Below are 109,343 nucleotides of genomic sequence, written 5' to 3' on the forward strand. Positions count from 1 at the left end.
CGATGGTACTGCAGGGGGGACCCTGTGGGAGAGTAGGACGCCGCCGAACAATTTTTGGGGAAAGCCCCGCACCTTCTGGTGCGGGGCTTTTCTGCATTCCGGACCCGTTGACGGAAATGGGTTGGCTGGCGGGACCTCGGGCGGCAGGATCGGGGGATGCGATACCTCATCCGTTCCCTCCGTGCCGACGAGTGGCGACAGGCCCGCGAGATACGCCTGGCCGCCCTCCAAGATCCCGCCGCGCCCGTCGCCTTCCTCGACACGTACGAGAACGCCTCCGCCCAGCCCGACTCCTTCTGGCGCGAGCGGACGGCCCGGTCGGCCGAGGGCAGCGACAGCGTCCGCCAGTTCGTCGCGGAGACGCCCGACGGCAGCTGGGCCGGCACGGTGACCGTCCTCGTGGAGCGGGCCGGCGGAGACGTACGGTTCGGGGAACCGGCGAAGACCGACCAGACGCACGTCGTCGGCGTGTACGTACGGCCTGAGGCGCGCGGCAGTGGGCTGGCCGAGGCGCTGATGCGCGCGGGTGTGGAGTGGTCCTGGGCCCTGGACGGGCCTCCGATCGAACGCGTACGGCTCTATGTGCATGAGCGGAACGCGCGCGCGGCGGCGCTCTACCGCAAGGTGGGTTTCGTGCCGACGGGTGAGAGCGTGCCGATGGAGGGCGACAGCGACGGCGCGCTGGAGCTGGAGTACGAGATCAGGCGGCCGGCCGGGGTCTAGCAGGCCCTAGGCGGGCCCGAGGGTGTGGTGCGGCCAGCGGGTGCGGCCCTGTTCGGGGGAGCGGAGCAGCGCGAGCGTGGGCATGCCCGCCTCGTGGCCGCTCAACAGCAGCTCGGGCAGGTTGGGCAGCGGGGCCACCGCGGCGATGTCGTCGAGGACCAGCGCCATTGGTGGGTCGAGCCGACCGTCGGATGACCGTGCGGCCATGCGGCGGCCGTGCTCGACCACGTGCGAGGCGAGCGCGGTGAGAAGGGGCATCGCGCCCGGGCGGGTGCGGGGGTCCTCGATGGATTCCCCCACCACATAAAGGGTGCCCCCTTCTTGGATAAATGATTCCAAGGTCAGCGAATCAGTTCGATGGGGTGTGCACGCCTCGCGGATGTGGACCGAGGAGAGGGACGACAGCGCGCGGACCGCCAACTCCTGGGCGATCTCGCGGCGTTCCGGGTACGCGGTGAGGGCGGACTCCAGGAGGCCTGCGTGGCTGTTGGTGGCCTTGGGGTGGGTGCGCAGGATGCGTACGGGTTCGTGGGCGCCGTTGTTCTGCGCCCAGCGGTGCACCTGCTTGAACGGGCGCCCGTCGACGGCCGCCGCGTGCAGCCAGCAGCGCATGAGCGTTTCGGCGGTGTCCGCGACCGCCTCGTCCATCCGGGCCGGAGGGCGTACGGGCGCCAGGAGCGCGGCGGCGCGGGCCGCGGCCGTGTCGGTGTCCTCGCACCCGGAGCTGGGCGACCAGTGGAGGCGCGCCGGCGTGTCACAGAGGTGGCCGGGGTCGTAGACGAGGACGGGGCCGAGCTTGGCGCGGGCGTCCTTGGTCTCCGCCCAGAGGGTGGGGTCGGAGGTGACGACGAGCGCGGCGCCGTCGGCGTCGTGGATGGCCTGGAGGGCGGTCGGGCGGCGGGCGTTCGGGCCGCCGTAGAGGACCCGGGGCGCGCGGGGTGTCGGGACCTTGGGCGTGGTGAGTACGGGGGCAGGAGAGGTGCCCACGCCCATGCCCGTTCCCGTGCCAGTAGCCGGGGTTGGTGCTGTGTCCGCGGCGGCGGGCGCGGGTGCAGGTGCAGGTGCGGGGGCCGGGGTGCTGCGGGCTTTGGCAGGTGCGGGCTCGGGCTCGGGCGCGGGCTCGGGCGCGGGCGTCCGGGCCTGCTCGCGGTCGGGCGCGTACCCGTGCTCGTACGCCTTGGGGTGCCGCCGGGAGGACCGCACCGCGCGCCAGCGGGCCAGCGTGCCGAGGACGAACACCGTGAGCACCACCAGCACCATCAGCTCGCCGATGAACAGGCCCCAGAACAGCCCGTACCCCGAGAGCTGCTCCGGCGGGGTGTCCGGCCACGCGCCCGGGAGGTGGTGGGGCTGGGACATGAGGGCGCGCATCGCCGACGGCGTACGGCCGAAGGTGACGGCGTCCGGCCAGGAGCCGTGGGCCAACAGGCCCGCCAGGCCGGTGGCCGTCCACACCAGGATCGACACGCCGAGCAGGAAGCCCAGCAGGCCCACCAGCAGACCGTCGGGGATGCCGCCCTCGGCACCCCGTTCGGCCCCCCGCTCGCGCTCGCGCCGCATGTCACGCCACCGTCGACTGTGAGGACTCGTTCATCTGCCGCTCCATGAGCGCCGCGCGCTGCTCCGCCTCCCATTCCGCCGCCTGGATGTCGTCCGGTACGGAGGATTCCGTCATCGCGCGGTCCGTGTAGACCAGGGGGCGTTCGGCCTCCGTGATCAGGTGTTTGACCACCTGGACGTTGCCGTTGACGTCCCAGACCGCGATGCCGGGGGTGAGGGTCGGGATGATTTCCACCGCCCAGCGCGGCAGGCCCAGGACCCGGCCCGTCGCCCGCGCCTCGTCCGCCTTCTGGGCGTAGATCGTGCGCGTGGACGCCATCTTCAGGATCGCCGCGGCTTCGCGCGCGGCCGCTCCGTCCACGACGTCGGAGAGGTGGTGGACGACCGCCACGAAGGACAGGCCGAGGCGTCGGCCGAACTTCAGCAGCCGCTGGAACAGCTGGGCCACGAACGGGCTGTTGATGATGTGCCACGCCTCCTCCACCAGGAAGATGCGCTTCTTGCGGTCCGGCCGGATCCAGGTGTGCTCCAGCCACACGCCCACGATGGCCATCAGGATCGGCATCGCGATCGAGTTGCGGTCGATGTGGGAGAGGTCGAAGACGATCAGCGGCGCGTCGAGGTCGATGCCGACCGTCGTCGGGCCGTCGAACATGCCCCTCAGGTCACCGTCGACCAGCCGGTCCAGGACCAGAGCCACGTCCAGGCCCCAGGCGCGTACGTCGTCTATGGCGACGTTCATCGCCGCCGCCGACTCGGGCTCCGGGTGGCGCAGCTGCTCGACGATGTCGGACAGCACCGGCTGGCGGTCGGTGATGGTCTCGTTGACGTACGCGTGCGCGACCTTGAGCGCGAAGCCGGAGCGCTCGTCCAGGCCGTGCCCCATCGCGACCTCGATGATCGTACGGAGCAGGGCGAGCTGGCCGGTGGTGGTGATCGACGGGTCGAGGGGGTTGAGGCGGATGCCGTCGTCGAGGGCGGCCATCGGGTCGAGCCGGATGGGGGTTATCCCCAGCTGCTGTGCGATCAGGTTCCACTCGCCGACGCCGTCCTCGCCCTGGGCGTCGAGGACGACGACCTGCCGGTCGCGGAAGCGGAGCTGGCGGAGCACGTACGTCTTCTCCAGCGCCGACTTGCCGTTGCCGGACTCGCCGAGCACCAGCCAGTGGGGGGCCGGGAGCTGCTGCCCGTACAGCTGGAAGGGGTCGTAGATGTACCCCTTGCCGCTGTAGACCTCGCGGCCGATGATCACGCCGGAGTCGCCGAGGCCGGGGGCGGCGGTCGGCAGGTAGACGGCCTGGGCCTGGCCCGTCGACGTACGGACGGGCAGGCGGGTCGTCTCGACCTTCCCGAAGAGGAAGGAGGTGAAGGCCTCGGTGAGGGCGGACAGCGGATCACGCATGAGGATCAGGGCCCCTATCGGCGGATGCCGGTCGCGAACGGCAAGGTGTTCACAAAGGCCCGGTGGTGTTCGCGGTCGCACCACTCCAACTTCAGATACGACTTGCCGGCCGAGGCCCTGATCGTCCGCTTGTCCCTGGCCAGGGCCTCGGGCGAACGAGACGACACAGTGATGTACCCGACAAGATTCACTCCTGCCGCGCCGCTGGCGAGATCTTCACCCCGCTGGTCGAGCCGGCCGTGCGCGGCGATGTCGCGCGGGTCGACGGTGCGGTTCATCTTGGCGGCGCGGCTGGCCTCCGCCTCGTCGTTCGTCTTCTCGGTCAGCATGCGCTCGATGGCGACCTCGGTCGGTTCGAGGTCCATGCAGACGGCGACGGTCCGGATGACGTCCGGGGTGTGGACGAGGAGCGGGGCGAGGAAGTTGACGCCGACGGGGGTCATCGGCCACTCCTTCACCCACGCGGTGGCGTGGCACCAGGGTGCGCGGGTGGACGACTCGCGGGTCTTGGCCTGGAGGTAGGTGGGCTCGACGGCGTCGAGCTCGGCGGGCCAGGCGTTCCGCTTCGTCATCGCCTGGATGTGGTCGATGGGGTGGTCCGGGTCGTACATGGAGTGCACGAGGGAGGCGAGGCGGGCCTGGCCGAGGGGCTGGCGGACGCGGATGTCGGCCTCGGCGAGCCGGGCGCAGATGTCGGTGAGCTCGCGGGCCATGACGACGGCGAGACCGGCGTCCTTGTCGAGCTTCCCACCCCTTCCGCCCTTGGTGCCGGCGGTGTGCCGGGCGGCGCGGGCCATGGCGTGGGCCTCGGCGGCCAGTTCGCGGGTGTAGTGCATGCAGGCGACGAGGTACGCGCGGTGCTGCTCGCTGGAGGTGGAGACCATGGACTGGAGCTGGTCGTACGAGTCCTGGAGCCACGCGGGGCTCTTGGGGTCGCCGCGCTGGGCGACGTCCTTGGCGTGGGCGTCGGGGTCGGCGGGGAGGGTGCGGGCCAGCATCTGAAGGCGCGTCACGAAGCCGTCGCCGTTGGCGACGTGCTTGAGGAGGGTGCCGAAACGGTCCACCAGGGCTTCCTGGTCCTCGCTGTCGCGCAGGCCGACGCCCGGGCCCTCGATCTCGATGGCGGCGGTGACGGTGCGGCGGTCGGCGTGGAGGAGGACGGCGATCTCGTCGGGGCCGAAGGGGGCGGAGAGCCAGTTGATGCGGCCGATGCCGGGCGGCGGGCCGACCTCGACCTCGCGGCCGTCGATGCGGGTGCCGGCCTCCATGGCGGCGGAGCGGTAGGCGGTGCCCTGCCGGAGGGTGCGCTTGTAGCTGCGGTTGATCTCGAACCACTTGTAGAAGGTGCGGTGCTTGTACGGGACGTACACGGCGGCGAGGGCGAGCAGCGGGAAGCCCATGAGCAGCACGATCCGCAGGGAGAGGACCGGGACGAGGAGACCGCTCATCATGCCGAGGAACGCGCCGGCGATGATCAGGGCGATCTCGCCGGTCTCGCGGTTCTTGCCGATGATGGCGTTGGGCCGGGCCCTGCCGATGAGGTACGTGCGGCGGGGCGTGATCGCTGGGGACTGGGTCGTCAACGCCCTCCACCTCCTGTGCTTCCTGTGCCTGTGTTGGTGCCTGTGCTCTTGCGGTGGCTGTGCGGGGTGCCGGTGGTGGGACTGCTGCTACCGGGGCTGCGGGGCGGGGGTGCGGCGGAGGGGACAGTTCCGCCGCCGCCCGAGCCTCCTGCGCCTCCTGCGCCGCCTCCGGCCGTCGGCGTACGGGAGCTGTGGGCGGACATGCCGCCGGTGACGGCGCCGGCGGGCTGGGGGGCGCCGGAGCCGCCGCCTGAGTCGTTGCGGGTGCTGTGGGTCTTGATGCCCTGCGAGACGAGGGCAGCGGGCGAGGAGATGACGGCGGCGGCCTTGTTCTCGGCGCTGTTCTGGATGCGGTTGTTGCGGGAGGCCGCGATCTCGTCGCCGAAGCCGGGGACGAAGCGGTAGATCATCGCGGAGGCGAAGATCGCGAGCAGGATGATGGCGAGGCCGGTGACGACCGCGGAGAACGCCTTCGGTCCGTCGTCGCCGGCGAGCGCCCCGGCGAGGCCGAGCACGATGATGATGACCGGCTTGACCAGGATCACCGCGATCATGATGCCGGCCCAGCGGCGTACGTGGCCCCAGAGGTTCTTGTCGACGAGGCCGGCGTAGACGACGACGCCGAGGAGGGCGCCGACGTACAGGAGCACGGCCCGGAGGAACAGCTCCAGGTAGAGCACGCCCGCGGCGAGGACGGTCACGAGCGACACGATGATCAGCATGATCGGCCCGCCGCCGATGCCGTCGCCCTTCTGGAGCGCCTCCTTGAAGCCGCCGAAGAACACGTCCGTCTGGCCGCCGGTACTCTGCGCGATCACCTCGGTGACGGCGTCGGTCGCGGAGACGACGGTGTAGAGGATCAGCGGCGTGAAGGCGGACGCGAGGACCGTCAGCCACAGGAACCCGATGGCCTCGGACATGGCGGTCGCGAGCGGTACGCCGCGGATGGCGCGCTTGGCGACGGCGAGGAGCCAGAGGAGGAGGGTGAGGACGGTGGCGGCGGCGAAGACGACGGCGTACTGGGCGAGGAAGGTGCCGTTGGTGAAGTCGACCTCGGCGGTGGACTTCACCGCCTTCGACAGCGCGTCGATGATCTCCACGGCGGCGTCGGCGCAACCGCGGGAGAGGGAGGCGAGGGGGTCGAGGGCGGCGGTGGGGTCGGTGGGGGTGGAGCGGGGGGCCCGGCCACCGCTCTCGCCGTTGCTGCAGTACTCCTTTGCAGGCCCGATCAGCAGGTCGCAAGGGTCGTTGCTGGAACTTGGCGATGGTGTCGGCGTGGGGGCTGCACCAGCGCGGGTTGCAAAGAGGAAGAGCGCCGTCTGAACGGTCGCCAGCGCGGCGACGACCGAGCCGGTACGGCGCTGAGGGCTACCGGGCATACGTAAAGCCTCCGTACTCCGCAACGGCCTTACTGATCTCGTCCGCGCTGGAGGCCGCGATGTCTCCGGGCACGGGAGCCGGTCCGTCCTTCTGGGAGTCCGCGGCGACCTTCCAGTCGTTGCCGGTCCACTGCAGGTCGAAGGTCCACGTCTTCCACGTGGTGCTGACTGGGTCTGTCGACTGGGGGCCGGACATGCCGATCAATCCCGTGTACCAGACCGAGACCTTCGCCGTGTCTCCACCGAAGCTCTCGACCTTGGTGCCGACCGGGATAGTTCGGGAGACGAAGGTGCTGCCCTGGGGAGGGTTGCCGGCGGCGTCCAGGCCGAGTCGCTGCAGGAAATTCGCAGAGTAAGCATCGTCCTGCGGCCCCTTGAGCTTGGCTGCGGCCGCTGGGGTGTAGATCGTGTCGACGATTGTGTGACGAGTTTCCTTCTTGAACATGCCGTCGGAGCCGAGAGCGACGGCATAGTTGGACGCCGCGCTCTGCGCCCCCTGCTCGTCGTGTGCGTACCCCGTCGGGATCGTGCCGTCCTTGCCCGTCACCGGGCGGACGCCCGTCGCCGATGTGGGGGCCGCGGCCCCCGGGTCCTTGGCCGTGTCGTCCGAGGTGCCGCCGTCGGTGCCGCTTCGGTTCGCGAAGGCGATGGCGGCGATCAGCAGCACCACCACACCCACCACCGTGATCAGCGAGCGCGAGTTGCGCGCCGGGCGGCGGGCGCCGCCGTAGACGTCGCCGGTGCCGCCGTCGGGCAGGCGGGTGCGGGTCTGGCCGCCGTCGTTCTCGTCGCCGAGGCTCATGACGGGTACGCCCCCTCAACCTTTCGCTGTTCGGTGTGGTGACTTGACATCAGGTGACGCAACCTCAGGGAGCCGGGACCGCGGGGGCCGCTGGCGGGCGGGGCTAGACGGCCATCCCGTACACGATGGTGAAGAGCGTGCCCAGCGAGCCGATGATGAAGACTCCGGTCAGGCCGGCCACGATGAGGCCCTTGCCCTGTTCGGCGCTGAACGTGTCCCGGAGGGCGGTCGCGCCGATGCGCTGCTTCGCCGCTCCCCAGATCGCGATGCCCAGGCACAGCAGGATGGCCACGGCCATCACGACCTCGATCATCACGCGGGCCTCGTTACCAAGGCTCCCGAAAGGCCCCCAGTTCGGGGCGATTCCGCCGATGATGGTGGTGATGTCGCCTTTTTCAGCCGCCAGGTACATGTAACTCACCGCCCCTGTTGGGTAATTCGACGCCCCTGCCACTCGGCACGGGTCACCGCACTATCTTCGCTGATGAAACCGCCCGCGTATGCCGACTTGGCTGGTCTCTTTACCCGATCCCCGCACGTTTGACCGGCCCGACCGTCGTGACCTGCGTCGGGTGGTGGACCGGGTGTGCGCGCGTACGCGTACGGTCACTCTGTGTATCACGGGGGGTGACTCCGGGCAATGACTGTCGTTGTCCCACCTTGGGCCTGTATGCGAGGTCCGTCGCGCCGTCGCCCCGCCGCCTCAGCGGTACGCGGCGACCAGGCGCGCCAGGTGACGCCCCGCCAGCAGGAGGGGCTCTTCGTCGCGGTTCACCTGGGCGGTGACTTCCGCGCCCTCCAGGGTGTTGATGACCGTCATCGCCAGTTCGCGGGCGTCGGTGGCCGGGAGGCCGGAACGCAGGAGCTTGTCGGCGACCATGTCCTGCCAGGCGCGCAGGGCGGTGGCGCAGGCGCGCTGGATGTCGGAGTCCGCGTCGCCGAGCGTCTCGAGGGCGGTGGCCGTGACGGGGCACCCGTCGACCCAGCCGGACTCGCGCAGCGCCTCGGCGAGGAGGCGGGCGCACGCGTCCACGGCGGCGGCCGGGTCGTCGTGGCCGGCCAGGGCCTCGCGGAGGATGGCCGCGAACTCCTCGCCGCTGTGGGTGATCGCGGCGACGGCCACGGCCTCCTTGCCGCCGGGGAAGAAGTGGTAGACGGAGCCGAGGGTGGCCTGCGCCTCCTTGGCGATCTGCTTGATGCCGGTGCCGACGTACCCCTGGCGCTGGATGAGGCGCGCGGCGGCGACGACGATCCGGTCGCGGGTGCTGGCGGGGGACGTGGCGGTCTGCATGGGGCGATCCTACCGAGAAATTGAGTAGAGCGTTCGTTCTAGAGCTGTGCTACGGTCGCGTCAGCGTTCTAGATAGAGCGTTCGTTCTAGCCCGTGCAAGCGAGTGGAGAGGTATTCCCATGAACGCGAACAAGACCCCCGCCCCCGTCACCGTCATCGGCCTCGGCCCCATGGGCCAGGCCATGGCCGGTGCCCTCCTCGACCGCGGCCACCGCGTCACCGTCTGGAACCGCACAGCCTCCCGCGCCGACGCCCTCGTCGCCCGCGGTGCGCACCTCGCGCCCTCCGTCGACGACGCGCTCGCCGCGGCCGGGCTCGTGGTGGTGAGCCTGACCGACTACGACGCCCTGTACGCCGTACTGGGCGACGCCGACCCCGCCGCCCTCGCCGGCCGCGTCCTGGTCAACCTCACCTCCGACACCCCGGACAAGGCGCGCGCCGCGGCCGCCTGGGCCGCCGAGCGCGGGGCCACGCAGCTCACCGGCGGCGTGCTCACGCCGCCCTCCGGCATCGGCAGCCCCGACTCCACCACGCTCTACAGCGGCCCGCGCGAGGTGTTCGAGGCGCACCGGGCCACGCTGGAGGTGCTGACCGGCACCGCCGATCACCGGGGCGAGGACCCGGGCCTGGCGGCGCTGCTCTACCAGCTCAACATGACCATGTTCTGGACGGCCCTCACCGGCTACTGGCAGACCCTCGCCATGGCCGACGCCCACGGGCTGAAGGCCGCCGACATCCTGACCCTGGCCGTCGACGCCCTGAACCTGAAGCAGTTCGTGGAGTTCTACGCGCCCCGCGTCGACGCCGGCGACCACCGCGGCGACGTCGACCGGCTGGCCATGGGTGTCGCCAGCGCCGAGCACGTCCTCCACACCGCCCTGGACGCGGGCGTCGACGGCGCCCTCCCCGCGGCCGTCCTCGACGTCTTCCGGCGCGGCGTGGCCGCCGGGCACGGCGCCGACAGCGCCTCCAGCCTCGTGGAGGTGCTCAAGAAGCCCGGCGCGTAAGGCGATTGCGGTCTACGTTGAGGGCGTGACCGACATCGAAGCGAGGATCGACACCGGCAGGCCGCACACCGCCCGCATCTGGAACTACTGGCTCGGCGGCAAGGACAACTATCCCGTCGACCGCGAAGCCGGCGACCGGATCCGCGAGCTTCACCCCGGCATCGGGGCGTACGCCCGCGCGGACCGGCTCTTCCTGGGGCGGGCGGTGCGCCACCTGGCGGCGGAGGCGGGCATCCGCCAGTTCCTGGACGTCGGCACGGGCCTGCCGACCGCCGACAACACCCACGAGGTCGCGCAGCGCGTCGCACCGGACGCGCGGGTGGTGTACGTCGACAACGACCCGCTCGTCCTCGCCCACGCCCGCGCGCTCCTCTCCGGTACGCCGGAGGGGCGCACGGACTACGTGGACGCCGACCTGCGGGACACGGACGCCGTCCTGGCGGCCGCGGCCAAGACCCTGGACCTCGACCGGCCCGTCGCGCTCATGCTGCTGGGCGTGGTCATGTTCGTCGAGGAAGACGCCGAGTCGTACGCCGTCGTCCGGCGCCTCCTGGACGCGCTGGCGCCCGGCAGCCACCTGGTGCTGTCCCACACCGTGCGCCACCCCGCGATGCCGGACGTCGACGCGGCGGTCGCCTTCTGGAACGAGCACGGCACTCCGAAGCTCACCCAGCGCACCCCCGAGGCCATCACGCGCTACTTCGACGGCTTGGAGCTCCTGGCCCCGGGCGTCGTCTCCTGCTCCCGCTGGCGTGCCGAGGGCGTCCAGGACCCGGAGGCGGCGGAGGCGGAGGAGGTCGCGATGTACGCGGGTGTCGGCCGTACGTCTTGAGTCAGCCTGAGTCAGCCTGAGTCGTCCTGAGTCGGCCCCTGAAAACGGGGCCCGCCACCTACACTGGCCCCCGGTGGACTCCCACGGCACGAGGGGTGGTTGACGGTGCGTAAGGGCTGGCTCGTCGCCGGGGGAGCCGTCGGGCTGTGCATGGCGTTCGTCGCGTTGCTCGTCGTCGGGACGTACTCCGCGGCCGCCGGGCTCTTCGGCGGGGCCGGGAGTGCCACCCGGGGCGTGGTGGGGCTGGCCAAGGGGGCCGTGCCCGCGGCGTACCAGGGGCTCGTGCAGCGGTGGGGGAACCTGTGCCCCGCCATCAACCCGGCGCTGCTGGCCGCGCAGTTGTACCAGGAGAGCGGCTTCAACCCCAAGGTGACCAGCCACGCCAACGCCATGGGCATCGCGCAGTTCATCCCCGGCACCTGGGCCTCGCACGGCATCGACGGCGACGGGGACGGCGACCGGGACGTGTGGGACCCGGCCGACGCCATCCCGTCGGCCGCCTCGTACGACTGCGAGTTGGCCGGGTACGTGAGGAAGGTGCCCGGCGACCCGACCAACAACATGCTCGCGGCCTACAACGCCGGTGCGTACCGGGTGATAAAGGCCGGTGGGGTGCCGCGCATCAGCGAGACGCAGAACTACGTCCGCATCATCCGCTCCCTGGAGAAGAGCTTCGCCCGGCCGGTCGGGCGCGTGGAGCCGTCGAAGCAGGCGGCCGGGGCGATCTACTTCGCGCAGAAGAAGCTCGGCACGCCCTACCTGTGGGGCGGCAACGGCACGCCCGAGCAGCAGGGCCGCTTCGACTGTTCCGGGCTCACGCAGGCCGCGTACCGGACCGTCGGGATCGAGCTGCCGCGCGTCGCCAACGACCAGTACAACGCCGGGCCGCATCCGAGCCGGGACGAGCTGCTCCCCGGTGATCTGGTCTTCTTCTCCGATGATCTGACGAACTCGCGGGCCATCCGGCACGTGGGTATCTACGTCGGCGGCGGGTACATGATCAACGCGCCGTACACCGGCGCCGTCATCCGTTTCGACAAGATCGACACCCCCGACTACTTCGGCGCGACCCGCGTCACCGAAGATGGCGCGAAAGCACTGCCGAACCGCGCGGCCGATCCGGTCTGAGCTGCGGCGACGTATCTCTCTTCGATAACGTCATCGTGATCGTTCGGTGGAGAGTGGAACGTACGCTTCCCTCGTGTCGTTCCCTGGACTGACACAGTGACAAGGCAAGGGGCCGCAGCAGATGGCTGGACTCGCATCGGACGGTTCGAACCCCGATGTCAGCCTGCTCTACGACATCAACGGGCTGGCCAAGTCCGCCCCGACCTGGTTCGACCGGGTCATGGAGTTCGTCGGCGAGTACGGGATCATGCTCGCGATGGTGTTGGTCGTGCTCTGGTGCTGGTGGAGCGCGCGGCGCCGGGGCGGGCCGGAGGACTCCATCTCCACCGTCGCCGCCCTGGTGTGGGCGCCGCTCGCCGCCGGGATCGCCCTCCTGGTCAACATCCCGATCCGCGGCTTCGTGGAGCGGCCGCGGCCCTTCCGCGACCACCAGGGACTCGAGGTCCTCGTCGCGGGCAAGACCGACTACTCCTTCGTGAGCGACCACGCCACCATGGCCATGGGCATCGGCGCCGCGCTCTTCGTCGCCCACCGGAAGTTCGGCCTGGCCGCCATCGGCCTCGCCCTCGCCGAGGGCTTCTGCCGCGTCTACATGGGCGTCCACTACCCCACCGACGTCGTCGGCGGCTTCGCCCTCGGCACGGCCGTGGCCCTGCTCCTCGCCCCGCTCGCCCTCGCGCTGCTCACGCCGCTCGTGTCGGCCGTGGCCCGTTCGGAACGGGCCGGGTGGCTCGTACGCTCGCGAAAAGCCCGCGCTCGGGGGGAGCTGCACGAGACGGTGGACCTGCCCGAACCCAAGGTGGGCGGTAGCGAGAACGACCTCGCGGCATAGCCGCCGGGGCGTCAGAAAGCCTGCGGGAAGGTGAAGAGGCGCTGCGGGTCGTAGCGCCGCTTCACCTCGGACAGGCGGCCCGCCGCCGCGCCGTAGTACGCCGTGCGCCAGTCCTTGAGCGCCGGGTCGGGGTAGTTCTGGTACGCCGACCCCGAGACGTACGGCCCCAGGGAGTCCCGCGCGGTCGCCAGCCAGGCCCGCTGCGCCGCTCCCGGGGTGCCCGGGCGCCAGGAGGCCCAGTACTGCACCAGGATCCGCTGCCGCCGGTGCACGAAGGCCGTGGCGAGCGGGTCGACGCGGCCCGTCGCGCCGCCGAACGCCGTGAGCTGCACAGACCCGGTCCCGCCGCCCTCGGCCGCCGGGATGCGGGCGAAGGCCTCCGGGGCGGCCGTCAGCGCCGCGACCGCCGCCGGTGACAGCTCCCGGTCGAAGAAGTCCGACACGGCGGTGTACGTGTTCCGCCGCAGCACGCCCCGCGGATCGCTGCCCGGGGTGGTGCCCGGCAGGTGGCACTGCGCCTCCGTCAGCCCGGCGCACTCCGCGTACGTCAGCATCGCTTCCAGGTACGTGCGGTTCTGCAGGTGTACGGAGTCGGCGGGGGCGCCCGCGTGGTCGGCGAGGTGGTCGAGGGCGTTCTCCAGCTCCGTACGGTCGCCGACGGTGCAGACGGACAGGGTGAGGGCGGGTCCCGCGCCCGGGTCCGCCGCCAGGCGCAGGGCCGACCAGATCTCGTCGGGCTGCGCCGGGCCCCACGCCTGCCAGGCGGCCAGGACGGACCGGGCCCGCGCCCATGGCCAGGTGAGCCGCCCGGAGACGACGGTCGCCGGCACCGGGTGCGTACGGAAGCGCAGCTCGGTGACGACCCCCAGGGTTCCGGCGCCGGCGCCGCGCAGCGCCCAGAAGAGATCCGGGTGCTCCTCGGCGTCGGCGGTCAGGCGCCGCCCGTCCGCCGTGACGATGGTGGCGCTGGTGAGGCTGTCGCAGGTCAGGCCGTACGCGCGCGAGGTCACGCCGTGCCCGCCGCCGAGCGTGAGGCCCGAGATCCCGACCGTCGGGCAGGTGCCGGCCGGGATTGCGCGGCCGTGGCGGGCGAGGGCGCGGTAGACGTGGACGAGCCTGGCGCCCGCGCCGATCGCGGCGGCCGTGCCGTCGGGGCGCACGTGGTCGATGCCCGACACGTCGATGACCAGGCGGCCCGTGCCGCTGGACCAGCCGGTGTAGGAGTGGCCGCCGCTGCGGAGGGCGACCGGTGTGCGGTGGCGGCGTGCGAAGGCGAGGCACGTGCGGACGTCGTCGTCTCCGGTGACGTACGCGACGGCGGCGGGGCGGAGGTCGTCGAAGCGGGTGTTGTAGAGGAGGCGGGCGGTGGCGTAGTCGGCGTCGCCGGGGCGTACGAGCGGGCCGGCGAGGCCGCGGGCGAGGGCGGCCCAGTCGGCCCGGTCGGCCCGGTCGTCCATGGCGTGACCTTTCCCCGGACGGTTGCGGTCAGTCGGCGTCGGTCGCGTCGGCCGGTGGCGCGGTCGTGTGCGCCGCCGCGTCCGTACGGGCCCGGTCCCGCGAGCGCCGCGCCGGGCCCGACCAGCCGCAGCTGCAGCGGGCCACGCAGAACGAGCCGCGTTCGATGGTGGTGGCTTCGTGGCCGCTCGTGACGGCGGGGGGTGAGTCATGCGTCGCAGGCACGGCACCACGGTACCGGCGTGACGGGGCGCCGCGGTGGTCGTTAAGGGAGGCGGGTGGGGGTCTCGGTCAAGCGCAGTCGGTCAGGCAGGCAGCAGCGTCTAGGCGTTGGGGGTTGCAGGCGATGGTGGTGCAGCGACAGCAGCGGCGGTGTTACGGGCGCGGGCTATCGGCGATGGTGGTCGTGGCCGTGGCCCTGACGGCCGGCGGGTGTTCCGGTCCCGCGGACGCGAGCGCCGGCGTCGGCGCGGACGCCGCGGCCGCCGCCGTGCGCGAGGCCCCCGACGCGCTGACGCGCGCGGGCACGTCCAAGGCCCGTACGTCGATGGAGATGGCGACCGGCGGGACGCGGGTGACGATCCGGGGCGAGGGCGCGTACGACTTCGCCGCGCGGCACGGGCAGCTCAAGGTGGTCCTGCCCAAGGACGCCGCCGGCGGCAGCCGCCACCGGCCGATCACCGAGCTCCTGGCACCCGGCGCGCTCTACATGAAGAACCGCGGCGCCGGTGTGCCCGCCGACAAGTGGGTGCGCGTCGACACGACGACCCTCGCCGACGGGAACCTGGTGACGGGCGGCGCGACCGATCCGGCCGCCGCCGCCGAGCTGCTGCGCGGCGCCGAGCGCGTCGCGTACGTGGGCGAGGAGGAGCTCGCCGGGGTGCCGGTCACGCACTACCGCGGCGTCACCGACCTCGGGCGGGCGGCGCGGACCGCGTCGCCGCAGGTGCGGGGGGCGCTCGCGGCGGCGGCGAAAGGGTTCGCCGACGACGAGGTGCCGTTCGACGCGTACCTGGACCGGGACGGGCGGCTGCGCAAGGTGCGCCACCGGTTCAGCTTCACCAACGAGGGGCGCACGGTCGCCGTCGCGTCGACGACGCTGCTGTACGACTTCGGCGTGCCCGTCGTCGTACAGCTGCCGCCGCGGAAGGACATCTACGCCGGGAAGATCAGGGCCTAATGGTGTCCCTGGGGCCCGGCAAATGGTCCGGACGTGCCATGCGCGGTGTGTGGTCCCCTCCCTACGCTAGGAAGCCGACTCCCGCAGGAAGAGGTGATGCGCGTGGCCCCGCCCCCTTCGACGACAGTCCAGGACCACGTGGCCCTCGCCGAGATCGAGCTGTGCGGAGAGCTGATGATCGCCGCATCGGCCACGGACGGGGAGCGGCTCAGCGCGGACCTCATCGACGAGGTCCTGAAGGTCACGCCGGCCGCACCCGCCCCGCAGTGACGTCGGTCAGGTCCGCAGCATGCGGGCGATGGCCTTCGTCGCCTCCTCGACCTTCGCGTCGATCTCGTCGCCGCCCTTGACCGCGGCGTCGGCGACGCAGTGGCGCAGGTGCTCCTCCAGGAGCTGGAGCGCGAAGGACTGCAGGGCCTTCGTGGACGCGGAGACCTGGGTGAGTATGTCGATGCAGTAGACGTCCTCGTCGACCATGCGCTGGAGGCCGCGGATCTGACCCTCGATGCGGCGCAGGCGCTTGAGGTGCTCGTGCTTCTGCTTGTGGTAACCGTGCACGCCGTGGTCGTGGTCGGTGACCTGCTCGGGGGTGCCCGGCTCCTCGATGGCCTGCTCCTCGACCGGAAGGCCGGCCGCCTCGGTGGTCGTCATCGCGTCCTCCCGTTGTCCAGTGGGGCTTCTATACCCCTCATGGGTATATGGTACCGATCCTTGCGCACAGGGGGCGGGCCCCGGTTCTGTTCACTGTGCCCGATGGGCGACACTGAATGACGCCGGTTAGCCGTGGCCGGATGATGCGCCTAGCATCAGCCTGACCGAAACCCATGCACCCCGAGGACCCCACGTGCGCTTTCGTCTGACCCCCAGGGAGACGAGCTTCTACGACATGTTTTCCGCCTCCGCGGACAACATCGTCACGGGCTCCAAACTCCTGATGGAACTGCTCGGGGCGGAATCCTCCGCCCGGGCCGAGATCGCGGAGCGGATGCGGGCGGCGGAGCACGCGGGTGACGACGCGACCCACGCGATCTTCCACCAGCTGAACTCCTCCTTCATCACGCCGTTCGACCGCGAGGACATCTACTCCCTCGCGTCGTCGCTCGACGACATCATGGACTTCATGGAGGAGGCCGTCGACCTCGTCGTCCTCTACAACGTCGAGGAACTGCCGAAGGGCGTCGAGCAGCAGATCGAGGTGCTGGCGCGGGCGGCGGAGCTGACCGCCGAGGCGATGCCGCACCTGCGGACGATGGAGAACCTCACCGAGTACTGGATCGAGGTCAACCGGCTGGAGAACCAGGCGGACCAGATCCACCGCAAGCTGCTGGCCCACCTCTTCAACGGCAAGTACGACGCCATCGAGGTGCTCAAGCTGAAGCAGATCGTGGATGTGCTGGAGGAGGCCGCTGACGCCTTCGAGCACGTGGCCAACACGGTGGAGACCATCGCGGTCAAGGAGTCCTGAGCTCCGTGGACACCTTCGCACTGGTCGTGACCATCGCGGTCGCGCTCGGCTTCACGTACACGAACGGCTTCCACGACTCGGCGAACGCCATCGCCACCTCCGTCTCCACCCGGGCGCTGACGCCGCGCGCGGCGCTGGCGATGGCCGCGGTGATGAACCTCGCGGGCGCCTTCCTCGGCAGCGGGGTCGCCAAGACCGTGAGCGAGGGCCTGATCGCGACGCCCGAGGGCTCGCGGGGCATGGGCATCCTCTTCGCGGCGCTGGTCGGCGCGATCGTCTGGAACCTCATCACCTGGTACTTCGGCCTGCCGTCGTCCTCCTCCCACGCGCTGTTCGGCGGCATGGTGGGCGCGGCGCTGGCGGGCGGCACCGACGTGATCTGGTCGGGTGTCGTCGACAAGATCGTCATCCCGATGTTCATCTCGCCGGTGGTCGGCCTGGTGGTCGGCTACCTGGTGATGTGCGGGATCATGTGGATCTTCCGCAAGGCCAACCCGCACAAGGCGAAGCGCGGCTTCCGTATCGCCCAGACCGTGTCGGCGGCGGGCATGGCGCTCGGCCACGGTCTCCAGGACGCCCAGAAGACGATGGGCATCGTGGTGATGGCGCTGGTCATCGCCGACGTCCACGACGCGGGTGACGCGATCCCGGTCTGGGTCAAGGTCGCCTGCGCGGTGATGCTGTCGCTGGGTACGTACGCCGGTGGCTGGCGCATCATGCGGACGCTGGGGCGCAAGATCATCGAGCTGGATCCGCCGCAGGGGTTCGCGGCGGAGACGACGGGCGCGTCGATCATGTTCGGCTCGGCGTTCCTGTTCCACGCGCCGATCTCGACGACGCACGTCATCACGTCGGCGATCATGGGTGTCGGCGCGACGAAGCGGGTCAACGCGGTGCGGTGGGGTGTCGCGAAGAACATCATCCTCGGATGGTTCATCACGATGCCGGCGGCGGCGCTGGTCGCTGCGGCGAGCTTCGGTGTGGTGCGGCTGGTGTTCGGCTGACGGTTGCGGGGCGGGCGGGTGTGGTTGGCCCTGCGGGGCTGTTCCCCACCTCCCGCTACGCCCTTGCGGGCGTGGGGGGACCCCCACTTCCCGAACCGGGGGCTCTGCCCCCGGACCCCCGCGCCTCAATCGCCGGCGGGGCTGAGTTTCGAGTGACGGAAGGGCCCGCCCCCTGGAGGGGGCGGGCCCTTTGCCTTGCGGTGGCACCGCCATGCAGCACCGCAAGGGGATTCCGGCGGACGGACTATCCGAAGCGGCCCGAGATGTAGTCCTCGGTGGCCTGGACGGACGGGTTGGAGAAGATCCGCTCCGTGTCGTCGATCTCGACCAGCTTGCCCGGCTGGCCGACCGCCGCCAGGTTGAAGAAGGCGGTGCGGTCCGAGACGCGGGCCGCCTGCTGCATGTTGTGGGTCACGATGACGATCGTGAACCGCTCCTTCAGCTCGCTGATCAGGTCCTCGATGGCGAGCGTGGAGATCGGGTCCAGCGCCGAGCACGGCTCGTCCATCAGCAGGACGTCCGGCTCGACCGCGATGGCGCGGGCGATGCACAGGCGCTGCTGCTGGCCGCCGGAGAGGCCGGAGCCCGGCTTGTTGAGGCGGTCCTTGACCTCGTTCCAGAGGTTCGCGCCCTTGAGGGAGCGCTCGACGGTGTCCGCCAGGTCCTGCTTGCGGTACTTGCCGTTCAGGCGCAGGCCCGCCGCCACGTTGTCGAAGATCGACATCGTCGGGAAGGGGTTCGGACGCTGGAAGACCATGCCGACCGTGCGGCGCACGGCCACCGGGTCGACGTCCTTGGCGTACAGGTTCTGGTCGTCCAGCATCACCTTGCCCTCGACGCGGCCACCGGGGGTGACCTCGTGCATGCGGTTCAGGGTGCGCAGGAAGGTGGACTTGCCGCAGCCGGAGGGGCCGATGAAGGCCGTCACGGAGCGGGGCTCGACGGTCATGGAGATGTCGTCGATCGCCTTGTGGGCGCCGTAGTAGGCGGTCAGGCCGCTGACGTCGATTCGCTTGGCCATGGTTTCGATCACTTCCAGGAGGCCTTAGCGGCCGGTCTTCGGGGCCTTCCAGCGGGCGATGCCGCGGGCGACCAAGTTGAGGATCATGACGAAGGCGATCAGGACGAGCGCGGCGGCCCAGGCGCGGTCGTACGACGCCTCGCTGCCGACCTTGTACTGCTCCCAGATGTAGAAGGGGAGCGCGGACTGAGCACCTTCGAAGGGGTTGGTGTTGATCAGCTGGCTGCCGAAGACCAGCAGCATGATCGGCGCGGTCTCGCCGGCGATGCGGGCGATGGCGAGCATGACGCCGGTGGTGATGCCGCCGATCGCCGTCGGGATGACCACCTTCAGGATCACGCGCCACTTCGGTACGCCGAGGGCGAGCGCCGCCTCGCGCAGCTCGTTCGGGACGAGCTTGAGCATCTCCTCGGTGGAGCGGACCACGACCGGGATCATCAGGATCGCCAGCGCCAGCGCGCCCATCAGGCCGGACGGCTGGAGGTCGGCCATCAGCATGATGGAGAGGATGAAGAGGCCGGCGACGATCGACGGGATGCCCGTCATGACGTCGACGAAGAACGTGACGGCCTTGGCCAGGGAGCCCTTGCCGTACTCGACGAGGTAGACGGCGGTCAGCAGGCCGATCGGCGCGGAGATCAGGGTGGCGAGGCCGACCTGCTCCAGCGTGCCGACGAGCGCGTGGTAGACGCCGCCGCCGACGTCGAAGCCGGGGACACCGGCCATCGAGTGGGTGAGGAAGTAGCCGTCGAGGACCTTCAGGCCCCGGCTGAGCGTGACCCAGATGAGGGAGAGCAGCGGGACGACGGCGAGGATGAAGCACACCCAGACCACGCTGGTGGCGAGGCGGTCCTTGGCCTGGCGCTGGTTCTCGACGGCCGACGTCACGGCGTACGAGACGACGACGAAGGCGAGCGCCGAGATCAGGCCCCACTGGGTGCGGCTTTCGAGGCCGGCGGCCAGGCCGGTGCCGCAGCCGATGGCGACGGCGACGACGGCGAAGGCGGCCGGGGCCCAGCGCGGCAGGTGGCGCTGGCTGAGGTCGTCCTTGCGGGGACGGGGTGCGGCCTTGGCGGGCGCGTCCTGGATTGCGTTGCTCATCAGGCGTTCGCCCCCGAGTACTCCTTGCGGCGCGCGATGATCAGGCGGGCCGCGCCGTTGACCAGCAGGGTGAGGACGAAGAGGACCAGACCGGAGGCGATCAGGGCGTCGCGGCCGAGCTGGTCGGCCTCGTCGAACTTCGCCGCGATGTTCTGGGCGAACGTGCCGCCGCCCGGGTCGAGCAGGTGCAGCGAGATCAGGAAGCTCGGGGAGAGGACCGTGGCGACGGCCATGGTCTCGCCGAGCGCCCGGCCGAGGCCGAGCATCGAGGCGGAGATGACGCCGGAGCGGCCGAAGGGCAGCACGGAGAGGCGGATGACCTCCCAGCGGGTGGCGCCGAGGGCGAGGGCGGCCTCCTCGTTCATGCGCGGCACCTGGAGGAAGACCTCGCGGCTGACGCTGGTCACGATCGGCAGGATCATGATGGCGAGCAGGATGCCGACGGTGAAGAGGGTCCGCGCGACGCCGACCTCCGTCTTGTCGAAGACGTACGTCCAGGCGAAGAACTGGTCGAGCCAGAGGTTCAGGCCCTCCAGGTACGGGACGAGGAAGAGCGCGCCCCAGATGCCGTAGATGATCGACGGTACGGCGGCGAGCAGGTCGACGACGTACGCGAGGGGCGCGGCCAGGCGCCGGGGCGCGTAGTGCGAGATGAACAGCGCGATGCCGACCGCGATCGGGACCGCGATGACCATCGCGATGATGGAGCTGACGATCGTGCCGAAGAGGAGGACCGCGATGCCGAAGACCGGGCGGTCGCCGACCGGGTTCCAGTCGAAGGTGGTGAAGAAGTTGCCCTCGTTCTCCGCGAGCGCGAGGGAGGCGCGGTAGCTGAGGAACACGGCGATCGACGCCATGATCACCAGGAGCAGGATCCCGGAGCCGCGGGAGAGGCCGAGGAAGATCTTGTCGCCCGCGCGGCCGGTGGAGGTGGGGCCCGGCTTTCCGGCGACCGGCGGAGCCGGTGCGTTGTCAGTCGTTATAGCCATGGTCTTTCCGGTCTGTGTGGGGGAAGTCCGCGGGTGGCGGCTCCCCTGGCGGCGGTGCACCGGATGGGGTGGGGGCCGGCCCGGGGAGTGGCCGGGCCGGCCGTGCGTGCGTGCGGTTACGACAGGCCGTTGACGGTCTCGCGGACCTTGGCGTTGATCTCGGCCGGGATCGGGGCGTAGCCGGCCTCGGCCAGGACCTTCTGGCCCTCGTCGGAGGCGGTGTAGGTGAGGAAGGACTTCACGGTGCCGAGGGTGTCGGCCTTGTTGCCGGTGTCGCAGACGACCTCGTACGTCACCAGGACGATCGGGTACGCGCCCTCGGCCTTGGTGGCGTAGTCCAGCTCCAGTGCCAGGTCCTTGCCGGTGCCCTTGACCTTGGCGGCGGCGATGGCCTTGGAGGCGTTCTCGGAGGTGGCCGGGACCGGGGCGGGGGCGCCGGTGGCGATCTGGACGGCCGGGATGCTCTGCGACTCGGCGTAGCTCAGCTCGAAGTAGCCGATCGCGCCCTCGACCTGCTTGACCTGGGCGGCGACGCCGGAGGAGCCGGACGCGGCCTGGCCGCCGGGGGCCGGCCACTTCTTCTCGGCCTCGTACGGCCAGTCCGCCTTGGCGGCCTTGCCGAGGTACTTGCCGAGGTTCTGGGTGGTGCCGGAGTCCTCGGAGCGGTGGAAGGCCTGGATCGCGGTGCTCGGGAGCTTGGCGCCCGGGTTGAGCTTGGCGATCGCCGGGTCGTCCCACTTCTTGATCTTGTCGTTGAAGATCTTGGCGATGGTGGGGGCGTCCAGGACGAGGTCCTTCACGCCGGGGACGTTGTAGCCGATGGCGATCGGCCCGCCGACCATGGGGAGGTTGATGCCCTGGCCGGACTTGCAGATCTTCTTGGACTCGGCGACCTCTTCCGGCTTCAGCGCGGAGTCGGAGCCGGCGAAGCCGACGCGGCCCTGGTTGAAGGCGATGATGCCCTCGCCGGAGGAGGAGGACTTGTAGTTGATCTCCACACCCGGGCAGGCGGCCATGTAGTTCTTGACCCACAGGTCCATGGCGTTCTTCTGCGCCGAGGATCCGGAGGCCAGCAGCTGGCCCTTGGCGCCGTCGCACTTGATGGACGAGGTGGCGCCGGTCTTCTTGCCGCCGTCGGGGCTGCCCGTGTTGTCGTCCGAACCACACGCCGTGAGTACCAGGGCGCCGGAGACGGCGAGGGCGCCGAGCGCGGTGGCGCGAAGCCCGGTCTTGCGCTGAAGCTTCACTGTTGGGTGTTCCTTCCAGGAGCCGCCGCGGCGTCGATACCGAATCCGTGCGTGAGCTCGGTGGCGGCGTGTGTCAGTAACCGTGTACGGCCGAAATTAGGCAGATCAGGTGACATGGCTGGCGGGGGAGAGTGAACGGTAGGTGAACCGTGACGGAAGCCGTGGTGAGCCGTGGCCAGAGCCTGTGGGGCCATTGTCGCGGGGGCGGGCCGGGCGTCGGGAGTGAGGTTTACGGCGGGGCCGTGCGGGGGCGCACGCGACCTCGGGCAGGCGAGGGCGCGCTCCGGCGGTGTGAGGCGCGGAGCGTGGGGTTGTGCGCCGGTACGCGGGCGCACGGGGGCCGCACCGGGGCCACCCGGGAGGGTGGCGGTGGTGCGGGGCGGGTTGCCCCCGGATGGGTGATGTTGCCCGGCCCGGCGAGGGGCAGCGGCCGGTCAGTGCCAGCTCAGTGCCAGCTCAGTGCCCGCTCAGTGCTCCTCCGGGCACCTCGGTGCCGAGTCGGTGCCCGCTCAGTGTCCGGTTTCCCGGGGCTCCGGGGTGATCGCCGCGAGGGCCGCGTCGACCAGGTCCCGGTCGACGGCGTACGACAGGAGCGCCCGGGCCTCGGGCGGGGAGAGCCAGCGCAGCTCGTCGACCTCGCCGTCGGGGCGGAAGGTGCCACCCGTGGCCTCGGCCGCCCAGTAGCGGACCTCCTTGGGGCGGTCGCCCGCGCGGTAGCAGGCCTTCGGCAGTTCGGGTCCGAGGGCGCAGGTCATGCCGGTCTCCTCCCGCACCTCGCGGACGGCCGCGCTCGCGTGGTCCTCGCCGGGTTCGAGCTTGCCCTTGGGGAGGGACCAGTCGTCGTGCTTGGGGCGGTGGATGACGGCCACCTCGACGGCGCCGGAGGAGCCGCCGGAGCCGGTGCCCGGGTCCCCGGCGCCGCTCGGGTCCCCGGCCGTGCGGCGCCACAGGACGCAGCCGGCGGCGTGGATCAGGCCCTTCGCGGGCGGAGTAGGCGTCACCGTGCCGTCACCGCCGTACGCTGCCACGCGCGCTGGAAGCTCACGCGCGCCGCCTCCACCTCGTGCCGCTGGTCCGCGTGGAGCACGCCCAGCACGTACGCCGTCGCCGGCGCGATGCGCGGGGTGCGCGCGGCGCTCGCCGCGGCGGACGCGGCGTCGGCGGCGTCCCGGTGCCGGTCGAGCGCGCGGCCCGCCTCGTACAGCTGCGCCGCGTCCGCGCCGAGCGCCTCCTGGGCGTGGCGGTGCAGCCGGAGCAGCAGCCGTACGTGGTGCCAGGAGGTGTCGTGCTGTTCGCCGCCCACGGCGGGGCTCATCGGCAGCGCCGCCACCGCGTCCAGCAGGCGCCGCTCGACGGCCTCGGTGGCCGGGCCGAGGACCTCGCCGGCGCGGGCGCCCGCGGCCGGGCCCAGCGGCACCTCCGAGGCGAGCAGCGCCACCGCGTCGGCGACCGCGTGGAAGCGGGACGAGCCGAGGGCCTGGAGCGCGGCGGAATGCGCCCGGGTCCGGGCCAGCGTGAGGCGGCGCTCCAGCAGGGCCCCGGCGCGCGCGCCGCCCACCGCGAGCGCCTCGGCGCCGCCCGTCAGGCGGGACAGCGCGTCCACCAAGCGGACGAGCCGCGAGGTGCACGCGTGTTCCTGCGCCAGCAGGCCGGAGAGCCAGGCCAGTTCGGTGCGCAGCTGGTCGGCCCAGGAGGCGTCGAGCAGCGGGCGGAAGGTGTGCAGCGTGGAGCCGATGCGCCGGGCGGCGGCGCGCAGCCCCCGTGCCGCCTCCTCGGCGCCGGCCGAGTCCGCGCCGCTCTCGGCGTGCAGGCGCAGGTTGCGTAGGAAGTCCCCCGCGCGGGCGTGGAGGTACGGGGACAGGACCTCGCCCGCGGTGAGCTGGTCAGGTTTGAGCACGCCGGCGCCTCCGCGCGTCTATGAGCATCTCCTGGACATGCCGCAGCGGCTGGCCGTCCCCGTCCGTCGCGTGCCGCGTCCACTCGCCGTCCGGGCCGAGGTGCCACGACGATGTGGTGTCGGCCATGCCCGCCTCCAGCAGCCGGCACAGCGAGGCGCGGTGCGCGGGGTCGGAGACCCGCACCAGCGCTTCTATCCGGCGGTCCAGGTTACGGTGCATCATGTCGGCGCTGCCGAACCACACTTCGGGCTCGCCGCCGTTCCCGAAGGCGAAGACGCGCGAGTGTTCCAGGAACCGTCCGAGGACGGAGCGGACCCTGATGTGCTCGGAGAGGCCCGGGACGCCCGGCCGTACGGCGCAGATGCCGCGGACCCAGATGTCGACGGGTACGCCGGCCCGCGAGGCGCGGTAACAGGCGTCGATGACGGCCTCGTCGACCATCGAGTTGACCTTGATGCGGACGTACGCGAGCCGCCCGGCCCGGTGGTGGACGATCTCCTTGTTGATGCGGGAGACCAGGCCGTCGCGGAGCGACTTGGGGGCGACGAGCAGGCGCCGGTAGGTCTCGCGGCGCGAGTAGCCGGACAGCCGGTTGAAGAGGTCGGACAGGTCCGCGCCGACCTGCGGGTCGGCGGTGAGCAGGCCGAGGTCCTCGTACAGGCGGGCGGTCTTGGGGTGGTAGTTGCCGGTGCCGACGTGGGAGTAGCGGCGCAGCGTCTCGCCCTCCTGGCGGACCACCAGGGAGAGTTTGCAGTGGGTTTTGAGGCCGACGAGGCCGTACACGACGTGGCAGCCGGCCTCCTCCAGCTTGCGCGCCCACTTGATGTTGGCCTGTTCGTCGAAGCGGGCCTTGATCTCGACGAGGACGAGGACCTGCTTGCCGGACTCGGCCGCGTCGATGAGGGCGTCGACGATGGGGGAGTCGCCGGACGTCCGGTACAGCGTCTGCTTGATGGCGAGGACGTCCGGGTCGGCGGCCGCCTGCTCCAGGAAGGCCTGGACGGAGGTGGAGAACGAGTCGTACGGGTGGTGCAGCAGGACGTCGCGCTCGCGCAGGGCGGCGAACACGTCCGGCGCGGACGCCGACTCGACCTCGGCCAGGTCGCGGTGGGTCCCGGCGACGAACTTCGGGTACTTGAGCTCGGGCCGGTCCAGGGCCGAGATCCCGAACAGCCCGGTCAGGTCCAGTGGCCCGGGCAGCGGGTACACCTCGGCGTCGGTGACCTTCAGTTCGCGTACGAGCAGGTCGAGGACGTACGGGTCGATCGACTCCTCGACCTCCAGGCGCACCGGCGGGCCGAAGCGGCGCCGCATGAGCTCCTTCTCCAGCGCCTGGAGGAGGTTCTCGGCGTCGTCCTCCTCGACCTCCAGGTCCTCGTTGCGCGTCACGCGGAACATGTGGTGCGCCAGCACCTCCATGCCCGGGAACAGCTCCTCCAGGTGCGCGGCGATGACGTCCTCCAGCGGGACGTAGCGCTGCGGCGAGGCCTCCAGGAAGCGGGAGAGCAGCGGGGGGACCTTCACGCGGGCGAAGTGGCGGTGGCCGCTGACGGGGTTGCGTACGACGACGGCGAGGTTGAGGGAGAGGCCGGAGATGTACGGGAAGGGGTGCGCCGGGTCGACGGCGAGGGGGGTGAGGACCGGGAAGATCTGCTGGCGGAAGAGGGTGAAGAGCCGGGCCTGCTCCTTCTCCGTCAGGTCGGGCCAGCGGATGAGGTGGATGCCCTCGTCGGCGAGGGCGGGGCAGATGTCCTGCTGGAAGCAGGCGGCGTGCCGGGCCATGAGCTCCCGCGAACGGGTCCAGATCAGCTCCAGGACCTCGCGCGGCTGGAGCCCGGAGGCGGACCGGGTGGCGACGCCGGTGGCGATGCGGCGCTTGAGGCCGGCGACCCGGACCATGAAGAACTCGTCGAGGTTCGAGGCGAAGATCGCGAGGAAGTTCGCTCGTTCGAGGAGCGGGGTCGCCGGGTCCTCGGCGAGCTCCAGCACCCGTTCGTTGAACGCCAGCCAGGAGCGCTCGCGGTCCAGGAAGCGGCCGGGGGGCAGTTCGCCGTCCGGGCCGTCCTCGTCGTACGCGTCCAGGTCGGAGTCGAGGTCGGGCGCCAGGTCGGACACGGGTCCGGCGGTCACCATGTGCGGTCGGTGCGCGGCTATGGACCCCACGGACGGCTGCGCGTGCTGGATCTGGACGTCGGCCTCGGCGGGCTGCTGGCTCATGGCACCATTCTTCCGCGCCAGGGGGTGGTCAAGCGCGTCGGAGCGGGCCGCTGACACGGCGGGCTTCATTCGCTGAGCGTCGCAAGCCGTTCTGAATGGTCGGTAACCATTACGTGACGTGCTGGGGGCGGACGGCCAGACCCCCGTCCAGGCCGTCCGCCCCGGTCCTGTGGTTACGCGTGGTGGCGGCGCAGCACGCGGAAGGCGGCGTACGCGGCCAAGGCCGCGAGGGCGAGGACGATGCCGGTCTCGATGAGGTGGACGGGCCAGTAGTGCGAGGCGGGGTGGTACTCGGCGTACCAGCTGATGGTGTCGGGGTCGCACTGCGTCTCGCCCTCGGGCTGCATGCACGCGTCGTACGGGAGCTGCCGCCCGTCGGCGGTGACGTAGCCGGAGCGGAGCAGGAGGGCGTCGAAGGGGAGGCCCATCATGCCGCCGGTGAGACCGGGGCCCTGGCCGCTCGCGTGCAGCGACGGCCACAGGTCCCACCGCAGGCTCCAGAATCCCAGGAGCACCGCGCCCAGGACGGCCGCCGTCGTGGCCATGGCGGCGACGGTACGGCGGACCAGCAGGCCCACGAGGGCGCCGACGGCGACGCCGAGCAGGCAGTAGCCGCCGAGGGCCGGGCCCATGAGCTCGTACGCGCCCGGGTCCCCCCACGAGAGGTTCTGGTGGTAGCGGACGGGTCCCCGGCCGAAGCGGAAGACGGCGGTGAGCACGGTCGCGGTGACGGCCGCCAGGCCGGCGGCGAGGAGCAGTTTCGAGGCGAGCCAGCGGGCCGGGGTGGCCGACTGCGTCCAGGCCAGCTTGTACGTACCGCTCTCCAGCTCGCGTGCGACCATCGGGCCCGCGACGAAGGCGCCGATCAGGAACGGGACGGCCATCAGCACGAAGAGGGACCGCTCCAGCGCGAGTCCCAGGAATCCCTGGGGGGTGACCCAGTCCCCGAAGAGCTGCTCGCCGCACGCCTCCGGCTCGCCCGCGAAGCAGCGGGCCTCGTCCATGGAACCGGCCACCCACCAGCGCAGGACCACCGTCGCCACCACGGCCAGGGCGAGCAGCGCGGCGGTGGTCCACAGCGCCCGCCGGTGCCGGCGGAGCGTCACCCGGCCGGTGCGTGCGGTCGTCAGCGTGCTCATGCCGCCACCGCCCGGTCCGTGTCGACGGCCGCGCTCGGGGAGAGGAGCGGCGGGGCGTCGGGGGAGCGGAGATGGCCCAGCAAGAGTTCCTCCAGGGTGGGTTCCATGGTCTGCCAGGTCCGGTCGTCGACCGGGCCGTCCCGGCGGACGAGCGCGGTGAGCTGGCGGCCGGTGGTGCGGGACTCGATGACCGTGTGCGGGGCGAGGTCGGCGACCGGTCCGGTGACCAGCGTGTGGGCGGCGAGGATGTCGTCGATGCCGCCGCCGAGGCGGACCCGGCCGCCGTCGACCAGGAACAGGTAGTCGCAGGCGCCCTCCAGCTCGCCGAGGATGTGCGACGACATCACGACCGTCGTGCCGCGCTCGGCCGCGTCCGCCATGAGCGCGCCCATCAGCTGGTGGCGCGCGAGGGGGTCGAGGTCGGCCATCGGCTCGTCGAGCAGGAGCAGTTCGGCGCGCTTGCCGAGTGCGAGGGCGAGCGCCACGCGGGTGCGCTGGCCGCCGGAGAGGCGGCGCACGCGGGCGCCGCGGTCCAGCTCCCCGAGGACGGCCTCGGCGGCCTCGGCGTCCCAGCGGTCCGGGTTGAGCTCGGCGCCCATGCGGAGGGTGTCGGCGACGGTGAGCTGCGGGTAGAGCGGTTTGTCCTGGGCGACGTACGCGATCCGGTGGCGGGCGGAGGCGGGGTCGGTGCCCAGGACGCGGAGGGTCCCGGCCGTCGGCCGCATCAGGCCGGCGGCCAGGGCGAGGAGCGTGGACTTGCCGGCGCCGTTGGGGCCGACGAGCGCGCAGATCCGGCCCGTCGGCAGGCGGAAGGCGCAGTCCTGGAGCGCGGCGGCCCGTCGGCCGTAGCGTTTGGCGAGGCCGTGGGCCTCCAGAGCGCTGGTCATGCGTCGTCCCCCTCGTAAGTCTGTTCGAGTACGGAGCCGAAGAGCGCCGTCACGTCGTCCCGCTCCAGTCCTGCCGCGCGGGCGCGGGTGGCCCAGGCGGCCAGCTCGTCGCGGAGCGGGGAGTCGGCGGGCGCGCTGCCGAGCGTCTTCCGTACGAAGGTGCCGAGGCCGCGGCGGGCCTCGACGAGGCCCTCGCGCTCCAGTTCGCGGTAGGCCTTGAGCACGGTGTTCGGGTTGATGGCGGTGGCCTCGACGACCTCGCGTGCGGTGGGCAGCCTGTCGCCGGGCTCCAACAGGCCCAGGCGCAGGGCCTGTTTGGTCTGCTGGACGATCTGGAGGTAGGTGGCGACGCCGCTGCGCCGGTCGATGCGGTACTCGACCACGTCCTTGCACCACCCTTTCACTAATCAAGTAGTGAAAGGGTGGTGCAAGAGAGGGCGAGGTGTCAACACCCCGCCCCGTCCCGCTTCTTAAGGTCGCGTCACGTCTCCGAGCGGTACATCAGGTCGACCTCGTGCGTCGAGAAGCCCATTCCCTCGTACACCCGCACCGCCGCCGTGTTGTCCGCGTCCACGTACAGCATCACCGTCGGCAGCCCCTGCGCCGCCAGGTGCCGCAGGCCGATCGCCGTCAGCGCCTTGCCGAGGCCGCCGCCCTGCGCCTGCGGGCTGATGCCGAGCACGTACACCTCACCCAGCCGCTCCTCGGCGTGCACCTTCGTCCAGTGGAAGCCCACCAGTTCGCCGTCCGTCTCGCGTACGGCGAGGAAGAAGCCCTTCGGGTCGAACCACGGCTCCTCCTTGCGGTCGTCCAGGTCCCGCTGCGTCATCGAGCCCTGCTCCGGGTGGTGCGCGAACGCGGCCGCGTTGAGCGCGAGCCAGGCCGCGTCGTCCTGCCCGGGCACGAAGGTGCGCACGGTGACGCCCGGCGGCAGCCCGGGCTCCGGGACGTCCAGCGGGGCGAGCGGCCGGCGCATCTGGCGCAGCTCGCGGAAGAGCGTCAGGCCGAGGACCTGGGAGAGGTGGCGGGCGGCCGACTTGCCGCCGTGCGCCCACACGCGCAGCCGCTTGCCCGAGGCGGCCAGCAGCGCCGCGCCGAGCGCCCGCCCGTGGCCGCGGCCCCGGTGCGAGGGGTGGACGACGAGCTCGGCGGCCGGCGCCTCGACCGGATCGGTGTCCTCCAGCTGCGCGTACCCCACGAGCTCTCCGCCGACGGTGAGCAGCAGGTGCGAGACCCCTTCGCGCCGCCCGTGGCGCAGCTGGAGCCGCCCCTGCTCGGAGACGGCCTGCATCCCGTCGATACGGGCGGCCTCGGCGAGCAGGTCGAGGACGTCCTGGGCCTGCGCGGGGGTGAGCTCGTCGAGGGTGTCGATACGTCGACCGGGCTCAATGCCGGGTACGGGGGCGTCAGTCGTCATGCCTCCGAGCGTAGGGCCTGGCCCCTGGATCAGGCCGGGCTCGCGTGGCCTGGCACGCGCATCTTCCCCCGTAGCCCTTCGGGCACCGGGCGAGGCTCCATCCTCCGCCTTGCATCTGCCCCCACCAGACCCCGCTCGCTGATCCGGCCTGATCCAGCGGCCAGGCCCACGGCGAGGGCCTTTCGGAGGAAGGCAACCAGCTCGTAACCCGCTCCCCCCTGTTGCGCTACGCGCGTTGACTCTAGGCTGCGCTGGGCCCTGCCCGTTCACACGCCTTGCCGTACCCAGAGGGGACAGATGTCAGCGACACACAAGAAGCAGCGCGCGGTCACGCGGATACTCGCCACCGCCGCCGGACTGGCGACCGTCGGAGCCGTGGTCGCCGCCCTGCCCGCCGGCGCCGATGACCGGGTGCAGGCCGCCGGGCACCACTCCGGCCGCACCGTCGACGTACAGCTGCTCTCCTTCAACGACCTGCACGGCAACCTGGAGCCCCCGGCCGGATCCTCCGGCGAGGTGAGCCACACGCACGCGGACGGCCGGGTCGAGAAGATCAAGGCGGGCGGCGTCGAGTACCTCGCCACCCACCTGCGCACCGCGCGCCAGGGCCACCCGTACTCCATCACCGCCGCCGCCGGCGACATGATCGGCGCCTCGCCGCTGATGTCGGGCCTCTTCCACGACGAGCCCACCATCGAGGCGCTGAACAAGCTCAAGCTCGATGTGACGTCCGTCGGCAACCACGAGTTCGACGAGGGGGCCAAGGAGCTCGCCCGGATGCAGAACGGCGGCTGCCACCCCACCGGCGGCTGCTACGAGGAGGGCAAGACCTTCCCCGGCGCGAACTTCCCCTACCTCGCCGCCAACGTGACGGACGAGAAGACCGGCAAGCCGATCCTCGACCCGTACTTCATCTGGGAGCGCAAGGGCGTCAAGATCGGCTTCATCGGCGTGACCCTGGAGGGCACCCCGAACATCGTCACCGCCGAGGGCGTCAAGGGCCTGAAGTTCGGTGACGAGGTCGAGACGATCGACAAGTACACCAAGGTCCTGGAGCGCAAGGGCGTCAAGTCGATCGTCGCCCTCATCCACGAGGGCGGCGCCCCGGCCTCGTCCTCGTACAACTACGACTGCGACAGCCCGGGCGCCGGCGACGGCATCTCCGGCCCGGTCGTCGACATCGCGAAGAAGCTGAACCCGCAGGTCGACGCGCTCGTCACCGGCCACACGCACCAGGCGTACGTCTGTACGATCCCGGACCCGAGCGGCAAGCCGCGCATGGTCACGTCGGCGTCCTCGTACGGCAAGCTCTACACGGACACGACGCTGACGTACGACCGGAAGACCAAGGACATCGTCCGTACGGCGGTGAAGTCGGCCAACCGCGTCGTCACGCGTGACGTGGCCAAGGCCGCCGACATGACCTCGCTGATCGAGCGGTGGAACGCGCTCGCCGCGCCCATCGCGAACAAGCCGCAGGGCTACATCTCCGCCGACATCAACGGCCGCGGCTCCACGGCGTACGAGAAGCCGCTCGGCGACCTCATCGCCGACGCGCAGCTGGCCGCGCTCGCCCCCGCCGACAAGGGCGGCGCGCAGATCGCGCTGATGAACCCGGGCGGTATCCGCTCCGACCTGGTGTACAAGGCGTCCGGCGCCGAGGGCGACGGCGTGGTGACCTACGGCGAGGCGTTCACCGTGCAGCCGTTCACCAACATGATGAACGTCGTCGACCTGACCGGCGCCCAGCTCATCGCGGGCCTCCAGCAGCAGGTCAGCGGCGCGAACGAGGCCTCGCCGAAGATCCTCCAGGTGTCGAAGGGCTTCACCTACACCCTCGACCTGACGAAGACGGGCGCGGCCCGTGTCGACGCCGCCTCGGTGAAGCTGAACGGTGAGCCGATCGACCCGGCGAAGACGTACCGCGTCGCGATGAACGAGTTCCTCGCGGGCGGCGGCGACGGCTTCCCGGCGCTCGGCCAGGGCAAGAACAAGCTCGTGGGCGCGTCCGACCTGGACGTCCTCAACGCCTACCTGGCGGCCAACTCCTCGCCGTCGAACCCGATCGCGCCTCCGGCGGCCGACCGGATCACGGTCGTCAAGTAGCGGGTACGTGGAGGAAGGCGGGGCGGCGGGACCATCGAGGTCCGGCCGCCCCGCTCACTTCTGGGGCGCGGTCGTCGGCGGCGGTGTCGGCGCGCCCGGCAGGCGGACCACCGCGCGGGTGCCGCCGCCCTCCTTCGGGCCCACCGGGATCAGCCGCACCTCGCCGCCCGCCCGGGTCACCGTGCGGGCCACGATCGACAGGCCGAGGCCCGAGCCCGGCAGGCTGCGGGCCGACGGCGAGCGCCAGAAGCGCTCGAAGACGTGCGGCAGCTCCTCGGGGGAGATGCCCGGCCCGTGGTCCCGTACCGTCAGCTCACCGTCCACCAGGGCGACCTCGATCGTGCCGCCCGGCGGCGAGAACTTCACCGCGTTGTCGAGGACGTTGACGAGCGCGCGCTCCAGTGAGGCCGCCTCGGCCCGTACGTACCAGGGGCGGACGTCCTCGGCCGTGATCGTCAGCTCGGGGCCGCGCAGCCGCGCCCGCTGGAGCGCGCTGTCGAGCAGGTCGTGCAGTGCCACCACCTCCAGTCGGCCGCCCGGTCCGGCCGCGTCCGGCCGGGACAGCTCTTGGAGGTCGCCGATGAGCGACGCCAGCTCCGTCACCTGCGCCTTGACCGACGCCAGCAGCGCCCGCCGGTCCTCGGGCGGGATGGCCCGGCCGGTCTCCTCGCTGCGTGCCAGGAGCTCGATGTTGGTCCGCAGCGAGGTCAGCGGCGTACGCAGCTCGTGCCCCGCGTCGGCGATCAGCTGCGCCTGCCGGTCGCGGGAGGAGGCGAGCGCGGCCGTCATCGCGTTGAACGACCGCGACAGGCGGGCGATCTCGTCCTCGCCCTCGACGGGGATGCGGACCGTCAGGTCTTCCGTCCGCGCGACGTGCTCGACCGCCCCGGTGAGCCGGTCGACGGGCTTGAGCCCGGTGCGGGCCACCCACAGCCCGGCGGCGCCGGCGCCGACCGCGCCGACCCCGGCGAGCAGCGCGAGGACGAGCGTCAGATCACCGAGCGCGTCGTCCACTTCGTTGAGGGGGCGGGCCACGGACACGGCACCGGAGTAGCCGGCCAGCGGATAGGTGAGCACGCGGTACTCGGAGCCGTCGGACGCCTTGGCGTTGTGCGCGGTCTCCTCCGCCCGGCCCTCGGCGACCGCGATGTCGGCGGGCGTGACGGTGACGGACTGCTGGCCGGTGAGGACGCAGCGGTTGCCCCTGGGGTCGATGACCTGGATGGTCTGCTTGAACAGGTCCTGGGTGGTGCGGTCGGGGTCGCACCGGCCCGCCCGGACCTCCTCCAGCACCCCTTGCGGGTCGACCCGGTTGACCCGCAGCGCCTCGTCCAGAGCGCCCAGCAGCGCCCCCCGCACCATGAACCACGACGTCACCGCCACCGCGGCCACCGCCACGGCGACCGCAACCGCCGTCAGCAGGGCGAGGCGCGAGCGCAGCGGCAGCGCCCGGAACCGCGCCACCGGGCCGGTCATCCGTCGCCCCCGGCGCGCAGCACGTACCCCACGCCCCGCACCGTGTGGACCAGGCGGGGCTCGCCCGCCGCCTCCGTCTTGCGCCGCAGGTACATCACGTACACGTCCAGGGAGTTGGAGGTCGGCTCGAAGTCGAAGCCCCACACCGCCTTGAGGATCTGCTCCCGCGTCAGCACCTGGCGCGGATGCGACAGGAACATCTCCAGCAGCGTGAACTCGGTACGGGTCAGCTCCACGCGCCGCCCGCCCCGCGTCACCTCGCGCGTCGCCAGGTCCATCCGCAGGTCCGCGAAGCTCAGCACCTCCGCCTCCGGCTGCTCGCCCACGGTCCGGGCGTACGAGCTGCGCCGCAGCAGCGCCCGGATCCGGGCGAACAGCTCGTCCAGCTCGAACGGCTTGACGAGGTAGTCGTCCGCGCCCGCGTCCAGGCCGGTGACGCGGTCGCCGACCGTGTCCCGGGCCGTCAGCATCAGGATCGGCACGGTGGACCCGGCGGCGCGGATGCGGCGCGCGGCGGTCAGGCCGTCCATGCGGGGCATCTGGATGTCGAGGACCACGAGATCGGGTGCGTACGCCTCGGTCTTCGCGAGCGCGTCGACGCCGTCGACGGCGACCTCGGTGCCGTACCCCTCGAAGGCGAGGCTGCGCTGGAGCGCCTCGCGGACGGCGGGCTCGTCGTCGACGATCAGGATGCGCTCGGCGTCAGCGGGTGCGTTCACGGGGTTCATGGGGGTCAGCCTCGCACGCGTTCAGGAGCCGTCGCGGAGGCCGTCGAGGTCGGCCTTGACGGTGTTGACGGGGATGGCGAAACCGAGGCCCACGCTGCCGGCGGTGGAGCCGGTGGCGGCACTCGGCGCGTACATGGCGGAGTTGATGCCGATGACCTCGCCGTTCATGTTGATCAGCGCGCCGCCGGAGTTGCCGGGGTTGAGGGAGGCGTCGGTCTGGATGGCCTTGTACGTCGTCTTCGACTGCCCCGTGTCGCCGTTGAACTCGCGCCCGTCGAACTCGAACGGCCACCCCTGGCGCGGGTCACGCTGCCGCTGGTCCTCCTCCTTGGAGACCGTCACGTCACGGTCGAGCGCGGAGACGATGCCGCTGGTGACGGTGCCGGTCAGGCCCTCGGGCGAGCCGATCGCGACGACCTCGTCCCCGACGCGCACCTTGTCGGAGTCGCCGAGGGCGGCGGGCTTCAGCCCGGACGCGCCCTTGACCTTGATCAGCGCGAGGTCCTTGCCGGGGTCGGTGCCGACGGTCTCGGCGGCGTACGTCTTGCCGTCGCTGAGCCGGACGGTGATCTCGGAGGCGCCGGAGATGACGTGGTTGTTGGTGACGATCTCGCCGTCGCCGGTGATGATCACGCCGGACCCGGTGGACTGCCCGGCCGTGGACGCCGCCTTGATCTCGACGATGCTCGGTGACACCGCCTGCGCGACCCCGGCGACCGTGCCCTTGCTGGACTGGGCCACGCTCGTCCCGTCGACCGCGCCGCCCGTGCTCGGGTCGCCGCCCCGGGTCAGCTGCTGGACCAGCGCGGAGGCCCCGCCCCCGATCCCGGCGGCGGCGATGGCGATGGCGACGATCAGCGCCACGGGCCGCCGGGCCCGCTCGCGCCGGTGCGGCGCGGGCGGCCCGGGCGGCCCAGGCGGGCCGGGCGCGTACGCCGGGAGCGGCGGGTACGACGGGAACGTCTGCTGCTGGTCACCTTGCGAGTAGTCCGTCATGGATACGACTCTCGGAGCTGTACATGAGAGGACGCTGAGGATGCCCTGAGAGTCCGGGAAGAGTCTCGTATGCCCGGTGTAAAGAGCGCCCAGCGATGGCCGCGCTCATGCTGGGCGGCCCGGGGCTGATCGCCGTCGCCCAGTTCTGGGCGGCGCCTGGCGAGGCTTCGCAGCCGGAGTGAGGCCGGTCCGCCCTGCGGCGCTACGTGCTCTGGAGGGGCTACTCGCCGTCGCAGCCGCACGACCGGCGCACGATCAGCGCCGACGGGAACTGCTTCACCCGCTCCCGGCGCGACCCCGCCACCCGCAGGCCGTCGTCGAGGACCAGGTCCACCGCCGCGCGGGCCATCGCCGGGCGGTCGGAGGAGACCGTCGTCAGGGGCGGGTCCGTCAGGGCGGCTTCCTTGACGTTGTCGAAGCCCGCGACCGCGAGGTCGCCGGGGACGTCGAGGCGGAGCTCGCGGGCGGCGCGCAGGACGCCGATGGCCTGGTCGTCGGTGGAGCAGAAGATCGCCGGGGGCCGGTCCGGGCCGGACAGGATCTTCAGGGCGACCTGGTACGCGTCGTAGCGGTTGTAGGCGGCCTGGAACAGCCGGCCCTCCACCGAGCGGCCGGACTCCAGCATCGCGCGGCGCCAGCCCTCCTCGTGGTCGGCCACCGGGTCGCCGACGGCCGGGGTCGACTCGACGCCGCCGAGGCAGGCGACGTACGCGTGGCCGTGCTCCAGGAGGTGGCGGACGGCGAGCTGCGCGCCGCCGATGTCGTCCGTGACGACCGCGACGTCGTCGATGGCCTCGGGCCGCTCGTGCAGCAGCACCACGCGGGCGTCCCACGCCTCGATCTCCTGCGCGGCGCGCTGGCTGGGGCCCTGGCTGACCAGGATGAGCCCGGCGACGCGCATGCCGAGGAAGGCCCGCAGGTAGTGGAGCTCGCGCTCGTCGCGGTAGTCGGAGTTGCCGACGAGGACCATCTTGCCGCGGTCGGCGGCGGCCCGTTCGACCGCGTGCGCCATCTCGGCGAAGAACGGCTGCCGGGCGTCGGGGACGATCATGCCTATGAGGTCCGTGCGCCGCGAGGCCATCGCCTGGGCCACGCGGTCGGGCCGGTAGCCCAGCTCCTTGATCGCTGCGAGTACCCGCTCGCGCGTGGCCGGGGCGACCGGCCGGGGTCCGTTGTTGATGACGTAGCTCACGACCGCGGTCGAAGTACCCGCAAGTCGTGCCACGTCGTCCCGCGTCACCTTGGCCACGCGCCGCAGTCTACGCGGGGGGACCTACCTCTGGGCAGGTCGTACGGCTGCTTCCTGTACCTCTTCGGTGTCGGCCGTACGGGTGGCGGCGGCCTTTTCGGCCTCCTTCGTACGGGCTTCCTCGGCGGCGCGGTCCACCTTCTCCGGGGTGACGAACCGGTAGCCGACGTTCCGTACGGTCCCGATCAGCGACTCGTGCTCGGGCCCCAGCTTGGCGCGCAGCCGCCGTACGTGGACGTCGACCGTCCGCGTACCGCCGAAGTAGTCGTAGCCCCACACCTCCTGCAGGAGCTGGGCACGCGTGAACACCCGGCCCGGGTGCTGGGCGAGGTACTTCAGCAGCTCGAACTCCTTGAAGGTGAGGTCCAGGACGCGGCCCTTCAGCTTCGCGCTGTACGTCGCCTCGTCGACCGACAGGTCGCCGTTGCGGATCTCCATCGGGGAGTCGTCGGCGGTGATCTGCTGGCGCCCCATCGCGAGGCGCAGCCGCGCCTCGACCTCGGCGGGGCCCGCGGTGTCCAGGAGGACGTCGTCGATGCCCCAGTCGGCGGTGACGGCGGCCAGCCCGCCCTCCGTGACGACCAGGATCAGCGGGCAGCCGGGCCCGGTGGAGCGCAGCAGCTGGCACAGCGACCGCACCTGCGGCAGGTCGCGGCGGCCGTCGACGAGGATCACGTCCGCGCCGGGGGTGTCCACCAGCGCCGGGCCCTCGGCCGGGGCCACCCGCACGTTGTGCAGCAGCAGTCCGAGGGCGGGGAGCACCTCCGTGGACGGCTGGAGGGCATTGGTCAGGAGCAGCAGAGAGCTCATCGCGACGCCCCACCTGCCCGGGTCGTCGTTTCACGGTCGTGCACGGTTCGCTCGCCCATAACGTCGGTTCCTCCTCGGTCCCTGCGAGGACGTCCTGGCACTGCTGTCGACTCCCGCGCCCTGAGAGCCTTTGTTCATCCGTCTGTAACAACGGCGGCAAAACACAAAAGGACCCGGGGGCTGCTTTGCCCGGATCCTCTTCGCAGCACAATAGCCGACATGGGATCCGAGACAGAGGGTGCGTTTCACATCGCGGATGTTTCCTCGGTCACTCCCGGCCTTCTGCGCGCCACCCTCCGTACCCCTGACGGGATCCGTATCGAAGCGGTGCACGAGCCGCATAGGGGCCATAGGGACAGTCTTACGGACACAGCCGTCGTTGTCGCCCATGGATTCACCGGCTCGGTGGACCGGCCGGCCGTCCGGCGGGCCGCGCGGGCCTTCCGGCGGCGCGCGGCGGTGGTGACCTTCTCCTTCCGCGGGCACGGCCGCTCCGGGGGCCGGTCCACGGTCGGGGACCGCGAGGTGCTGGACCTGGCGGCGGCGGTGAGCTGGGCGCGGGAGCTCGGGTACACGCGTGTGGTGACGGTCGGCTTCTCCATGGGCGGGTCGGTGGTGCTGCGGCACGGGGCGCTGTACCGGGACGACCCGAGGGCGCGCGCGGACGCGGTCGCCGCCGTGAGCGCGCCGGCGCGCTGGTACTACCGGGGTACGGCCCCGATGCGCCGGCTGCACTGGGTGGTGACCCGGCCAGCCGGGCGCCTGGTGGGCCGCTACGGGCTGCGCACGCGCATCCACGACCGCGACTGGGACCCGGTGCCGATGCCGCCCTTCGCGGCGGTGCCGCTGATCGCGCCGACGCCGCTGCTGATCGTGCACGGCGACCGCGACCGGTACTTCCCGCTGGACCATCCGCGCATGCTGGCGGCGGCCGGACCGTGCGAGCTGTGGCTGGAGCCGGGCATGGGCCACGCCGAGAACGCCGCCGACGACGCCCTGCTCGCTCGGCTCGCGGACTGGCTGTCGGCGGCATAGCCCATCATGGATGCCGACGAGGCCGTGGAGGCCGACGAGAGGAGTGCCGCTATGGCAGCGGGGACCATCCGCTACTGGGCCGCGGCCAAGGCCGCAGCCGGGACCGCCGAGGAGCCGTACGCCGCGGAGACCCTGGCCGAGGCGCTGGAGGCCGTGCGCGAGCGGCACCCGGGCGAGCTCGCCCGCGTGCTCCAGCGGTGCTCCTTCCTGGTCGACGGTGATCCCGTCGGGACCCGGGCGCATGAGACCGTACGGCTGGCCGAGGGCGGCACGGTCGAGGTGCTCCCGCCGTTCGCAGGAGGGTGAACCGCACACCATGAGCAGCAGCAGCGACCAGCAGTACCCGTCGTACGGCGACCCTTCCTACGGTGAACCCTCCTACGGGGAGCAGGCGTACCGGGAGCAGGCCTACGGCCGGGAGACGTACGGGCAGCAGACGCACGGCGAGCAGCCGTACGGTGAGCCGTCGTACGGCCACCAGGAGCCCGGCGTCGCGCAGACGTGGCAGGGCCAGACCTGGGACACCCAGTACCAGCCGGCCGCGCAGCCCCAGGAGGCGGCGGCTTCCGCCCCGGCCCCGGTCTCGTACCCGCTGCCGCCCGAGGTGCCGTACGACACCCCGACGACCATGCTGCGGCCGGTGACCGCCGCCGCGGCCGCCGCGCCGGCACCCGCTCCGGCCGCCGTGGCGCCCGAACCCGCGTACGGCGCGCCCACCACGCTGGGCAACGCCCGGATGACGGACGCCCAGCGCGCCCGCGCCGAGGGGCGCTCGCCGATCATCGAGCCCGGCATCCAGCCGGCCGCCCTGACGGCGCTGCTCGGCGTCCTGCTCGCCGCGGGCGCCGCCCTCTCCCCGTACGGGCTCCTCGTCCCGCTGGTCCTGCTCCAGGCGGTCACGGCCGCCGGATGGTTCCGGCTCAACGGCATGTGGCCGGCCCGCCAGGGCATCGCGCTCGCCTTCGCGGGCGGCGTCACCGCCGACATCGCGCTGCTCGCCGCCGGTGAGGAGCACGCGCCCGTCGCGATCCTCGGCACCCTCGGGGTGTGGGTGCTGCTGGTGCTCGTCCTCCAGCTGCGCAGCCACGCGGGCGCCGACGAGCGTCAGTACGGGCTGATGGCCACGGTCGTCTCGTCGGCGCTCGCCGTCGTCGCGGCCGGGTACCTCGCGGCCGCGTCGGACGCGGTGGTCGTGGGCGCCCTCGCGGCCGGGGCCGCGGTGCTCGTCCGCGCGCTGCCGCTGCCGGGCGCCGTGTCGCTCGTCGGCGGCCTGCTGGCGGCTGCGGGCGCCGGGGCGGCGGCCGGGGGGCCGCTCGGCGCCGGGGCGCTCGACGGGGCGCTGCTGGGGCTCGGGGCCGGGGTGTGCGCGCTGGTCGGCCACCGGGTGGCGAGCTACGACTACCCGTCGCGCTTCGTCCACATGACGGCCGGGGTGGCGCTGCCGCTCGCGCTCGCCACGCCCGCCGTGTACCTGCTGGGACGCGTCCTGGTGTGACGGCCGGGGTTACCGGTGAGGGAACCAATGAACGATCCCGTACGTCGATCATGACGTGACGGGGGGCCGGGCGCGACGAGGGTGGGGGATCACCGAACCATGCGAGCACTGCGAATACTGCTGATCACCGCCGTGGTACTCGGTGGCCTCTTCATCGCCGCGGACCGGCTGGCGGTGAACTACGCGGAGGGCGAGGTGGCCGCCAAGGTCCAGGCCCAGCGCGGCGTGGGCGGCGGTTCGGCGGACGTCTCCATCAAGGGCTTCCCGTTCCTGACGCAAGTCCTCGGCAAGGAGCTCGACGAGGTCGACGTCACCCTCAACGGCGTCGAGGCGTCGGCCGGCGGCCGTACGCTGCGCATCGCCACGATGACCGCCGCGCTCCACGACGTGCGCCTGGGGAACAACTTCTCCACGGCCACCGCGGCCAACGCCACCGGCACCGCGCGCGTCTCGTACGCCGAGCTCGCCAAGGCGTCCGGCGAGGACGTCACCGTCGCCTACGGCGGCAACGGCAAGGTCAAGGTCACCGGCTCGGTGGACGTCCCGGTCCTGGGCCGGGTCACGCGCAGCGTCATGTCCACCGTGAGCATCGCCGACGGCACCACGATCCGGGTCCGCGCCGACGAGGTCCCCGGCGAGGGCATACCCGGCGTGGAGGAGCGGGTCCGCGAGCGCACGGACTTCGACCGCTCGGTCGCCGGCCTGCCGGCCGGCCTCAAGCTCCAGAAGGTGGAGGCGACGGCCGAGGGCGTCGTCATCACGCTGACCGGCACGAACGTCACCCTGGCGGGCTGACGGCGGGCTGGCAACGGGGGCGTCGGCGGGACGTCGGAGGGGCCCGACTCGTGCCCCCCGGCCACATGGTGAGACGGCGGCGTCCGCTCCGTAAACCACCTGCGACGACGGCCTGAGCGGCGGTGGGCGGGGGCAGGCTCCGGAGGCCCTCCTATCCCACTATGCGGATGATCGCGTCTCGACATACGACACGCCGGTGACACGACCGCCCGTCCGTCCCTACGATCTGACCCATGAAGCGACAGGCGGAACTCACGAAGCGGCGGGCAGTAGACCTGTGCCGCGTCGCCGCCATGCTCTGTCGCTCCGTCTGAGCGGGACACCAACCTCCCGCCTTCCCCGGGCCCTTGAGCACCTCGGGCCCATCCCCGTGCCGAACGCAGCCGACGAGCGCGCCCGTCCCGCGTACCCCGTACACGACGAGCGGTCCGGCGGCCGGCCGGCACCACCCGCCACACCCCGCCGCACACTGCCCCGGAGGAGAAACAGCATGAGCCGCAGCGACGTCCTGGTAGACGCCGACTGGGTCGAGGCCCACATCGACGACCCGAAGGTCGTCATCGTCGAGGTCGACGAGGACACCTCGGCGTACGACAAGAACCACATCAAGAACGCCGTCCGGATCGACTGGAAGCAGGACCTCCAGGACCCGGTCCGCCGCGACTTCGTCGACCAGGAGGGCTTCGAGAAGCTCCTGTCCGCGAAGGGCATCGCCAACGACGACACCGTCGTCCTCTACGGCGGCAACAACAACTGGTTCGCGGCGTACGCCTACTGGTACTTCAAGCTGTACGGCCACGAGAACGTCAAGCTCCTCGACGGCGGCCGCAAGAAGTGGGAGCTCGACTCCCGCGACCTGGTCGACGGCTCCGAGGTCCCGAACCGCCCGGCCACCCAGTACAAGGCCAAGGCCCAGGACACCTCCATCCGCGCCTTCCGTGACGACGTCGTCGCCGCCATCGGCAGCCTGAACATCGTCGACGTGCGTTCCCCCGACGAGTTCAGCGGCAAGCTGCTCGCCCCGGCGCACCTCCCGCAGGAGCAGTCGCAGCGCCCCGGCCACGTGCCGAGCGCCCGCAACATCCCGTGGTCGAAGAACGCCAACGACGACGGCACCTTCAAGTCCGACGAGGAGCTCAAGGAGCTCTACGCCCAGGAGCAGGTCGACCTGGAGAAGGACACGATCGCCTACTGCCGCATCGGTGAGCGCTCGGCCCTGACCTGGTTCGTGCTGCACGAGCTGCTCGGCCAGCAGAACGTCAAGAACTACGACGGCTCGTGGACCGAGTACGGCTCCCTCGTCGGCGTGCCGATCGAGCTCGGCGCCAACAAGTAATCCCGGACCTCCCGTCCACCCCTCACACCCCTCAGGAGTACCCATGTGTGGAGCACAGGCCGGCGGCCCGGACGCTTCGACGATCAAGCCCGGCGAGACCACGATCCAGGGCCAGGTGACCCGTAACGGCGAGCCCGTCACCGGTTACGTCCGCCTGCTGGACTCGACCGGCGAGTTCACCGCCGAGGTCCCGACCTCCGCGACGGGCCAGTTCCGCTTCTACGCCGCCGAGGGCACCTGGACCGTCCGCGCGCTGGTCCCCGGCGCCACGGCCGACCGCACGGTCGTCGCGCAGCAGGGCGGCCTGGCCGAGGTCGCGATCGCGGTCTGACGCGATTCGACGCGTCTGACGGCGACGTCACACATACCGGCCGAAGGGCCGCACCTCCTGGGGGTTGGACGCTTACCGGGACCGAGGTGCGGCCCTTCGGTCGTACGCTGGACGTATGTACGCGCAGCGCCGGCGCGCCTACCTCCGGATGATGACTGCCTGTCTGGTGCTCTTCGTGAGCGCCTGGGCCGTCGTACGGCTGTGGTCGGTGCCCGCGGCCATCGCGATGTGCTTCGTCGCCATGGTCATCCCGCCCGTCGCCGCGATGATCGCCAACCGGCGCGGGCCGGACGACCGCTGGTGGGACGACCCGTCCGGCGATCCGAAGTCCGACGAGTGGTGGGACGAGCTCGACGGCAAGCGGAGGGGCCGGTAGGCCTCAGTAGACGAGCGCCTGCGTGCCGTCGGCCAGCGCCTCGCTGACGAAGACCTGCGCGCCCGCGATGCGCACGCCCTCCAGCACGTCCTTCTCCGTGATCTCCCGGCGCGCCGCGCACTGCGTGCACAGCGTGATGCGCCCGTTCGCCTGGATCGACTCGATCAGCTTCGGCAGCGGCGCGGCGTGCGGCAGCTCGAACTCGGCCGCGCGCCCGGGCAGCGCGAACCACGACGACTCGCCGGTCAGCCAGAGCGAGACCTCCACCCCGCTGGCCACGGCCACCGCCGCCACCGTGAACGCCTGCGAGCACCGCTCGGGGGCGTCGGCCCCGGCGGTCACCTTGATCACGAGCTTCTTCGCCATGGTCGAACTGTAATGCGCGGCGGCACGACAAGCCCCGAGGCCACGGACACCCCCGAGGCCCCCGACCGCACCCGCCTCGCCTACGTCGTCGCCGGCGACACCCTCGCCGTGGTCGTCCACTCCCGCGAGGGCGACACCGCCGAGGTGCCGTTCCACCAGACGGTGGTGCTGCAGAACCAGCTCCTCGGCTGACGCCGCGCGCGCGGACGCACGGGCGCACCTCACACCGAGGGGCCGGGTCCCACCCATTACGCTGGGAGCCGGCCCCTTCTTCACCCACATCGCTCACCGAGGAGCACCCGTGCTTGAGGCTTTCTTCTCCGCCCTGCTGGTCCTGGTCTGCGTCGGCGTCGTCGCCTTCGCCGCCCTGACCGTGAAGAAGCTGTACCAGGGCCAGCGCTGACCACTCCCACCGACCGACAGAGCTGCTCATGATCGAGATCCCGTCCGACCTGAACCCCGACCTCGTCCCCCTCGCGTTCCTCCTGGGCACGTGGGAGGGCGCGGGTGTCTCCGACTTCCCCGGCGCCGAGAAGTGCAACTTCGGTCAGTCCGTGACCTTCAGCCATGACGGGCGGGACTTCATCGAGTACACCTCCCGCACCTGGGTCCTGGACGCCGAGGGCCAGAAGGTCCGCCCCCTGGAGAGCGAGAGCGGCTACTGGCGCATCGACAAGGACCGCAAGGTCGAGATCGTCATGGTGCGCGACCAGGGCGTCGTCGAGGTCTGGTACGGCGAGCTCGCCGACCAGAAGCCGCAGATCGACCTGGTCACGGACGCCGTCGCGCGCACCGCGGCCTCGGGGCCGTACAGCGGTGGCAAGCGGCTGTACGGCTACGTGAAGGGCGACCTGATGTGGGTCGGCGAGAAGTCGACGCCCGAGGTGCCGCTGCGGCCGTACATGTCGGCGCACCTGAAGAAGGTCGTCACGCCCGACGAGGTCGCGGCGTGGGCCAAGGACCTGGGCGACCTGCCGGACGACGGCATCGCCTTCTTCAAGTAGGCCCGGTGAACCGGCGGTCGGTGCTCCTACACTGGAGCGCGTGGTGAGCACCGACTGGAAGAGCGATCTGCGGGAGCGCGGTTACCGGCTGACTCCCCAGCGCCAGCTTGTCCTGGAAGCGGTGGACGCGCTGGGGCACGCGACGCCCGACGACATCCTCACCGAGGTCCGCAAGACCGCCTCCGGGGTGAACGTCTCCACCGTCTACCGGACGCTGGAGCTGCTGGAGGAGCTGGGTCTGGTCAGCCACGCCCATCTCGGGCACGGCGCCCCGACGTACCACCTGGCCGACCGCCACCACCACCTGCACCTGGTGTGCCGGGACTGCACGGAGGTCATCGAGGCGGACGTGTCGGTGGCCGCGGAGTTCACCCGGAAGCTGCGCGAGACGTTCGGCTTCGACACCGACCTGAAGCACTTCGCGATTTTCGGACGGTGCCGGGACTGCACGGCGAAACGTACGACCAACGGGTCGTAGGACGTACGGGTCGTAGGCTTGCTGCCATGAAGAGCCCTCTCCTGTCCCTGCCCGGCGCGGTGCCCGCCGAGGGACGCGACGAAGGGGTCGCCGCGCACTACGGCGACCTGTTCCGTGAGCAGCGCGCCCTCGCCGACGGCAAAGGCATGGTGGACCTCAGCCACCGCGGCGTCGTCACCGTCAGCGGCGCAGACCGGCTCAGCTGGCTGCACCTGCTGCTCACCCAGCACGTCAGCGAGCTCCCGGCCGGACACGCCACCGAGGCGCTGATCCTCTCCGCCCACGGGCACATCGAACACGCGCTGTATCTCGTCGACGACGGCGAGACGGTCTGGGCGCACGTCGAACCCGGCACGCAGGAGGCGCTCATCGGCTACCTGGAGTCGATGAAGTTCTTCTACCGCGTCGAGGTGGCCGACCGGACCGCCGACGTCGCCGTCGTCCACCTCCCGGCCGGCTCGATCGCCGAGGTGCCGGACGGGGTCGTCGTACGGGAGACCTCGCACGGCCGGGACCTGTTCCTGCCGCGTGCCGAGCTGGAGGCGTACGCCGCCGGGCACGGCCCGCTCGCCGGGATCTGGGCGTACGAGGCGCTGCGCGTGGAGGAGCACCGCCCGCGCCTCGGTTTCGAGACCGACCACCGGACCATCCCGCACGAGGTCGGCCTGATCGGCACGGCCGTTCACCTCCAGAAGGGCTGCTACCGCGGCCAGGAGACCGTGGCGCGCGTCCACAACCTGGGGAAGCCGCCGCGCCGGCTGGTCTTCCTGCACCTGGACGGCAGCGAGGTGCACCTGCCCGCGCCCGGTACGCCCATCCGGCTGAAGGCCGACGGCGAGGAGGGCCGCCAGCTGGGCTTCGTCACCACCGCCGTACGCCACCACGAGCTCGGGCCGATCGCGCTCGCGCTGGTCAAGCGGAACGTACCGGTGGACGCCGAGCTGCTGGCCGGGAACACCGCGGCGGCCCAGGAGACCGTCGTCGAGCCCTAAACAATGCCTCGTCGATCACGCCGCGAGCCCGGCGAGATCGGCAAGACACCGCTAGACCTCGATGATCACGGTGAACGGGCCGTGGTTCGTGAGCGAGACCCGCATGTCCGCTCCGAACCGGCCCGTCTCCACCCGCGCGCCCAGCTCCCGCAGCCGCGCCACCACCTCGTCCACCAGCGGTTCGGCCACCTCGCCCGGCGCCGCCGCGTTCCAGGTCGGGCGCCGGCCCTTGCGGGCGTCCCCGTAGAGGGTGAACTGCGAGATCACCAGCAGCGGCGCGTTCACGTCCGAGCAGGACTTCTCGCCCTCCAGGATCCGCACCGACCACAGCTTGCGGGCCAGCTGCGCCGCCTTCTCCACGGTGTCCTCGTGGGTAACCCCCACCAGCACGCACAACCCCTCGCCGACGATCTCGCCGACGGTCTCACCCGCGACGACGACCTTCGCGCCGTCGACCCTCTGCACCACTGCACGCATGCGTACCAACGTAACGGGGCCGAACGGGTGCAGTGCACCTGCACATCGCATGCGGGAGTGGCACCATGCGTGTCAGGCGGTGCGGCTGCGCACCGGTCGAGGGGACGGATCACCATGAGCACATCGGGCGCCGGGCAGACGCCAACGCCACCGCATGCCGTACACCAGGTCCACCAGGTCCACCTCCGGCCGCCGGGGCCGCGTACCCCGGCCGAGTCCGTCCTGCCGGAGATGGGGCCCCATGACCTCAAGGCGCTGCGCCTGCCGGAGCTGCGCGCCCTGCGGCGCGACGCGCACGGCGACGAGGCCGACCTCAGTTACGTACGACGGCTGCTCCAGGGCCGGATCGACATCCTGCGGGCCGAGCTCGCGCGGCGCGGCGGTGCGCAGGTTCCGGTGGTGGACCGGCTCTCCGAGATCCTCGCCGACACCCCTTCGCGGCACCGCTCCTCCGTCCGCCACGTCACGGTCTCCACGCCGCGCGGCGAGACGTACCGGCGGCTGGCCGCCGAGATGCTCGCCGACGTCGAGCTGTCGGACCTGACCGCCCGAACGGACGAAGAGCTGCGCGCCGCGATGGGACGTCTGGCACGCTACGAACAACAGGTGTCCCGGCGCCGGCAGCAGCTCCAGCGGACCGCCGACGATTGCAGCGCCGAGATCGCCCGCAGGTACCGTGAAGGCGAAGCACAAGTAGACGACCTGCTCAGCTGAGTCTCTCGGCCGGGTCTCCGCCCAGGAGTCCTCGACGCGGGCTCGCGGCTCCGCGGGTCTCGTTCCGTTCCGGAAGGCCACCGTCATGACCTCCACCTCCGCCAACGCCTCCATACCTCCGGTCCTCGCCGAAGTCGTCCGGTCGGGCTTCGTCGAGGGCCACCATCGGGGGTCGCTGGTGGTGCTGGCCGAGGACGGCACCATCGAGTTCACGGCCGGGAACGTGACGGCGCCGGTCTTCCCGCGCTCGTCGAACAAGCCGATGCAGGCCGCCGCGCTGCTGCGCGCAGGGCTCGACCTGAGCGGGGAGCGGCTGGCCCTGGCCGCCGCGAGCCACTCCGGCGAACCGTTCCACCTCGACCTCGTACGCAAGATGCTCGCCGAGTACGGGCTCACCGAGGCCGACCTCCAGACGCCGCCCGACCTGCCCCTCGACCCGGCGGAGGCGGAGGCGTACCTGGCCACCGGGCGGGTCCGGGAGCGGATCACCATGAACTGCTCCGGCAAGCACACCGCGATGCTCGCCGCCTGCGCGCAGAACGGCTGGGACCCGGTCGGCTACCTGGACCCCGCCCACCCGCTCCAGCGCCTGGTCCACTCCGAGATCGAGTCCGCCTCCGGCGAGACCGTCGACACCGTCGGCACCGACGGGTGCGGCGCGCCGCTGATGGCGATCAGCCTGGTGGGGCTGGCCCGCGCGTTCCGCTCGTACGTCCTCGCCGAGCCCGGCACGCCGCAGCGGCGGGTCGCGGACGCGATGCGCGCGTTCCCCGAGTACGTGGCGGGGACCCGGCGGCCGGACACCTGGCTGATGCGGGAGGTGCCCGGCGCGCTGTCCAAGATGGGCGCCGAGGCCGTGCAGGCGGTGGCCCTGGCGAACGGCCGCGCCCTCGCCTTCAAGATCGACGACGGCTCGGCGCGCGCGATGGGCCCGGTCCTGGCGCGCGGCCTGGAGCTGCTGGGCCTGGACGCCGAGACCGCGCCCGTGCTCGCGCGGATCGCGGACGCGCCGCTGCTGGGCGGGGGCGAGCGGGTCGGGGCGGTGCGCGCCGCGTTCTGAGGGGGCAGGGCCGGGCGGGCCCGGCGAAAACCGGGTGCCGGGTGCGGGGGCGGCCGCCTAGCGTGGCGGCCATGAGCAGCGTCGAGGTCCGTCCCGTCACCGAGTCCGAGTTCCCCGACTGGCTGCGCGCCCTGCGCACCGGTTTCCTGGTGTCGCCCAGGGTGCCGGAGGGCGAGGCCGAGCGCCGCCTGCCGTACATGGACCTGGCGCGCACGCGCGGCGCGTTCGAGGCCGGGCGCTGTGTCGCCACCTTCCGGTCGTTCGCCCAGGAGCTCACCGTCCCGGGCGGCGCCCCGGTCCCGGCGTGCGCCGTGAGCCAGGTGACGGTCTCGCCGACGCACCGGCGCCGGGGACTGCTCAGCCGCCTGGTGGACACCGAGCTCAGGGCGGCCAAGGAGCGGGGCGAGGTCGTCTCGACGCTGATCGCCGCCGAGTACCCGATCTACGGGCGGTACGGCTACGGCCCGGCCGCCTCGCTCACCGAGTGGACCGTCGACGTGCGGCGCGCCGGCCTCGACCCGCGCTGGTCGGGTCCGGAGGACGGCGGGCGGATCGACCTGATCGACGCGTCCGAGTTCGGCAAGCTCGGGCCCGAACTGCACCACCGGGTACGGGCCGTGCGGCACGGCGTGGTCAGCCGGAGCGAGCGGGACTGGCTGCTGCGCACGGGCGCTCTGCCGCTGCCGGACGGTTCCCCGTACACGGAGCCGTTCCACGTCGTGTACCGCTCGCCCTCCGGCGAGGTGGAGGGGTACGCGGTCTACCGCTGCGACGACCACTGGGACGCCGGCAAGCAGCCGATGAACACCGCGACCGTGCGCGAGCTGATGGCGCTCACCCCGGCCGCCGAGCGCGCCCTGTGGCGGTTCGTCTGCTCCATCGACTGGATCACCACGGTCAAGAGCGGCTACCGCGCCCCCGACGACCTGCTCCCCCTGCTGCTGCCGGACCCGCGCGCCGCGCGCGTCACAACGTACGCCGACTACCTGTGGGTGCGCATCCTCGACGTCGTACGGGCCCTGGAGGCGCGGACGTACGGCACCTCCGGCAGCCTCGTGCTGGACCTGCGGGACGCGGCGGGCCTCGCGGGCGGCCGCTACCGGCTGGACGCCTCGCCGGAGGGGGCGGCCTGCGCCCCGACGGGCGCCCCGGCCGACCTGACGATGGACATCGCGGAGCTGGCCACGCTGTACCTGGGCGACGAGTCGGCGGTGCGGCTCGCCGCGCTGGGCCGGGTGGAGGAGTCCACCCCGGGCGCGGCGGCCCGGGCGGACCTGCTGCTGCGGACGTCGCGGCGGCCGTGGTGCCCGGACGAGTTCTGAGCCCGGTGTCCGGGCCATGCGCGGGCCCGCTTTCCGGGCCGTGTCAGGTGGTGAGCACCACCTTGCCGAGCAGGCTCCGGTTCTCGATCGCCGCGTGGGCGTCCGCCGCCCGTTCCAGGGGGAAGGCGCCGCCGATGACCGGCCGCAGCCGCCCCGCGGCCGCCTCGGTGAGCGCCCGGCCGGCCAGCGCGGCGTAGGCGTCGGGCGCGAGCTGTACGTCGCCGATGCCCAGCAGCCGTACGCCCCGGCGCTCCGCCTCGCGCGGATCCACCTCGGCGAAGCCGCCGGTCGGCGCGCCGTGCGCGGAGAAGCGCCCGCCGTCGGCGACGAGCGCGAACGCCGCCAGGCCCACCGGGCCGCCCACGCCGTCCAGGACCACGTCCGCGCCCCGGGCGCCGAGCACCTCGCGGGCGCGGTCCACCCAGCCGGGGGCGCCCGCGTCGACGACCGCGTCGGCGCCCAGGTCCCGGACGAGCGCGGCCTTCCGCCCGCCGCGCGCGGTGCCGACGACGCGGGCGCCCGCCGCCTTCGCCAGCTGGACCAGTACGGTGCCCATCCCGCCGGACGCGCCCACGACCAGCACGCTCTCACCGGCCCCGAGGCCCGTCGCGTCGAGCAGCGCGGTCGCGGTGACGCCGTCGTGGACCAGGGCCGCGGCGTCGGTGAAGGAGAGCCCGTCGGGGATGGGGACCAGCGATTCGACGGCGGCGACGGCCCGCTCCGCGTAGCCGCCGGTGTAGCCGAGGGAGGCGATCACACGGCGTCCGAGCCACGCCTCCGCGTCGACGCCCGCGCCGACGGCCCGTACCGTGCCGGCGATGCCGCCGCCCGGGACGTACGGCGGTTCGAGGGTGAAGTACTCGCCGCCCCAGCCGGATCGCAGCTGGGTCTCCAGGAAGATCGTGTCGACCGCCGCCACGGCCACGAGCACCTGGCCGGGACCGGCCACCGGCTCGGGGACATCGGCCGGGACCAGCACCTCCGGGCCGCCGAACGTCTTCACCTGCGCCACGCGCATGGCCTGTACCCCCTGTCGTCGCGGGCCTGTTCCGGTCCGTCCGGGGCCCGCGCTCACGAGTCTCGGACCTCAAGTCGAGTCGAGGTCAAGCCGGGTGCGTAGGCTCGTCCGCATGAGCGGGTTGCGGGAGCGGAAGAAGCGGCAGACGTACGAGGCGATCTCGGAGGCGGCGATCGCGCTCTTCCTCGACAAGGGCTTCGACCGGGTCTCGGTCGCGGAGGTCGCGGCGGCGGCGGAGGTGTCGAAGCCGACGCTGTTCCGGTACTTCCCCGCCAAGGAGGACCTGGTCCTGCACCGGTTCGCCGACCACCGGGACGAGGCGGCGCGCGTCGTCCGCGAGCGGCCCCGGGGCGTCGAGCCGCTCGGTGCGCTCGAGCGGCACTTCCTGGACGGGCTCGCGCGCCGCGACCCGGTGACCGGGCTGTGCGACGAGCCGTCGGTGCTCGCCTTCCACCGGCTGCTGTACGGGACGCCGGGCCTGGTGGCGCGGTTGTACGCGTACCAGGGCGCGGCCGAGGCCGAGTTGGCGGCGGCGCTGGGCCCGGTGCTCGGCGCCGGGGTGGCGGCGCGGCTCGCGGCGGGCCAGGTCGTCGCCGTACAGCGGGTTCTGGCGGAGGAGAACTGGCGGCGGATCGCGGCGGGGGCGAGTGCCGACGCGGTGGAGCCGGACGCGGTGGCCGCCGCGGAGCTGGCCTTCCGGCAGCTGCGCGACGGCCTCGCGGGGGTGACGGCCTCGCGGGGCGACGGCCTCGCGGAGTGACGTCTCGCGGGGTGACGGCCTCGTGGAGTGACGCGGCACGTCGCCTCGCGGCGGTCACCACATCACGGGGAGGCGCTCCGGGATGCGCTTCATGAAGCCGGTCCGCCAGACGAGCTGGGCGATGGGGACGGCCAGCTGGAGGTCCGGCATCTTGTCGAGCAGCGTCTCCAGGGCGATCTCCGCGTGCTTCTTGCCCAGCGCGGTGGCCGGGCAGTAGTGCCGGCCGCCGCCGAAGGAGAGGTGCGCGGTGTTGTTCTCGCGGGTGAGGTCCACGGTGTGCGGGTCGCGGAACACCTCGGGGTCGAAGTTGGCGCCCTCGACGAGGACGAGGAGCAGCTCGCCCTTCTTCACCTCGACGTCCCCGAGGGTGACGTCCTCCAGGGCGAGGCGCGGCAGCCCGTCGCCGATGGAGAGGTTGATCCGGAGCAGCTCGTCGACGGCCGCCGGGATCTTGGTGCGGTCCGCGAGGAGTTCGGCCTTCAGCTCCGGGTGCTGGATGAGCGAGACCAGGGCCATGGTGAGGAAGCCGGCGGTGGAGATGACGCCCGCGCCGAACATGGTCACGCCGACGGTCGCCAGCATCTCGTCGGTGAGGTGGTCGTACTCCGGGTCCTCGCGCAGCGCCGCGAGTTCGGCCATCAGGCCCGTCGTCGACGGGTCGTCCAGCCGCTCGACCATGTACGCCATGTCGCGGTCCCAGTTGAGCTTGGCGCCCGTGATGGGGCAGGCCGAGTTCATGAACGCGATGTCCAGGCTCCTCATCAGGCGGGGCGCGTCCGCCTGCGGGATGCCGAGGATGTGGCAGTGCATCGCCGCCGAATAGGGGTCCGCGAACTGCCCGCGCAGGTCGGCGGGGGCGCCTTCGGCGATGGCGCGGTCGACCAGGTCGGCGGCGGTCGACCGCATCCACTCCACCAGGCCCGGCGCCTTGGGGTTGAGCGCCTTGAGCACGGCCTTGCGCAGCCCGGCGCCGGTGATGTTGCCCATGTTGTTGACGACTTCCGGCGGGATCGTCAGGGCGTACTGGCGGGGTACGCCGGGGGCCGAGGTCTCCGCCAGGCTGAACCGCGGGTCCTCCAGGACCTGCTTGCACAGGGCGTGGGACGACACCAGCCAGGCCGGGTCGCCGGCGATGGTCCGTACCCGCTTCACGGGCTCCTTGCGCAACAGCTCTATCTCGTCGGGGAGCTGGTCGCCGCGCCAGGAGAAGGGGAAGTCGGGGAGCTCGTCGGGCAGGTCGTCACGGTCGTCACGGGCGTCACGCAGCTCGTCGTGCAGGGTCTCAACGGACATCGGAGTCTCCTTCGGCGCGCTGTGCGGGAGAGGTCGGCTGGGTGGGTTCGGCGGGCGTGACGATGGCGTGGCCCTGGTTGCGGGAGGCGCGCAGACCGGAGCCGCGCGAGTAGAGCAACTCGGCCATCGGCAGCAGCTGGTGGTAGCAGTTGAGGGAGGACGGCACGCCCAGGATGGCGGGCGTGTCGAGGAAGAGCGGCGCCTCGGCGCAGACGTACTCCACGCACACCTCGCGCTGCCGCTCCGTGGGGGCCTTCCCGTCCAGGACCTTGGAGGAGAGGAAGGTGTCCACGAGGGCGTCGCAGGTTTTGCGGAAGTCCGGGTCCGTGTCGAGCCGGTCCTGGAGGTGGTCCCGGATCTCGCGGTACGCGGGGTTGTCCAGGAACGCCGACATGGGGTGGGCGCGCAGCCGGATGCCGTCGGGGTCGACGGTGGCGACGGCGTTGGTCACTTTGGCCCGTACGCCGCGCAGGTTCTTCACGGCCTTGCGGCGGGCGTCCTCGGCGGTGTAGCCGGACGCCTCGTACATCTCGGCGACGTGCATGTCCGTGTAGACGAAGTCCGCTTGCTCGAAGTGGGCCATGCCCCAGCGGGCCAGGTCGATGACGCGCTGGGCGGAGAAGTAGCTGTTGCCGGGTGAAACGCCGATCACGGCGTGGGCGCCCTCGGCGCATATCACCTGGCAGTGGGCTGTGTAGGGCCGGACGGTGAACAGTCCGGCGGCGGTGTCCGGAGGGGTGAAGGGCTGGATCTCGAAGACGGTCTCAGTCGTCAACTGGGAAGGAGTCCTTCGCGTCGCTAGTCCCTGAGGAGCCTCGTGCTCCTGGTGTGGCGACGACGCCGCGAAGTTAGCTTCCGGATACGGAGAGTGTCAACGAGCACCCGGAAGCGTTGATTCTAGGTCGGCTGGAATTCATCGTTCCGCCATCTTGAGAGTCGGGAAGTTTCGTTACTCGGTTACGTTATTCTTGGGGGAATGACCACACTCGACGCTGAACTGAGCAAGGAACGGGCCCACCACGACACCTGCCGCGCCGCCCTCGTCCGGATGGCCGAAGGCGCCGAACACCACGTCGTCACCGGCGAGGACGTCTCCGCCTCCGGCGCCGACGCCGAAGCGCTCGGGTACCAACTCCGCAGCCACGCAAAGCGGTTGCGTGAGGAGAAGCCGGGCCCGCTCTTCTTCGGCCGGCTCGACCACGCGGACGGGCAGTGCCACCACATAGGCCGCCGTCGCATCGCCGAGCACCCCGCCTCCCCGCCGCTCGTCATCGACTGGCGTGCCCCCGTCGCGCGCGCCTTCTACCAAGCGAGCGCCCGCGATCCCCAGGGCGTACGGGTACGGCGACGGTTCGGCTGGGCCCCCTACAGCGACGGCGACTCGGCGGACCTCACCGCCCTGGAGGACGAGTACCTGACGGCCGGGGAGGCACTCGCCGGGGAGGCCCTCCCCGGAGAGGCCCTCTCCGGGGAGGCACTCGCCGGGGCGATCCTCGCCGGGGAGATCGAGCGGCCCCGCGTCGGGCCCATGCGGGACATCGTCGCCACCATCCAGCCCGAACAGGACGATCTCGTACGGGCCGACCTGGCCCTCTCCCTCTGCGTGCAGGGCGCGCCGGGCACCGGCAAGACCGCCGTCGGACTGCACCGGGCCGCGTACCTGCTCTACACCCACCCGCGGCGCGTCCACCGCGGCGGCCTGCTGGTCCTCGGGCCGAACCGCACGTTCCTGACGTACATCTCCGAGGTGCTGCCCGCGCTCGGCGAGGGGGACGTACGGCAGTCGACGGTCGAGGACGAGGTCGCGCGGGGCCGGGGCCACGAGGTCCGGGCGTACGACACGCCGGAGGCGGAGGCCGTCAAGCACGACGCGCGCATGGCGGGGGTGCTGCGCCGGGCGCTGTACGGGAGGGTCGGCGGGCCGGCCGAGCCGTTGGTGGTTCCCGACGGCTCGTACCGGTGGCGTGTGCCGCTGGACGAGCTGGAGCGGCTCGTCGCCGGCGTACGCGCCGAGGAGCCCCCGTACGCCGTGGGGCGTGAGCGGCTGCGGAGCCGGGTGGTGCGGGTGGTCCAGGAGCAGGCCGAGCGGCGTGCCGGGCCGCGGGGCGGTGCGTGGGTGCGGAAGGTGGAGCGGGCGCGGGCGGTGACGGCGTTCGTGGACGCGTGCTGGCCGAAGGTGACGCCGGAGGAGGTGCTGGCCGGGCTGCTGGCCGATCCGTGCGACGAGGCGCTGTCGGTGGCGGAGCGGGCGGCGATCCGGTGGCCGCGGGCGCCGCGTTCGTACCGCTCGGCGCGGTGGACGGCGGCGGACCTGGTGCTCCTGGACGAGCTCGCCGGGCTGGTCGAACGCCCCGAAGGCTACGGCCACATCGTCGTCGACGAGGCGCAGGACCTCTCGCCGATGCAGTGCCGCGCCATCGCGCGCCGCGCGGGCTTCGGCTCCCTGACGGTGCTCGGCGACTTGGCGCAGGGCACCACTCCGTGGGCCGCCCGCGGGTGGCCGGAGCAGCTCGCGCACCTGGGCCGGCCGTCCGCCGAGGTGGTCCCGCTCACGGCCGGCTACCGCGTTCCGGAGGCCGTCGTGGAGCTCGCGAACCGGCTGCTGGGCGCCTTGGACGTCGACGTACCGCGCCCCCGGGCCATGCGGCCGGGGGGCGAGGTGACGGTACGCCGGGTGGAGCGGGGGTCCTTCGCGGCCGCGGTGGTCGAGGCCGTACGGGCGGCGCTCGGCCGCGAGGGCTCGGTCGGCGTGATCGCCACCGGGCCGACGGCCGAGCTGCTGCGGGGCGCGCTGGCGAGCGCGGGGGTTGCGGAGGCGGCGGACGCCGGGGTCGTGGACGCGGGGGCGGCGGATGCGGGGGTTGCGGTCCCGCGGGTGACGGTGCTGCCCGCGGCGCTCGTGAAGGGCCTGGAGTTCGACCACGTCGTCGTGGCCGAACCCGCCGAGATCGTGGCGGCCGAACCCCGCGGGGCCCACCGGCTCTACGTGGCGCTCACGCGCGCGGTCTCCCGGCTCGACGTCCTGTACTCCGGCGAGCTGCCGGCCGCGCTGCGGTCCTGAGGGGCGCGCGGCGCGGTGCGCAGCACCAGGACCGCGACGGCGAAGGCGGCGACGATCAGCCCCGCGCCGACGGTGAAGGCCAGCCGGTAGCCGCTGGTCAGCGCCTCGGCCTGGGGCGTGCCGGCCGTAAGCAGGCCCTCGGTGCGGGAGGCGGCCAGGGTGGACAGGACGGCGACGCCGAGCGCCATGCCGATCTGCTGCGTGGTGTTGAACAGCCCGGAGGCGAGACCCGCGTCGTCCTCGCCCGCGTCCGACATGCCGAGCGTGGTGAGCGCGGGCAGCGCGAGCCCGAACCCGGCCGCCAGCAGCATCACGGGCAGCAGGTCGGTCACGTAGTCGGCGTGTACGGGGACGCGGGCCAGCAGCCCGAGGACGCCGAGCAGCAGGCCCAGGCCCACCAGCAGGACCGTGCGCTCGCCGAAGCGGGCGTTGAGGCGGGCGGAGACGCCCAGCGACACCGCGCCGATGACCGCGGCGGCGGGCAGCATGGCGAGACCGGTCGCGGCGGCGCCGTACCCGAGCACCTTCTGGAGGTAGAGCGCCACGAGGATCTGGAAGGAGAACAGCGCGGCCACCATGAGGACCTGCACGAGATTGGCGCCGGCGACGCTGCGCGAGCGCAGGATGCGCAGCGGCATCAGCGGCTGCGCCGCCGTGGCCTGCCGTACGACGAACCCGGCGAGCAGCGCGAGGGAGAGGGCGCCGAGGCCGAGGGTGGGCGTCGAAGTCCAGCCGTACTCCTCGACCTTGACGACCGTGTAGATGCCCAGCATCAGGCCGCCGGTCACGAGCAGGGCGCCGATCACGTCGGCCCCGGCGGCGAGGCCGAGGCCGCGGTCGCGGGGGAGGGCGGTGACGGCGGCGGCGAGGGCGGCGAGGCCGATGGGCAGGTTGATGTAGAAGATCCAGTGCCAGTCGAGCGCGTCGGTCAGGATCCCGCCGAGGACCTGGCCGAGCGACGCGCCCGCCGCGCCGGTGAAGCTGAACACGGCGATGGCCTTGGCGCGTTCGCGCGGCTCGGTGAAGAGCGTGACGAGGATGCCGAGGCTGACGGCGGAGGCCATCGCGCTGCCGGCGCCCTGGAGGAACCGGGCGGCGATCAGTACGGCGGGGCTGGTGGCGAGCCCGGCGAGCAGCGACGCCGCGGTGAAGACCGCCGTGCCCGCCAGGAACATCCGCTTGCGGCCGATGAGGTCGCCGAGCCGCCCGGCGAGCAGGAGCAGGCTGCCGAAGGCGATGAGGTAGGCGTTGACGACCCAGCTGAGACCGGCCGGTGAGAAGCCGAGGTCGCTCTGGATGGCGGGCATCGCGACGGTGACGATGCTGCCGTCGAGGACGGTCATCAGCATGCCGGTGGCGATGACGCCGAGGGCGAGGTGGCGTGAGGGTGCCCGAGAAGTCATGGACATGACGGTCTCTCCTGTCGATGCGGCGAGGGCGCGGTGAGGGCGACAGGAATGACCGTAGCAGATAGTTTCGTTACAGACGATCTGTTTCGGGATCGGCTTTCGAGGGGGTGTGGTGACGTGTCAGGCCTGACGTGCCCGCCGGGCGGGGCGCGGGCTCTCCACCGGTTCGGCCAGGTGGCCGCTGACCAGGCCGTTCAGGGCGCGCAGCAGGACCTCGCGGTCCCCGTCGGGGATCGACGCGAGGGCCTCCGCGTGGACGCGGTCGACGATGGCCTGGCTCTGCCGGGCGACCTTCGCGCCCTCCTCGGTGACGGCGATGATCCGCGCGCGCCGGTCGCGGCTGGAGGGCCGGCGCTCGGCGAGGCCGGCCTTCTCCAGGGCGTCCACCGTCACGACCATCGTCGTCTTGTCCATGTCGCCGATCTCGGCCAGCTGGATCTGGGTGCGCTCTTCCTCCAGGGCGTGGACCAGGACGCAGTGCATGCGGGCCGTCAGGCCGATCTCGGCGAGCGCGGCCGACATGCGGGTGCGCAGGACGTGACTGGTGTGGTCGAGGAGGTAGGAGAGGTCGGGTTCGGTGCGCGCTGGCGACATGGCGGTCATGCCGCCAGCGTACAACTCGGTCCGTACTGGATAATCCGATACCGGACGTCTCCTTGGTGCCGTCTCGCTCCGAAGCCGGACGGCTCGTGGTGACCGGCTGGTTCAGAAGCGGCCGGTGATCTTGTCGGGCGTCACGCGCACGGTGAGCCGGTCGCCGTCGGGGGCGCTCCCGCCCATGAACGTGGCGAAGTCCTGGCCCGTGTACTTGAGCGACAGCTCGTCCGCCAGCTCACCCGTGGTGTCCGGGGTGAGGGTGGCGGTGCCGCGCACGGAGGCGTACGTGTACGGGTTCTCGGGCGGGTGGATCATCACGGTGACCCGCGGGTCGCGGATGAGGTTCCTGCCCTGCGTGCGCTGCGCCGTGGTGGAGAAGACGAGGTCCTCGCCGTCCCGCTTGATCCAGACGACCGTCAGGTGCGGCTGCCCGTTGGGAAGTATGGTCGCGACGGTCGCGAAGACCTTCTGCTCGTCGATGTACGTCTTCAGCTCGTCCGAGAGGCTGGCTGTCACGTTCGGATGCTCCTTCGGGGTCCGGCGGTTCTCCGTAGACCCCAACACCCGTACGCCGCCGCCGAATTCCGGCCGCACACGACCGGGTCCGGCCGAACACGACCGCGTCCGGAGGCCCGACGGGCCCAATGTGCCCTCACCGGGGGCCGATCGGCGCCGGCCGTCCTACCGTGGTGTCATGGCCGACACACCCAACCCCCTGACCCGGCTCACCCTCGACCAGCTCCGCCGCCGCACGAGCGCCAAGTGGCGCACCTACCCCGAGGACGTGCTCCCGCTGTGGGTGGCCGAGATGGACGTACCGCTGGCCGAACCGGTCGCGCGGGCGCTCGGCGACGCGGTCGCGCTCGGCGACACCGGGTACGCCTCCGGTACGGGGTACGCCGAGGCGCTGGCGGACTTCGCCGAGCGGCGATGGGGCTGGGACGGCGTCGCCGTGGAGCGTACGGCGCTGGTCGCCAACGTCATGCAGGGCGCGGTCGAGCTGCTGAAGGTGATCACCGGGCCCGGTGACACCGTGGTGGTCAACAGCCCCGTCTACCCGCCCTTCTACGCGTTCGCCGAGCACATGGGCCGGCGGGTGGCGGAGGCGCCGCTGGGCGAGGACCTGCGCATCGACTTCGCCGCCCTGGAGGAGGCGTTCCGGGGCGCGGTGGCGGGCGGGAGGCGGGCCGCGTACCTGCTGTGCAGCCCGCACAACCCGACCGGCACCCTGCACACCGCCGATGAGCTCGCGACGGTCGCCGCGCTCGCCGACCGCCACGGCGTGCGCGTCGTCGTCGACGAGATCCACGCCCCGGTGGTGGAGCCGGGGGTCACCTTCGTGCCGTACCTGAGCGTGCCGGGCGCCGAGAACGCCATGGCGCTGACGTCGGCTTCCAAGGCGTGGAACCTCGCGGGCCTCAAGGCGGCGATCGCCCTCTTCGGCCCGGCGGCCGCGGCCGACCTCGCGCGCCTCCCGGAGGAGGTGAGCCACGGCCCGAGTCACCTCGGCGTCCTGTCCCACACCGCCGCGCTGCGCTCGGCCACCGACTGGCTCGACGCCCTCAACGCGGGCCTCGCCGCCAACCGCCGCCTGCTCGCGGACCTGCTCGCCGAACACCTCCCCGCCATCACCTACCGCCCCGCCGAGGCCACCTACCTCGCCTGGCTCGACTGCCGCGCCCTGCCCCTCGGCGACGATCCGGCCGCCGCGTTCCTCGACCGCGGCAGGGTGGCCCTGAACTCGGGCCTCCCCTTCGGCACCGGCGGCGCGGGCCACGTCCGCCTGAACCTGGCCACGTCCCCGGACCTGCTGACGGAGGCGGTCAGGCGGATGGCGAAGGCGGTGCCGTGACGGAGGCGCACGGCACGCGCGACGGCCTCACCGCACCTCGACGCTGCCGCACGTGAACGTCGTCCCCTCCAGCAGCTCGGCGGTGAGGGCGACGCCGGTCAGGTGCTCGGCGAGGGCGAACGCGGCCGGGCCGGAGAGGTCGGGTTCCGGGGCGTCGCCGTCGCCGAAGTGGAAGCCGATGCGGTGCATGGCGTCCAGGAGGTCGTCGGGCGTGGTGCCCCACCGCTCGTCGGGGAACATGGGCTCGAACCACAGGCGCCGTACGCCGTCCTCGGCCCACAGGAACGCGTCGAGCCCGTTGACGTTGACGAAGTGCGACACCCAGCGGGTCCCCGCGGAGGCGGGCAGCGCCCTCTCCTCGGTGACGCCGAGGTAGCCGTTCGGTTCCATGAGCAGGGTCCACGACCCGAGAGCCGTCATGGCGACGAGCTGCCGCTTGCCCTCCGTACGTCGGGAGAGGCCGAAGGCCGCGTCACCGACCGCCTCCGCTCCCGTGAGGGGCGCCTCCTCCCGGCCGTCCAGGCGGTGGAGTACGTCGGCGGGCGCGAGGTTCTCCACGAGGGTGAAGCAGCACGCCTCCGCGAGATCGGGGAAACGGTCCTCGAACCAGACGTAGTCGGCAGCGGTCGTCGTCATACCGGCGATCCTGCCGCACGCCACTGACACCGCCGGAGCCGCCGGGGCGTCCGGGTCACTCCTTGGAGAGGTCGTCACCGGCGTCGTCGCCGGTGTCGTCGCCCACCCAGCGCCGGCGGAGCCTGCTGCGGGCCGCCTCCAGGCGTTCGACGTAGTCCGAGGCGAAGATCTCGGGCACCGCCTTGTCGAGCGTGCCGGCGATGCTGTGGATCGGCGCCCAGACCGCCGTGTCGTCGACGAGGCGGTCTCGGGTTGCCCTGAGCGCCCACGGCCTAGGGGCGGCCATGACGGCCGCCCCCGAGCAGCTGCTATTCCCGACACTTACTTGCGTGCGACACGGCGGTCATGCCAGCGCCGTAGGTGAAGGCGAGAACGGCACCGCCAGAAGCTACGGCGGTGAGGGGGGTCTGACCAAGAGCAGCGAAGCCGATCCCCGCAACCAGCCCGGTGATGACAGATACCAGAGCGATGACGACAACGTGATACACGCGGTGGTCGCACGCAGAAGTGGTGGCAGACAAGTAGGGCCCTCCCATTACTCCGTCGGAGCGCCGTCACCTGAACTAGGGCAGGACGTAGCCTGCGCTGGATTCATGTCACAGCGTCGCCGCCCAGCGGGCGTCGCAACAGGAAGCGCCGGCCAGGCGCGCCTATTGCTCCTCGACTGGAGCGCTGTAGCGGTCGGCCATCTTCACCGATGCACCATGCCTTTCAAGGATCTCGTCAACCGCGTCCATAATAGCTAACACCACTGACACCTTGGTGAGTTGGAGTGTGCCTCCGCCCGACTGCTGTCCGCGGCACCCCTCGCTTACCTGAGTTAGGCCAGACGGTCACGCACCATGTCCTTCAGCAGGAACTGAAACCCTCCAGCAAGGCGAAGACGACGGCCTGGCGGGTTGGTCAGGTAGTCGTTCATGCGACCCCAGTCCCTACGGTCAAGAGGGAGGAGTTCGTACCAGGCAACACCCCGAGCGTTGCATCCGATGCACAGCAAGCCTCGGACGCATCCTCCACAGATGGACCATGCGGCGTCTGACGGAGTGCAGCACTGGTGATCATGGTCAATGTGCCAGTACGAGGAGCTCGTCTCCCACTTGTCCGGTTTCCCGCCACACAAGGCGCAAAGACCGCCCTGAACCTCCAGAAGGGCCCTCACGTCGCCTGCTGTCAGGTTGTACCGGCGGCCTTGTCGGGCCATCTGGCTGCAGCTGAGGCAATGCCCCGAACGTCGCCCCTCTCTCCTGTACGTGACAGGGGTGCCACACCCCTCGCAGGCCCACAAGGTGTCGTGCGTCAAAGGGATTCCGTATGAAGCTCGCATCCCCCGACGGTAGCGGGGAGCGCTGACATCGCCCTGGCCTTGGGGGGCGCCTCTCTCCCAGGGCATGGTCCGTTCGCCTCGCCGCGCAGGGCATGGTCCAAGTCGCAGCAGTGACAGCTAACGCTGGAAGTCACACCGACCGGCACCCCGCCGGGAGCGACACACCTGCAAGCATTCGCTTGCAAAAGTTAGCAAGGATGGTGCACCATCGACCCATGGCATCGCTCAACGTCGGCAATCTCGGTGAGTACCTGCGCGAGCAGCGGCGCAACGCGCAGCTGTCGTTGCGGCAGCTCGCCGATGCCGCCGGGGTGTCCAATCCGTATCTGAGCCAGATCGAGCGCGGGCTGCGCAAGCCGAGCGCGGAGGTGCTCCAGCAGGTCGCCAAGGCGCTGCGGATCTCCGCGGAGACGCTGTACGTACGCGCCGGGATCCTGGAGGAGCGGGAGCGCGAGGAGTTGGAGACGCGCGCCGTCATCCTCGCCGATCCGTCGATCAACGAGCGGCAGAAGCAGGTGCTGCTCCAGATCTACGACTCGTTCCGCAAGGAGAACGGGCTCGATACGGACACCAGCGAGGACGGCGCCTCACCCGAAGTCTGACCCACCCGCGTTCCCGGAGGATCCACAGTGGCCATCATCGAAGAACTCCGTACGCCCCTCTACTTCGCCGCCGGTACGGCGAACCTGGCCGTGCAGCAGGCCAAGAAGGTGCCCGGTCTGATCGAGCAGCTCAAGGCCGAGGCGCCGGCGCGGATCGACGCGGTGCGCAACACCGACCCCAAGGCCGTACAGGAGAAGGTGGCCGCCCAGGCCAAGGAGGCGCAGGCCACCGTGCAGGCCAAGGTGGGCGAGGTGCTCGGCTCCCTCGAGCCGGACCTGAAGAAGCTGGGCGAGACCGCCCAGGACCTGGCGCTGCGGAGCGTCGGCGTGGCCGCCGAGTACGCCATCAAGGCGAGGGAGGCGTACGAGAAGGTCGCCGAGCAGGGCGAGCAGGCCGTCCGGCAGTGGCGCGGCGAGGCCGCCGAGGAGCTGACCGAGATCGCCGTGGCCGTCGAGCCGGACGCCGCACCCAAGAGCGAGCCGAAGACCGAGGCGAAGACCGAGCCGAAGAGCGAGCCGAAGGCCGAGGCGAAGACCGCCACGGCGGAGAAGCCCGCCGCCCAGCGGACCGCCCCCGCCAGGAAGGCCCCCGCCGCCCGCAAGCCCGCGGCGAAGAAGCCCACGGCACCGGCCGAGAAGTGACCCTCACCGCCCCGCCGCCGCACGCGGCGGGGCGGGGCTCGTGGGAGTACCTTGGCGGCGAGGGAGTGCCCGCACCGGAGTGTCGTCCGCCCGCGGGGCGGGCAGACGGGACGTCGCGGACACGACCGAGGGGCTTACTTCACTGGTGAGGCGGTGCTCAGCATGTTGATTGAGGGATTCACGTCGTTCCTCTCCTTGATCTACCTGGCGATCCTGGTGATCGCGGTCGTCGCGTTCTTCCTCGCGGCGACGGCCCGCGAGGACGCCTACCGCGCCGCCGACAAGCAGACCAAGCCCTTCTGGCTGATCCTCCTCGGCGTGACGGTCGCGGTGAACCTGCTCGTGCCGTGGCTCTTCCTCCAGCTGGCGGGGCTCGTCGCGTCGATCGTCTTCATGGTCGACGTACGGCCCGCCCTCCAGCAGGTGTCGGGCGGCGGCCGGCGCGGCGGCGGCTCCAGCAGCGACGGGCCGTACGGGCCGTACAACGGCGGCCGGTAGCGCCGGCTCCCGACTAGTGGCCCGCGACGCGCGCGTCGCGGGCCAGCAGCAGGACCGCCACGTCGTCCGTCAGCTCGCCGCCGTTCAGGTCGCGGACCCGCGTCACGGCGGCGTCCAGCAGCGCCTCGCCCGTCAGGCCCGACGACAACTGCTCGTTGATCATCGCGAGCATGCCCTCCTGGCCCAGCCGGGGCGAGCCCGGCCCCGCCGAGCGGCCCTCGATCAGGCCGTCGGTGTACATCATCAGGTTCCACGAGCCGCCCAGCTCCACCTGCCGGCGCGGCCAGCGTGCGCGCGGCAGCAGGCCGAGGGCCGGGCCCCCGTCCTCGTACGGCAGCAGCCGCGCCGCGCGGCCCCGGCGGGCGATCAGCGGCGACGGGTGACCCGCCAGGCACAGCCCGGCACGGCGGCCGTCGGGCGCGATGTCGACGGTGCACAGGGTCGCGAAGATCTCGTCGTTCTCGCGTTCGTGCTCCAGCACCCGCTGGAGCGTCGACAGCAGCTCGTCCCCGCAGAGCCCCGCGAAGGTCAGCGCCCGCCACGCGATCCGCAGCTCCACGCCGAGCGCCGCCTCGTCGGGCCCGTGCCCGCACACGTCGCCGATCATGGCGTGCACGGTGCCGTCGGGCGTGCGCACGGTGTCGTAGAAGTCACCGCCGAGCAGCGCGCGCGAGCGCCCCGGCCGGTAGCGGGCCGCGAACCGCAGGTCCGAGCCCTCCAGCAGCGGCGTCGGCAGCAGGCCCCGCTCCAGGCGGGCGTTCTCCTGCGCGCGCAGCCGGGACTCGGCCAGCTTCACCTGCGCCGAGTCGGCGCGCTTGCGCTCGACGGCGTACCGGATGGCCCGGCTGAGCAGCGGCCCGTCGAGCTCCTCGCGGAAGAGGTGGTCCTGCGCCCCGGCGCGTACGGCCTCGGCGGCGAGCTCGGGCTCGCCGGACGTGGCCAGCGCCAGCACGGCGTGGCGCGGCGCGAGGCGCAGCACGTGGCGGAGCGCCGCGAGCCGGTCGGCCGCCTCGTCCTGCCGGGGTGCCGGCAGCGTGAGGTCGACGAGGACGCAGTGGACGTCGTCGGTGAGCAGCCGTTCGGCCTCGGTGAGGTTGCGGGCGGTGCGTATGCGGACCCGGGTGCCGGAGGCGTCCACCAGCTCCGGGACGGTGAAGGCGCCCACCGGGTCGTCCTCGATCACCAGGAGCGTGAGCGTGAGGCTGAGGTCCGTGGTCCCGGCGGTTTCCGCGACGGCGGCGGACGCGGCCTGGCCTGAGTCCACCCTCTGTCGCGGTACGGGTACGGGCATCGGTCTGTTTCCTTCCCTCCCCCCGAGGGCGCGGTGGCGCGCCGGTCGACACACCACCAGCCGGGACCATAGCGGTACGCGACGGCCGAACGGAATGGTGATCGGCGAAGAGCGGGTGGCATATGCCGTACGGAGGGAGGTAGTTGGGCATCGGCCCATGACGAACATCACGCGCCCGATGTTGGGCGGGTCACATCCGACAAAGGCTATTTGTCCGGGCGCACGACCCCGAGGATCCGCATCGAGCCCGCCCCGGCCAGCGTCACGTTCCGCCCCGGGCGCGGCGCGTGCACGATCATCCCGTCGCCGACGTACATGCCCACATGGCTCGCGTCGGCGTGGTAGATGATCAGGTCGCCCGCCCGCATGTCCCTGATGTCGATGCGCGGCAGCAGCCGCCACTGCTCCTGGGAGGTGCGCGGGATCGCCTTCCCGGCCGCGCCCCACGCCCGCTGCGTCAGCCCCGAGCAGTCGTACGACCCCGGGCCCTCCGCGCCCCACACGTACGGCTTGCCGATCTGGGCGGTGGCGAACTCGATCGCCTTCCTGCCCTGCGCGCTCGCGCTGCCGTCGACCCCCTTCAGCACGCCGGAGCCCAGCCACGCCGTCTGCGCCCGCGACTGCTCCTGCCGCTCCAGCAGCAGCAACCGCTCGCGCTCCTCGGCCTCCAGCTGCGACTCCAGCTTCTCGGCCGCGGCGATCTTGGACTCGATGTCCTTCTTGGCCTTCGCCTGCTGGGTGCGGTGGCTCTCCAGCCGGGTCCACTCGGTGCTGGCGTCGGCGGTGTACGTCTCCAAGTCGGTCTGGGCGCGGCTCAGTTCGCCGAGGAGGTCCTGCGTGGCCTTCTGGCCCTGCTGGAGGCGCCCGGCGCCGTCGAGGAAGCGCCGCGGGTCGTTGGCCAGGACGAACCTCGCCTCGTCCGGTATGCCGCCGTTGCGGTACTGGGCGCGGGCGGCCGCGCCGGCCCGCCTCTTCAGGTCGTCGATCCGGGCCTGGCCCTCGACGATCGCCTGCGCGAGCCGTACGACCTCGGCGGACTGCTTCCGCGCCCGCTCCTCGGCGAGGTTGTACGCGTCGGTGGCGGAGGCGGCCTGCCGGTAGAGGCCGTCGATCTCCGCGCGTACCTCTTCGAGGCTCCGGCGCGGCTCCGCCGGCGGGGTGGGCGCGGCGTACGCGGACGAGGTGTACGAAGGTGAGGCGAGCACCGTCAGGGCGCAGACCAACGTGATCGCGGCGGTGACGCAACGGCGTCGGTTCACGGAATCCCCCTCTGGCCCGGCACCTGATTTACCGTCAGTAACTTTTCGCGGACTCCGCGATGGTGCCATGCCGTACGGCAAAGTAACAGGGGGTTCGTGCCCCGGCCCCACAGGGCTACGAGCCGCCCCCGGGCGCCAGCGCCGACCACTCCACCGTGAGCTCCCCCTGCCGCCACCGCCGCCGCCCGTCCGCCAGCGGCCAGTCCTCCGCCAGCGCCCGCGCCGTCGCGATCCACCGCTGCCGGGCCCCCAGCGAGGCGTACGGCGACGCCGCCGCCCACGCCCGGTCGAAGTCCCGCAGGAAGGCGTGCACCCGCTCGCCCGGCACATTGCGGTGGATCAGCGCCTTCGGCAACCGCTCGGCCAGGTCCGACGGCCGCTCCAGCGACCCCAGCCGCGTGGCGAACGTCACGGTGCGCGGCCCCTCGGGCCCGAGCGCCACCCACACGTGCCGCCGCCCGATCTCGTCGCAGGTCCCCTCCACCAGCAGCCCCCCGGGCGCCAGCCGCGCGCACAGCCGCTCCCACACGGCGGCGACCTCGCCCTCGTCGTACTGGCGCAGCACGTTCGCGGCCCGGATCAGCGCCGGGGCGCCGTCCACCGGGACCTCGAAGCCGCCGTGGACGAAGGTCAGGCCCTCGCGCGCGTACGGCTGGGCGGCCGCGACCCGCGCGGGCTCGATCTCGACGCCGACGACCCGGGCGCGGGGGTCGGCGGTGCGCAGCCGGGCCAGCAGCTCGACGGCGGTCCAGGGCGCGGCCCCGTACCCGAGGTCCACGGCGACCGGGGCCGCGGCGGCGCGCAGCAGCGCGGGGCCGTGGACGGCCGCGATCCAGCGGTCCATGCGGCGCAGGCGGTTCGGATGGGTGGTCCCGCGTGTGGTGGTGCCCACGGGGCGGGTGATGCGCGGGGCCATGCGATCGAGGGTAAATGATTTGGCAAACCGGAAATGAAAGGGCGTATTCCGCTGTTGAGCGCGGGAGAGAGGATCGACCCGCGCATCCTCCTTTTGTCATGTCTGAAGGACTGCGGAAGGACGCCGACGTGAGCCAGTACGTGTCCCGGTTCGCCGGCACCCTGGCGGCCGCCACGCCGTCCCGGCTCCGGCTGCCCGGCCGGCCCCGGACGCCGCGCCGGATCGCCATGCTCAGCGTCCACACCTCACCGCTCCACCAGCCCGGCACCGGCGACGCGGGCGGCATGAACGTCTACATCGTCGAGCTCGCCAAGCGCCTCGCCGCGATCAACATCGAGGTCGAGATCTTCACGCGCGCCACCGCCGGCGGCCTGCCCCCGGCCGTCGAGCTCACCCCCGGCGTCCTCGTCCGGCACGTGGACGCCGGGCCGTACGAGGGGCTCGCCAAGGAGGAGCTGCCGGCCCAGCTGTGCGCCTTCACGCACGGCGTGATGCAGGCCTGGGCCCGGCACCGGCCCGGCCACTACGACCTCGTCCACTCCCACTACTGGCTCTCCGGCCACGTCGGCTGGCTCGCCGCCCAACGCTGGGGCGTCCCGCTCGTCCACGCCATGCACACCATGGCCAAGGTCAAGAACGCCTCACTCGCCGAGGGCGACACCCCCGAGCCCGCCGCCCGCGTGATCGGCGAGACGCAGATCGTGCGCGCCGCCGACCGGCTGATCGCCAACACCGCGGGCGAGGCCGAGGAGCTCAGCCGCTTCTACGAGGCCGACCCCGCCAAGGTCGCCGTCGTCCACCCCGGCGTGAACCTCGACCGCTTCCGGCCCGCCGACGGCCGCGCCGCCGCCCGCGCCCGGCTCGGGCTGCCCGCCGACGCCTTCGTCCCCGTCTTCGCCGGGCGCATACAGCCGCTCAAGGCGCCGGACATCCTGCTGCGCGCGGCGGCCCGGATGCTGGAGCGGGACCCCTCCCTGCGCGCCCGCATGATCGTCCCGGTGGTCGGCGGGCCCAGCGGCAGCGGCCTGGCCAAGCCCGAGGGCCTGCAGAAGCTCGCCGCGCGGCTCGGCATCGCCGACGTCGTCCGCTTCCACCCGCCGGTCGGGCAGGAGCGGCTCGCCGACTGGTTCCGGGCGGCGTCCGTGCTGGTCATGCCCTCGTACAGCGAGTCCTTCGGGCTCGTCGCCATCGAGGCGCAGGCGGCCGGCACCCCGGTCGTCGCGGCCGCCGTCGGCGGCCTGCCGGTGGCCGTGCGGGACGGCGAGACCGGCTTCCTGGTGCGGGGCCACGACCCGGCGGCGTACGCGCACGTCCTGCACCGCCTCGCCGACGACCCGGAGCTCACCGCCCGCCTGGGCGAGGCGGCGGCGCGCCACGCGAGCTCCTTCGGCTGGGACACGGCGGCGGCGGCGACGGCCGACGTGTACACGGCCGCCCTGCACGAGCACCGGCGTCACGTACGCTCCCACCATGGCTGACGCAGCGCACGCAGACGCACGGCACACGATCGAGACCGCGCTGGACGACGCCGGGCTGACCTGGGAGTCCCCGGCCCCCGGCACGTACGTCGTCACGCTCCCCGGCACGAAGAAGCTCTCCACGACCGTCTCCCTGCGGGTCGGCAACCACTCCCTCTCCCTCAACGCCTTCGTGATCCGCCACCCCGACGAGAACGAGGCGGCCGTCCACCGCTGGCTGCTGGAGCGCAACCTCAAGCTGTACGGCGTGAGTTACGCGGTCGACGGCCTCGGCGACATCTACCTGACCGGCAAGCTGCCGCTCGCCGCCGTCACTCCGGAGGAGCTGGACCGGCTGCTCGGGTCGGTGCTGGAGGCGGCGGACGGGGCGTTCAACACGCTGCTGGAGAAGGGGTTCGCGACGGCCATCCGCAAGGAGTACGAGTGGCGCGTCGCGCGCGGCGAGTCGACGCGGAACCTGGCGGCGTTCACGCACCTGACGACCCCTCGGTCGGGGTCGTAGCCCTGGTCCGACGTCCCACCGGCCGTCTCTAGTGCTGTGACCGGGAAGGTTTGCCGGGTTGCTCGTTGTGCTGGTTGGAAGTGACGACGCTTCCGGCCAGCAGGGGAGGCGGGATGGCACCCACCGGTCAGGGTCCGCAGGCTGACGGAGCAGGAGGGACAGAAGCTCCAGCACATCGTCCGGCGGGGCAGTACGAGCTCGGTGCGGTTCCGGCGGGCGATGATGCTGCTGGCCTCAGCGAGCGGCAGCACGGTCCCGGTGATCGCGCGTCTGGTCCAGGCGGACGAGGACACCGTCCGTGACGTGATCCACCGCTTCAACGAGACCGGGCTCGCATGCCTCAACCCTCAGTGGGCGGGAGGCCGTCCCCGCCTGTTGAGCAGTGACGACGAGGACTTCGTCATCCGGACGGCCACGACCCGCCCGACCGTGCTGGGCAAGCCTTTCACCGGCTGGTCGATCCGCAAGCTCGCCGACCACCTGCGCCGCAACATCTCCCGTCCCGTCCGGATCGGCCGCGAGGCCCTGCGGTGCTTACTGGCCCGCCGCGGGATCACCTTCCAGCGCACGAAGACCTGGAAGGAGTCGCCAGACCCGGCGTTCGACGCCAAGCTGGAGCAGATCGAGTACGCGATCAACGAGCGGCCGGACCGCACGTTCGCCTTCGACGAGTTCGGACCGCTGGGCATCCGCCCGACCGCCGGCTCCTGCTGGGCAGAGCAAGGCCGCCCCGATCGGCTGCCGGCCACCTACCGGCGAACGCGCGGCATCACCTACTTCCACGGCTGCTACTCGGTCGGTGACGATCAGATGTGGGGTGTCAACCGGCGATGCAAGGGCATCGACCACACCTGGGCCGCCCTGCGGTCGATCCGCGCGGCCCGTCCAGACGGTGCACCGATCTACGTGATCTTGGACAACCTCTCGGCCCATCTGAACTGGAAGATCCGCAGGTGGGCGGCGAAGAACAAGGTCGAGCTGTGTTTCACGCCCACCTACGCGTCCTGGGCCAAACCCCATCGAGGCCCACTTCGGGCCGCTGCGACAGTTCACCCTGTCCGCTGGGGCGGCAGACCTCTACCAGCGGCGGCGTGACGTCATCCGCCCCGACCACAGGAACTGCTCGTCTGGTTCGTCCCGCCGCTCCAGTACTCCCGCGGCGACCAGCTGCAGAAGCACCTCATGGAGGGCGTTCCCCAACGGGTTGTCCGTCCAGAACACCGACTTGACCTGCGTGAACGTCACGGACTCCTCAAAGATCCCCAACGAGCGGCCCACCACGAAGGCAGCACCGTCCCAATCAGTCCATCCAGCCAGGCCCTCGGAAAGATCCACAAGCCGATCCTGCCATCACACGATCGGGCCCGGTGAACCTTTCCGGTCACAGCACTAGGCGCTGACTTCGGGCTTCCGGTCCCGCGCGGGGCCCGCTGCCTCGACCGCCTCAGCAGCGGCCTGGACCGCGGCCGCCTCCGCCGCCTCCGCAGCGGCCGTTTCGGCGGCCTCGACGGCGGCGGCCTCGACGGCGGCGGCCTCCGCCGCCTCGACCGCGGCCGCTTCCGCCGCCAGCGCCCGCCGCAGCAGCAGCGCGTACCCGGCGGCGGCCGTGGTGCCCACCACCGCGCAGCCCAGCCACAGGACGTCCGGGCCGGGGCCGCCGATGACCCAGCCGGCCACGATCGGCGCGATGAACCCGCCCAGCGACCAGGACATGCCCATGACGCCCTGGTACCGGCCACGGGCGTGCGCCGGGGCGAGCCGGGCGGTCGCCGCGGCGTTGGTCGGCACGTGCACCATCTCGCCGATCGTCCACACCACCACGGTCGCGGCGAAGAGCAGCGGCGTACCGGCCAGCGCGGTCGCGCCCGTACCCACCGCGAAGAGGAGCGACGAGACGGTGAGGAGGGCGACCGGCGACCGCTTCTCGGTGACCTTGTTGACGAGCAGCTGGAAACCGACGATGACGACACCGTTGACGGCGATGACCACACCGTACGCGTCCGGCTCCAAGCCCTCCTGGGCCATGGTGAGCGGCAGGCCGACCCACGGGACGGAGAAGACGGTGCAGACGAGCAGGTTGAGCAGCACCAGCGTGCGGAAGGGGCCGTCGCGCAGCACGTCCAGCATGGAGATCCGCTGCTCGTCGGCGGCGCCCTCCTTCGCGGAGGCGCTGCCGGCCGCCGGCCCCGTCGGCCGCGTCTCCGGCAGCCGCAGGAAGACGATGAGCGCACACAGCGCGGTCGCGGCCGCGTCGACCAGGAACAGGGTCCGGTAGCCGAGGAAGATCGCGGCGCCGCCGCCGATCGCGGCGATGGCGAAGCCGAGGTTCAGCGCCCAGTAGTTGAGGGCGTACGCGCGCCGGCGGTCGTGCTCGGGCACCTGGTCGGCGATGGTCGCGCCGATGGCGGGCCGTACGGACTGCATGGCCACGCCCATCAGGAGCACCACGACGGCGACGCCCCAGGTGCTGGTGACGAAGGCCAGCGCCGCGGCGCCCGCGGCGGCGGCGAGGTGGCCGGTGACCATGGTGGGCCGTCGCCCCCACCGGTCGCTGAGCATGCCGCCGAGCGGGGACCCGGCGATGCCGCCGAGCCCGTGGAGGGCGACGACGAGGCCCGCGTACCAGGCGGAGAAGCCCAGCTCCTGGGTGAGGTAGAGGGAGAGGAAGGTGAGGACGAAGGCACCGGTGCGGTTCACCAGCGTCGAGGTCCACAGCCACCAGAAGCCGGGGGGTAGCCCCGACACGGTTCCGCGGAGGGACTGCCGGAGTGAGGCTGTGGACACGTGTACTCCCCTGTAAGCGCCCGAGATAGTGAGCGCAACTTACAAGTGAGGTGCTCCGCCGAGCCACCGAATTGACGCGAGCCGTCAACCGTCAGCCGCGTCCATTAATCTCGTACGCATGGCCGACGCACCGTACAAGCTGATCCTCCTCCGCCACGGCGAGAGCGAATGGAACGCGAAGAACCTGTTCACCGGCTGGGTGGACGTCAACCTCACCGAGAAGGGCGAGAAGGAGGCGGTCCGCGGCGGTGAGCTGCTCAAGGACGCCGGTCTGCTCCCCGACGTCGTGCACACCTCCCTTCAGAAGCGCGCCATCCGCACCGCGCAGCTGGCGCTGGAGTCCGCCGACCGCCACTGGATCCCGGTCCACCGCTCCTGGCGCCTGAACGAGCGGCACTACGGCGCGCTGCAGGGCAAGGACAAGGCGCAGACGCTCGCCGAGTTCGGCGAGGAGCAGTTCATGCTGTGGCGCCGCTCGTACGACACCCCGCCGCCGGTCCTCGCCGACGACAACGAGTTCTCGCAGGCGGGCGACGCGCGCTACGCCACCATCCCGCCGGAGCTCCGTCCCCGCACCGAGTGCCTGAAGGACGTCGTCGTCCGCATGCTGCCGTACTGGTACGACGGCATCGTCCCGGACCTCCTCGCCGGCCGCACGGTCCTCGTCGCCGCCCACGGCAACAGCCTGCGCGCCCTGGTCAAGCACCTGGACGGCATCTCGGACACCGACATCGCGGGCCTGAACATCCCGACGGGCATCCCGCTCGTGTACGAGCTCGACGCCGACTTCAAGCCGGTCACGAAGGGCGGCACGTACCTCGACCCGGAGGCGGCGAAGGCGGCCATCGAGGCGGTCAAGAATCAGGGCAAGAAGTAGGGAAAGCAGTAGCGAACGCCCGCGAACAAGCCCCCTGCCGACGGACTTCCGCCGTCAGGGGGCTTCTCATTTGCCATTGACCGTCATGATGGCGCATCAGCGGTTAGCGGTGACGCCTCCTGCTCTGAGGCCCCGGCTCCAGCGGCTGGCTAACTGATTTTTTCAGAATGAGTTGGAGCCCGGGCGTCGACATACCCCTCCGCCACGCACATGTCGGTCAGCTTCCACATGCTCGCCCTCCACGCCGGCGAGAGCTGCCGGTCCGAAACGCGAAGCCGTCCGGGAGCAGGTGGCAGTAGCAGCGTCATCCGTTCCCGCAGGTCGTCGGGGAGAAGAGCAACACCGCCACGGATAGCGCGCTAGTCATTGCGCCTGCTGGGTTTGATTCGATGGCACCCTTCGGCGCTGCAGTTCCGTCAGAGGCCCGAGGGTTCCATTTATGTACTACGCGTACCATCGATTGAAATAAGCCACTCTTTTGGCGTGAATAGCGATTGACTCCTATTGGTCAAGCTGCGGTGTCTTATCATCCTCAAATAATGCTCAAGAGTTCGATAATTCGTTGACGTTGATGATCGCCGCCCTTAGTGTTTAAATCGTTCGCCGCCAAGCGGGGTGGCGAAGGTCTAAGGGGGAACTGTGCGAAAAATGCTGACGGCAGCGGCCTTATCCGGTGCACTGGCGTTGACCGTAGTCGGCGCCGGATCTTCTGTGGCGGCACCTACGGCGCCCCGAGGGGAGGGTGGTGCTGGGACGGCCGTAGCGCAAGGGTTTTTCACGCCTGGGCCTGGCACAGTGGTCAAGACGAACGCTGACTATGCGGGTCCGACTGCACCCGGCAGTGCGGCAAGTGGAGCTGCGTGGGACACGTTGGTGCCGACGGTCAAGAACGTGAAGCATCTTGGTCAGGTGTGTGGCACCAAGGTGATTCAGCAGACTAGTGGCAGGGGCAAGGCCACTCTGGTCATGACTGTGGAAAAGGGTGTGACTGCCTCCGTAAATAAGGAGTTTAAAATAGATCTGAAGTACATTTCGGGCGGCATGGGCTGGGATGTCACCAAAACGTACACGGTGAAGAACGAGACCCGCTACGAGGTGCCGAGGGGTAAGACGGGGACCATTGAGGCGTACCCCCTCTTTGACCTTTACTCCGGCGTGGCGTACGAACGATTCGGTACCCCGCTGGGGGCTGTCTACGCCTACAAGCCCATCGGTGTGTGTTTTAATCAGTACCTCACCTAATGACATCATGACCTGAAGGAGTGGTCCCATGGCGCTAAACACTCGTACATTGGTCATTGGGGCCACTCTTCTCATGTTATCCGCCGGTTGTAGTGCTGGCGGTGGTACATCAACAGATGCAAGGGGTGCGCTCGCGGGTGGATTTACGCCACTCGCCCGGCTTGAGCCAGTAAATTTGAGCGATGACGTCTTTTCTGAGATCGATGTATCGGGGAAGGGTGAGCCTCGCGCCCTTGGTGAGGTCCGTAAAGGAAAACAGCGCATCATTGCCTACGTTCAGGGGGAGTCGTGCGGGCTGCTAGTTGTGAGTGAAATGGATCCCAATGTTTCTTCATTGCACCTGGCAGTGGAGTGGCCAGAAGGCGGGCTTGATGGATCACCGCAATACTCCGGTGGGCCGTATAGCTTCGCCTCGGCGCCGGGTTCCCGCGACGAGGCTTCGTGGGCATCACTTGCATGCAGTCGCAGTGCAATGGTGATCGAATACAGTACGCGAGCTAAGGCGCCTTTTACTGGCGTTTTGGGCAACGTATCAGCGCGAGAGGACGGAGAAGCGTCCCCAGCCCTGAGCGTGGTCATCGGTTCGCCGACAGCGCGTGCAAAACTTTTGAAGGAAGTAGGGGCGTCGAATACCCCGCGCTCCTGAGCAGGGACTGACCAGCGGTTCATCTGGCCTCGAAAGCCTCACGCCTCCACTAGTTCTCTGTCGACGGGGGCTTTTTGCTACCGCCGGGCCGGCCCCGGCCCTGAGCCGGCGCTCGTCATTGTCCGCCTCCCCGCGGCGCTGGCTGACTTCCGCTCCATGGCGAACAGCGGACTGTGGGTCGGCGTCCTCACCGCGCTGACCGCGCTCGCGGCCAGCTACATCACCGCGCGGGCGACCTCGCGCGCCACGCTGGGGCAGGCCCGGACGGTCGCGGTGGCGGAGGCGCGCGCGAACAGCGGGAGCGGCGCCGCGCCACCTACCGGGAGATGATGGGCTGCGCGCACGCCTTCTTCGAGATCACCTGGCAGATCGACGACGTCGACGCAGCGAGCGACCGCGAGACGAAGGACCGCCTGCTGACGCGGATGTACGAGCGCACCGCGCCCGCCATCGCGGCCATGAACCGGGCCAACCACGAGGTGCGCCTCGACGGCCCCGCCGAGGTCTCCGAGGCCGCGGAGCACGTACGGCAGCTGAGCCGCCGCCTGCAGCCGCTGCTCAAAGCGCTCATCGGCGACGACAGCCCTGAGCGCAGGCACGCCTACGACGCCGCGTTCGTCGAACTGCGGGACGCCTACCTCACCTTCATCGGCCTGGCCCGCCACACGCTGGAGGTCGAGGACGACGGCCGGCAGCGCTGAGCCCCGCCCGGTTGCCCGGACGGGGCCCTCGCCTACGCCCGGCCGCTCAGCCGCAGCAGCCGCCGCACTGGCACGGCGCGCCCGACTGGCAGCCGCAGCCGCAGCCCGAGCCGCAGCCGCAGGCGCCGAGGACGGGCAGGTGGACCACTTCGACCGGTGCTGCTTCCTGCTGGGTGCCGCTCACGGGGGAATCTGCCATGGGGTCCCTCCTCAAAGGCGTACGTTCGAAGGCGTACGTCACCTCTCCCCATTGCATGCCCACCCGCCAGGGCGCATCAACGGCGCACGGAGGCCCGTCCCCGACGGGGAGGCGACCGTCAGGCCCCCTCGACCGGGGCCTCCGCCTGCTGGAGTTCGTCCGCGACCCCTTCTATCGGCGTGCCTCGCGCTGCTGCGCAGGCTTCGGCGCGCTGCCGGACTCCGTCCGGTGTCGTGGTCGGGGGTCGGCGGCCGGGTCTCAGGCCCCCTCGACCGGGGCCTCCGCCTGCTGGAGTTCGTCCGCGTGCTCGCCCGTCACCAGGTACACCACGCGCTTGGCCACCGAGACCGCGTGGTCGGCGAAGCGCTCGTAGTAGCGGCCCAGCAGCGTCACGTCGACCGCCGTCTCGATGCCGTGCTTCCAGCGGTCGTCCATCAGGTGCTGGAAGAGCGTGCGGTGCAGGCGGTCCATCTCGTCGTCGTCGTGCTCCAGCTGGAGCGCCAGGTCGACGTCCTTGGTGATGATGACCTCCGCCGCCTTCGCCATCAGGCGCTGCGCCAGCTGGCCCATCTCCAGGATGGTGGCGTGCAGGTCCCGCGGCACCGCGCGGTCCGGGAAGCGCAGGCGGGCCAGCTTGGCGACGTGCTGGGCGAGGTCGCCGGAGCGCTCCAGGTCCGCGCTCATCCGCAGCGAGGTCACCACGATGCGCAGGTCCGTCGCGACGGGCTGCTGGCGCGCCAGCAGGGCTATGGCCCGGGCCTCCAGGTCGTGCTGGAGGTCGTCGACCTTCTGGTCGGCCGCGATCACGGCCTCCGCCAGCTTCAGGTCCGCGTCGAGCATCGCCGTCGTGGCGCGCCCGATCGCCGACCCGACCAGCCGGGCCATTTCGACCAGGCCCTCGCCGATCGAGTCCAGTTCCTCGTGGTACGCGTCCCGCATGGATGTCCCTCTCTCAGTGCGAACCTCAGGGGTCCGGGGTGGGCTCGGGCCCCTACGCTCCCACGGTCCGAGCCGAAAAAGACCGGGGCCTCCCTCTCAAGTGAACCGTCACTTTCCCCTCGGTGAACTCTGAGCGACGACTGTTCGAGCACCCACACGGATGGCTGGGAGCATGTCCGAGCACCCGCATAACCTGGACGCATGGACGTGAACGCGGCGGTTGCCGCATTGGCCGCGATCGCCGGTGCGTGCACCGGCGTGATCGCCATGCTGGCGTTCCGCTGGAGCGAGCGCGACCAGGCCAGGCCCACCCGTACCTCCCTGCACACCGACGCGGTGCTCCCGCCCGGCGTGGACACCGTGCTGTCGGTGCTCCGCTCCTCCGCCGTCGTGCTCGACGAGAGCGACTCCGTCGTCAAGGCCAGCTCCGCGGCGTACGCGCTCGGCCTGGTCCGCGGCGGCAAGCTGGCCGTCGAGCCCATGCTCCACATGGCGCGCGACACCCGCCGCGACGGCGAGATACGCCAGGTGGAGCTGGACCTGCCCCGGCGCGGTACCGGCCGCGGCGAGGCCCTCGCCGTCTCCGCCCGCGTCGCGCCCCTCGGCTCCCGGCTGGTCCTGCTCCTGGTCGAGGACCTCACCGAGGCCCGCCGCATCGAGGCCGTACGCCGCGACTTCGTCGCCAACGTCAGCCACGAGCTCAAGACCCCCGTCGGGGCGCTCTCCCTGCTCTCGGAGGCTGTCATGGACGCCTCCGACGACCCCGAGGCGGTCATGCGCTTCGCCGGGCGCATGCAGATCGAGGCGACCCGCCTCACCAACCTCGTCCAGGAGCTCATCGACCTCTCCCGGGTGCAGAACGACGACCCGCTGGAGGACGCCGAGCCCGTCCGGGTGGACGAGCTCGTCGCCGAGGCCGTCGACCGCTCCCGGCACACGGCCGGCACCAAGCAGATCACCATGGCCGCCGGCGGCACCCAGGACCTCTTCGTCTGGGGCCACCGCGGCCAGCTCGCCGCCGCCCTCGGCAACCTCGTCGAGAACGCCGTCAACTACTCCCCGGCCCACACACGCGTCGGCATCGCCGCCCGCCGCGTCGCCGCCCCCGGGGGCGATCTGATAGAGATCGCCGTCACGGACCAGGGCATCGGCATCCCCGACAAGGACAAGGAGCGCATCTTCGAGCGCTTCTACCGCGTCGACCCCGCCCGCTCCCGTGCCACCGGTGGTACGGGCCTGGGCCTGGCGATCGTCAAGCACGTGGCCGCCTCGCACGGCGGGGAGGTCACGGTCTGGAGCACCGAAGGACAGGGCTCCACCTTCACGCTGCGCCTCCCCGAGGCCGGCGCCGTACGGCAGCACCGACAGCAGCACGACTCCTCAGAACCGCTCACCGCCCCGGAGGTCCTTCCGTGACCCGAGTCCTTGTCGTCGAGGATGAGGAATCCTTCAGCGACGCCCTGTCCTACATGCTCCGCAAGGAGGGCTTCGAAGTCGCCGTCGCGACGACCGGGCCCGAGGGGCTCGACGAGTTCGAGCGCAACGGCGCCGACCTCGTCCTGCTCGACCTCATGCTGCCCGGCCTGCCGGGCACGGAGGTCTGCCGCCAGCTGCGCGGCCGCTCGAACGTGCCCGTCATCATGGTCACGGCCAAGGACAGCGAGATCGACAAGGTCGTGGGCCTGGAGATAGGGGCGGACGACTACGTCACCAAGCCCTTCTCCTCCCGTGAGCTGGTCGCCCGCATCCGGGCGGTGCTCCGCCGCCGCGGCGAGCCGGAGGAGGTCACCCCGGCCGCCCTGGAGGCCGGGCCGGTACGGATGGACGTGGACCGCCACGTCGTCACGGTCTCCGGAGCCAAGGTCGACCTGCCGCTGAAGGAGTTCGACCTGCTGGAGATGCTGCTGCGCAACGCCGGCCGCGTCCTCACGCGCATGCAGCTGATCGACCGGGTGTGGGGCGCGGACTACGTGGGTGACACCAAGACCCTCGACGTCCACGTCAAGCGGCTCCGCGCCAAGATCGAGCCGGACCCGGGCGCGCCGCGCTACCTGGTCACGGTCCGGGGGCTGGGCTACAAGTTCGAGCCGTAGGCCCGCCCGCCCGGCGTACGCGTACGAGGGGCGCCCCACCGGAAAGGTCCGGTGGGGCGCCCCTCGCGCGCTGCTACGTCAGTGGTACGTCAGTGCTACCTCAGTGGTCGGCCGCGTGCGACTGCTCGCCGCCCGCCGGGGCGCCGGGGCCGGCCTGGCCCTGCGTCTCGCCCTGCGCGGGCGAACCCGTGGGGGAGCCGGTCGGCGAACCGGTGGGCGAACCGGTCGGCGTGGCCTCGGGCGACTTCGTCGCCTCCGGGGACTCCGGGGACTTCGGGGCCTGCGACGGGCCGAAGTCCGCGTAGTAGCCGGTCGCCGGCACGACGAACGCGTCCAGCTTCACGTCACCGGTCTCGCTGAGCTTGAAGACGACCTCGCGGGCCTCGCCGTTGGTGGCGGCGTCGCCGACGTTCTCGATGACCGCGGAGGCGTTGCCCTGGCCGCCGATGATGATCGAGCCGTTCGCCGGGACGGTGACGGCGTCCGAGCCCTCGGCGGGGGAGAGCTTCACCGTGGCGTCGGAGCCCGGCAGCTGGATGCCCTCCAGCGTCTCGGGCTTGTCGCCGCCGTTGAAGACGGTGGCGGAGACGACGGCGGCGCCGTCCTTCCCCCCTCCCGCCTGCGTGAGCACCGTGGCGTTCTGCACCTTGATGTCGCCCACGGTGGTGGCGGCGTTGTCCGGCCTGATCTGGAGCGTCTGGGCGTCATTGCCGGCGCCGCAGGCGGAGAGCGAGGCGATCGAGAACACGATGGCGGTGGCGGCGAGGGCGCCGCGTCGAAGGCTGCGGCTCACGGCGGCGGCAACTCCTAGGACGTACGGACGGACGGATGACGGCGACCGAAGACGGACGGGTAAGCCTGAGCTAAGGATCACTCAGCGGGCTCAGGGTACCGACCCCTCTCCCCGCTCCCGCACCCGACCCGCCCCCGACGCGGTCCCGGTCCATCCCCGGTCCGTCCCCGGTCCGCCCCCGGTCCGTGTCGGCCTCCGCCACCCGGCCCCCTCACCCGGCCCCTCACCCGGCCCCTCACCCCACCCCCTCACCTCACTCGTACGGCGTTCACATAACCCTCCTTGATCAATTCCGCATTCGTTAACCGAAAAGCCTCGGTGATCACTCGCGCGCCAATTCGGGAATCATGGCCGCCATCGTCCGAGCGGGTGACCGACATCCGAACGGAGTACGTGATCTTCACCGCTTCGAACCCGACAAAACAGGACGTTCACCCTCGCCACGCCGCAGCCGGATGCGTGTATCGGGCCCGTTTCCGCTCGCCCGTGCAGCCGCTCCGACCTGCGAATACCCCCTTCCGCAAGCCCTCCGCAGCACGTTCCCGTCGGTGTTGTCAAGCCCCGAGATATGCCCTGACCTGCGAAAACGCCATTCAGAAGAAGCTGTTCTCGTGTTACCCTGGATAGCCACGGAAGGGGTACCTGTCACATGACGTTCAAGGTTGGCGACACCGTGGTCTATCCCCATCACGGGGCCGCGCTGATCGAGGCCATCGAAACTCGCCAGATCAAAGGCGTGGACAAGACCTACTTGGTGCTCAAGGTCGCCCAGGGCGACTTGACGGTTCGTGTGCCAGCGGACAATGCGGAGTTCGTCGGCGTGCGCGATGTGGTCGGTCAGGACGGGCTGGACCGGGTCTTCGAGGTGCTGCGCGCACCGTACGCCGAGGAGCCGACGAACTGGTCCCGTCGCTACAAGGCAAATCTCGAGAAGCTCGCCTCCGGCGATGTCATCAAGGTCGCCGAAGTGGTGCGTGACCTGTGGCGCCGTGAGCGTGAGCGCGGTCTCTCCGCCGGAGAGAAGCGCATGCTCGCGAAGGCGCGCCAGATCCTGGTGAGCGAGCTCGCGCTCGCCGAGAACACCAACGAGGACAAGGCCGAGGCCCTGCTCGACGAGGTCCTCGCGTCCTGACACGCACGCACACGCACGTCTTGACGCGCACGTCTTGACGCGCAAGCGGTTCTGACGCGAAGCGTTGCCGCAGTGCCCGCTGACATGCTGTGATCCACTCGTACGGAACGTACGGATCAACAGCACGTCGCCGGGCGCTGCGGCATGTCCGTACCCCGGCCGGTGCGGCCCGCTCGACCGTCGTCACGGAAGGGGCAAGGGTCCGGTCAAGGCGCCGCGCCGACAGTACCCCGACCGTCCGGTCCGGGCGTGCCTCCAAGGCCATACCCAAATCGGCCGAGCCAACAAACCTGCCGGAGTGCAACCCATGTCTGACGAAGCACCCCCCGCACGCGCGGCCCGCACCGCCGCGGTGATCCCCGCAGCGGGCCGGGGCGTACGGCTCGGCCCGGGCGCCCCCAAAGCGCTCCGCGCGCTGAACGGCACCCCCATCCTCATCCACGCGGTACGCGCCATGGCGGCCTCCCGCGCGGTCTCGCTCGTCGTCGTGGTCGCCCCGCCCGAGGGCGCCGCCGAGGTCAAGAACCTCCTCGACGCGCACGCGCTCCCCGAGCGCACCGACTACCTGGTCGTGCCCGGCGGCGAGACGCGCCAGGAGTCCGTCCGCCTCGGCCTCGACGCCCTGCCCGACGGCATCGCCACCGTCCTCGTCCACGACGCGGCCCGCCCGCTGGTGCCCGTCGACACCGTCGACGCGGTCATCGAGGCCGTACGGGACGGGGCCGTCGCCGTCGTGCCCGCACTGCCGCTCGCCGACACCGTCAAGCAGGTCGAGCCGCGCCAGGAAGCCGAGAAGGGCGAGCCCGAGGCGGTCGTCGCCACGCCCGACCGGGCCACGCTCCGCGCCGTACAGACCCCGCAGGGCTTCGACCGCGACACCCTCGTGCGCGCGCACGCGACCGTCACCAGCAGCGTCACCGACGACGCCGGCATGGTCGAGCAGCTCGGCGAGCCGGTCGTGGTCGTCCCCGGCCACGAGGAGGCGTTCAAGGTGACCCGACCCCTCGACCTCCTCCTCGCGGAGGCGGTCCTCGCCCGCAGGAGGGCCAACGATGGCTTCTAGCCTGCCGACCATCGGCATCGGCACCGACGTCCACGCCTTCGAGAAGGGCCGCGAGCTGTGGTGCGCGGGCCTCCTCTGGGAGGACTCCGACGGCTACGGCCTCGCCGGCCACTCCGACGGCGACGTCGCCGCCCACGCCGCCTGCGACGCGCTCTTCTCCGCCGCCGGCGTCGGCGACCTCGGCGCCCACTTCGGCACCTCCCGCCCCGAGTGGTCCGGCGCCTCCGGTGTCACCCTGCTCGCCGAGGCCGCCCGGATCGTCCGCGCCGAGGGCTTCGAGATCGGCAACATCGCCGTCCAGGTCATCGGCGTACGCCCGAAGATCGGCAAGCGGCGCGACGAGGCGCAGAAGGCGCTCAGCGCGGCGGCCGGCGCTCCGGTGTCCGTGTCCGGCACGACGACGGACGGCCTCGGCCTCACCGGCCGCGCCGAGGGCCTCGCCGCCATCGCGACGGCTCTGCTCGTCCGTACCACCTGAGGCACGGGGCACTGGCACCGGCCCACTACTCTGGAGTGGTGACTATTCGCCTGTACGACACCAGCGCCCGGCAGATCCGCGACTTCACCCCGATCACGCCGGGCTGTGTCTCGATCTACCTGTGCGGCGCCACGGTGCAGGCCGCCCCGCACATCGGGCACATCAGGTCCGGGCTGAACTTCGACATCATGCGCCGCTGGTTCGCCTACCGCGGCTACGACGTGACGTTCGTCCGCAACGTCACGGACATCGACGACAAGATCATCGCCAAGTCCGCGGACCAGGGCCGCCCCTGGTGGGCCATCGGGTACGAGAACGAGCGCGCGTTCAACGACGGCTACGAGGCCCTCGGTTGCCTCCCGCCCACCTACGAGCCGCGCGCCACCGGGCACGTGACCGAGATGGTCGAGATGATGCGCGGCCTCATCGAGCGCGGCCACGCGTACGTGGCGGACGGCAGCGTCTACTTCGACGTGCGCTCCTTCCCGGAGTACCTGTCGCTGTCGAACCAGGACATCGACGACCTGCGCCAGCCCGCCGAGGAGGGCATCACCGGCAAGCGCGACCCGCGCGACTTCGCCATGTGGAAGGCGACCAAGCCGGGCGAGCCCGACTGGGAGACGCCGTGGGGCCGCGGCCGCCCCGGCTGGCACCTGGAGTGCTCGGCGATGGCGCACAAGTACCTGGGGACCGCCTTCGACATCCACGGCGGCGGCCTCGACCTGGTCTTCCCGCACCACGAGAACGAGATCGCGCAGGCCAAGGCGTACGGCGACGACTTCGCCCAGTACTGGGTGCACAACGCCTGGGTGACCATGAGCGGCGAGAAGATGTCCAAGTCGCTGGGCAACTCCGTGCTCGTCTCCGAGATGGTCCGGCAGTGGCGGCCGATCGTGCTGCGCTACTACCTGGGCACCCCGCACTACCGGTCGACGATCGAGTACAGCGAAGAGGCGCTGCGCGAGGCCGAGTCCGCCTTCGCGCGCATCGAGGGCTTCATCCAGCGGGTCGTCGAGAAGGCCGGCAAGGCCGTCGAGCCGGCCGCCGAGGTGCCGCCCGCCTTCGCCGAGGCGATGGACGACGACCTGGGCGTCCCGCAGGCGCTCGCGATCATCCACACCACCGTCCGCCAGGGCAACAGCGCGCTCGCCGCCGACGACAAGGACGCGGCGGTGGCCCGCCTCGCCGAGGTCCGCGCCATGCTCGGCGTCCTCGGCCTGGACCCGCTCGACCCGCACTGGGCGGGCGAGGCCGACCGGGGCGAGGACCTCCACGGCGTCGTCGACAGCCTCGTCCGCATGGTCCTGGACCAGCGCCAGTCGGCGCGGGCCCGCAAGGACTGGGCGACGGCGGACGCGATCCGCGACCAGCTCGGCCAGTCCGGCCTGGTCATCGAGGACAGCCCCGACGGCCCGCGTTGGACGCTCGGCGCGCGGTAGCCCCCGCGCTGGCACACTTCATATAGACGCTTCATACAGACGTACGTACGACACGCATCGACCAGAGCAGGTAAGTCATGGCCGGGAACAGCCAGCGCAGGAACCGCCGCACGTCCAACAAGAAGGGCGCGACGGTCGGCAGCGGTGGCCAGCGGCGCCGGGGCCTGGAAGGCAAGGGCCCGACGCCGCCCGCGTCCGCTCGCAAGGGGCACAAGAAGAACCGCATCGCCAACGCCCAGGCGAAGAAGGCCACGCGTCGTCCCGTCGCCCGCCGCGGCGGCAAGGGCACGTCCGAGATGGTCGTCGGCCGCAACCCCGTCTTCGAGGCCCTGCGCGACGGCGTGCCGGCGTCGACGCTGTACGTCCAGCAGTTCATCGACAACGACGAGCGGGTGCGCGACGCCCTGAAGCTCGCGGCCGACCGCGGCGGCATCAACCTCATGGAGGCCCCGCGCGCCGAGCTCGACCGCATGACGAACGGCCTCAACCACCAGGGCCTGGTCCTCCAGGTCCCGCCGTACGAGTACGCCCACCCCGAGGACCTCGCCGCGGCCGCCTTCGACGACGGCGAGGACCCGCTGATCGTCGCCCTCGACGGCGTCACCGACCCGCGCAACCTCGGCGCCGTCGTCCGCTCCGTCTCCGCCTTCGGCGGCCACGGCGTCGTCGTGCCCGAGCGCCGCGCGGCCGGCATGACCGCAGGCGCCTGGAAGACCGCGGCCGGCACCGCCGCCCGCACCCCGGTCGCCCGCGCCACCAACCTGACCCGCGCCCTGGAGGCGTACCAGAAGGCCGGCATCACGGTCGTCGGCCTGGACGCCGACGGTGACACCGAGGTCCACGAGCTGGACGCCCTCGGCGGCCCGGTCGTCATCGTCGTCGGCAGCGAGGGCAAGGGCCTCTCCCGCCTGGTCGGCGAGACCTGCGACTTCCTCGTCCGCATCCCGATGCCGGGCGGCGCCGAGTCGCTCAACGCCGGTGTCGCGGCCGGTGTCGTCCTGTACGAGGCGGCGCGCCGCCGCGCCTGACGCGTACACCCATCCGAGACCCGTCATGATCTTGACGGGTCTCGGACATTTCCCCGCCGTCAAGGCAGTGTCCTAACCCCGCGTCACTCGGTTAGATGAGTGTGGACACCAGAACGCCCCGGCCCGGGTTCGACGATCAGCCTGCGTTGAGCATGGTCAAGGTGGATTGCGATCCCGCGCAGGTCATCGTGAACCACGCCAGCTTCCGGGTGCAGCTCGCCCCGGTCAAGAAGCCTCGGTACGCCGAAACCGCCACCCGTGTACCCGCCGTGAGCGCGGGCGCGGCGGGAGCGGGAGGACGGCGGCGGGCGACCGTCGTATGGAGCGGGAAGTCGTCACCCGGCGACCCCGGAGCGACCGGCCTCCTGCAGGCCGTACGGGACTCCGCCGCCGTGGACACCCTCGACCCGTCGCGCGACGCCGGCGCCACCCAGGTCATCCCCCGCGTCACCCTCTCCGACGACACCATGCCGACGCCCCTCCTGCCGCCCATGCGGCGCGCCGAAAGCGCCTACGAGGAGGGCGGCTACGGGGAGAGCGGCTACGAGGGGGGCGCCTACGGGGGGCGCGACCGCCACGACCGGCACGGCTCGGCCGCCCACGCCGACGGCACCGACCAGGACGACTACGCCGCGGACGACACCCCCACGCGCGGCAGCGGCGACCGCCGCGCGGCCTACGCCGACGCCGCCGCCCAGCGGCACGCCTACTACCCCGGCCGCCGCATGAACCTCGGCGTCGTCCTGCTGCCCCTGCGCGTCTTCCTCGGCTTCATCTCCATCTACGCCGGCATGGGCAAGCTCTGCGACCCCGTCTACTTCGACGGCGGCGAGCGCGGCTCCATGGTCAAGTGGCTCACCTCCCTCCACCCCTGGCCCGCCGCCGAACCGCTGCGCGACTTCGCCCTCGCCCACCCCGTCGGCGCCGGACTCACCGTCGCCTTCGCTCAGGTCATCGTCGGCGTGCTCACCGTCCTCGGCCTCTGGCAGCGGGTGGCGGCCGTCTTCGGCGCGCTGCTCTCCGCCGCGCTCATCCTCACCGTCAGCTGGCGCACGGTCCCCGCGTACGACGCGCCCGACATCGTCTACCTCGCCGCCTGGTCCCCGCTGATCATCGCGGGCGCCCCCGTCTACTCCATCGACGGCCGCCTCGCCGGCGAGGCCTGGCGCACGCTCGGCCCCCGCTCCGCCCTGTGGGACCTGCGCCGCCGCGTCCTGCGGCGCGGGGCGCTCGTCGCGTCCGTCGTGGTGGGCCTGACGCTGCTCATCGGGTCGGTGCTCGGCGGAGCCGTACGCTCCACCGAGATGGTCACCGTGCCCGGACCGAACGACGACCCGACCAACCACCTGCCCGGCCGGCCCCTGCCGCAGGAGCCCGGCTCGCAGTCCACGCCCTCCCGCGGCGAGTCCTCCCACCGGCCGCCCAAGCCGTCCGCGTCCACCTCCACGTCCCCGACCGCCGACGAGTCGACCCCGTCCGGGACCGTCCGGGAGAGCGAGCGCGCGCAGGAGCAGCGGCCGACCGCCACGCAGGGCACCGGTCAGCGGCCCCCGCAGCAGTCCCGGCCCGTGGACCCGGAGCCGCCGGCCAGCAGCAGCTCGGGCCCGTCCTCCAGCGGCTCCACCGGCACCTCGGGCGGTGGCGGCGGTGGCTCCGACGACAGCGGCTCGGGCGGCTCCGAGGACGGCGGTTCCAGCGGCGGCAACCAGAACCCGATCGGAGGCCTGCTCGGCTGACCCGCACGACCACGAGCGAGAGGGGCCGTCACCGTGTTCCCCACGGTGACGGCCCCTCGGCGCATGCCACCCGGCCGAAGGCTCGGCCCCCGGTCTTCCGTAGCCTTCCGCTATGAGCGCCGCCGTGCACATCCCGGAGTACTTCGAGGACTGCGACCTGGTCGAGGGCGAGGATCTCGTGCGAGACCCCGCCTTCTGGCTCGCCCATCTCCTGTTGACGATGGGTGACCCGGGTGGGGAGCCAGAGCGGTACGGGGTGGACGCATCGGCTTACGAAGCGATGGTGGATCGCCTCGGCGACCCCGAGCAGCCCTGGCCCGTCGTGCGGGTCCGCTTCGCCGGTGGGCATACGGCCTACGTCGCCTACGCCACCTTCGAGGACGAGAACAACGTCGACTTCTTCGTCCGCCACCCCGCATGGGGGCGACTGGGTCACCTCGGGCAGTGCGGCGCCGACGAGGCCGGCCCGGGCCTGTCCTGGGCCGAACTCATCACTCTGGCCGCGAGCACGCAGGACGGCGACGAAGGTCTGTCCGACCCGTCCCAGCGCCTCCTGCTGCTCCTCCCGATGCTCGGCGATGCCGACATGCCCGTCGAGGCGCGTGACACCGTGGCGCAGGCGCTCGCGAGCTGTGGGATACGTCCGGACGCGGCCGACGAGCTGGCCGCGACCCTGGTGGGCGAGCAGGACGCGACCGGCGGGCCCCGGTGGACCGTGACCGACGACAGTCCGATCGCCGTGTGCTCGTCCCCGTACAGCCCTCGACGGGTACCGCTCGCCCTCGGTATCTCCCCGGAGCAGGCCCAGGCTCTGGCCAACGCCCTCTACGGCTCCGTGCCGGCATAGAGGGGCGACACCTGGATCAATCGATCCAGATCAGCATCGCGTGGCCGGTAGGCCGCGGGGTTCGACGACAAGCTCAGAACTGGTACGCGGCGAGCTCCTCCGCCGCCCGTTCCAGGTCCTTCGCCGTGTCGATGGCCCGCCAGTAGGCGCCCTGTGGCAGCGGGAAGCCCGCCAGGCGGCGCTCGCGGGCGAGGCGGGGGAAGGTGGTGCGCTCGTGGTCGCCCACGTCCGGCAGCAGCGGTGTGAAGGCGGGGGAGAGGACGTACACGCCGGCGTTGATGAGGTACGGCGACGGCGGCGCCTCGACGAAGTCGGTGACGTTCCCGAAGGTGTCGGTCTCGACGGCGCCCCAGGGGATGCGGGGCCGGGCCAGCGCGAGGGTGGCGAGGGCGTCCCGCTCGGCGTGGAAGGCGGCCATCTCGCGCAGTGAGAAGCGCGTCCAGATGTCGCCGTTCGTGGCGTACCAGGGCTGGTCGGGGCGCGGCAGGCGCGCGGCCGCGTACTTCAGGCCGCCGCCCCGGCCGAGCGGCTCGGACTCGACGACGGTGGTGACGCGCAGCGGCAGTTCGGCGGTCTCCAGCCAGCGCTGGAGGACGTCCGCGAGGTGGCCGCAGGAGACGACGGCGTCCGTGACGCCCTCAGCGGCGAGCCAGGAAAGCTGATGGCCGATGATCGGGGTCCCGGTTCCCGGGATCTCGACCATCGGCTTGGGGCGGTCGTCGGTGTACGGGCGCAGACGCGAACCCTGGCCGCCCGCCAGGATCACGGCCTGCGTCGGAGAGGTGTGCATACCTCGACAGGGTGGCTCAGCTCTCGTTCGCGACGCCGGAGGCGTACGACGTGTCGCACACGGGGCGGGAGTACGACTGGGCGCGCACGGGCCCGTAGTGGAGGACGGCGGCGCGGCCGAGGGCGCGGGCGATCGACATGCAGTGCTTGGCGAGCGACGGCCGCTCCTCCACCTCGCGCTGCAGGCTGGTCAGCGCGACACCGGGGTTCTCCTCCTGAAGCTGTGCGAGGAGGCGGTCGCGGAGAATATCCTGCGGTGCACGGGACTTGGCCCGTACGGAGACGTTCTCCGACGACGCGGTGAGCAACTGCGACTCGGAGCGGCTGCCGGCCCACGGGACACTGGTGACCGCGAGAGTTCCGGAGAGCACCAGGACGACGGGCAGGACGAGGGCGAGAGTGCGGCCGATTCGGCGTGCTGTGTGGGTCACGGACGTGAGCGTAGCGGCCAGTGATGATTTGGAGACATTTAGTCACCCCCACGGGGGATGGTTCGACGCGCCTTTTCGAATCGGGTGTTGACGAACGAGGTCCGAAATGACCCATGTGCCGGGGTATTTGTCGACATCCGGGCGGGCGGGCGGACCTACGGGAACGGCCCCGCACCGAAGTGCGGGGCCGTTGCCGGGGTGTGAGGGCGTCAGCCGCTGAGGCGCTCGCCCGTCGAGGTCGAGAAGACGTGGATCTCCTCCGGGCGCGGCACGACGTGCAGCACGGAGCCCTTCTCCGGGATGGAGCGGCCGCCGACGCGGACCACCAGGTCCTTGTCGTCCTCGCCGCCGACGCGGGCGGAGCCGTACACGTACCCGTCGGCGCCGAGCTCCTCGACGACGTTGACCAGGACCGCCACGCCCTGGTCGCTCTCGGCGCCCGCGACGTCGAAGTGCTCCGGGCGGACACCGACCGTCACGGTCTTGTCGCCCTTGCCGGTCGCGGCGGCCAGCGCCTCGCGCGACACGGGGACGACGCTGTTGCCGAACTTCACGCCGCCGTCGGTGATCGGGACCTCGACCAGGTTCATGGCGGGGGAGCCGATGAACCCGGCGACGAAGAGGTTCGCCGGCCGGTCGTACATGTTGCGCGGCGTGTCGACCTGCTGCAGCAGCCCGTCCTTGAGCACCGCGACGCGGTCGCCCATCGTCAGCGCCTCGACCTGGTCGTGGGTGACGTACACGGTGGTGATGCCGAGACGGCGCTGCAGGCTCGCGATCTGCGTACGCGTGGAGACACGGAGCTTGGCGTCGAGGTTCGACAGCGGCTCGTCCATGAGGAACACCTGCGGCTCCCGCACGATGGCCCGCCCCATCGCGACGCGCTGGCGCTGACCGCCGGAGAGCGCCTTCGGCTTGCGGTCCAGGTACTCGGTGAGGTCGAGGATCTTCGCCGCCTCCTCGACCTTCTTGCGGATCTCCGCCTTGTTCACGCCGGCGATCTTGAGCGCGAAGCCCATGTTGTCGGCGACGGTCATGTGCGGGTACAGCGCGTAGTTCTGGAACACCATGGCGATGTCCCGGTCCTTCGGCGGCAGGTGCGTGACGTCGCGGTCCCCGATGCGGATCGCGCCGCCGTTGACGTCCTCCAGGCCGGCGAGCATGCGCAGGGAGGTGGACTTGCCACAGCCGGACGGGCCGACGAGGACGAGGAACTCGCCGTCGGCGATCTCGATCTCGAGCTGGTCGACGGCGGGCTTGGTGCCCCCGGGGTAGATCCGGGTCGCTTTGTCGAACGTGACGGAAGCCATGGTGATGTGATCCCTTCACCGGCAGGAACGTGCCGGACGATCCGAGTGGAAGGAAGTGATGGGTCTAGTCCACGTGGGTGAACTCCGGGTGACGGTACCTGGCCGGATGGCGTCTGTCAGTAGGTGGAGGCGGGCGACTTTGGTCTCGTGCAGGTGGTGGCAGAGCACCTCTCTTGTGGCCGCGCCCCGTCACACGCGGTGCGTAGGCGCCCTCGCGGACACCCCTTCCTGCTTCCTCACCCCTTGCCGTCCGGCCATGACCCTCGAGGGCCACGCCCGGACGGTCTTACGCGGGCTCCACAGGCATGACGGCCGACGGCCCATCGGTCCGTACTGCATTGAGGCTCACGCCGCCGGTGAGTACTCCACCAGCTCGGAGGCCTTGATCACCGGCGGCAACGTCTCGCCCGGAGGCAGGGCCGTGGCCAGCAGCCAGTACAGCCGCACGCCCTCCTGCCGGAGGTTCACCGCCGCGTTCACATCGCGGTCGTGGGCGACGCCGCAGTCCTGGCACGTCCACTCGCGAACCGAGACGTCCAAGCGCGGCCCCTTGGCGTGGCAGGCGGAGCAGCGACGCGTCGAGGGGAAGAAGCGGTCCACGATCACCAGGGTTCGGCCGTACCACTCGCACTTGTAGCGCAGCCGGCGCAGCAGCTCGCCCCAGGCGGCATCCCTGATCGACTGGTTCAGCTTGGCCTTGCGGCGCTTGCCCTTTCCGACCGCGGGACGCAGCAGGTTGGTGATCGGCAGTTCCTCCACCACGAGCACTTGGTTCTCGCGCACGAGGCGGGTCGTGAACTGGTCCAGCATGTCCCTGCGGACATCACCGATGAGCGCGTACAGCCGGGCGATCCGCTGCCGGACCTTGTCCCGGTTCTTCGAGCCCCTCTCCTTCCTGTGCAGCTGCCGCTGGAGGCCGGCGAGCTGCTTCGCGTACTTCTTCAGCAGGCGGGGGTGCTTCAGCTTCCGGCCGTCGTTCAACGTCACCAACGCGGCCAGACCGAGATCCAGTCCCACGGCCTTCGGCTCGTTTCCGTGAGGAAGGAACACCGGTGGCAAGGGAGTGATCCGCTCCTCCACCAGCAGGGCGACGAAGTATCGTCCTGCCCTGTCCCGCGTCACCGTCAGCTTCACCGGCACCACCCCGGCGGGCAGGGAGCGCGACCACCGGACATCCAGCGGAGTCGTCTGCTTGGCCAGTGTGACCAGGCCGGTTCCCGGGCGCTCCGGATCCTCCACCCACCGAAGCCGGTGCGGACGTACGTCGCCGAGTCCCGTGACACCCGCTTTCGCTTGAACGTCGGATACTTCTCCGTCTTCCGGAAGAACCGCTGGAACGCCGCATCCAGGTGCCGCAGCGACTGCTGGAGAACCGTCGACGAGACCTCCTGGAGCCAGGACGTCCCTTCGGCCCGCCGCCAGCCCGTCAGGGCCCGGCATGTCTCGGCGAAGCCCACGGACACCCGGTACTTCTCCCACGCCTCCGAGCGGAGTGTGAGGCCCTGGTTGTAGACCCACCGGCACGCGCCGAAGGTTCGCTCAAGCTGCTGAGCCTGCTCCGGGGTCGGATAGAAGCGGAAGCGGTAGACACGCTGTTGCGTATCGGCCTCCTTCGCGCGGCTGCGCAGCGGAGCGGCGGCGCGTGTCCGGTGCTTGCGCCGGTCGCCGATGCCCAGCGTCTCGCGCTTGACGCGCTTGGCCTCCGCGCCGGTGATCCGCACGCGATCAGGTGCCCCCTCGGTCACCGCCTCACCCCCAGGATCCGGTCTTCTGCGCTGCACTTCAGTTCGCTCAACGAACAGGTGGGCGGGAGGTTGCGAGGGGAGGAACCTCGTGGCTTCGGCATCCGGCGCTGTGTACAGTGGGGAGGCCTCGCGTTCACTCGCGCGTGAGCGTTGCCTCCTTAGCTCAGTCCGGCCAGAGCAACGCACTTGTAATGCGTAGGTCGTCGGTTCGAATCCGACAGGGGGCTCCAAGAAACCGTGTCCCGGACCGCTCAGGTCCGGGACACTTTCTTGTGCGAGCTGTAGCGCTCGGTTCCATAGAGCTGCCGATTACAACCGGCCACGCGATATGCCCGGCGTATGCGGAGACCTTTCTTTCCACCGCGAAATGGCGCCCGTAGAACGAGGTGTGGAGTAGGCCGTGCCTGCCCGTCAGTGCCTGCCCGAGAGGCGGTCCGCCAAGGTGGCGAGGCGGGGGGTTGTGGGGGTGTGGGTGGTGGACTCCTGGTGGTCCGCGGTGCGGTAGGCGGCGTAGAGGGTGTGGACGCCGAGCCAGCGCAGGGGTTCCGGTTCCCAGGGGCGGACCTTGTGGTTGACCCAGGGGAGGGTGGTGAGGTCCGTGGGGCCGGACTGGCCGGAGTCCTGCTGGATCAGGTCGCGCAGGGTGCGGGCGGCGAGGTTGGCGGTGGCGACGCCCGAGCCGACGTAGCCGCCGGCCCAGCCGAGGCCGGTGGAGCGGTCGAGGGTGACGGTGGCGCACCAGTCGCGGGGGACGCCGAGGACGCCGGACCAGGCGTGGGCGATGCGGGTGCCGGCGAGGGCGGGGAAGAAGCGGATCAGGATGTCGCGCAGGGCCTCGATGGTGGCGGGCTGGGTGCGGCCGTCGTGGTCGGTACGTGAGCCGTAGCGGTACGGGATGCCGCGGCCGCCGAGGGCGATGCGGTCGTCGGCGGTGCGCTGGGCGTACATGTAGGCGTGGGCCATGTCGCCGAGGGTTTCGCGGTTGCTCCAGCCGAGTTCGTCCCACAGCTCGGGCGGTAGCGGCTCTGTGGCGATCATGGAGGAGTTCATGGGGAGCCAGGTGCGCTTGTGGCCCTTGAGGTTCGCGGTGAAGCCCTCGGTGCAGCGCAGGACGTAGGGCGCGCGGACCGTGCCGTACGGGGTGACGGCGTGCTTCGGCTTGATCTCGGTGACGGGTGTCGATTCGTGGATCGTGACGCCGAGGGCTTCGACGGCGGCGGCCAGGCCCTTGACCAGCTTCACCGGGTGGATGCGGGCGCCGTGCGGCGTCCAGCTGGAGCCGACCGCGCCGGTGACGCGGATGCGGGCGGCGGTGTCGCGGGCGCCGTAGAGCTCGCGGTCGGTTTCGCCGAAGGCCACCTCGACGGAGTGGAAGTCCTTCAGGCGGGCCAGTTGGGCGGGGGTGTGGGCGACTTCGAGGACGCCGCCCTGGTGGATGTCGGCGTCGATGCCCTCGTCGCCGGCGACCTTGACGACCTCCGCGACGGTGGCGTTCATCGCCCGCTGGAGGCGTACCGCGGCCTCGTGGCCGTGGCGCTTGGCGTAGCGGGCGCGGCCGGCGATGCCGTTGTAGAGCCAGCCGCCGTTGCGGCCGGAGGCGCCGTAGCCGCAGAACCTGCCTTCCAGGACGGTGATGTTGAGGAAGGGGACGGCCTTCTTGAGGTAGTACGCGGTCCACAGGCCGGTGTAGCCGCCGCCGACGATGCAGACGTCTGCCGTGGTGTCGCCGGGGAGTGGTTCCCGGGGGGCCGGCGTGCCCTCCTGTGCGTACCAGAACGATATGCCGCCGTTGACGGTGTCCATGTGGTTCCTTGGGTGCTGCTGTCGGGTGGGTGTGGACGTTACTGGATGGGGGCGTGGCGCGGTGATCGAGGTGCCGGGCGAGTTGGCGCGTACGCAGGAGGAGTTCAACGGCGCGGAGGGGCGGGCGTTCGTCGCCGCGCTGCCGGGGCTGGTGGAGCGGTTCCTGGGGGAGTGGGGGCTGCGGCAGGCGGGGCCGGTGATGCACGGTCTGGTCGCGCTGGTGGTGCCGGTGGTGACGGCGGCCGGGGCGCGGGCGGCGCTGAAGCTGCAGCTGCTGGACGAGGAGAGCGCGGGCGAGGGCGCCGCGCTGCGGGCGTGGGCCGGGGAGGGGGCCGTACGGCTCCTGGCGGAGGACGCCGCGACCGGCACGCTGCTGCTGGAGTGGCTGCCGCACGGCCGGTCCCTGTCGGCGGTCGGGGACGCGCGGGAGGCGACGGCGGTCCTGGCGGGGGTGTTGGCGCGGCTGGTGGCGACGCCGGCGCCGGCCGGGCTGCGGCGGCTGGGCGACATGGCGGCGGACATGCTCGACGGCGTACCGGAGGCGCTGCGCCGGCTGGCGCGGGCGGAGGACCGGTGGCTGGTGCGGGAGTGCGCGGCGGCGGTGCGGGAGGTGGCGGGGGAGCCGGGGGACCGGCTGCTCCACTGGGACCTGCACTTCGACAACGTGCTGGCGGCGGACCGGGAGCCGTGGCTGGCGATCGACCCGAAGCCGCTGGCCGGTGATCCGGGGTTCGAGCTGCTGCCGGCGCTGTGCAACCGGTTCGAGCCCGGTGAGGTGCGGTGGCGGTTCGACCTGATGACGGAGGTGCTGGGGCTCGACCGGGAGCGGGCCCGGGCGTGGACGCTGGGGCGGGTGCTGGAGGACTCCCTGTGGGAGGTGGAGGACGAGGAGGAGGCGGTCCTGGCCGGAGAGCGGGCGGAGGTGGGCCGGATACTGCTCTCATGATTCGTACTGCTGTGGTCGACGACGTCCCTGTCCTTCACGCGATGGTCCGCGAGCTCGCCGCGTACGAGAAGGCGCTCGACGAGGTGCGGGCGAGCGAGGAGCAGCTGCGGGAGGCGCTGTTCGGCGAGCGCCCGGCGGCGTACGCGCACATCGCGGAGACGGAGGACGGCGAGGCGGTCGGCTTCGCGTTGTGGTTCCTCAACTTCTCGACGTGGCGCGGGGTGCACGGGATCTACCTGGAGGACCTGTACGTACGGCCGGAGGCGCGCGGCGGCGGGCACGGCAAGGCGCTGCTGACGGAGCTGGCGCGGATCTGTGTGGCGCGGGGGTACGAGCGGCTGGAGTGGTCGGTGTTGAACTGGAACACGCCGTCGATCGACTTCTACGAGTCGCTGGGGGCGCGGCCGCAGGACGAGTGGACGGTGTACCGGCTGACGGACGACGCTCTCCACAAGCTGGGTGCGGGCGCGTAGCGCGCCGCTGGCGCAAGAGCGCCACCAGCCCTCAACTGCCGTGCAGGCGCCTGGAGTCCGGGACAGCGGCCGGATAGCCTGCCTGCATGCACCTCACTGATCCGGGCGCATGGGGGGCCAGGCCCCGGCGGATGTTAAGGGGACCCGCCGGGGCCGGTCTCTCCGCTCCTGCGAGGCGGTACCCCTACCGCCTTGGCGGCGGGCGATGGCTTGCCGTATGCCCGGATAAGGAGGATGCAAGATGGCCGCAAGGGAGAAGGAGTCGTGGATCAAGGAACTGGCTTCACGGTTCGCGGTCGCACTCGCGGCTAAGGCGGTGTGGGCTGCGATCATGAGGCTGGCTCTCCGCGACGACGCCTGAGCAGAGCTGTCCGGCCGGCCTTCGGAACCCCTTGCCGAGGGCCGGCTGTTTTCGTCGCGCGGCCGCCTTTGCCGAGGTCGCAGCATGCTCCCTTTCGCGCCTCGGCGGCCGAACGGCCTCTTCCGCGTGGCCGGGATGTCCGGCTTGTGTCACGGTCGGGGGCGTGGAGGACGGAGGTGCGTTCCGGTGACGAGTTCCACGATCCTGGTCGCCGTCGGGGATCCGGCGGACTGCGGTGCCGTTCCGGCCGCGAAGATGGAGCAGGTGTGTGCCGCGCTGCGGAGCCGGGGGCACGAGGTCCTGGCGGTCGGTGACGTGTCGGACGCCGTGGCCGTGGCCGTCTCGCAAGCGGATCTGGCCGCCGCCGTCGTGAGCTGGGAGCTGCCCGACCGGCTGGGGCGGATGCGCGACACGAAGAACCCGGCCGAGGGTGCTCTGCGCGCGCTCCTGGAACGGTTCTCGTCGCGGCTGCCGGTGTTCCTCGTGACCACCGGGGACTACGCGGACGACACCCCGCTGTGGGTGTCGGAGGTGATCAACGGCTGGGTGTGGCTGCTGGAGGACACGCCGGACTTCATCGCCGGCCGGATCGACTTCGCCGCCCGCCAGTACTTCGAGCACATCCTGCCGCCGTTCTTCCGCGAGCTGCGCCGCTTCGACGACACGCACGAGTACTCGTGGCACACCCCCGCCCACGCCGGCGGGGTGGCGTTCCTGAAGTCGCCGGTGGGCAAGATGTTCCACGACTACTACGGGGAGCGGCTGTTCCGGTCGGACGTCTCCGTCTCCGTGGGCGAGCTGGGTTCGCTCTTCGAGCACACCGGGCCCATCGGGGAGGCGGAGCGCAACGCGGCGCGGATCTTCGGCGCGGACGAGACGTACTTCGTGCTGCACGGCACCTCCACCTCGACGCGCATGATCATCCACGGCGTGGTCGCCAAGGACGAGATCGTGGTGCTGGACCGCAACTGCCACAAGTCGATCGACCACGGTGTCACCCTCGCCGCGGCCCGCCCGGTGTATCTCGTACCGACGCGCAACGGCTACGGCATCACCGGCCCCATCCCGCCGCACCGGCTGCGGCCCGAGGCGGTGCGGCGGCAGATCGAGGGCAGCCCGCTGGCCAGGGTCGCCGCGAACGACCAGCCGGTGTACGCCGTCGTCACCAACTCGACCTACGACGGGCTGTGTTACGACACCGTGCGGGTGGCCGAGCTGATCGGTCCGGCCACCTCGGTGCTGCACTTCGACGAGGCGTGGTTCGCCTACGCCCGCTTCCACCCGCTGTACGCCCGCCGCTTCGGGATGGCGGTCGGCGGCGCGGGCGGGACCTCGGACGGCACCTCGGACGGCCTTCCGGACGAGACGCGGCCGACCGTCTTCACCACGCACTCGACCCACAAGCTGCTCGCCGCGCTGTCGCAGGCGTCGATGATCCACGTCAAGAGCGCACCGAAGGCGCCGTTCGAACGGGCGCTGTTCGACGAGACGTACATGATGCACGCCACGACCTCGCCGTCGTACCCGATGATCGCGTCCTGCGATGTGGCGGCCGGGATGATGGACGGCCCCGCCGGGCAGTGGCTCACCACGGAGGCCATCAGCGAGGCGATCCGCTTCCGGCAGGCGGTGGTCCGGCTCGGGCGGCGGCTCGCCGAGGAGCAGAGCCGGCGGCCGTGGTTCTTCGGGGTCTGGCAGCCGACGGAGGTCGTGCACCCGTACACCGGTCAGCGGTACGCCTTCGAGAGCGCGCCGCTGGAGCTGCTCCAGACGGACCCGAACTGCTGGACGCTGGATCCGGAGGCCGACTGGCACGGGTTCCCGGGCCTGGAGCCGGGCTTCTGCCTGCTGGACCCGGTCAAGGTGACGATGACGTGCCCCGGTACGGACGCCTCCGGGGCCGTGGCGGACTTCGGCATTCCGGCGCGCATCGTGACCGAGTACCTGGAGACGCGGCAGATCGTGGTCGAGAAGACCGACGTCTACACCTTCCTGGTGCTGTTCTCGATGGGCATCACCAAGGGCAAGTGGGGCACGCTGCTCGACGCGCTCACCGACTTCAAGCACCTCTTCGACAAGGCCGTCCCGCTCGCGGACGCGCTCCCCGCCCTCGTACGCGCGCACCCCGAGCGGTACGGCGCGCTGAGCCTGCCGGAGCTGTGCGCCGAGATGCACGGCTATCTGCGGGAGAGCCGGCTCATCGAGCTGGGGAACCAGGCGTTCACCAGCGCCGAGCCGCCCGAGCCGGTGCTGACGCCGGTCGAGGCGTACCAGCGGTTCATCCGGGGCGGTACGGAGCTGGTGCCGTTGTCCGAGGTGGCCGAGCGGGTCGTCGCCACGCAGGTGACGACGACCCCGCCCGGCATCCCGGTCCTCATGCCCGGGGAGCGCGCCGGGCGGCACGACGGGCCGCTGCTGGCCTACCTGCGGGTGCTGGAGGCCTTCGACCAGCGCTTCCCGGGGTTCGCGAGCGAGACGCACGGGGTGCACCACGCCGAGGGCCGGTACTGGCTGCGCTGCGTCAAGGAGCCCGTCGCGGGTTGAGTCCTCACGGGATGAGCCCTCACGGGATGAGCCCTTACGGGTTGAGCCCTCACGGGTTGAGTCCTCACGGCACGAGGACGACCTTGCCCGTCGTCGCCCTGGTCTCCAGGGCGCGGTGGGCTGCGGCCGCCTCGGCGAGCGGGAAGCGCTGGACGGCCGGGCGCAGGCGGCCGGCGGCGGCTTCGGCGAGGGAGGCGAGCTCCAGGTTGCGGACGTCGCCGCCCGCCTTCTGGAGCATGGCGGGGCCGAGGACGTTGACGGAGGTGATGCCACGCTCGGCGAGCTCGTCGTCGGTGTACGTGAGCGGCTCGCCGTCGTGCAGGTTCTCGCCCGCCCAGCCGTAGACGACGTGCCGCCCGCCCTTGCCGAGGAGGTCGACGGCGGCGCGGGCGGTGTCGCCGCCGACGCCGTCGAAGACGACGGTCGCGGGCCGGGCGTCCCCGAGGTGGGCGCGGACGCGGTCCGGCCAGTCGGGGAGCCGGTAGTCGACGGCGAGGTCGGCGCCGTTCGCCTCGACGCGGGCCGTCTTGGCGGGGCCGCCGGCGAGGCCGATGACGGTGGCGCCGGCGTTCTTCGCGTACTGGACGAGGAGCGTGCCGATACCGCCGGCCGCGGCCGTGACGAGGACGACGTCGGCGGGGCCGAGCTCGGTGAACTGGAGGATGCCCAGGGTGGTGCGGCCCGTGCCGATCATGGCGACCGCCTCGGCCTCGTCGAGGCCCGGCGGTATCGCGTGGAGCCGGGCCGCGTCGACGACGGCGAGCTCGGCGTAGCCGCCGGGCGCGAGGCCCAGGTGCGCGACGACGCGCGTGCCGAGCCAGGCGGGGTCGGTGCCCTCGCCGAGCGCGTCGACGGTTCCGGCGACCTCGCGGCCGGGGATGGTGGGCAGCTCGGCGGGGGCGGGGAAGGGGCCCTTCATGCCCTCGCGCAGCGCGGTGTCGAGGAGGTGCACGCCGGCCGCGGCGACGGCGATCCGGACCTGGCCGGGGGCGGGGCGGGGGTCGGGCGTCTGCTCGTAGGTCAGGTTCTCGGCGGGACCGAAGGCGTGGAGGCGGATGGCGTGCACGGGCTGTCTCCCTTGTCGTGGTGAGGGAGCCCAGCCTCCGACCTCAAGTCCGCTTGAGGTCAAGCGATGCGGGGGAAGCGCGACTGGAGCGTCCAGATCGCCGGGTTGTCCGCCAGGCCCTCGTGCATGTCCGTCAGGTCCGCGATCAGGTCGTGCAGGAAGTCGCGGGACTCGCGGCGCAGCACGGCGTGGCCGAAGGTCAGCGGGGGCTCGTCGGCCGGCATCCAGTCGGCCTCGACGTCCACCCAGCCGAAGCGGCGCTCGAAGAGCATGCGGTCGGAGGACTCGGTGAAGTCGAGCTCGGCGTACTGCGGCTTCGCCGAGCGGCTGCCGAGCGGGTCGCGGTCGAGGCGCTCGACGATGTCGCACAGCGCCCACGCGAAGTCGAGCACCGGCACCCATCCCCAGGCTGTGGACACCTCGCGGTCGGTCTCGGTGTCGGCGAGGTACACGTCGCCGCAGAAGAGGTCGTGCCGCAGGGCGTGGACGTCCGCGTGGCGGTAGTCGGTCTGCGGAGGGTCGGGGAAGCGGCGGGAGAGGGAGTAGCCGATGTCGAGCACGTGGTCGATGGTGTCACGCCGAGGAGCCCGGCTCCTACGAGAGCTACGGCAGCAGGCGCTGCTCCTTCGCCACCGCCACCGCGCCCGCGCGCGTGTCCACGCCGAGTTTCGCGTAGATGCGGCCCAGGTGCGTCTTGACCGTCGCCTCGCTGATGAAGAGCGCCCGGGCGATCTCCCGGTTGCCGAGGCCCCGGGCCAGCTGGCCCAGGATGTCCAGCTCCCGGTGGGTGAGGGAGGGGGCGCGGTGCTGCGGGACGGTGCGGCTCAGGGCCCGGCGGCCCTCCGCCGCGGCGTGGATCGCGGCGAACAGCTCCTCCGGGCGCTCCGCCTTCAGCAGGTAGCCGGTGGCGCCCGCGTCGACGGCGCGGGTGACGTCGGCGTCCGTGTCGTACGTCGTGAGGACCAGCACCCGCACCTCGGGCGAGGCGATGCGGCGCGTGGCCTCCACGCCGTCGATGCCCTCCCCGAGCTGGAGGTCCATCAGGACGACGTCCGGAGTCAGCTTGGCGGCCATGGCGACCGCCTCCTCGCCGCCGCCCGCCTCGCCGACGACCTCGATGCCGGGCGCGCTGGCGAGCAGGGCGCGCAGCCCGGCGCGTACGACGGCGTGGTCGTCGCAGAGCAGAATGCGTACGGCGCTCATCGCGGGGGCTCCAGGGGGATCGAGACCGACAGGACCGTGCCCTCGCCGGGCGCGGATTCGATGGTGAGGGTGCCGCCGAGCTGTTCGGCGCGCGCCCGGATCGCGGGCAGCCCGTGGCCGCGGAGGCCCTTGCGTACGGCGGCGGGGTCGAAACCGCGGCCGTCGTCCGCGATGTCGAGCACGACCTGGTCGTCCAGGTAGGTGAGGGTCAGCGCGGCGGAGGTCGCGCCCGCGTGCTCGCGGACGTTGGCGAGCGCGCCCTGCGCGATGCGCAGCAGCGCGGAGCGCACCCGGTCGGGCAGGGCGGCGATCGGCGTGCCGTCGACGCGGAAGGCGACCGGGAAGCCGGCCGCGGCGCGGGCGGATTCGCGGGTCGCGTCGCGGGCCGAGGCGGCGGCCGCGGCGGCGGTCGATTCGCCGGCCGATTCGCGGGTCGCGCCGTCGGTCGCGTCGCGGGCCGGCCCTCCGGCGGACTCGCGTGCCGGTGCACGGGCCGATTCGCGGGCCGGTGCACGGGTCGATTCGCGGGCAGCGAGGGCGGCGAGCGCGTCCTCCAGGTCCGCGCCGCCCGCGAGGTCGGCGGGCGCCAGGTCGTGGACGAAGCGGCGCGCCTCGGCGAGGTCGCGCTCGGCGATCGACGCGGCCGTACGCACATGGCGGCGCGCGGTCGCCGGGTCGACGTCCCAGGTGCGGTCGGCGGCCTGGAGCAGCATGCGCAGGCTGGACAGGCCCTGCGCCAGGGTGTCGTGGATCTCCATCGACAGCCGCTGCCGTTCGGCGAGGGTGCCCTCGCGCCGTTCGGTCGCCGCCAGCCGGTCGGCCTGCCGCCGCGTGTGCAGGAACACGGCGGTGGCGATCGCCGCGACGGCGGGCGGCGCGACCAGCACGTTCGGGTCCAGGGCGCCGTCCGACAGCCGCAGCTGCGCGGCGACCACGAACGCCGTCAGCAGCACCACCAGCGCGAGCGCGGCGCGCGGCGGCAGCGTGCGCAGGCCGGTGTAGAAGAGAGGCACCGCGCACCACGCGAAGCTCGGCGCCAGCACCACCAGCACCACCCACACGGCGACGACGGTGCCCAGCCAGGCCAGCCGGCGCGGGCTCGGCAGGACGTACAGCACCGCGAGCGCCGCCGAAAGGCCCACCACCCACGGGCCGAGCTCCGCCCACGGGTGGCGCAGCAGGAACCGCACCAGCGAGGCGCCGAGCAGCGCGAAGAACGCGGCGTGCATCACCCGCGCCAGCCTGCGGGCGTCGGCGTCCTGCTCCACGGCGCGCTCCTTGTCCATACGACCGTCATACGCCGCCATCCTCACCCGGGCACGGCGGCGCGGCATCAACCGATCGGCTGACCCCGGACCCCCGTCGGCGGCCCCAGGATCGAAGACGTAGCCCTCCCCCGAACGTACGAGCAGTACGAGCCGTACGAAGGAGTCCCCGTGAAGAAGATGTCGCTGCGCGCCCGCGTCCTGACCGGTGCCGTCGCCGCCGCCGCCCTGTCCGCCGGTACCTTCGGCGCGATATCGGCGAACGCCGCCGCGCCCGCCGCCCCGGCCGCCGCGCCCGCGCAGACGGTCGACGCCTCCGACCACCACCTGCGCACCACGCAGCACCTCACCATCGACGCCGCCACCAAGGCCGCGCAGGCCGCCCTCAAGGCCGCCGAGAAGGACAACCAGCGCGTCACGGTCGCCGTCGTCGACCGCAACGGCACCACCCTCGTCACCCTGCGCGGCGACGGCGCCGGCCCGCAGTCGTACGACTCCGCCATCCGCAAGGCGTTCACCGCCGTCTCCTGGAACGCCCCGACGTCCGAGCTCGTCAAGCGCCTCCAGAACGCGCCGAACCTCAAGGACATCCCGGGCACCCTCTTCCTCGGCGGCGGCGCCCCGGTCGCGGCCGACGGCGCGCCGATCGCGGGCATCGGCGTGGCGGGCGCGCCCAGCGGCGACCTCGACGAGAAGTACGCCCAGGCGGGCGTCGCCTCGCTGGGCAAGTGACCGCGGGCCGTCCGTAGGATCGGTGCGTGGATCACCGACCCTTACGGAGACGTGTGCGGACCGCCGCCGCCCTGCTGCTCGCCGGAACCCTCACCGCGGGCTGTACGAGCGGCGGCGGCGCGGCCGTGGCGGCCGAGCCCGGCGCCGCCGGCCTGCGCGACCCGTACTTCCCCCGGCTCGGCAACGGCGGTTACGACGTCCGGCACTACGCCCTCACCCTCGACTACGACCCCGCCAGCGGCCGCCTCACCGGCACCGCCGACATCACCGCCCGCACCACCCAGGCCCTCAGCGCCTTCAACCTCGACCTGGCCGGGCTGACGGTGCGCTCCGCCACCGTCGACGGCGAGCCCGCCGCCGTGAGCCGCTCCGGCGAGGAGCTGACCGTCCGGCCCGCGAGCGACCTCGCCGACGACGCCACCTTCCGTACCGTGATCCGCTACTCCGGCGTCCCGCTCTCCTACACCGACGAGGACGCCGAGGAGGGCTGGCTGAAGTCCTCCGACGGGGCACTGGCGCTGGGCCAGCCGACCGGTTCGATGACGTGGTTCCCCGGCAACCACCACCCCAGCGACAAGGCCACGTACGCGGTCACCGTCACCGTCCCGGAGGGGTACGAGGCGCTGTCCAACGGCGAGTTGAAGGAGCACCGCACGCGGCGCGGGCGCGCGACGTACGCCTGGCGTTCCGCCGAGCCGATGGCGAGCTACCTCGCGACGGTCGCCGTGGGCCGGTACGAGACCAAGGTCTCGCGCACGCCGTCCGGGCTGCCCGTCCACACCGCCACCAAGGGCTCCGAGGCGGACCAGGAACTGCTCGCCCGCATCCCCGAGCTGCTGGAGTGGGAGGCGGAGAACTTCGGCCCGTACCCCTTCTCCTCCGTCGGCGCGATCGTGGACCCGACCGTCGACGTGCCGTACGCGCTGGAGACGCAGACCCGGCCCTTCTTCGCGGCGGACACCTTCACGGTGGAGTTCGTCGTCCACGAGCTGGCCCACCAGTGGTACGGGAACTCGGTCTCGCCGGAATCGTGGCGGGACATGTGGCTCAACGAGAGCTTCGCGACGTACGCCGAGTGGCTGTACGCGGAGGACTTCGAGGACAAGCCCGCGCAGGAGAACTTCGAGGAGGCCTTCGCCGACGCGGCGAACTGGGCCTTCCCGCCCGCCGCTCCGCCGTCGGCGGAGCGGATCTCCGACGCGCCCGTCTACGGCCGGGGCGCGATGGTCCTGCACAAGATCCGCCAGGCCGTCGGCGACGACACCTTCTTCGCGATCCTGCGCGGCTGGCCGGCGGAGCACCGGCACGGCAACGCCTCGACCACCGACTTCACGCGGTACGTGGAGGGCAGGGCCGGGAAGGACCTGAGCGCGGTGTGGGACGTCTGGCTGTACGGCGAGGAACGCCCGGCCCGGCCGTGACGAGGCCCGAGGTCCCCGGGAGGCCCCGCGCGTGGCCTACAGCGCCTTGCGCATGACCACGGAGTCGCGGCCGAGCCGCAGGTCCTTGCGGCGGTCGAGCTCCTCGTACCCGAGCGCCCTCCAGAAGGCGACCGCCTTGGGATTGTTCTCCAGGACCGCCAGCCTGACGCCCTGGCGGCCCGCCTCCCGGAAGCGTTTCTCGACGATCTCGGCGAGCTCGCGGCCGAAGCCGACGCGGTGGTCGCGGGCGTGGACCATGAGCAGCCCGATCCAGGGGTCCGGGTCGTCGGGGTCGGTGGGGTGGTGCGCCCGGGTCACCGAGACGCCGATGACGTGCCCCGCCGAACGGGCGAGCAGCACCTCGGCGTCCGGGTGCGCCAGCTCCTCGGCGAGCGAGGCGGCGACCTGCTCGGGCCGGATGTCGTCGGGGTCCGGGAAGTCCCCGCTGAGCTGCTGGAACTCCCGGTTCGACGCGTACAGCTCGGTCAGCTCGGTGAGGAGCGGGCCGGGCAGCGAGCCGTCCTCCCGGACCCCCAGGGGTTCGACGATCACGTGAAAACAGTAGGGGGTGTCCGGCGGATCAGGCTGGATAAGCGAGCGGCGTCGCAGGGCGTCGCGAGCCCAGCATGATCCGCCGGACACCCCCTGGGGGCCCCGGCGCGGTCTTCGCCGCCGGGGCCGTACCGAAGGGGGCGACGCGTCAGAGGTTGACGCCGAAGTCGCGGGCGATGCCCTCCAGGCCCGAGGCGTAGCCCTGGCCGACGGCGCGGAACTTCCACTCGGTGCCGTTGCGGTACAGCTCGCCGAAGACCATGGCGGTCTCGGTGGCGGCGTCCTCGCTCAGGTCGTAGCGCGCGATCTCGGCGCCGCCGGCCTGGTTGACGATGCGGATGTAGGCGTTGCGCACCTGGCCGAAGTTCTGCGAGCGGTTGACCGCGTCGTAGATGGAGACCGGGAAGACGATCTTGTCGACGGTGGCGGGGAGGCCCGCGAGGTTGACGTTGATCTGCTCGTCGTCGCCGCCGCCCTCGCCGGTGCGGTTGTCACCGGTGTGGACGATGGTCTGGTCCGGCGTCGACTTGTTGTTGAAGAAGACGAAATGGCCGTCGGAGACGACCTTGCCGGAGGCGTCGACGCCGATGGCGGAGGCGTCGAGGTCGAAGTCGGTGCCGGTGGTCGTGCGGACGTCCCAGCCGAGGCCCACAGTGACGGCGGTCAGGCCCGGCGCCTCCTTGGTCAGCGAGACATTGCCGCCCTTGGACAGGCTTACAGCCATGGAGTCCCCTTCGTAGTTCATTGACTGGCGTCACTTCACATAACGCGGTGCGCAGCCCAAGGGTTCCATGACCCGGGGCCGGAAAACGGGGTGACGTGACCGCGTCGGGACCGGGAACATGGTGGGCATGTCCGGTCCCTATGTCATCCGCGGCTCGGTCTCCCTGCCGGAGGCCGAGCTCATGTGGCGTTTCTCCAGGTCCTCCGGGCCGGGCGGGCAGCACGTGAACACCAGCGACTCGCAGGTGGAGCTGCGCTTCGACCTCGCGCGTACGGAGTCGCTCCCGCCGGTCTGGAAGGAGCGGGCGCTCCAGCGGCTCGGCGGGCGCCTGGTGGACGGCGTGGTCAGCGTCCGCGCCTCGGAGCACCGCTCGCAGTGGCGCAACCGCGAGACGGCGGCGGTGCGGCTGGCGTCCCTCCTGGCGGAGGCGACGGCTCCGCCGCCGAAGCCGCGCCGTGCGACGAAGATCCCCCGGGGGATCAACGAGCGCCGCCTGCGGGAGAAGAAGCAGCGCGCCGAGACCAAGCGCGGACGCTCGTCCCGCGACTGGTCGTAGTCGCCTCACCGGCCTCAGCTCAGGTGGCGGTACTTGCCGCGGAAGTACAGCAGGGGCTCGCCCTGCGGGCTGGGGAAGTCGGCGCCGAGCACGCGGCCGATCACCAGGGTGTGGTCGCCCGCCACCACGCGCTGTTCGGTACGGCACTCCAGGGTGGCCAGGGCCCCGCCCACCAGGGGCGCGCCGCTCGCCTCGCCGCGCGTGTACGGGATGTCGGCGAACAGCAGCCGGTCGCTGATGCGGCCCTTCATCGCGAAGCGCCCCGCGATGTGCCGCTGGCTTTCGGCGAGTACCGAGACGCCCCACAGCGGCTGCTCGTCCAGCAGGTCGTCCATGCGGGAGCCGTTGCGCAGGCTGACCATGACCAGCGGCGGGTCCAGCGACACCGACATGAAGGCCGTCGCCGTCATGCCGACGTCCTCGCCCAGCGGCGGCTCGACGGCGGTCACCAGCACCACACCCGCGGCCAGCCGCGACATGGCGGCACGGAACTCGTCGTTGCTCACCCCCTCAGGATGGGGGACGGCGGGGGCTGAAGGCGGGGTCGTCGGGAACACACCCGGAACGCTAACCTTGCCCGCCTACCGGCCGCATCGGCCCAAGGGACCAGCCGGGTCCTAGGACCCCGTGCCGGAAGCGGCCGGGGAGTTGCCGGAAGCAAAGGAACGCCGCGCCGCAGTGCCTCCCACGCGCCCCGACCCCACCGTTTGTGACTTGAGTCACAGAGCCCGGGAATTGTTGACCCTGTGTACCGGGTGCGCAGCTCGCTGTGATTCAGTGGCCGATGACAGTGCAACACGAGCGCCGATGAGAACCCTGGAGTTGCTGTCGAGGTCTCGGGGAGAGCGAGCAATGGAGACCGAGTCGGAGCCGTACGTCCGTCTTGCGACCCTGCGGCAGCTGCATCAGGTCGTCGCCAACCTCAACACGGCCCGCAGTCTGGCCGACACGCTGCAAACCGTCGCCGACGGCGTCATCCAAGGCCTCGGCTACGAGCTGGCCTGCGTCAACCTCGTACGCCCCGACGGTGACCTGGTCGTCGCCGCCTTCGCCGGCAGCGCCGCCGCCGAAGCGCTGATCACCGGCCGGGTCGGCTCGCGCGCCTCCTGGGAGCGCCGCCTGTCCATGGGCGAGGCGTGGGGGGACCTGCGCTTCATCCCGCACACCGAGGGCTGGGTCCTGATAGAGGACGACGTCCCCCAGTGGCACACCGAGGGCCCCGAGCCCCGCTTCGAGGACGAGTGGCACCCCCGCGACCGCCTCTACGCCCCGATGTACGCCTCGGGCAGCGGCCGCGAGCTCCTCGGGGTCATCTCCGTCGACCGGCCCCGCAACGGCCGTCGCCCCGGCCCCTGGGGCCAGGAGGCGCTCCAGATGTACGCCTCGCAGGCCGCGATTGCGATCAGCAACGCCCGGCTGAGAGCAAACATGCAGCGGGCGCTGGTCCGCCTGGAGCGTGAGCAGCAGGCCCTGCGGGCCAGTGAAGAGTCGTTCCGCCAGGCCTTCGAGTACGCGCCCTCCGGCATGGCCATCGCCGAGATGGGCGGCGACCAGCACGGCCGGCTGCTGCGCGCCAACGACGCGCTGTGCCGGCTGCTGAACCGTCCCGCCTCCGTCATGCGGCGCTACTCCTTCGCCGACCTCGTCCACCCCGAGGACATCGGCACCCTGCTGCGCACCTCCGCCGAGGGCGGCCGCGCCGAGCTGCGCCTCGGGCGCCGCGACGGCACGTACGTGTGGGTGTCCCTGCGGAACTCGGTGGTCGCCGACACCGCCGACGGGCCGCGCTTCCTGCTCACCCACGTCGAGGACATCGAGGAGCGCAAGCGGCACGAGCTCCAGCTCGCCCACCGCGCCTCGCACGACGCGCTGACGGGCCTGCCCAACAGCGCCGAGCTCCGCGCCCGCCTCAGCTCCCGGCTGTGCGCGCGCCCGCAGGCGGTCCGGTCGGCGGCGTCGACGCCGGACGCGTACGCCCCCGAGAGCGCCGCGTACGAGTTCGACTACGAGTACGAGAACCAGCACCCGCACCCGCCCCAGCAGAACCACGGCCACGGGTTCGACTTCGGTCCCGACGCCGCCGGGGCGTACGACCACCACGTCCACACGGTCGCGCCGCCCGCCGACAACGACGTCGACGACGGTACGAAGGGGCTCGCGGTCCTCTTCTGCGACCTCGACGGCTTCAAGTCGATCAACGACCGGTTCGGGCACCACACCGGTGACGCCGTCCTGATCGAGGTGGCCCGCCGCCTCACCGCCGGCGTCCGGGACGGCGACACCGTCGCCCGGCTCGGCGGCGACGAGTTCGTCGTCCTCGCCGACGGCCTCGGCGCGGCCGACGCCGCCGACCTCGCCGTCCGGCTGCGGAACGCGATCATCCCGCCCATCCGGGTCGACGGCCGCGCGGTCCGGGTGGGGGCGAGTTTCGGCATCGGCTGGGCGGAGTGCGGAATGTCCGTCGAAGAGGTCCTGAACTCCGCTGACCAGCGCATGTACATAGAGAAGCGCTCCCGCTCCAAGGTTCATCGCCGGGCCGGGTAGGGGGTCGCCCGCGGATCGGGCCGGATCAGGGAGCGGGGGCAGATGCCCGTGCCAGGCCACGCGAGCCCGGCAAGATCCACGGGGGACCCCCTAGGCCATTCGGGGTAGGCTCGCCCGGGTCGGTGACCGCTGGCGAGCAGGGATGAGGAGTGACCAGGGATGGCTGCCGGTAACAACGGCAACGGCGCGGGCACGCCCGAGGACGACGATCCGTTCGGCTACCTGTACGCGGACGGGCAGGCGGCGGGGGCGCAGGCCCCGCGCCAGGGCGGCTACGGCTATCCCGGTCCCGCGGCGGGCACGCAGCCCGGTGTGCCGAGAACGTCGTACAACCAGGTCCGCGCGGTCGGCGAGCGCCAGTACGGCGGCTACGCCCACGGCCACGCCCAGGTCCCGCCGCAGCAGCGTCCCGCGCCGCAGTACGCCGCGCCCGAGACGTACGGCCCGCCGCCCCAGGCGATGCCCCCGCAGGCCCCGCAGCGCGGCGGCCGGGGCGGTGGCCCCAACACCAAGGGCCTGCTGATCGGCGCCATCGCGGTCGTCCTGGTCGTGGTGATCGGCATCACGGTCGCGGTCCTGACCAACACCGGCGACAAGGACAAGGGCGACCAGGCCGGCCCGTCGGCCCCCGCCTCCCAGGCCCAGGAGTCCCCGAGCGGCGAGCCCTCCAAGGGCGGCGAGGACGACAAGCCGCAGGAGCTGCCCAAGCAGGACGCGGCGACGCTGCAGCTGGGCGCGCCCGCCGTGCTGGCCAAGGACGTGAAGGGTGCCGAAGGCACCGAGGGCGCGTACGTGACGGGCTTCAACGCCGTCGGCGCCTCCGTCACCTGGAAGGCGAAGGTCGACAAGGCGGGCGAGTACAAGCTGTACGTGCGCTACGCCATCCCCGCGCAGGACGCCAACGCCACGCTGACCGTCAACGGCAAGGCGAACTCGAACCCCCTGGGTCTGAAGAACTTCATCAGCTCCACGGACCCGAACTGGGAGAAGAACTGGCAGACCACCTGGGCGCCGGTCACCCTCAAGGAGGGCGAGAACGAGCTCAAGATCTCGTGCGAGCAGGGCAACCAGTGCAACGCCATCCTCGACTGGCTCGAGGTCAGGACGCCCTGATCGGCCGGTCCTCGGTCAGCCGAGGACCGTCAGGAAGTGCGCCACCGTCCCCGTCATCGCCTCGCGAGCGGGGACGAGGTATTTCCGGGGGTCGACGGTCGAGGCGCCCGCGTCGGCGTCGGCGTCCAGGAAGGCGCGCACCGCGCCCGTGAAGGCCGTGTTCAGGGCCGTACCGATGTTGATCTTCGTCATGCCGGCGGCGACCGCCGCGCGGAGCTCGGGGTCCGGGACGCCCGAGGAGCCGTGGAGCACCAGGGGGACCGGGACGGCGTCGCGCAGGGCGGCGATGAGGGCGTGGTCGAGGGTCGCCGTGCGCGTGGTCATGGCGTGGGTGGAGCCGACCGCGACGGCCAGGGCGTCGACGCCGGTGTCGGCGACGTAGGCGGCGGCCTCGGCCGGGTCCGTACGCACCCCGGGGGTGTGGGCGTCCAGCGGCGGTTCGCCGTCCTTGCCGCCGATCCTCCCCAGCTCGGCCTCGACCCACATGCCGCGCTCGTGGCCCCAGCGCACCGCCTCGGCGGTGGCCTTGACGTTGTCGCCGTACGGCAGCTTCGAGGCGTCGAACATCACCGAGCCGAAGCCCTCGGCGTACGCCGCGTGCAGCAGGTCGCGGGAGACGACGTGGTCGAGGTGGAGGCCCAGCGGGGCGGTGGAGGCGCGGGCGACGGCGGACGCGGCGGCGGCGATGGCGGAGAGGTCGCCGCCGTGGAACCGCACGGCGTTCTCGGAGATCTGGAGGACGGCGGGCGCCTCCGTCCGCTCGGCCCCGGCCGCGATGGCCTCCGCGTGCTCCAGCGTGATCACGTTGAACGCGGCGACCGCGCGCCGCGCCGCCCTGGCCTGGGCGATGAGCTCGCCGGTGGGAACGAGGGGCATCTCGGGGACCTCCGTAGGGCTCCGTTTACGCGGCTGCGACCAGCTCCGTCACCGTGATCCGGTCCAGGAGCTCCTGGTACGTCCGGGGGTCGTACTCGCCGGCGGCCGGGGCCCGCACGGTCGCCGTCGCCAGCGCCACCGCGCGGCGCAGGCGTTCCGGCCAGGCCTCGCCCTCGACCAGCGCGGACAGCAGCCCGGCGACCGCCGAGTCGCCCGCGCCCGTCGGGTTGCCCTTCACCGGCGCGGGCGGCGCCGCCCGCCAGGTGCCGTCGGGGGTCACCGCGAGCAGCCCGTCCGGGCCGAGCGAGGCGGCCACGGCGTGGGCGCCCCGGCGGCGGGCGTCGCGGGTGGCGGGCAGCGGCTCGCGGGCGCCGGTGAGGTGCGCGAGCTCGTCGGCGTTGGGCTTGGCGATGTCGGGGCGGGCGGCGATGCCCCGGCGCAGCGGCTCGCCGCTGGTGTCGAGCAGCACGGGTACGCCGGCGGCGCGGGCGCGGCGGATCAGCTCCGCGTACGCGCCGACGCGCACCCCGGGCGGCAGGCTGCCGCACAGGGCGACGGCGCTCGCCCCGTCGACGAGGGCGTCGTACGAGGAGAGGAACGCCGACCACTCGGCGGGGGAGACGACCGGGCCGGGTTCGTTGAGCTGCGTGGTGTCGCCGGTGGAGGCGTCGACGACGGCGACCGTGCGGCGCGTGGCGCCCGCGATCGGTACGAGTGCGTCGCGCACGCCGGGCAGCGGGGCGAGCAGGCCGCGGACGACCTCACCGGTGGCGCCGCCCGCGAAGCCGGTGACCACCGTCTCGTGGCCGAGCGAGGCGAGGACGCGGGCGACGTTGAGGCCCTTGCCGCCGGGGCGTTCGATGACGTCGGTGACGCGGTGGGACGACCGCGGCACCAGGGCGCCGACGGTGTAGGTGAGGTCGAGGGCGGTGTTGAGGGTGACCGTGAGGATCATGTGGTGGCGCACCCCCAGCCCAGTCGTCTTCCGCGTCTTCCGGGCCCTGATCATGCCAAACGCGGGGCGGTTGGCCTAGAGGGTGCCGGCCGCC

113 protein-coding genes, 1 tRNA gene and 2 pseudogenes are annotated in these 109,343 nt (G+C 71.8%); 56 read left to right on the plus strand and 60 right to left on the minus strand.

Annotated elements, in window-relative coordinates:
- Positions 1–156 precede the first annotated feature (156 nt).
- The gene (locus AC07FJ_RS30290) at positions 157–723 is read left to right on the plus strand and encodes a GNAT family N-acetyltransferase (RefSeq protein ID WP_479052409.1); all 567 of its coding nucleotides are present in this window, start codon (positions 157–159) and stop codon (positions 721–723) included.
- 6 nt (positions 724–729) lie between these two features.
- On the opposite strand, the gene AC07FJ_RS30295 is transcribed toward AC07FJ_RS30290, so the two are convergent.
- The 7 genes from AC07FJ_RS30295 to AC07FJ_RS30325 all read right to left on the minus strand — a co-directional run bounded on the left by AC07FJ_RS30295 (position 730) and on the right by AC07FJ_RS30325 (position 8,740).
- Entirely contained in the window at positions 730–2,283 is a 1,554-nt protein-coding gene (locus tag AC07FJ_RS30295) for a type VI secretion protein (protein WP_479052410.1), read from the minus strand.
- 1 nt (position 2,284) lies between these two features.
- Positions 2,285–3,685, minus strand: a complete 1,401-nt coding sequence (locus tag AC07FJ_RS30300; protein WP_361416905.1) for an ATP-binding protein — start codon at positions 3,683–3,685, stop codon at positions 2,285–2,287.
- Between the two features lie 14 nt (positions 3,686–3,699).
- Positions 3,700–5,268 carry an SCO6880 family protein gene (locus AC07FJ_RS30305; RefSeq protein ID WP_479052411.1) on the minus strand — a complete coding sequence of 523 codons (1,569 nt, stop codon included), beginning with the start codon at positions 5,266–5,268 and terminating at the stop codon, positions 3,700–3,702.
- On the minus strand, positions 5,265–6,647 hold the full coding sequence (locus tag AC07FJ_RS30310; protein WP_479052412.1) for a hypothetical protein: 1,383 nt from the start codon (positions 6,645–6,647) through the stop codon (positions 5,265–5,267). Before AC07FJ_RS30310 ends, AC07FJ_RS30305 begins: the two co-directional genes overlap by 4 nt.
- Positions 6,637–7,449, minus strand: a complete 813-nt coding sequence (locus AC07FJ_RS30315) for a DUF8175 domain-containg protein (protein ID WP_479052413.1) — start codon at positions 7,447–7,449, stop codon at positions 6,637–6,639. The genes AC07FJ_RS30310 and AC07FJ_RS30315 overlap by 11 nt, the downstream gene beginning before the upstream one ends.
- A gap of 103 nt (positions 7,450–7,552) precedes the next feature.
- Positions 7,553–7,861, minus strand: coding sequence for a hypothetical protein (locus AC07FJ_RS30320; protein WP_017945892.1), 309 nt, complete (start codon positions 7,859–7,861; stop codon positions 7,553–7,555).
- Positions 7,862–8,152: 291 nt separating this feature from the next.
- Positions 8,153–8,740, minus strand: coding sequence for a TetR/AcrR family transcriptional regulator (locus tag AC07FJ_RS30325; RefSeq protein WP_479052414.1), 588 nt, complete (start codon positions 8,738–8,740; stop codon positions 8,153–8,155).
- Between the two features lie 119 nt (positions 8,741–8,859).
- Between AC07FJ_RS30325 and AC07FJ_RS30330 the strand changes: the two genes are divergently transcribed.
- The 4 genes from AC07FJ_RS30330 to AC07FJ_RS30345 all read left to right on the plus strand — a co-directional run bounded on the left by AC07FJ_RS30330 (position 8,860) and on the right by AC07FJ_RS30345 (position 12,539).
- Positions 8,860–9,747: an NAD(P)-dependent oxidoreductase gene (locus tag AC07FJ_RS30330; RefSeq protein ID WP_479052415.1), complete on the plus strand. Its 888-nt coding sequence runs from the start codon at positions 8,860–8,862 to the stop codon at positions 9,745–9,747.
- Between the two features lie 25 nt (positions 9,748–9,772).
- Complete coding sequence (locus tag AC07FJ_RS30335) at positions 9,773–10,579, plus strand: SAM-dependent methyltransferase (protein WP_479052416.1); 807 nt, start codon at positions 9,773–9,775, stop codon at positions 10,577–10,579.
- 105 nt (positions 10,580–10,684) lie between these two features.
- Positions 10,685–11,707 (plus strand): C40 family peptidase, encoded by a 1,023-nt coding sequence (locus tag AC07FJ_RS30340; protein WP_479052517.1) that lies wholly within the window; start codon positions 10,685–10,687, stop codon positions 11,705–11,707.
- Positions 11,708–11,828: 121 nt separating this feature from the next.
- Positions 11,829–12,539 carry a phosphatase PAP2 family protein gene (locus AC07FJ_RS30345; RefSeq protein WP_479052417.1) on the plus strand — a complete coding sequence of 237 codons (711 nt, stop codon included), beginning with the start codon at positions 11,829–11,831 and terminating at the stop codon, positions 12,537–12,539.
- An 11-nt stretch (positions 12,540–12,550) separates the two neighbouring features.
- On the opposite strand, the gene AC07FJ_RS30350 is transcribed toward AC07FJ_RS30345, so the two are convergent.
- The gene (locus AC07FJ_RS30350; protein ID WP_479052418.1) at positions 12,551–13,996 is read right to left on the minus strand and encodes an FAD-binding oxidoreductase; all 1,446 of its coding nucleotides are present in this window, start codon (positions 13,994–13,996) and stop codon (positions 12,551–12,553) included.
- 28 nt (positions 13,997–14,024) lie between these two features.
- The gene (locus AC07FJ_RS30355; RefSeq protein ID WP_479052419.1) at positions 14,025–14,219 is read right to left on the minus strand and encodes a hypothetical protein; all 195 of its coding nucleotides are present in this window, start codon (positions 14,217–14,219) and stop codon (positions 14,025–14,027) included.
- A 121-nt stretch (positions 14,220–14,340) separates the two neighbouring features.
- Between AC07FJ_RS30355 and AC07FJ_RS30360 the strand changes: the two genes are divergently transcribed.
- Complete coding sequence (locus AC07FJ_RS30360; protein ID WP_479052420.1) at positions 14,341–15,174, plus strand: SCO4651 family lipoprotein; 834 nt, start codon at positions 14,341–14,343, stop codon at positions 15,172–15,174.
- Positions 15,175–15,276: 102 nt separating this feature from the next.
- On the plus strand, positions 15,277–15,444 hold the full coding sequence (locus AC07FJ_RS30365) for a hypothetical protein (RefSeq protein ID WP_479052522.1): 168 nt from the start codon (positions 15,277–15,279) through the stop codon (positions 15,442–15,444).
- Between the two features lie 6 nt (positions 15,445–15,450).
- On the opposite strand, the gene AC07FJ_RS30370 is transcribed toward AC07FJ_RS30365, so the two are convergent.
- Positions 15,451–15,825: a metal-sensitive transcriptional regulator gene (locus tag AC07FJ_RS30370; protein WP_479052421.1), complete on the minus strand. Its 375-nt coding sequence runs from the start codon at positions 15,823–15,825 to the stop codon at positions 15,451–15,453.
- 193 nt (positions 15,826–16,018) lie between these two features.
- Here AC07FJ_RS30370 and AC07FJ_RS30375 point away from each other — a divergent pair, with 193 nt between their 5' ends.
- Positions 16,019–16,639, plus strand: a complete 621-nt coding sequence (locus tag AC07FJ_RS30375) for a DUF47 domain-containing protein (RefSeq protein WP_031073426.1) — start codon at positions 16,019–16,021, stop codon at positions 16,637–16,639.
- Positions 16,640–16,644: 5 nt separating this feature from the next.
- On the plus strand, positions 16,645–17,643 hold the full coding sequence (locus AC07FJ_RS30380; RefSeq protein ID WP_468294348.1) for an inorganic phosphate transporter: 999 nt from the start codon (positions 16,645–16,647) through the stop codon (positions 17,641–17,643).
- Positions 17,644–17,887: 244 nt separating this feature from the next.
- Here the strand turns inward: AC07FJ_RS30380 and pstB are convergent, their stop codons facing one another.
- The 11 genes from pstB to mshD all read right to left on the minus strand — a co-directional run bounded on the left by pstB (position 17,888) and on the right by mshD (position 29,559).
- Positions 17,888–18,664, minus strand: coding sequence for a phosphate ABC transporter ATP-binding protein PstB (gene pstB, locus AC07FJ_RS30385; protein ID WP_479052422.1), 777 nt, complete (start codon positions 18,662–18,664; stop codon positions 17,888–17,890).
- A 24-nt stretch (positions 18,665–18,688) separates the two neighbouring features.
- Positions 18,689–19,765, minus strand: a complete 1,077-nt coding sequence (pstA, locus tag AC07FJ_RS30390; protein WP_479052423.1) for a phosphate ABC transporter permease PstA — start codon at positions 19,763–19,765, stop codon at positions 18,689–18,691.
- Positions 19,765–20,754, minus strand: a complete 990-nt coding sequence (gene pstC, locus AC07FJ_RS30395; RefSeq protein WP_479052424.1) for a phosphate ABC transporter permease subunit PstC — start codon at positions 20,752–20,754, stop codon at positions 19,765–19,767. Before pstC ends, pstA begins: the two co-directional genes overlap by 1 nt.
- 116 nt (positions 20,755–20,870) lie before the next feature.
- Complete coding sequence (gene pstS / locus AC07FJ_RS30400) at positions 20,871–22,001, minus strand: phosphate ABC transporter substrate-binding protein PstS (protein ID WP_479052425.1); 1,131 nt, start codon at positions 21,999–22,001, stop codon at positions 20,871–20,873.
- Between the two features lie 509 nt (positions 22,002–22,510).
- Positions 22,511–23,002 carry an NUDIX hydrolase gene (locus tag AC07FJ_RS30405; RefSeq protein ID WP_479052426.1) on the minus strand — a complete coding sequence of 164 codons (492 nt, stop codon included), beginning with the start codon at positions 23,000–23,002 and terminating at the stop codon, positions 22,511–22,513.
- Positions 22,999–23,898, minus strand: coding sequence for a CHAD domain-containing protein (locus tag AC07FJ_RS30410; protein WP_479052427.1), 900 nt, complete (start codon positions 23,896–23,898; stop codon positions 22,999–23,001). Before AC07FJ_RS30410 ends, AC07FJ_RS30405 begins: the two co-directional genes overlap by 4 nt.
- Positions 23,885–26,116, minus strand: a complete 2,232-nt coding sequence (locus AC07FJ_RS30415; protein WP_479052428.1) for an RNA degradosome polyphosphate kinase — start codon at positions 26,114–26,116, stop codon at positions 23,885–23,887. Before AC07FJ_RS30415 ends, AC07FJ_RS30410 begins: the two co-directional genes overlap by 14 nt.
- Positions 26,117–26,289: 173 nt before the next feature.
- Positions 26,290–27,255 (minus strand): ABC transporter permease, encoded by a 966-nt coding sequence (locus AC07FJ_RS30420; protein ID WP_479052429.1) that lies wholly within the window; start codon positions 27,253–27,255, stop codon positions 26,290–26,292.
- Positions 27,252–28,142 (minus strand): ABC transporter ATP-binding protein, encoded by an 891-nt coding sequence (locus AC07FJ_RS30425; protein ID WP_479052430.1) that lies wholly within the window; start codon positions 28,140–28,142, stop codon positions 27,252–27,254. Before AC07FJ_RS30425 ends, AC07FJ_RS30420 begins: the two co-directional genes overlap by 4 nt.
- The gene (locus tag AC07FJ_RS30430; protein WP_361416976.1) at positions 28,139–28,525 is read right to left on the minus strand and encodes a GntR family transcriptional regulator; all 387 of its coding nucleotides are present in this window, start codon (positions 28,523–28,525) and stop codon (positions 28,139–28,141) included. The genes AC07FJ_RS30425 and AC07FJ_RS30430 overlap by 4 nt, the downstream gene beginning before the upstream one ends.
- Before the next feature lie 98 nt (positions 28,526–28,623).
- Positions 28,624–29,559 carry a mycothiol synthase gene (mshD, locus tag AC07FJ_RS30435; protein ID WP_479052431.1) on the minus strand — a complete coding sequence of 312 codons (936 nt, stop codon included), beginning with the start codon at positions 29,557–29,559 and terminating at the stop codon, positions 28,624–28,626.
- Between the two features lie 297 nt (positions 29,560–29,856).
- On the opposite strand from mshD, the gene AC07FJ_RS30440 reads away from it, so the two are divergent.
- Positions 29,857–31,665, plus strand: a complete 1,809-nt coding sequence (locus tag AC07FJ_RS30440; protein WP_479052432.1) for a bifunctional metallophosphatase/5'-nucleotidase — start codon at positions 29,857–29,859, stop codon at positions 31,663–31,665.
- 54 nt (positions 31,666–31,719) lie between these two features.
- Here the strand turns inward: AC07FJ_RS30440 and AC07FJ_RS30445 are convergent, their stop codons facing one another.
- From AC07FJ_RS30445 to AC07FJ_RS30465, 5 genes are all read right to left on the minus strand, one after another.
- A complete protein-coding gene (locus AC07FJ_RS30445; RefSeq protein ID WP_479052433.1) occupies positions 31,720–33,141 on the minus strand; it encodes a HAMP domain-containing sensor histidine kinase in 1,422 nt (473 codons plus the stop codon).
- Positions 33,138–33,869 (minus strand): response regulator transcription factor, encoded by a 732-nt coding sequence (locus tag AC07FJ_RS30450; RefSeq protein WP_479052434.1) that lies wholly within the window; start codon positions 33,867–33,869, stop codon positions 33,138–33,140. Before AC07FJ_RS30450 ends, AC07FJ_RS30445 begins: the two co-directional genes overlap by 4 nt.
- A 21-nt stretch (positions 33,870–33,890) precedes the next feature.
- Positions 33,891–34,865, minus strand: a complete 975-nt coding sequence (locus tag AC07FJ_RS30455) for a S1C family serine protease (RefSeq protein WP_479052435.1) — start codon at positions 34,863–34,865, stop codon at positions 33,891–33,893.
- Between the two features lie 220 nt (positions 34,866–35,085).
- Positions 35,086–36,114 (minus strand): LacI family DNA-binding transcriptional regulator, encoded by a 1,029-nt coding sequence (locus AC07FJ_RS30460; protein WP_355365072.1) that lies wholly within the window; start codon positions 36,112–36,114, stop codon positions 35,086–35,088.
- Between the two features lie 24 nt (positions 36,115–36,138).
- On the minus strand, positions 36,139–36,924 hold the full coding sequence (locus AC07FJ_RS30465; RefSeq protein WP_361416991.1) for a response regulator transcription factor: 786 nt from the start codon (positions 36,922–36,924) through the stop codon (positions 36,139–36,141).
- A gap of 219 nt (positions 36,925–37,143) precedes the next feature.
- Between AC07FJ_RS30465 and AC07FJ_RS30470 the strand changes: the two genes are divergently transcribed.
- From AC07FJ_RS30470 to AC07FJ_RS30505, 8 genes are all read left to right on the plus strand, one after another.
- Positions 37,144–37,959, plus strand: coding sequence for an alpha/beta hydrolase (locus AC07FJ_RS30470; RefSeq protein ID WP_479052436.1), 816 nt, complete (start codon positions 37,144–37,146; stop codon positions 37,957–37,959).
- A 51-nt stretch (positions 37,960–38,010) separates the two neighbouring features.
- Complete coding sequence (locus AC07FJ_RS30475; RefSeq protein ID WP_355365062.1) at positions 38,011–38,265, plus strand: MoaD/ThiS family protein; 255 nt, start codon at positions 38,011–38,013, stop codon at positions 38,263–38,265.
- A gap of 10 nt (positions 38,266–38,275) precedes the next feature.
- Entirely contained in the window at positions 38,276–39,454 is a 1,179-nt protein-coding gene (locus AC07FJ_RS30480; RefSeq protein ID WP_479052437.1) for a hypothetical protein, read from the plus strand.
- A gap of 99 nt (positions 39,455–39,553) precedes the next feature.
- Complete coding sequence (locus AC07FJ_RS30485) at positions 39,554–40,249, plus strand: LmeA family phospholipid-binding protein (RefSeq protein WP_361416999.1); 696 nt, start codon at positions 39,554–39,556, stop codon at positions 40,247–40,249.
- Between the two features lie 233 nt (positions 40,250–40,482).
- Complete coding sequence (locus AC07FJ_RS30490) at positions 40,483–40,563, plus strand: Ms5788A family Cys-rich leader peptide (RefSeq protein WP_352021666.1); 81 nt, start codon at positions 40,483–40,485, stop codon at positions 40,561–40,563.
- A 176-nt stretch (positions 40,564–40,739) separates the two neighbouring features.
- Complete coding sequence (locus AC07FJ_RS30495) at positions 40,740–41,585, plus strand: sulfurtransferase (RefSeq protein WP_361417002.1); 846 nt, start codon at positions 40,740–40,742, stop codon at positions 41,583–41,585.
- A 43-nt stretch (positions 41,586–41,628) separates the two neighbouring features.
- Entirely contained in the window at positions 41,629–41,916 is a 288-nt protein-coding gene (locus AC07FJ_RS30500; RefSeq protein WP_355365050.1) for a DUF1416 domain-containing protein, read from the plus strand.
- A 115-nt stretch (positions 41,917–42,031) separates the two neighbouring features.
- Complete coding sequence (locus AC07FJ_RS30505) at positions 42,032–42,292, plus strand: DUF3099 domain-containing protein (protein ID WP_479052438.1); 261 nt, start codon at positions 42,032–42,034, stop codon at positions 42,290–42,292.
- A 3-nt stretch (positions 42,293–42,295) separates the two neighbouring features.
- Here the strand turns inward: AC07FJ_RS30505 and AC07FJ_RS30510 are convergent, their stop codons facing one another.
- Positions 42,296–42,658 carry a DsrE family protein gene (locus AC07FJ_RS30510; RefSeq protein WP_479052439.1) on the minus strand — a complete coding sequence of 121 codons (363 nt, stop codon included), beginning with the start codon at positions 42,656–42,658 and terminating at the stop codon, positions 42,296–42,298.
- 12 nt (positions 42,659–42,670) lie between these two features.
- Here AC07FJ_RS30510 and AC07FJ_RS30515 point away from each other — a divergent pair, with 12 nt between their 5' ends.
- From AC07FJ_RS30515 to ygfZ, 4 genes are all read left to right on the plus strand, one after another.
- Complete coding sequence (locus tag AC07FJ_RS30515) at positions 42,671–42,850, plus strand: hypothetical protein (protein ID WP_479052440.1); 180 nt, start codon at positions 42,671–42,673, stop codon at positions 42,848–42,850.
- Between the two features lie 239 nt (positions 42,851–43,089).
- On the plus strand, positions 43,090–43,662 hold the full coding sequence (locus AC07FJ_RS30520) for a heme-binding beta-barrel domain-containing protein (RefSeq protein ID WP_355365032.1): 573 nt from the start codon (positions 43,090–43,092) through the stop codon (positions 43,660–43,662).
- Between the two features lie 40 nt (positions 43,663–43,702).
- Positions 43,703–44,140, plus strand: coding sequence for a Fur family transcriptional regulator (locus AC07FJ_RS30525; RefSeq protein ID WP_479052441.1), 438 nt, complete (start codon positions 43,703–43,705; stop codon positions 44,138–44,140).
- Positions 44,141–44,166: 26 nt separating this feature from the next.
- Positions 44,167–45,132: a CAF17-like 4Fe-4S cluster assembly/insertion protein YgfZ gene (gene ygfZ / locus AC07FJ_RS30530; protein WP_361417015.1), complete on the plus strand. Its 966-nt coding sequence runs from the start codon at positions 44,167–44,169 to the stop codon at positions 45,130–45,132.
- Positions 45,133–45,183: 51 nt separating this feature from the next.
- On the opposite strand, the gene dtd is transcribed toward ygfZ, so the two are convergent.
- On the minus strand, positions 45,184–45,609 hold the full coding sequence (gene dtd, locus AC07FJ_RS30535; protein ID WP_361417018.1) for a D-aminoacyl-tRNA deacylase: 426 nt from the start codon (positions 45,607–45,609) through the stop codon (positions 45,184–45,186).
- A gap of 114 nt (positions 45,610–45,723) precedes the next feature.
- On the opposite strand from dtd, the gene AC07FJ_RS30540 reads away from it, so the two are divergent.
- From AC07FJ_RS30540 to AC07FJ_RS30550, 3 genes are all read left to right on the plus strand, one after another.
- A complete protein-coding gene (locus tag AC07FJ_RS30540; RefSeq protein ID WP_479052442.1) occupies positions 45,724–46,323 on the plus strand; it encodes an RsiG family protein in 600 nt (199 codons plus the stop codon).
- 85 nt (positions 46,324–46,408) lie between these two features.
- Entirely contained in the window at positions 46,409–47,383 is a 975-nt protein-coding gene (locus tag AC07FJ_RS30545; RefSeq protein ID WP_479052443.1) for an asparaginase, read from the plus strand.
- 71 nt (positions 47,384–47,454) lie between these two features.
- Complete coding sequence (locus AC07FJ_RS30550) at positions 47,455–48,705, plus strand: GNAT family N-acetyltransferase (protein ID WP_479052444.1); 1,251 nt, start codon at positions 47,455–47,457, stop codon at positions 48,703–48,705.
- Between the two features lie 43 nt (positions 48,706–48,748).
- Here the strand turns inward: AC07FJ_RS30550 and AC07FJ_RS30555 are convergent, their stop codons facing one another.
- On the minus strand, positions 48,749–49,723 hold the full coding sequence (locus AC07FJ_RS30555; RefSeq protein ID WP_479052445.1) for a zinc-binding dehydrogenase: 975 nt from the start codon (positions 49,721–49,723) through the stop codon (positions 48,749–48,751).
- Positions 49,724–49,835: 112 nt separating this feature from the next.
- Between AC07FJ_RS30555 and AC07FJ_RS30560 the strand changes: the two genes are divergently transcribed.
- Positions 49,836–50,483: a TetR family transcriptional regulator gene (locus AC07FJ_RS30560; RefSeq protein ID WP_479052446.1), complete on the plus strand. Its 648-nt coding sequence runs from the start codon at positions 49,836–49,838 to the stop codon at positions 50,481–50,483.
- Between the two features lie 54 nt (positions 50,484–50,537).
- Here the strand turns inward: AC07FJ_RS30560 and AC07FJ_RS30565 are convergent, their stop codons facing one another.
- Positions 50,538–51,776, minus strand: coding sequence for a cytochrome P450 (locus tag AC07FJ_RS30565; RefSeq protein WP_479052447.1), 1,239 nt, complete (start codon positions 51,774–51,776; stop codon positions 50,538–50,540).
- A complete protein-coding gene (locus tag AC07FJ_RS30570; RefSeq protein WP_479052448.1) occupies positions 51,766–52,551 on the minus strand; it encodes a cyclodityrosine synthase in 786 nt (261 codons plus the stop codon). The genes AC07FJ_RS30565 and AC07FJ_RS30570 overlap by 11 nt, the downstream gene beginning before the upstream one ends.
- 201 nt (positions 52,552–52,752) lie before the next feature.
- Here AC07FJ_RS30570 and AC07FJ_RS30575 point away from each other — a divergent pair, with 201 nt between their 5' ends.
- Complete coding sequence (locus tag AC07FJ_RS30575; protein WP_479052449.1) at positions 52,753–54,837, plus strand: HelD family protein; 2,085 nt, start codon at positions 52,753–52,755, stop codon at positions 54,835–54,837.
- Here AC07FJ_RS30575 and AC07FJ_RS30580 read toward each other — a convergent pair.
- The 3 genes from AC07FJ_RS30580 to AC07FJ_RS30590 form a co-directional block, all read right to left on the minus strand.
- On the minus strand, positions 54,759–56,240 hold the full coding sequence (locus AC07FJ_RS30580) for an MFS transporter (RefSeq protein ID WP_479052450.1): 1,482 nt from the start codon (positions 56,238–56,240) through the stop codon (positions 54,759–54,761). The genes AC07FJ_RS30575 and AC07FJ_RS30580 overlap by 79 nt on opposite strands.
- 126 nt (positions 56,241–56,366) lie before the next feature.
- Positions 56,367–56,849, minus strand: coding sequence for a MarR family winged helix-turn-helix transcriptional regulator (locus tag AC07FJ_RS30585; protein WP_479052451.1), 483 nt, complete (start codon positions 56,847–56,849; stop codon positions 56,367–56,369).
- Between the two features lie 102 nt (positions 56,850–56,951).
- A complete protein-coding gene (locus tag AC07FJ_RS30590) occupies positions 56,952–57,359 on the minus strand; it encodes a PPOX class F420-dependent oxidoreductase (protein ID WP_479052452.1) in 408 nt (135 codons plus the stop codon).
- Positions 57,360–57,537: 178 nt separating this feature from the next.
- Here AC07FJ_RS30590 and AC07FJ_RS30595 point away from each other — a divergent pair, with 178 nt between their 5' ends.
- Complete coding sequence (locus tag AC07FJ_RS30595) at positions 57,538–58,695, plus strand: MalY/PatB family protein (RefSeq protein ID WP_479052453.1); 1,158 nt, start codon at positions 57,538–57,540, stop codon at positions 58,693–58,695.
- Positions 58,696–58,722: 27 nt separating this feature from the next.
- Here the strand turns inward: AC07FJ_RS30595 and AC07FJ_RS30600 are convergent, their stop codons facing one another.
- From AC07FJ_RS30600 to AC07FJ_RS30610, 3 genes and pseudogenes are all read right to left on the minus strand, one after another.
- Positions 58,723–59,331: a DUF6461 domain-containing protein gene (locus AC07FJ_RS30600; protein ID WP_479052454.1), complete on the minus strand. Its 609-nt coding sequence runs from the start codon at positions 59,329–59,331 to the stop codon at positions 58,723–58,725.
- A gap of 55 nt (positions 59,332–59,386) precedes the next feature.
- Positions 59,387–59,617 carry a hypothetical protein gene (locus AC07FJ_RS30605; protein ID WP_479052455.1) on the minus strand — a complete coding sequence of 77 codons (231 nt, stop codon included), beginning with the start codon at positions 59,615–59,617 and terminating at the stop codon, positions 59,387–59,389.
- 651 nt (positions 59,618–60,268) lie between these two features.
- A pseudogene (locus AC07FJ_RS30610) lies at positions 60,269–60,721 on the minus strand (endonuclease domain-containing protein); the annotation flags it as partial.
- A gap of 149 nt (positions 60,722–60,870) precedes the next feature.
- Here AC07FJ_RS30610 and AC07FJ_RS30615 point away from each other — a divergent pair.
- From AC07FJ_RS30615 to AC07FJ_RS30625, 3 genes are all read left to right on the plus strand, one after another.
- Positions 60,871–61,257 (plus strand): helix-turn-helix domain-containing protein, encoded by a 387-nt coding sequence (locus tag AC07FJ_RS30615; protein ID WP_361417072.1) that lies wholly within the window; start codon positions 60,871–60,873, stop codon positions 61,255–61,257.
- 27 nt (positions 61,258–61,284) lie between these two features.
- Complete coding sequence (locus AC07FJ_RS30620) at positions 61,285–61,899, plus strand: hypothetical protein (protein ID WP_479052456.1); 615 nt, start codon at positions 61,285–61,287, stop codon at positions 61,897–61,899.
- A 162-nt stretch (positions 61,900–62,061) separates the two neighbouring features.
- The gene (locus AC07FJ_RS30625) at positions 62,062–62,397 is read left to right on the plus strand and encodes a DUF2516 family protein (RefSeq protein WP_361417078.1); all 336 of its coding nucleotides are present in this window, start codon (positions 62,062–62,064) and stop codon (positions 62,395–62,397) included.
- Positions 62,398–62,410: 13 nt separating this feature from the next.
- Here the strand turns inward: AC07FJ_RS30625 and AC07FJ_RS30630 are convergent, their stop codons facing one another.
- From AC07FJ_RS30630 to AC07FJ_RS30640, 3 genes are all read right to left on the minus strand, one after another.
- Positions 62,411–63,688 (minus strand): PP2C family protein-serine/threonine phosphatase, encoded by a 1,278-nt coding sequence (locus AC07FJ_RS30630; RefSeq protein ID WP_479052457.1) that lies wholly within the window; start codon positions 63,686–63,688, stop codon positions 62,411–62,413.
- A 206-nt stretch (positions 63,689–63,894) separates the two neighbouring features.
- The gene (locus AC07FJ_RS30635) at positions 63,895–64,947 is read right to left on the minus strand and encodes a C40 family peptidase (protein WP_479052458.1); all 1,053 of its coding nucleotides are present in this window, start codon (positions 64,945–64,947) and stop codon (positions 63,895–63,897) included.
- 115 nt (positions 64,948–65,062) lie between these two features.
- On the minus strand, positions 65,063–65,863 hold the full coding sequence (locus AC07FJ_RS30640; RefSeq protein WP_361417087.1) for a class I SAM-dependent methyltransferase: 801 nt from the start codon (positions 65,861–65,863) through the stop codon (positions 65,063–65,065).
- 128 nt (positions 65,864–65,991) lie between these two features.
- Between AC07FJ_RS30640 and mshA the strand changes: the two genes are divergently transcribed.
- The 3 genes and pseudogenes from mshA to AC07FJ_RS30655 form a co-directional block, all read left to right on the plus strand.
- Entirely contained in the window at positions 65,992–67,341 is a 1,350-nt protein-coding gene (gene mshA, locus AC07FJ_RS30645) for a D-inositol-3-phosphate glycosyltransferase (protein ID WP_479052518.1), read from the plus strand.
- Complete coding sequence (locus AC07FJ_RS30650) at positions 67,334–67,843, plus strand: type III secretion system chaperone family protein (RefSeq protein ID WP_479052459.1); 510 nt, start codon at positions 67,334–67,336, stop codon at positions 67,841–67,843. Before mshA ends, AC07FJ_RS30650 begins: the two co-directional genes overlap by 8 nt.
- A gap of 141 nt (positions 67,844–67,984) precedes the next feature.
- Positions 67,985–68,903, plus strand: a pseudogene (locus AC07FJ_RS30655) (IS630 family transposase); the annotation flags it as partial.
- A gap of 17 nt (positions 68,904–68,920) precedes the next feature.
- Here AC07FJ_RS30655 and AC07FJ_RS30660 read toward each other — a convergent pair.
- The gene (locus AC07FJ_RS30660) at positions 68,921–69,088 is read right to left on the minus strand and encodes a hypothetical protein (RefSeq protein WP_479052523.1); all 168 of its coding nucleotides are present in this window, start codon (positions 69,086–69,088) and stop codon (positions 68,921–68,923) included.
- Positions 69,089–69,232: 144 nt separating this feature from the next.
- A complete protein-coding gene (locus AC07FJ_RS30665; RefSeq protein ID WP_479052460.1) occupies positions 69,233–70,588 on the minus strand; it encodes an MDR family MFS transporter in 1,356 nt (451 codons plus the stop codon).
- A gap of 157 nt (positions 70,589–70,745) precedes the next feature.
- On the opposite strand from AC07FJ_RS30665, the gene AC07FJ_RS30670 reads away from it, so the two are divergent.
- The 4 genes from AC07FJ_RS30670 (at position 70,746) to AC07FJ_RS30685 (ending at position 74,093) form a co-directional block, all read left to right on the plus strand.
- On the plus strand, positions 70,746–71,504 hold the full coding sequence (locus AC07FJ_RS30670; RefSeq protein ID WP_361417099.1) for a phosphoglyceromutase: 759 nt from the start codon (positions 70,746–70,748) through the stop codon (positions 71,502–71,504).
- Positions 71,505–72,377: 873 nt separating this feature from the next.
- Positions 72,378–72,746: a hypothetical protein gene (locus AC07FJ_RS30675; protein ID WP_479052461.1), complete on the plus strand. Its 369-nt coding sequence runs from the start codon at positions 72,378–72,380 to the stop codon at positions 72,744–72,746.
- A gap of 802 nt (positions 72,747–73,548) precedes the next feature.
- The gene (locus AC07FJ_RS30680; RefSeq protein ID WP_479052462.1) at positions 73,549–73,722 is read left to right on the plus strand and encodes a hypothetical protein; all 174 of its coding nucleotides are present in this window, start codon (positions 73,549–73,551) and stop codon (positions 73,720–73,722) included.
- On the plus strand, positions 73,719–74,093 hold the full coding sequence (locus AC07FJ_RS30685) for a hypothetical protein (protein WP_479052463.1): 375 nt from the start codon (positions 73,719–73,721) through the stop codon (positions 74,091–74,093). Before AC07FJ_RS30680 ends, AC07FJ_RS30685 begins: the two co-directional genes overlap by 4 nt.
- Positions 74,094–74,139: 46 nt before the next feature.
- On the opposite strand, the gene AC07FJ_RS30690 is transcribed toward AC07FJ_RS30685, so the two are convergent.
- On the minus strand, positions 74,140–74,292 hold the full coding sequence (locus AC07FJ_RS30690) for a hypothetical protein (RefSeq protein ID WP_355355655.1): 153 nt from the start codon (positions 74,290–74,292) through the stop codon (positions 74,140–74,142).
- Positions 74,293–74,550: 258 nt separating this feature from the next.
- On the minus strand, positions 74,551–75,231 hold the full coding sequence (gene phoU, locus AC07FJ_RS30695) for a phosphate signaling complex protein PhoU (RefSeq protein ID WP_355355653.1): 681 nt from the start codon (positions 75,229–75,231) through the stop codon (positions 74,551–74,553).
- Between the two features lie 201 nt (positions 75,232–75,432).
- On the opposite strand from phoU, the gene phoR reads away from it, so the two are divergent.
- The gene (gene phoR, locus AC07FJ_RS30700) at positions 75,433–76,647 is read left to right on the plus strand and encodes a two-component system sensor histidine kinase PhoR (protein ID WP_479052464.1); all 1,215 of its coding nucleotides are present in this window, start codon (positions 75,433–75,435) and stop codon (positions 76,645–76,647) included.
- Positions 76,644–77,324 (plus strand): two-component system response regulator PhoP, encoded by a 681-nt coding sequence (phoP, locus tag AC07FJ_RS30705; RefSeq protein WP_031073314.1) that lies wholly within the window; start codon positions 76,644–76,646, stop codon positions 77,322–77,324. The genes phoR and phoP overlap by 4 nt, the downstream gene beginning before the upstream one ends.
- Positions 77,325–77,424: 100 nt before the next feature.
- Here phoP and AC07FJ_RS30710 read toward each other — a convergent pair whose 3' ends face one another.
- Positions 77,425–78,117, minus strand: a complete 693-nt coding sequence (locus AC07FJ_RS30710) for a DUF461 domain-containing protein (RefSeq protein WP_479052465.1) — start codon at positions 78,115–78,117, stop codon at positions 77,425–77,427.
- 649 nt (positions 78,118–78,766) lie between these two features.
- Between AC07FJ_RS30710 and AC07FJ_RS30715 the strand changes: the two genes are divergently transcribed.
- The 7 genes from AC07FJ_RS30715 to AC07FJ_RS30745 all read left to right on the plus strand — a co-directional run bounded on the left by AC07FJ_RS30715 (position 78,767) and on the right by AC07FJ_RS30745 (position 85,840).
- Positions 78,767–79,249, plus strand: a complete 483-nt coding sequence (locus tag AC07FJ_RS30715; protein WP_003953493.1) for a CarD family transcriptional regulator — start codon at positions 78,767–78,769, stop codon at positions 79,247–79,249.
- A 307-nt stretch (positions 79,250–79,556) separates the two neighbouring features.
- Complete coding sequence (gene ispD / locus AC07FJ_RS30720; protein WP_479052466.1) at positions 79,557–80,312, plus strand: 2-C-methyl-D-erythritol 4-phosphate cytidylyltransferase; 756 nt, start codon at positions 79,557–79,559, stop codon at positions 80,310–80,312.
- Positions 80,302–80,790, plus strand: coding sequence for a 2-C-methyl-D-erythritol 2,4-cyclodiphosphate synthase (gene ispF, locus AC07FJ_RS30725; protein WP_361417123.1), 489 nt, complete (start codon positions 80,302–80,304; stop codon positions 80,788–80,790). Before ispD ends, ispF begins: the two co-directional genes overlap by 11 nt.
- 38 nt (positions 80,791–80,828) lie before the next feature.
- A complete protein-coding gene (gene cysS, locus AC07FJ_RS30730; RefSeq protein WP_479052467.1) occupies positions 80,829–82,229 on the plus strand; it encodes a cysteine--tRNA ligase in 1,401 nt (466 codons plus the stop codon).
- A 77-nt stretch (positions 82,230–82,306) separates the two neighbouring features.
- Entirely contained in the window at positions 82,307–83,257 is a 951-nt protein-coding gene (rlmB, locus tag AC07FJ_RS30735) for a 23S rRNA (guanosine(2251)-2'-O)-methyltransferase RlmB (protein WP_479052468.1), read from the plus strand.
- Between the two features lie 95 nt (positions 83,258–83,352).
- A complete protein-coding gene (locus AC07FJ_RS30740; RefSeq protein ID WP_479052469.1) occupies positions 83,353–84,993 on the plus strand; it encodes a DoxX family membrane protein in 1,641 nt (546 codons plus the stop codon).
- A gap of 112 nt (positions 84,994–85,105) precedes the next feature.
- Entirely contained in the window at positions 85,106–85,840 is a 735-nt protein-coding gene (locus AC07FJ_RS30745) for a hypothetical protein (protein ID WP_479052470.1), read from the plus strand.
- Between the two features lie 73 nt (positions 85,841–85,913).
- On the opposite strand, the gene AC07FJ_RS30750 is transcribed toward AC07FJ_RS30745, so the two are convergent.
- From AC07FJ_RS30750 to AC07FJ_RS30770, 5 genes are all read right to left on the minus strand, one after another.
- A complete protein-coding gene (locus AC07FJ_RS30750; RefSeq protein WP_361417135.1) occupies positions 85,914–86,630 on the minus strand; it encodes a nucleotidyltransferase family protein in 717 nt (238 codons plus the stop codon).
- A 16-nt stretch (positions 86,631–86,646) separates the two neighbouring features.
- The gene (locus AC07FJ_RS30755) at positions 86,647–87,060 is read right to left on the minus strand and encodes a hypothetical protein (protein WP_361417138.1); all 414 of its coding nucleotides are present in this window, start codon (positions 87,058–87,060) and stop codon (positions 86,647–86,649) included.
- A 209-nt stretch (positions 87,061–87,269) separates the two neighbouring features.
- Complete coding sequence (locus AC07FJ_RS30760) at positions 87,270–88,370, minus strand: ABC transporter ATP-binding protein (protein ID WP_479052471.1); 1,101 nt, start codon at positions 88,368–88,370, stop codon at positions 87,270–87,272.
- Between the two features lie 345 nt (positions 88,371–88,715).
- Positions 88,716–89,609 (minus strand): RNA-guided endonuclease InsQ/TnpB family protein, encoded by an 894-nt coding sequence (locus AC07FJ_RS30765; protein WP_479052472.1) that lies wholly within the window; start codon positions 89,607–89,609, stop codon positions 88,716–88,718.
- Positions 89,501–90,115, minus strand: coding sequence for an RNA-guided endonuclease InsQ/TnpB family protein (locus AC07FJ_RS30770; RefSeq protein WP_479052473.1), 615 nt, complete (start codon positions 90,113–90,115; stop codon positions 89,501–89,503). The genes AC07FJ_RS30765 and AC07FJ_RS30770 overlap by 109 nt, the downstream gene beginning before the upstream one ends.
- A 152-nt stretch (positions 90,116–90,267) precedes the next feature.
- Between AC07FJ_RS30770 and AC07FJ_RS30775 the strand changes: the two genes are divergently transcribed.
- Positions 90,268–90,345 (plus strand) — tRNA-Thr (locus AC07FJ_RS30775).
- A gap of 181 nt (positions 90,346–90,526) precedes the next feature.
- On the opposite strand, the gene AC07FJ_RS30780 is transcribed toward AC07FJ_RS30775, so the two are convergent.
- Positions 90,527–91,918, minus strand: coding sequence for an NAD(P)/FAD-dependent oxidoreductase (locus AC07FJ_RS30780; protein WP_479052474.1), 1,392 nt, complete (start codon positions 91,916–91,918; stop codon positions 90,527–90,529).
- A gap of 61 nt (positions 91,919–91,979) precedes the next feature.
- Here AC07FJ_RS30780 and AC07FJ_RS30785 point away from each other — a divergent pair, with 61 nt between their 5' ends.
- From AC07FJ_RS30785 to AC07FJ_RS30795, 3 genes are all read left to right on the plus strand, one after another.
- Positions 91,980–92,864 (plus strand): aminoglycoside phosphotransferase family protein, encoded by an 885-nt coding sequence (locus tag AC07FJ_RS30785; RefSeq protein ID WP_479052475.1) that lies wholly within the window; start codon positions 91,980–91,982, stop codon positions 92,862–92,864.
- Positions 92,861–93,337: an N-acetyltransferase family protein gene (locus AC07FJ_RS30790; RefSeq protein WP_479052476.1), complete on the plus strand. Its 477-nt coding sequence runs from the start codon at positions 92,861–92,863 to the stop codon at positions 93,335–93,337. The genes AC07FJ_RS30785 and AC07FJ_RS30790 overlap by 4 nt, the downstream gene beginning before the upstream one ends.
- Before the next feature lie 547 nt (positions 93,338–93,884).
- Positions 93,885–96,242: an Orn/Lys/Arg family decarboxylase gene (locus AC07FJ_RS30795; RefSeq protein ID WP_479052477.1), complete on the plus strand. Its 2,358-nt coding sequence runs from the start codon at positions 93,885–93,887 to the stop codon at positions 96,240–96,242.
- Between the two features lie 64 nt (positions 96,243–96,306).
- Here AC07FJ_RS30795 and AC07FJ_RS30800 read toward each other — a convergent pair whose 3' ends face one another.
- The 4 genes from AC07FJ_RS30800 to AC07FJ_RS30815 are packed head-to-tail and all read right to left on the minus strand — an operon-like array spanning position 96,307 to position 99,797.
- Complete coding sequence (locus AC07FJ_RS30800) at positions 96,307–97,308, minus strand: zinc-binding dehydrogenase (protein WP_479052478.1); 1,002 nt, start codon at positions 97,306–97,308, stop codon at positions 96,307–96,309.
- 59 nt (positions 97,309–97,367) lie between these two features.
- Positions 97,368–97,868, minus strand: coding sequence for a hypothetical protein (locus tag AC07FJ_RS30805; RefSeq protein ID WP_479052479.1), 501 nt, complete (start codon positions 97,866–97,868; stop codon positions 97,368–97,370).
- A 43-nt stretch (positions 97,869–97,911) separates the two neighbouring features.
- Positions 97,912–98,511, minus strand: coding sequence for a response regulator (locus AC07FJ_RS30810; RefSeq protein WP_479052480.1), 600 nt, complete (start codon positions 98,509–98,511; stop codon positions 97,912–97,914).
- A complete protein-coding gene (locus AC07FJ_RS30815; protein WP_479052481.1) occupies positions 98,508–99,797 on the minus strand; it encodes a sensor histidine kinase in 1,290 nt (429 codons plus the stop codon). The genes AC07FJ_RS30810 and AC07FJ_RS30815 overlap by 4 nt, the downstream gene beginning before the upstream one ends.
- 150 nt (positions 99,798–99,947) lie before the next feature.
- Here AC07FJ_RS30815 and AC07FJ_RS30820 point away from each other — a divergent pair, with 150 nt between their 5' ends.
- Together AC07FJ_RS30820 and AC07FJ_RS30825 are read left to right on the plus strand one after the other, a co-directional pair.
- Positions 99,948–100,508 carry a GlcG/HbpS family heme-binding protein gene (locus AC07FJ_RS30820; RefSeq protein WP_479052482.1) on the plus strand — a complete coding sequence of 187 codons (561 nt, stop codon included), beginning with the start codon at positions 99,948–99,950 and terminating at the stop codon, positions 100,506–100,508.
- Positions 100,509–100,534: 26 nt separating this feature from the next.
- Positions 100,535–101,929 carry a M1 family metallopeptidase gene (locus AC07FJ_RS30825; protein ID WP_479052483.1) on the plus strand — a complete coding sequence of 465 codons (1,395 nt, stop codon included), beginning with the start codon at positions 100,535–100,537 and terminating at the stop codon, positions 101,927–101,929.
- A 36-nt stretch (positions 101,930–101,965) separates the two neighbouring features.
- Here the strand turns inward: AC07FJ_RS30825 and AC07FJ_RS30830 are convergent, their stop codons facing one another.
- Complete coding sequence (locus AC07FJ_RS30830) at positions 101,966–102,481, minus strand: GNAT family N-acetyltransferase (RefSeq protein ID WP_479052484.1); 516 nt, start codon at positions 102,479–102,481, stop codon at positions 101,966–101,968.
- A 148-nt stretch (positions 102,482–102,629) separates the two neighbouring features.
- Positions 102,630–103,205, minus strand: coding sequence for a TerD family protein (locus AC07FJ_RS30835; RefSeq protein WP_479052485.1), 576 nt, complete (start codon positions 103,203–103,205; stop codon positions 102,630–102,632).
- A 118-nt stretch (positions 103,206–103,323) separates the two neighbouring features.
- On the opposite strand from AC07FJ_RS30835, the gene arfB reads away from it, so the two are divergent.
- A complete protein-coding gene (arfB, locus tag AC07FJ_RS30840; protein ID WP_361417231.1) occupies positions 103,324–103,761 on the plus strand; it encodes an alternative ribosome rescue aminoacyl-tRNA hydrolase ArfB in 438 nt (145 codons plus the stop codon).
- Positions 103,762–103,775: 14 nt separating this feature from the next.
- Here arfB and AC07FJ_RS30845 read toward each other — a convergent pair whose 3' ends face one another.
- Entirely contained in the window at positions 103,776–104,318 is a 543-nt protein-coding gene (locus AC07FJ_RS30845; protein WP_479052486.1) for a flavin reductase family protein, read from the minus strand.
- Positions 104,319–104,613: 295 nt separating this feature from the next.
- On the opposite strand from AC07FJ_RS30845, the gene cdgB reads away from it, so the two are divergent.
- Entirely contained in the window at positions 104,614–106,305 is a 1,692-nt protein-coding gene (cdgB, locus tag AC07FJ_RS30850) for a diguanylate cyclase CdgB (protein WP_468294130.1), read from the plus strand.
- Positions 106,306–106,464: 159 nt separating this feature from the next.
- Positions 106,465–107,418: a CBM35 domain-containing protein gene (locus AC07FJ_RS30855; protein WP_479052487.1), complete on the plus strand. Its 954-nt coding sequence runs from the start codon at positions 106,465–106,467 to the stop codon at positions 107,416–107,418.
- A gap of 15 nt (positions 107,419–107,433) precedes the next feature.
- Here AC07FJ_RS30855 and AC07FJ_RS30860 read toward each other — a convergent pair whose 3' ends face one another.
- Positions 107,434–108,294: a class II fructose-bisphosphate aldolase gene (locus AC07FJ_RS30860; RefSeq protein WP_479052488.1), complete on the minus strand. Its 861-nt coding sequence runs from the start codon at positions 108,292–108,294 to the stop codon at positions 107,434–107,436.
- Positions 108,295–108,319: 25 nt separating this feature from the next.
- Positions 108,320–109,249, minus strand: a complete 930-nt coding sequence (locus tag AC07FJ_RS30865; protein WP_479052489.1) for a 1-phosphofructokinase family hexose kinase — start codon at positions 109,247–109,249, stop codon at positions 108,320–108,322.
- Positions 109,250–109,343: the final 94 nt, after the last annotated feature.

The organism is Streptomyces sp. NPDC045998 (assembly GCF_056430285.1).

What these genes read in the sequence shown, in the direction of transcription:
- AC07FJ_RS30290 (WP_479052409.1), top strand. Translation starts at nt 157, where the DNA reads ATGCGATACCTCATCCGTTCCCTCCGTGCCGACGAGTGGCGACAGGCC.
- AC07FJ_RS30295 (WP_479052410.1), bottom strand. Translation starts at nt 2,283, where the DNA reads ATGCGGCGCGAGCGCGAGCGGGGGGCCGAACGGGGTGCCGAGGGCGGC.
- AC07FJ_RS30300 (WP_361416905.1), bottom strand. Translation starts at nt 3,685, where the DNA reads ATGCGTGATCCGCTGTCCGCCCTCACCGAGGCCTTCACCTCCTTCCTC.
- AC07FJ_RS30310 (WP_479052412.1), bottom strand. Translation starts at nt 6,647, where the DNA reads ATGCCCGGTAGCCCTCAGCGCCGTACCGGCTCGGTCGTCGCCGCGCTG.
- AC07FJ_RS30315 (WP_479052413.1), bottom strand. Translation starts at nt 7,449, where the DNA reads ATGAGCCTCGGCGACGAGAACGACGGCGGCCAGACCCGCACCCGCCTG.
- AC07FJ_RS30320 (WP_017945892.1), bottom strand. Translation starts at nt 7,861, where the DNA reads ATGTACCTGGCGGCTGAAAAAGGCGACATCACCACCATCATCGGCGGA.
- AC07FJ_RS30325 (WP_479052414.1), bottom strand. Translation starts at nt 8,740, where the DNA reads ATGCAGACCGCCACGTCCCCCGCCAGCACCCGCGACCGGATCGTCGTC.
- AC07FJ_RS30330 (WP_479052415.1), top strand. Translation starts at nt 8,860, where the DNA reads ATGAACGCGAACAAGACCCCCGCCCCCGTCACCGTCATCGGCCTCGGC.
- AC07FJ_RS30345 (WP_479052417.1), top strand. Translation starts at nt 11,829, where the DNA reads ATGGCTGGACTCGCATCGGACGGTTCGAACCCCGATGTCAGCCTGCTC.
- AC07FJ_RS30350 (WP_479052418.1), bottom strand. Translation starts at nt 13,996, where the DNA reads ATGGACGACCGGGCCGACCGGGCCGACTGGGCCGCCCTCGCCCGCGGC.
- AC07FJ_RS30360 (WP_479052420.1), top strand. Translation starts at nt 14,341, where the DNA reads ATGGTGGTGCAGCGACAGCAGCGGCGGTGTTACGGGCGCGGGCTATCG.
- AC07FJ_RS30370 (WP_479052421.1), bottom strand. Translation starts at nt 15,825, where the DNA reads ATGACGACCACCGAGGCGGCCGGCCTTCCGGTCGAGGAGCAGGCCATC.
- pstB (WP_479052422.1), bottom strand. Translation starts at nt 18,664, where the DNA reads ATGGCCAAGCGAATCGACGTCAGCGGCCTGACCGCCTACTACGGCGCC.
- pstA (WP_479052423.1), bottom strand. Translation starts at nt 19,765, where the DNA reads ATGAGCAACGCAATCCAGGACGCGCCCGCCAAGGCCGCACCCCGTCCC.
- pstC (WP_479052424.1), bottom strand. Translation starts at nt 20,754, where the DNA reads ATGGCTATAACGACTGACAACGCACCGGCTCCGCCGGTCGCCGGAAAG.
- AC07FJ_RS30415 (WP_479052428.1), bottom strand. Translation starts at nt 26,116, where the DNA reads ATGAGCCAGCAGCCCGCCGAGGCCGACGTCCAGATCCAGCACGCGCAG.
- AC07FJ_RS30420 (WP_479052429.1), bottom strand. Translation starts at nt 27,255, where the DNA reads ATGAGCACGCTGACGACCGCACGCACCGGCCGGGTGACGCTCCGCCGG.
- AC07FJ_RS30425 (WP_479052430.1), bottom strand. Translation starts at nt 28,142, where the DNA reads ATGACCAGCGCTCTGGAGGCCCACGGCCTCGCCAAACGCTACGGCCGA.
- mshD (WP_479052431.1), bottom strand. Translation starts at nt 29,559, where the DNA reads ATGACGACTGACGCCCCCGTACCCGGCATTGAGCCCGGTCGACGTATC.
- AC07FJ_RS30440 (WP_479052432.1), top strand. Translation starts at nt 29,857, where the DNA reads ATGTCAGCGACACACAAGAAGCAGCGCGCGGTCACGCGGATACTCGCC.
- AC07FJ_RS30445 (WP_479052433.1), bottom strand. Translation starts at nt 33,141, where the DNA reads ATGACCGGCCCGGTGGCGCGGTTCCGGGCGCTGCCGCTGCGCTCGCGC.
- AC07FJ_RS30450 (WP_479052434.1), bottom strand. Translation starts at nt 33,869, where the DNA reads ATGAACCCCGTGAACGCACCCGCTGACGCCGAGCGCATCCTGATCGTC.
- AC07FJ_RS30455 (WP_479052435.1), bottom strand. Translation starts at nt 34,865, where the DNA reads ATGACGGACTACTCGCAAGGTGACCAGCAGCAGACGTTCCCGTCGTAC.
- AC07FJ_RS30465 (WP_361416991.1), bottom strand. Translation starts at nt 36,924, where the DNA reads ATGAGCTCTCTGCTGCTCCTGACCAATGCCCTCCAGCCGTCCACGGAG.
- AC07FJ_RS30470 (WP_479052436.1), top strand. Translation starts at nt 37,144, where the DNA reads ATGGGATCCGAGACAGAGGGTGCGTTTCACATCGCGGATGTTTCCTCG.
- AC07FJ_RS30475 (WP_355365062.1), top strand. Translation starts at nt 38,011, where the DNA reads ATGGCAGCGGGGACCATCCGCTACTGGGCCGCGGCCAAGGCCGCAGCC.
- AC07FJ_RS30480 (WP_479052437.1), top strand. Translation starts at nt 38,276, where the DNA reads ATGAGCAGCAGCAGCGACCAGCAGTACCCGTCGTACGGCGACCCTTCC.
- AC07FJ_RS30485 (WP_361416999.1), top strand. Translation starts at nt 39,554, where the DNA reads ATGCGAGCACTGCGAATACTGCTGATCACCGCCGTGGTACTCGGTGGC.
- AC07FJ_RS30490 (WP_352021666.1), top strand. Translation starts at nt 40,483, where the DNA reads ATGAAGCGACAGGCGGAACTCACGAAGCGGCGGGCAGTAGACCTGTGC.
- AC07FJ_RS30495 (WP_361417002.1), top strand. Translation starts at nt 40,740, where the DNA reads ATGAGCCGCAGCGACGTCCTGGTAGACGCCGACTGGGTCGAGGCCCAC.
- AC07FJ_RS30500 (WP_355365050.1), top strand. Translation starts at nt 41,629, where the DNA reads ATGTGTGGAGCACAGGCCGGCGGCCCGGACGCTTCGACGATCAAGCCC.
- AC07FJ_RS30505 (WP_479052438.1), top strand. Translation starts at nt 42,032, where the DNA reads ATGTACGCGCAGCGCCGGCGCGCCTACCTCCGGATGATGACTGCCTGT.
- AC07FJ_RS30510 (WP_479052439.1), bottom strand. Translation starts at nt 42,658, where the DNA reads ATGGCGAAGAAGCTCGTGATCAAGGTGACCGCCGGGGCCGACGCCCCC.
- AC07FJ_RS30515 (WP_479052440.1), top strand. Translation starts at nt 42,671, where the DNA reads ATGCGCGGCGGCACGACAAGCCCCGAGGCCACGGACACCCCCGAGGCC.
- AC07FJ_RS30520 (WP_355365032.1), top strand. Translation starts at nt 43,090, where the DNA reads ATGATCGAGATCCCGTCCGACCTGAACCCCGACCTCGTCCCCCTCGCG.
- ygfZ (WP_361417015.1), top strand. Translation starts at nt 44,167, where the DNA reads ATGAAGAGCCCTCTCCTGTCCCTGCCCGGCGCGGTGCCCGCCGAGGGA.
- dtd (WP_361417018.1), bottom strand. Translation starts at nt 45,609, where the DNA reads ATGCGTGCAGTGGTGCAGAGGGTCGACGGCGCGAAGGTCGTCGTCGCG.
- AC07FJ_RS30540 (WP_479052442.1), top strand. Translation starts at nt 45,724, where the DNA reads ATGAGCACATCGGGCGCCGGGCAGACGCCAACGCCACCGCATGCCGTA.
- AC07FJ_RS30545 (WP_479052443.1), top strand. Translation starts at nt 46,409, where the DNA reads ATGACCTCCACCTCCGCCAACGCCTCCATACCTCCGGTCCTCGCCGAA.
- AC07FJ_RS30550 (WP_479052444.1), top strand. Translation starts at nt 47,455, where the DNA reads ATGAGCAGCGTCGAGGTCCGTCCCGTCACCGAGTCCGAGTTCCCCGAC.
- AC07FJ_RS30555 (WP_479052445.1), bottom strand. Translation starts at nt 49,723, where the DNA reads ATGCGCGTGGCGCAGGTGAAGACGTTCGGCGGCCCGGAGGTGCTGGTC.
- AC07FJ_RS30560 (WP_479052446.1), top strand. Translation starts at nt 49,836, where the DNA reads ATGAGCGGGTTGCGGGAGCGGAAGAAGCGGCAGACGTACGAGGCGATC.
- AC07FJ_RS30565 (WP_479052447.1), bottom strand. Translation starts at nt 51,776, where the DNA reads ATGTCCGTTGAGACCCTGCACGACGAGCTGCGTGACGCCCGTGACGAC.
- AC07FJ_RS30575 (WP_479052449.1), top strand. Translation starts at nt 52,753, where the DNA reads ATGACCACACTCGACGCTGAACTGAGCAAGGAACGGGCCCACCACGAC.
- AC07FJ_RS30580 (WP_479052450.1), bottom strand. Translation starts at nt 56,240, where the DNA reads ATGACTTCTCGGGCACCCTCACGCCACCTCGCCCTCGGCGTCATCGCC.
- AC07FJ_RS30585 (WP_479052451.1), bottom strand. Translation starts at nt 56,849, where the DNA reads ATGACCGCCATGTCGCCAGCGCGCACCGAACCCGACCTCTCCTACCTC.
- AC07FJ_RS30595 (WP_479052453.1), top strand. Translation starts at nt 57,538, where the DNA reads ATGGCCGACACACCCAACCCCCTGACCCGGCTCACCCTCGACCAGCTC.
- AC07FJ_RS30600 (WP_479052454.1), bottom strand. Translation starts at nt 59,331, where the DNA reads ATGACGACGACCGCTGCCGACTACGTCTGGTTCGAGGACCGTTTCCCC.
- AC07FJ_RS30605 (WP_479052455.1), bottom strand. Translation starts at nt 59,617, where the DNA reads ATGGCCGCCCCTAGGCCGTGGGCGCTCAGGGCAACCCGAGACCGCCTC.
- AC07FJ_RS30615 (WP_361417072.1), top strand. Translation starts at nt 60,871, where the DNA reads ATGGCATCGCTCAACGTCGGCAATCTCGGTGAGTACCTGCGCGAGCAG.
- AC07FJ_RS30625 (WP_361417078.1), top strand. Translation starts at nt 62,062, where the DNA reads ATGTTGATTGAGGGATTCACGTCGTTCCTCTCCTTGATCTACCTGGCG.
- AC07FJ_RS30630 (WP_479052457.1), bottom strand. Translation starts at nt 63,688, where the DNA reads ATGCCCGTACCCGTACCGCGACAGAGGGTGGACTCAGGCCAGGCCGCG.
- AC07FJ_RS30640 (WP_361417087.1), bottom strand. Translation starts at nt 65,863, where the DNA reads ATGGCCCCGCGCATCACCCGCCCCGTGGGCACCACCACACGCGGGACC.
- AC07FJ_RS30650 (WP_479052459.1), top strand. Translation starts at nt 67,334, where the DNA reads ATGGCTGACGCAGCGCACGCAGACGCACGGCACACGATCGAGACCGCG.
- AC07FJ_RS30670 (WP_361417099.1), top strand. Translation starts at nt 70,746, where the DNA reads ATGGCCGACGCACCGTACAAGCTGATCCTCCTCCGCCACGGCGAGAGC.
- AC07FJ_RS30680 (WP_479052462.1), top strand. Translation starts at nt 73,549, where the DNA reads ATGGCGAACAGCGGACTGTGGGTCGGCGTCCTCACCGCGCTGACCGCG.
- AC07FJ_RS30685 (WP_479052463.1), top strand. Translation starts at nt 73,719, where the DNA reads ATGATGGGCTGCGCGCACGCCTTCTTCGAGATCACCTGGCAGATCGAC.
- AC07FJ_RS30690 (WP_355355655.1), bottom strand. Translation starts at nt 74,292, where the DNA reads ATGGCAGATTCCCCCGTGAGCGGCACCCAGCAGGAAGCAGCACCGGTC.
- phoU (WP_355355653.1), bottom strand. Translation starts at nt 75,231, where the DNA reads ATGCGGGACGCGTACCACGAGGAACTGGACTCGATCGGCGAGGGCCTG.
- phoR (WP_479052464.1), top strand. Translation starts at nt 75,433, where the DNA reads ATGGACGTGAACGCGGCGGTTGCCGCATTGGCCGCGATCGCCGGTGCG.
- AC07FJ_RS30715 (WP_003953493.1), top strand. Translation starts at nt 78,767, where the DNA reads ATGACGTTCAAGGTTGGCGACACCGTGGTCTATCCCCATCACGGGGCC.
- ispD (WP_479052466.1), top strand. Translation starts at nt 79,557, where the DNA reads ATGTCTGACGAAGCACCCCCCGCACGCGCGGCCCGCACCGCCGCGGTG.
- ispF (WP_361417123.1), top strand. Translation starts at nt 80,302, where the DNA reads ATGGCTTCTAGCCTGCCGACCATCGGCATCGGCACCGACGTCCACGCC.
- rlmB (WP_479052468.1), top strand. Translation starts at nt 82,307, where the DNA reads ATGGCCGGGAACAGCCAGCGCAGGAACCGCCGCACGTCCAACAAGAAG.
- AC07FJ_RS30740 (WP_479052469.1), top strand. Translation starts at nt 83,353, where the DNA reads ATGAGTGTGGACACCAGAACGCCCCGGCCCGGGTTCGACGATCAGCCT.
- AC07FJ_RS30745 (WP_479052470.1), top strand. Translation starts at nt 85,106, where the DNA reads ATGAGCGCCGCCGTGCACATCCCGGAGTACTTCGAGGACTGCGACCTG.
- AC07FJ_RS30750 (WP_361417135.1), bottom strand. Translation starts at nt 86,630, where the DNA reads ATGCACACCTCTCCGACGCAGGCCGTGATCCTGGCGGGCGGCCAGGGT.
- AC07FJ_RS30760 (WP_479052471.1), bottom strand. Translation starts at nt 88,370, where the DNA reads ATGGCTTCCGTCACGTTCGACAAAGCGACCCGGATCTACCCCGGGGGC.
- AC07FJ_RS30780 (WP_479052474.1), bottom strand. Translation starts at nt 91,918, where the DNA reads ATGGACACCGTCAACGGCGGCATATCGTTCTGGTACGCACAGGAGGGC.
- AC07FJ_RS30790 (WP_479052476.1), top strand. Translation starts at nt 92,861, where the DNA reads ATGATTCGTACTGCTGTGGTCGACGACGTCCCTGTCCTTCACGCGATG.
- AC07FJ_RS30810 (WP_479052480.1), bottom strand. Translation starts at nt 98,511, where the DNA reads ATGAGCGCCGTACGCATTCTGCTCTGCGACGACCACGCCGTCGTACGC.
- AC07FJ_RS30815 (WP_479052481.1), bottom strand. Translation starts at nt 99,797, where the DNA reads ATGGACAAGGAGCGCGCCGTGGAGCAGGACGCCGACGCCCGCAGGCTG.
- AC07FJ_RS30835 (WP_479052485.1), bottom strand. Translation starts at nt 103,205, where the DNA reads ATGGCTGTAAGCCTGTCCAAGGGCGGCAATGTCTCGCTGACCAAGGAG.
- arfB (WP_361417231.1), top strand. Translation starts at nt 103,324, where the DNA reads ATGGTGGGCATGTCCGGTCCCTATGTCATCCGCGGCTCGGTCTCCCTG.
- cdgB (WP_468294130.1), top strand. Translation starts at nt 104,614, where the DNA reads ATGGAGACCGAGTCGGAGCCGTACGTCCGTCTTGCGACCCTGCGGCAG.
- AC07FJ_RS30855 (WP_479052487.1), top strand. Translation starts at nt 106,465, where the DNA reads ATGGCTGCCGGTAACAACGGCAACGGCGCGGGCACGCCCGAGGACGAC.
- AC07FJ_RS30860 (WP_479052488.1), bottom strand. Translation starts at nt 108,294, where the DNA reads ATGCCCCTCGTTCCCACCGGCGAGCTCATCGCCCAGGCCAGGGCGGCG.
- AC07FJ_RS30865 (WP_479052489.1), bottom strand. Translation starts at nt 109,249, where the DNA reads ATGATCCTCACGGTCACCCTCAACACCGCCCTCGACCTCACCTACACC.